The 115,343-nt window shown below is 45.1% G+C and carries 100 protein-coding genes and 3 tRNA genes (1 of these 103 running past the window's edge); 34 read left to right on the forward strand and 69 right to left on the reverse strand.

Annotated elements, in window-relative coordinates; translation table 11 throughout:
• The 10 genes from KYK27_RS06575 (at position 1) to KYK27_RS06620 (ending at position 9,440) form a co-directional block, all read left to right on the forward strand.
• Positions 1-72: transfer RNA gene (locus tag KYK27_RS06575), tRNA-Thr, on the forward strand.
• Between the two features lie 58 nt (positions 73-130).
• Positions 131-203 (forward strand) — tRNA-Thr (locus KYK27_RS06580).
• A gap of 124 nt (positions 204-327) precedes the next feature.
• Positions 328-1,494, forward strand: coding sequence for a hypothetical protein (locus tag KYK27_RS06585; protein ID WP_199109259.1), 1,167 nt, complete (start codon positions 328-330; stop codon positions 1,492-1,494).
• Positions 1,495-1,570: 76 nt separating this feature from the next.
• Positions 1,571-2,584 (forward strand): metal-dependent hydrolase, encoded by a 1,014-nt coding sequence (locus KYK27_RS06590; RefSeq protein WP_199109260.1) that lies wholly within the window; start codon positions 1,571-1,573, stop codon positions 2,582-2,584.
• Between the two features lie 145 nt (positions 2,585-2,729).
• Positions 2,730-3,500: an SDR family oxidoreductase gene (locus KYK27_RS06595; protein ID WP_199109261.1), complete on the forward strand. Its 771-nt coding sequence runs from the start codon at positions 2,730-2,732 to the stop codon at positions 3,498-3,500.
• A 133-nt stretch (positions 3,501-3,633) separates the two neighbouring features.
• Positions 3,634-3,873 carry a hypothetical protein gene (locus KYK27_RS06600; RefSeq protein WP_199109262.1) on the forward strand — a complete coding sequence of 80 codons (240 nt, stop codon included), beginning with the start codon at positions 3,634-3,636 and terminating at the stop codon, positions 3,871-3,873.
• 83 nt (positions 3,874-3,956) lie between these two features.
• Positions 3,957-6,506 (forward strand): DNA gyrase subunit A, encoded by a 2,550-nt coding sequence (gene gyrA / locus KYK27_RS06605; RefSeq protein ID WP_199109263.1) that lies wholly within the window; start codon positions 3,957-3,959, stop codon positions 6,504-6,506.
• A 73-nt stretch (positions 6,507-6,579) separates the two neighbouring features.
• Positions 6,580-7,710, forward strand: coding sequence for a tetratricopeptide repeat protein (locus KYK27_RS06610; RefSeq protein WP_199109264.1), 1,131 nt, complete (start codon positions 6,580-6,582; stop codon positions 7,708-7,710).
• Between the two features lie 292 nt (positions 7,711-8,002).
• A complete protein-coding gene (locus KYK27_RS06615) occupies positions 8,003-8,263 on the forward strand; it encodes a zf-TFIIB domain-containing protein (protein WP_199109265.1) in 261 nt (86 codons plus the stop codon).
• A gap of 106 nt (positions 8,264-8,369) precedes the next feature.
• Entirely contained in the window at positions 8,370-9,440 is a 1,071-nt protein-coding gene (locus KYK27_RS06620; RefSeq protein WP_199109266.1) for an oxidoreductase, read from the forward strand.
• Between the two features lie 77 nt (positions 9,441-9,517).
• Here the strand turns inward: KYK27_RS06620 and KYK27_RS06625 are convergent, their stop codons facing one another.
• The 5 genes from KYK27_RS06625 to KYK27_RS06645 form a co-directional block, all read right to left on the reverse strand.
• Positions 9,518-9,922 carry a phage holin family protein gene (locus KYK27_RS06625; protein ID WP_199109267.1) on the reverse strand — a complete coding sequence of 135 codons (405 nt, stop codon included), beginning with the start codon at positions 9,920-9,922 and terminating at the stop codon, positions 9,518-9,520.
• 74 nt (positions 9,923-9,996) lie between these two features.
• Entirely contained in the window at positions 9,997-10,668 is a 672-nt protein-coding gene (gene msrA / locus KYK27_RS06630) for a peptide-methionine (S)-S-oxide reductase MsrA (RefSeq protein WP_199109268.1), read from the reverse strand.
• A gap of 78 nt (positions 10,669-10,746) precedes the next feature.
• A complete protein-coding gene (locus tag KYK27_RS06635) occupies positions 10,747-11,745 on the reverse strand; it encodes a cation diffusion facilitator family transporter (protein ID WP_199109269.1) in 999 nt (332 codons plus the stop codon).
• 124 nt (positions 11,746-11,869) lie between these two features.
• The gene (locus KYK27_RS06640; RefSeq protein WP_199109270.1) at positions 11,870-12,148 is read right to left on the reverse strand and encodes a GIY-YIG nuclease family protein; all 279 of its coding nucleotides are present in this window, start codon (positions 12,146-12,148) and stop codon (positions 11,870-11,872) included.
• A 113-nt stretch (positions 12,149-12,261) separates the two neighbouring features.
• On the reverse strand, positions 12,262-12,681 hold the full coding sequence (locus tag KYK27_RS06645; RefSeq protein ID WP_199109271.1) for a hypothetical protein: 420 nt from the start codon (positions 12,679-12,681) through the stop codon (positions 12,262-12,264).
• A gap of 184 nt (positions 12,682-12,865) precedes the next feature.
• On the opposite strand from KYK27_RS06645, the gene KYK27_RS06650 reads away from it, so the two are divergent.
• A complete protein-coding gene (locus KYK27_RS06650) occupies positions 12,866-13,126 on the forward strand; it encodes a hypothetical protein (RefSeq protein WP_199109272.1) in 261 nt (86 codons plus the stop codon).
• Between the two features lies 1 nt (position 13,127).
• On the opposite strand, the gene KYK27_RS06655 is transcribed toward KYK27_RS06650, so the two are convergent.
• Positions 13,128-13,328 (reverse strand): hypothetical protein, encoded by a 201-nt coding sequence (locus KYK27_RS06655; protein WP_199109273.1) that lies wholly within the window; start codon positions 13,326-13,328, stop codon positions 13,128-13,130.
• Between the two features lie 149 nt (positions 13,329-13,477).
• Here KYK27_RS06655 and KYK27_RS06660 point away from each other — a divergent pair, with 149 nt between their 5' ends.
• Complete coding sequence (locus KYK27_RS06660) at positions 13,478-14,239, forward strand: pseudouridine synthase (RefSeq protein ID WP_199109274.1); 762 nt, start codon at positions 13,478-13,480, stop codon at positions 14,237-14,239.
• Here the strand turns inward: KYK27_RS06660 and KYK27_RS06665 are convergent.
• From KYK27_RS06665 to KYK27_RS06735, 15 genes are all read right to left on the reverse strand, one after another.
• Complete coding sequence (locus KYK27_RS06665; protein WP_199109275.1) at positions 14,211-14,570, reverse strand: hypothetical protein; 360 nt, start codon at positions 14,568-14,570, stop codon at positions 14,211-14,213. The two genes, KYK27_RS06660 and KYK27_RS06665, sit on opposite strands and share 29 nt — an antisense overlap.
• Positions 14,571-14,594: 24 nt before the next feature.
• Positions 14,595-15,551 carry a DnaJ C-terminal domain-containing protein gene (locus KYK27_RS06670; protein ID WP_199109276.1) on the reverse strand — a complete coding sequence of 319 codons (957 nt, stop codon included), beginning with the start codon at positions 15,549-15,551 and terminating at the stop codon, positions 14,595-14,597.
• A 157-nt stretch (positions 15,552-15,708) separates the two neighbouring features.
• Complete coding sequence (locus KYK27_RS18350) at positions 15,709-16,320, reverse strand: YqaE/Pmp3 family membrane protein (RefSeq protein WP_233150322.1); 612 nt, start codon at positions 16,318-16,320, stop codon at positions 15,709-15,711.
• A 247-nt stretch (positions 16,321-16,567) separates the two neighbouring features.
• Positions 16,568-17,299, reverse strand: coding sequence for an N-formylglutamate amidohydrolase (locus KYK27_RS06680; protein WP_199109277.1), 732 nt, complete (start codon positions 17,297-17,299; stop codon positions 16,568-16,570).
• Positions 17,293-18,555: a glutamate-cysteine ligase family protein gene (locus tag KYK27_RS06685; RefSeq protein WP_199109278.1), complete on the reverse strand. Its 1,263-nt coding sequence runs from the start codon at positions 18,553-18,555 to the stop codon at positions 17,293-17,295. The genes KYK27_RS06680 and KYK27_RS06685 overlap by 7 nt, the downstream gene beginning before the upstream one ends.
• Positions 18,548-20,020, reverse strand: coding sequence for a RimK family protein (locus tag KYK27_RS06690; protein WP_199109279.1), 1,473 nt, complete (start codon positions 20,018-20,020; stop codon positions 18,548-18,550). Before KYK27_RS06690 ends, KYK27_RS06685 begins: the two co-directional genes overlap by 8 nt.
• Before the next feature lie 2 nt (positions 20,021-20,022).
• Entirely contained in the window at positions 20,023-20,745 is a 723-nt protein-coding gene (locus KYK27_RS06695; protein ID WP_199109280.1) for a peptidase-C39 like family protein, read from the reverse strand.
• Positions 20,746-20,923: 178 nt separating this feature from the next.
• A complete protein-coding gene (gene argH / locus KYK27_RS06700; RefSeq protein ID WP_199109281.1) occupies positions 20,924-22,258 on the reverse strand; it encodes an argininosuccinate lyase in 1,335 nt (444 codons plus the stop codon).
• A gap of 108 nt (positions 22,259-22,366) precedes the next feature.
• Positions 22,367-23,431, reverse strand: coding sequence for a M20 family metallo-hydrolase (locus KYK27_RS06705; RefSeq protein ID WP_199109282.1), 1,065 nt, complete (start codon positions 23,429-23,431; stop codon positions 22,367-22,369).
• A 1-nt stretch (position 23,432) separates the two neighbouring features.
• On the reverse strand, positions 23,433-24,227 hold the full coding sequence (argB, locus tag KYK27_RS06710) for an acetylglutamate kinase (RefSeq protein WP_199109283.1): 795 nt from the start codon (positions 24,225-24,227) through the stop codon (positions 23,433-23,435).
• A gap of 97 nt (positions 24,228-24,324) precedes the next feature.
• The gene (locus KYK27_RS06715) at positions 24,325-25,275 is read right to left on the reverse strand and encodes an acetylornithine carbamoyltransferase (RefSeq protein WP_199109284.1); all 951 of its coding nucleotides are present in this window, start codon (positions 25,273-25,275) and stop codon (positions 24,325-24,327) included.
• A 2-nt stretch (positions 25,276-25,277) separates the two neighbouring features.
• Positions 25,278-26,426, reverse strand: coding sequence for an aspartate aminotransferase family protein (locus KYK27_RS06720; protein WP_199109285.1), 1,149 nt, complete (start codon positions 26,424-26,426; stop codon positions 25,278-25,280).
• Between the two features lie 195 nt (positions 26,427-26,621).
• Positions 26,622-27,632 (reverse strand): N-acetyl-gamma-glutamyl-phosphate reductase, encoded by a 1,011-nt coding sequence (gene argC / locus KYK27_RS06725; protein ID WP_199109286.1) that lies wholly within the window; start codon positions 27,630-27,632, stop codon positions 26,622-26,624.
• A complete protein-coding gene (gene argG, locus KYK27_RS06730; RefSeq protein WP_199109287.1) occupies positions 27,614-28,825 on the reverse strand; it encodes an argininosuccinate synthase in 1,212 nt (403 codons plus the stop codon). The genes argC and argG overlap by 19 nt, the downstream gene beginning before the upstream one ends.
• A gap of 24 nt (positions 28,826-28,849) precedes the next feature.
• Positions 28,850-29,548 (reverse strand): GNAT family N-acetyltransferase, encoded by a 699-nt coding sequence (locus KYK27_RS06735; protein ID WP_199109288.1) that lies wholly within the window; start codon positions 29,546-29,548, stop codon positions 28,850-28,852.
• 520 nt (positions 29,549-30,068) lie between these two features.
• Between KYK27_RS06735 and KYK27_RS06740 the strand changes: the two genes are divergently transcribed.
• Positions 30,069-30,362, forward strand: a complete 294-nt coding sequence (locus KYK27_RS06740) for a hypothetical protein (protein WP_233150324.1) — start codon at positions 30,069-30,071, stop codon at positions 30,360-30,362.
• Here the strand turns inward: KYK27_RS06740 and KYK27_RS06745 are convergent.
• The gene (locus KYK27_RS06745) at positions 30,359-31,609 is read right to left on the reverse strand and encodes an aspartyl protease family protein (RefSeq protein ID WP_199109289.1); all 1,251 of its coding nucleotides are present in this window, start codon (positions 31,607-31,609) and stop codon (positions 30,359-30,361) included. The genes KYK27_RS06740 and KYK27_RS06745 overlap by 4 nt on opposite strands.
• Before the next feature lie 713 nt (positions 31,610-32,322).
• Between KYK27_RS06745 and KYK27_RS06750 the strand changes: the two genes are divergently transcribed.
• The 3 genes from KYK27_RS06750 (at position 32,323) to KYK27_RS06760 (ending at position 34,566) form a co-directional block, all read left to right on the forward strand.
• Complete coding sequence (locus KYK27_RS06750; RefSeq protein ID WP_199109290.1) at positions 32,323-32,775, forward strand: GNAT family N-acetyltransferase; 453 nt, start codon at positions 32,323-32,325, stop codon at positions 32,773-32,775.
• 3 nt (positions 32,776-32,778) lie between these two features.
• The gene (locus KYK27_RS06755) at positions 32,779-33,849 is read left to right on the forward strand and encodes an alanine racemase (RefSeq protein WP_199109291.1); all 1,071 of its coding nucleotides are present in this window, start codon (positions 32,779-32,781) and stop codon (positions 33,847-33,849) included.
• Positions 33,850-33,939: 90 nt separating this feature from the next.
• Positions 33,940-34,566: a carbonic anhydrase gene (locus KYK27_RS06760; RefSeq protein ID WP_199109292.1), complete on the forward strand. Its 627-nt coding sequence runs from the start codon at positions 33,940-33,942 to the stop codon at positions 34,564-34,566.
• A gap of 205 nt (positions 34,567-34,771) precedes the next feature.
• On the opposite strand, the gene KYK27_RS06765 is transcribed toward KYK27_RS06760, so the two are convergent.
• Positions 34,772-35,581, reverse strand: a complete 810-nt coding sequence (locus KYK27_RS06765; RefSeq protein ID WP_199109293.1) for a metallophosphoesterase — start codon at positions 35,579-35,581, stop codon at positions 34,772-34,774.
• 172 nt (positions 35,582-35,753) lie between these two features.
• Between KYK27_RS06765 and KYK27_RS06770 the strand changes: the two genes are divergently transcribed.
• The 5 genes from KYK27_RS06770 to KYK27_RS06790 all read left to right on the forward strand — a co-directional run bounded on the left by KYK27_RS06770 (position 35,754) and on the right by KYK27_RS06790 (position 41,681).
• Positions 35,754-37,532 carry a chloride channel protein gene (locus KYK27_RS06770; protein ID WP_199109294.1) on the forward strand — a complete coding sequence of 593 codons (1,779 nt, stop codon included), beginning with the start codon at positions 35,754-35,756 and terminating at the stop codon, positions 37,530-37,532.
• Between the two features lie 120 nt (positions 37,533-37,652).
• A complete protein-coding gene (locus KYK27_RS06775; RefSeq protein WP_199109295.1) occupies positions 37,653-38,816 on the forward strand; it encodes an amidohydrolase in 1,164 nt (387 codons plus the stop codon).
• A gap of 6 nt (positions 38,817-38,822) precedes the next feature.
• Positions 38,823-39,974 (forward strand): alanine racemase, encoded by a 1,152-nt coding sequence (gene alr / locus KYK27_RS06780; protein ID WP_199109296.1) that lies wholly within the window; start codon positions 38,823-38,825, stop codon positions 39,972-39,974.
• A gap of 227 nt (positions 39,975-40,201) precedes the next feature.
• Positions 40,202-40,762 (forward strand): TetR/AcrR family transcriptional regulator, encoded by a 561-nt coding sequence (locus KYK27_RS06785; RefSeq protein ID WP_199109297.1) that lies wholly within the window; start codon positions 40,202-40,204, stop codon positions 40,760-40,762.
• Between the two features lie 49 nt (positions 40,763-40,811).
• The gene (locus KYK27_RS06790) at positions 40,812-41,681 is read left to right on the forward strand and encodes an alpha/beta fold hydrolase (protein ID WP_199109298.1); all 870 of its coding nucleotides are present in this window, start codon (positions 40,812-40,814) and stop codon (positions 41,679-41,681) included.
• Positions 41,682-41,760: 79 nt separating this feature from the next.
• Here the strand turns inward: KYK27_RS06790 and hisIE are convergent, their stop codons facing one another.
• The 4 genes from hisIE to hisH all read right to left on the reverse strand — a co-directional run bounded on the left by hisIE (position 41,761) and on the right by hisH (position 44,567).
• The gene (hisIE, locus tag KYK27_RS06795; RefSeq protein WP_199109299.1) at positions 41,761-42,369 is read right to left on the reverse strand and encodes a bifunctional phosphoribosyl-AMP cyclohydrolase/phosphoribosyl-ATP diphosphatase HisIE; all 609 of its coding nucleotides are present in this window, start codon (positions 42,367-42,369) and stop codon (positions 41,761-41,763) included.
• 145 nt (positions 42,370-42,514) lie between these two features.
• Positions 42,515-43,273 carry an imidazole glycerol phosphate synthase subunit HisF gene (gene hisF / locus KYK27_RS06800; protein ID WP_199109300.1) on the reverse strand — a complete coding sequence of 253 codons (759 nt, stop codon included), beginning with the start codon at positions 43,271-43,273 and terminating at the stop codon, positions 42,515-42,517.
• Positions 43,267-43,989, reverse strand: coding sequence for a 1-(5-phosphoribosyl)-5-[(5-phosphoribosylamino)methylideneamino]imidazole-4-carboxamide isomerase (gene hisA, locus KYK27_RS06805; protein ID WP_199109301.1), 723 nt, complete (start codon positions 43,987-43,989; stop codon positions 43,267-43,269). The genes hisF and hisA overlap by 7 nt, the downstream gene beginning before the upstream one ends.
• Positions 43,986-44,567, reverse strand: coding sequence for an imidazole glycerol phosphate synthase subunit HisH (gene hisH / locus KYK27_RS06810; protein ID WP_199109302.1), 582 nt, complete (start codon positions 44,565-44,567; stop codon positions 43,986-43,988). Before hisH ends, hisA begins: the two co-directional genes overlap by 4 nt.
• Positions 44,568-44,966: 399 nt before the next feature.
• Here hisH and KYK27_RS06815 point away from each other — a divergent pair, with 399 nt between their 5' ends.
• The gene (locus tag KYK27_RS06815) at positions 44,967-47,012 is read left to right on the forward strand and encodes an LpqB family beta-propeller domain-containing protein (protein ID WP_199109303.1); all 2,046 of its coding nucleotides are present in this window, start codon (positions 44,967-44,969) and stop codon (positions 47,010-47,012) included.
• A 295-nt stretch (positions 47,013-47,307) separates the two neighbouring features.
• Here the strand turns inward: KYK27_RS06815 and KYK27_RS06820 are convergent, their stop codons facing one another.
• The 13 genes from KYK27_RS06820 to KYK27_RS06880 all read right to left on the reverse strand — a co-directional run bounded on the left by KYK27_RS06820 (position 47,308) and on the right by KYK27_RS06880 (position 65,048).
• On the reverse strand, positions 47,308-48,318 hold the full coding sequence (locus KYK27_RS06820) for a bifunctional 3-deoxy-7-phosphoheptulonate synthase/chorismate mutase (RefSeq protein ID WP_199109304.1): 1,011 nt from the start codon (positions 48,316-48,318) through the stop codon (positions 47,308-47,310).
• A complete protein-coding gene (gene trpA / locus KYK27_RS06825) occupies positions 48,315-49,097 on the reverse strand; it encodes a tryptophan synthase subunit alpha (RefSeq protein ID WP_199109305.1) in 783 nt (260 codons plus the stop codon). The genes KYK27_RS06820 and trpA overlap by 4 nt, the downstream gene beginning before the upstream one ends.
• Positions 49,087-50,277, reverse strand: a complete 1,191-nt coding sequence (gene trpB / locus KYK27_RS06830; protein WP_199109306.1) for a tryptophan synthase subunit beta — start codon at positions 50,275-50,277, stop codon at positions 49,087-49,089. Before trpB ends, trpA begins: the two co-directional genes overlap by 11 nt.
• A 143-nt stretch (positions 50,278-50,420) precedes the next feature.
• A complete protein-coding gene (locus tag KYK27_RS06835; protein WP_199109307.1) occupies positions 50,421-51,047 on the reverse strand; it encodes a phosphoribosylanthranilate isomerase in 627 nt (208 codons plus the stop codon).
• Positions 51,044-51,859: an indole-3-glycerol phosphate synthase TrpC gene (trpC, locus tag KYK27_RS06840; protein WP_199109308.1), complete on the reverse strand. Its 816-nt coding sequence runs from the start codon at positions 51,857-51,859 to the stop codon at positions 51,044-51,046. Before trpC ends, KYK27_RS06835 begins: the two co-directional genes overlap by 4 nt.
• A gap of 47 nt (positions 51,860-51,906) precedes the next feature.
• Positions 51,907-52,911, reverse strand: coding sequence for an anthranilate phosphoribosyltransferase (gene trpD / locus KYK27_RS06845; protein ID WP_199109309.1), 1,005 nt, complete (start codon positions 52,909-52,911; stop codon positions 51,907-51,909).
• 97 nt (positions 52,912-53,008) lie between these two features.
• Positions 53,009-53,572 carry an anthranilate synthase component II gene (locus tag KYK27_RS06850; protein WP_199109310.1) on the reverse strand — a complete coding sequence of 188 codons (564 nt, stop codon included), beginning with the start codon at positions 53,570-53,572 and terminating at the stop codon, positions 53,009-53,011.
• Position 53,573: 1 nt separating this feature from the next.
• Positions 53,574-54,980, reverse strand: coding sequence for an anthranilate synthase component I family protein (locus KYK27_RS06855; protein WP_199109311.1), 1,407 nt, complete (start codon positions 54,978-54,980; stop codon positions 53,574-53,576).
• A gap of 322 nt (positions 54,981-55,302) precedes the next feature.
• Entirely contained in the window at positions 55,303-56,397 is a 1,095-nt protein-coding gene (gene hisB / locus KYK27_RS06860; RefSeq protein WP_199109312.1) for a bifunctional histidinol-phosphatase/imidazoleglycerol-phosphate dehydratase HisB, read from the reverse strand.
• Positions 56,398-56,480: 83 nt separating this feature from the next.
• Positions 56,481-57,530: a histidinol-phosphate transaminase gene (gene hisC / locus KYK27_RS06865; RefSeq protein WP_199109313.1), complete on the reverse strand. Its 1,050-nt coding sequence runs from the start codon at positions 57,528-57,530 to the stop codon at positions 56,481-56,483.
• A complete protein-coding gene (gene hisD, locus KYK27_RS06870; RefSeq protein WP_199109314.1) occupies positions 57,531-58,811 on the reverse strand; it encodes a histidinol dehydrogenase in 1,281 nt (426 codons plus the stop codon). It abuts the gene before it with no gap.
• A complete protein-coding gene (hisG, locus tag KYK27_RS06875; RefSeq protein ID WP_199109315.1) occupies positions 58,811-59,662 on the reverse strand; it encodes an ATP phosphoribosyltransferase in 852 nt (283 codons plus the stop codon). The genes hisD and hisG overlap by 1 nt, the downstream gene beginning before the upstream one ends.
• Positions 59,663-60,008: 346 nt before the next feature.
• Positions 60,009-65,048, reverse strand: a complete 5,040-nt coding sequence (locus tag KYK27_RS06880) for an HYR domain-containing protein (protein ID WP_199109316.1) — start codon at positions 65,046-65,048, stop codon at positions 60,009-60,011.
• 483 nt (positions 65,049-65,531) lie between these two features.
• On the opposite strand from KYK27_RS06880, the gene KYK27_RS06885 reads away from it, so the two are divergent.
• Entirely contained in the window at positions 65,532-66,401 is an 870-nt protein-coding gene (locus KYK27_RS06885; protein ID WP_199109317.1) for a DUF2911 domain-containing protein, read from the forward strand.
• Between the two features lie 57 nt (positions 66,402-66,458).
• On the opposite strand, the gene KYK27_RS06890 is transcribed toward KYK27_RS06885, so the two are convergent.
• From KYK27_RS06890 to mnmA, 5 genes are all read right to left on the reverse strand, one after another.
• Positions 66,459-68,891 (reverse strand): TonB-dependent receptor, encoded by a 2,433-nt coding sequence (locus tag KYK27_RS06890; RefSeq protein WP_199109318.1) that lies wholly within the window; start codon positions 68,889-68,891, stop codon positions 66,459-66,461.
• 11 nt (positions 68,892-68,902) lie between these two features.
• Complete coding sequence (gene rpe, locus KYK27_RS06895; RefSeq protein WP_199109319.1) at positions 68,903-69,559, reverse strand: ribulose-phosphate 3-epimerase; 657 nt, start codon at positions 69,557-69,559, stop codon at positions 68,903-68,905.
• A gap of 69 nt (positions 69,560-69,628) precedes the next feature.
• The gene (locus KYK27_RS06900; RefSeq protein WP_199109320.1) at positions 69,629-71,275 is read right to left on the reverse strand and encodes a S8 family serine peptidase; all 1,647 of its coding nucleotides are present in this window, start codon (positions 71,273-71,275) and stop codon (positions 69,629-69,631) included.
• 4 nt (positions 71,276-71,279) lie between these two features.
• On the reverse strand, positions 71,280-72,011 hold the full coding sequence (locus KYK27_RS06905) for a hypothetical protein (protein ID WP_199109321.1): 732 nt from the start codon (positions 72,009-72,011) through the stop codon (positions 71,280-71,282).
• Complete coding sequence (gene mnmA / locus KYK27_RS06910) at positions 72,008-73,138, reverse strand: tRNA 2-thiouridine(34) synthase MnmA (protein WP_199109322.1); 1,131 nt, start codon at positions 73,136-73,138, stop codon at positions 72,008-72,010. Before mnmA ends, KYK27_RS06905 begins: the two co-directional genes overlap by 4 nt.
• Before the next feature lie 217 nt (positions 73,139-73,355).
• On the opposite strand from mnmA, the gene KYK27_RS06915 reads away from it, so the two are divergent.
• Positions 73,356-73,976 carry a hypothetical protein gene (locus KYK27_RS06915; RefSeq protein WP_199109323.1) on the forward strand — a complete coding sequence of 207 codons (621 nt, stop codon included), beginning with the start codon at positions 73,356-73,358 and terminating at the stop codon, positions 73,974-73,976.
• 214 nt (positions 73,977-74,190) lie between these two features.
• On the opposite strand, the gene trmB is transcribed toward KYK27_RS06915, so the two are convergent.
• From trmB to KYK27_RS06965, 10 genes are all read right to left on the reverse strand, one after another.
• Complete coding sequence (gene trmB, locus KYK27_RS06920; protein ID WP_199109324.1) at positions 74,191-74,853, reverse strand: tRNA (guanosine(46)-N7)-methyltransferase TrmB; 663 nt, start codon at positions 74,851-74,853, stop codon at positions 74,191-74,193.
• A gap of 3 nt (positions 74,854-74,856) precedes the next feature.
• Entirely contained in the window at positions 74,857-76,104 is a 1,248-nt protein-coding gene (locus KYK27_RS06925; RefSeq protein ID WP_246594257.1) for a bifunctional folylpolyglutamate synthase/dihydrofolate synthase, read from the reverse strand.
• 53 nt (positions 76,105-76,157) lie between these two features.
• Entirely contained in the window at positions 76,158-77,036 is an 879-nt protein-coding gene (locus KYK27_RS06930) for a hypothetical protein (RefSeq protein WP_199109326.1), read from the reverse strand.
• Between the two features lie 14 nt (positions 77,037-77,050).
• Positions 77,051-77,452: an ExbD/TolR family protein gene (locus KYK27_RS06935; protein WP_199109327.1), complete on the reverse strand. Its 402-nt coding sequence runs from the start codon at positions 77,450-77,452 to the stop codon at positions 77,051-77,053.
• 2 nt (positions 77,453-77,454) lie between these two features.
• Positions 77,455-78,162 (reverse strand): MotA/TolQ/ExbB proton channel family protein, encoded by a 708-nt coding sequence (locus KYK27_RS06940; protein WP_199109328.1) that lies wholly within the window; start codon positions 78,160-78,162, stop codon positions 77,455-77,457.
• 1 nt (position 78,163) lies between these two features.
• Positions 78,164-79,294, reverse strand: a complete 1,131-nt coding sequence (locus tag KYK27_RS06945) for an SPOR domain-containing protein (protein ID WP_199109329.1) — start codon at positions 79,292-79,294, stop codon at positions 78,164-78,166.
• A gap of 6 nt (positions 79,295-79,300) precedes the next feature.
• On the reverse strand, positions 79,301-80,989 hold the full coding sequence (locus tag KYK27_RS06950; RefSeq protein ID WP_199109330.1) for a hypothetical protein: 1,689 nt from the start codon (positions 80,987-80,989) through the stop codon (positions 79,301-79,303).
• 29 nt (positions 80,990-81,018) lie between these two features.
• On the reverse strand, positions 81,019-84,075 hold the full coding sequence (locus KYK27_RS06955) for a tetratricopeptide repeat protein (protein ID WP_199109331.1): 3,057 nt from the start codon (positions 84,073-84,075) through the stop codon (positions 81,019-81,021).
• A 219-nt stretch (positions 84,076-84,294) separates the two neighbouring features.
• A complete protein-coding gene (gene holA, locus KYK27_RS06960) occupies positions 84,295-85,341 on the reverse strand; it encodes a DNA polymerase III subunit delta (RefSeq protein ID WP_199109332.1) in 1,047 nt (348 codons plus the stop codon).
• A 71-nt stretch (positions 85,342-85,412) separates the two neighbouring features.
• Positions 85,413-86,102 carry a hypothetical protein gene (locus KYK27_RS06965; protein ID WP_199109333.1) on the reverse strand — a complete coding sequence of 230 codons (690 nt, stop codon included), beginning with the start codon at positions 86,100-86,102 and terminating at the stop codon, positions 85,413-85,415.
• 215 nt (positions 86,103-86,317) lie between these two features.
• Here KYK27_RS06965 and tyrS point away from each other — a divergent pair, with 215 nt between their 5' ends.
• Positions 86,318-87,622, forward strand: coding sequence for a tyrosine--tRNA ligase (gene tyrS, locus KYK27_RS06970; RefSeq protein ID WP_199109334.1), 1,305 nt, complete (start codon positions 86,318-86,320; stop codon positions 87,620-87,622).
• 78 nt (positions 87,623-87,700) lie between these two features.
• Here the strand turns inward: tyrS and KYK27_RS06975 are convergent, their stop codons facing one another.
• Together KYK27_RS06975 and KYK27_RS06980 are read right to left on the reverse strand one after the other, a co-directional pair.
• Complete coding sequence (locus KYK27_RS06975; RefSeq protein ID WP_162426269.1) at positions 87,701-87,892, reverse strand: histone H1; 192 nt, start codon at positions 87,890-87,892, stop codon at positions 87,701-87,703.
• Between the two features lie 106 nt (positions 87,893-87,998).
• Positions 87,999-89,237, reverse strand: a complete 1,239-nt coding sequence (locus KYK27_RS06980) for an aminotransferase class I/II-fold pyridoxal phosphate-dependent enzyme (protein WP_199109335.1) — start codon at positions 89,235-89,237, stop codon at positions 87,999-88,001.
• 211 nt (positions 89,238-89,448) lie between these two features.
• Between KYK27_RS06980 and accC the strand changes: the two genes are divergently transcribed.
• Complete coding sequence (gene accC / locus KYK27_RS06985; protein ID WP_199109336.1) at positions 89,449-90,948, forward strand: acetyl-CoA carboxylase biotin carboxylase subunit; 1,500 nt, start codon at positions 89,449-89,451, stop codon at positions 90,946-90,948.
• Positions 90,949-91,020: 72 nt separating this feature from the next.
• Here the strand turns inward: accC and bshB1 are convergent, their stop codons facing one another.
• From bshB1 to KYK27_RS07025, 8 genes are all read right to left on the reverse strand, one after another.
• Positions 91,021-91,740 (reverse strand): bacillithiol biosynthesis deacetylase BshB1, encoded by a 720-nt coding sequence (gene bshB1, locus KYK27_RS06990; RefSeq protein WP_199109337.1) that lies wholly within the window; start codon positions 91,738-91,740, stop codon positions 91,021-91,023.
• Positions 91,741-91,750: 10 nt separating this feature from the next.
• Entirely contained in the window at positions 91,751-92,800 is a 1,050-nt protein-coding gene (locus KYK27_RS06995; RefSeq protein ID WP_199109338.1) for a M23 family metallopeptidase, read from the reverse strand.
• 139 nt (positions 92,801-92,939) lie between these two features.
• Positions 92,940-93,878, reverse strand: a complete 939-nt coding sequence (trxB, locus tag KYK27_RS07000; RefSeq protein WP_199109339.1) for a thioredoxin-disulfide reductase — start codon at positions 93,876-93,878, stop codon at positions 92,940-92,942.
• A 150-nt stretch (positions 93,879-94,028) separates the two neighbouring features.
• Positions 94,029-94,892 carry an RNA polymerase sigma factor RpoD/SigA gene (locus KYK27_RS07005; RefSeq protein WP_025605096.1) on the reverse strand — a complete coding sequence of 288 codons (864 nt, stop codon included), beginning with the start codon at positions 94,890-94,892 and terminating at the stop codon, positions 94,029-94,031.
• 186 nt (positions 94,893-95,078) lie between these two features.
• Positions 95,079-97,220 (reverse strand): polyribonucleotide nucleotidyltransferase, encoded by a 2,142-nt coding sequence (pnp, locus tag KYK27_RS07010; protein ID WP_199109340.1) that lies wholly within the window; start codon positions 97,218-97,220, stop codon positions 95,079-95,081.
• Between the two features lie 131 nt (positions 97,221-97,351).
• Positions 97,352-97,627 (reverse strand): 30S ribosomal protein S15, encoded by a 276-nt coding sequence (gene rpsO, locus KYK27_RS07015; RefSeq protein ID WP_199109341.1) that lies wholly within the window; start codon positions 97,625-97,627, stop codon positions 97,352-97,354.
• Between the two features lie 109 nt (positions 97,628-97,736).
• On the reverse strand, positions 97,737-99,155 hold the full coding sequence (locus tag KYK27_RS07020) for an LptF/LptG family permease (RefSeq protein ID WP_199109342.1): 1,419 nt from the start codon (positions 99,153-99,155) through the stop codon (positions 97,737-97,739).
• A gap of 103 nt (positions 99,156-99,258) precedes the next feature.
• Entirely contained in the window at positions 99,259-99,663 is a 405-nt protein-coding gene (locus tag KYK27_RS07025) for an START-like domain-containing protein (protein ID WP_317195897.1), read from the reverse strand.
• A 136-nt stretch (positions 99,664-99,799) separates the two neighbouring features.
• Between KYK27_RS07025 and KYK27_RS07030 the strand changes: the two genes are divergently transcribed.
• Positions 99,800-99,873 (forward strand) — tRNA-Met (locus KYK27_RS07030).
• A gap of 180 nt (positions 99,874-100,053) precedes the next feature.
• Here KYK27_RS07030 and KYK27_RS07035 read toward each other — a convergent pair.
• The gene (locus tag KYK27_RS07035) at positions 100,054-100,509 is read right to left on the reverse strand and encodes a YybH family protein (protein ID WP_199109343.1); all 456 of its coding nucleotides are present in this window, start codon (positions 100,507-100,509) and stop codon (positions 100,054-100,056) included.
• Positions 100,510-100,626: 117 nt separating this feature from the next.
• On the reverse strand, positions 100,627-101,151 hold the full coding sequence (locus KYK27_RS07040) for a glycine zipper domain-containing protein (RefSeq protein ID WP_199109344.1): 525 nt from the start codon (positions 101,149-101,151) through the stop codon (positions 100,627-100,629).
• Between the two features lie 153 nt (positions 101,152-101,304).
• Here KYK27_RS07040 and KYK27_RS07045 point away from each other — a divergent pair, with 153 nt between their 5' ends.
• The 7 genes from KYK27_RS07045 (at position 101,305) to KYK27_RS07075 (ending at position 114,245) form a co-directional block, all read left to right on the forward strand.
• A complete protein-coding gene (locus tag KYK27_RS07045; RefSeq protein ID WP_199109345.1) occupies positions 101,305-106,725 on the forward strand; it encodes an alpha-2-macroglobulin family protein in 5,421 nt (1,806 codons plus the stop codon).
• A 24-nt stretch (positions 106,726-106,749) separates the two neighbouring features.
• The gene (gene pbpC / locus KYK27_RS07050) at positions 106,750-109,098 is read left to right on the forward strand and encodes a penicillin-binding protein 1C (RefSeq protein WP_199109346.1); all 2,349 of its coding nucleotides are present in this window, start codon (positions 106,750-106,752) and stop codon (positions 109,096-109,098) included.
• A 79-nt stretch (positions 109,099-109,177) separates the two neighbouring features.
• Positions 109,178-110,317, forward strand: a complete 1,140-nt coding sequence (locus KYK27_RS07055) for a putative sensor domain DACNV-containing protein (RefSeq protein WP_199109347.1) — start codon at positions 109,178-109,180, stop codon at positions 110,315-110,317.
• Between the two features lie 44 nt (positions 110,318-110,361).
• Positions 110,362-110,886 (forward strand): GreA/GreB family elongation factor, encoded by a 525-nt coding sequence (locus KYK27_RS07060; protein ID WP_199109348.1) that lies wholly within the window; start codon positions 110,362-110,364, stop codon positions 110,884-110,886.
• Between the two features lie 62 nt (positions 110,887-110,948).
• Positions 110,949-111,626 carry a response regulator transcription factor gene (locus KYK27_RS07065; RefSeq protein ID WP_199109349.1) on the forward strand — a complete coding sequence of 226 codons (678 nt, stop codon included), beginning with the start codon at positions 110,949-110,951 and terminating at the stop codon, positions 111,624-111,626.
• Positions 111,623-112,903: a sensor histidine kinase gene (locus tag KYK27_RS07070; protein ID WP_199109350.1), complete on the forward strand. Its 1,281-nt coding sequence runs from the start codon at positions 111,623-111,625 to the stop codon at positions 112,901-112,903. The genes KYK27_RS07065 and KYK27_RS07070 overlap by 4 nt, the downstream gene beginning before the upstream one ends.
• A gap of 70 nt (positions 112,904-112,973) precedes the next feature.
• Positions 112,974-114,245, forward strand: a complete 1,272-nt coding sequence (locus KYK27_RS07075) for an SdiA-regulated domain-containing protein (protein WP_199109351.1) — start codon at positions 112,974-112,976, stop codon at positions 114,243-114,245.
• A gap of 482 nt (positions 114,246-114,727) precedes the next feature.
• Here the strand turns inward: KYK27_RS07075 and rplT are convergent, their stop codons facing one another.
• Positions 114,728-115,072, reverse strand: a complete 345-nt coding sequence (gene rplT, locus KYK27_RS07080) for a 50S ribosomal protein L20 (protein ID WP_162344375.1) — start codon at positions 115,070-115,072, stop codon at positions 114,728-114,730.
• Positions 115,073-115,168: 96 nt separating this feature from the next.
• Positions 115,169-115,343, reverse strand: the 3' portion of a protein-coding gene (gene rpmI, locus KYK27_RS07085; protein WP_199109352.1) for a 50S ribosomal protein L35. The gene runs 20 nt beyond the window's last position; only the last 175 of its 195 coding nucleotides appear in the window; its start codon lies beyond the right edge, outside the window; it ends in the stop codon at positions 115,169-115,171.

Consider the following 115,343-nt stretch of genomic DNA (forward strand, 5'->3'; position numbering starts at 1 on the left):
CCTCCATAGCTCAGCTGGTAGAGCAACTGACTTGTAATCAGTAGGTCGTTGGTTCGATTCCGACTGGGGGCTCACCCAAAAAAGCACATGTTTGTACTGCATGTGCTTTTTATTTCAAACATAAGTACAAGCCTCCATAGCTCAGCTGGTAGAGCAACTGACTTGTAATCAGTAGGTCGTTGGTTCGATTCCGACTGGGGGCTCACCCCGGAAGCCTTCAGAGAAATCTGAAGGCTTTTTTGTTTATGTCCCTTCTCCAACTATAGCTTATGAATTATCAGGTATAATCCTTTATTTTGATATCTGATCTTAACGGTTCAACAAACTATGCAACTCATCGAAGTAAATACCCCTGCGCTTGAAACAGCATTTCTACAGGTGCAGATCGACCTTTATAAAAAAGATAAAAATTATATCCGCCCTTTAGATAAAGATGTATTAGGCGTTTTTGACCCTAAAAAGAACAGATTGCTCCGTGATGGAGAAGCTATCCGGTGGGTACTGAAGGGTGATAATGGGAAGCTGATTGGTCGGGTAGCAGCATTTATAAACCCTAAAACTTCTAAAGGTGGAGATCAGCCAACAGGTGGCATGGGTTTTTTTGATTGCATAGATGACCAGCAAGCTACCAATCTGCTGCTGGATGCGTGCAAAAACTGGTTGCAGGAAAGAGGCATGGAAGCGATGGATGGTCCTATAAATCTGGGCGATCGCGACAAATGGTGGGGGCTGCTGATTGATGGCTTTTATCCGCCCAACTATGGCATGCACTATAACTACCCATATTACCAGCGCTTGCTCGAGAACTATGGCTTTGGCCTGTACTTTAACCAGTACACCTACTACCGCATGGTAAACGACCCGATCCCGGAAAAATATCACGAAAAAGCAAAAACAATCCTGGCTGATCCGGCCTATCGGTTTGAGCACATGGATAAGAAGAACCTGCCTAAATATACCGAAGATTTCAGAACGGTTTATAACAAAGGCTGGGCAAAGCACGAAGGTGTAAAGCCAATGACAGAAGCACAGGCTGCCACTGTAATGCGTACTCTAAAGCCGGTTATAGATGAAAAGATCATGTGGTTTGCTTACTATAACGACGAGCCGGTAGGTTTCTTTATAGCTATCCCGGAATTAAACAGGCTTTTCAGGTATGTAAACGGTAAAATGGATCTGTGGGGTAAACTGAAATTTCTTTTCCATAAGTGGAGAGGCGCTTGCAAAACAATGTATGGTATTGTGTTTGGTATTACGCCGGAGCATCAGAGCAAAGGTGTAGAAGCAGCTATGGTTGTAGAGGCTGGAAGAATAATTCAGGGTAATGCCAGCTTGCCTTATGTAGACCTGCAAATGAATTGGATAGGCGATTTTAACCCAAAAATGATGAACCTGGTAGAGAACTTAGGCAGCCGTATCTATAAAACACATGGCACTTTCCGCTACCTCTTTGACAGGACAAAGGAGTTCAAGCGTATGCCGATCATCAAATAATACTTCCTGCATAAGAAAACATTTGCCGCCACGCTTTGCTTAAAGTTAGCGGCAAACGTTTTTACATACTATATCTATGGATTCTCTTACGCAAATTGTACTGGGAGCTTCGGTTGGGGAAGCAGTTGCCGGCAAAAAGATTGGTAATAAGGCCCTGCTGTGGGGTGCAATTGCCGGTACCATTCCGGACCTGGATGTTTTGGCCAGCCCATTTCTGGATATGGTGGGAGAACTAACCTTTCACAGGTCTGTAACACATTCGTTCCTGTTTGCTATAATTATGTCGCCTGTTCTTGGCTGGCTTTTGAACAGGTTGTATAAGAAAGATAACCTTGGCGTTTTACCCTGGACCTTGCTTTTCTTTTTCGGGTTTACAACACATGCCTTGTTAGATGCCTGCACTACCTGGGGGACACAGCTTTTCTGGCCTTTCAGTACCTATGGTGTAGCTTTTTACAACATATTCGTTATTGATCCGCTGTATACTGTTCCGTTCATGATTTGTGTGGCGGCAGCAGCCTTTTATAACCGTAGCAGCAGAAAGCGCAGAATCTTAAACTATACGGGTATTGCCATAAGCTCTGCATACCTGTTATTTTCGTTCGGCGCCAAAGCCGCAGCCAACAATGTGTTCGAGCAGAACCTTCAGCAACAGGACATCGCCTATAGTTCTTATATCAGCAAACCAACACCACTCAATACAATTTTCTGGTCGGTTACTGCCGAAGGGGAGAATGGTTTCTACCATGGGTTTTACTCACTTTTTGATAAGAGCAAAACTATAAACTATAGTTACGAACCGCAGAACAAACACCTGCTGCAACCCTACTTGGGCAACCCAAAACTTCAGCGTCTACTCGAAATCACGAAAGGGTACTATACCGTGGTTCCGGCAGAAAACGGCATATTAATAAATGACCTGCGTTTCGGGAAGTTTGATGACTGGCGTGCGGAAGGTGGCAGTTACGTGTTTGTGTACCATGTCTGGAAGAACCCTGATGGTTCGCTGAATTTTGAGGAAATCAACAACCGGCCGGATATCGATAAGGATTATTTTAAAGATTACTGGAATAGAATAAAAGGTATTTAATAATTGGAGCAGGACAGGAGCCTGCTCTGTTTGTTTAGGAGCTAATGCTTATATTTGATCTGACTATAAAATGCTTTTTGCAGTATCTGCATCTGGCTTTCTTATAGATGCTAAAATTACTTACTGATAGAAAACAATAATACAGATGAATAACAACAGATGGTCGTTGCAAGGTAAAAAAGCTATAGTTACCGGTGGTTCCAAAGGTATTGGCGAGGCTACCGTTAATGAATTTTTAGCACTCGGCGCAGAAGTACTGGCAGTGGCACGTAAACACGAAGACTTGCAGAAACTTCAGGAAAGCGTTGTTGGCCCCTTGCATGTACTGGTGGCCGATATGAGTACGACCGAAGGTCAGAAGCAACTGTTTAGCTGGGTAGAATCGAACTGGTCCCAACTTGATATCCTGGTAAACAATGTAGGGACTAACATCCGGAAGCCAACTGCAGACTATAGTTCAGAGGAGTTTGATTTTATAATGAACACTAACCTGCGGTCAGCTTTTGAATTAAACAGGCTGTTTTACCCGTTACTTGCTGCTTCTGAGCAAGGGAATATCATTCATGTGACATCTGTAGCCGGGCTTACACATGTGCGCACAGGCAGCGTGTATGGCATGACGAAAGCCGCTCTCACCCAGCTCACACGTAACCTTGCTGCAGAATGGGCTAAGGATGGTATCCGCGTAAACGCAGTTGCTCCCTGGTATATCAGCACTCCACTTGCTCAGACGGTTTTGCAAAACGAGGAATTTTACAACAATGTTATTAACAGAACACCCCTCCGAAAAATAGGAAAACCAGAAGATGTGGCTGCCGCTGTGGCCTTTTTATGTATGCCTGCAGCAGCTTATATAACAGGCCAAACAATGGCTGTAGACGGAGGTTTCACAATCAATGGTTTTCACCCGCAATAAAAGAGATTTAATACGCCTAAAACATTAAAGTACACCCCTGAAAAGCTGGTTTTTGTGCGTAAAAAAGTGTATATTTGTCTGTTTAGGATATGAGAGCGCTCACTTATTTCGTTGCTCTCTAAAACCCAGCAGCATGGCTACAAACCGGATTCTACTTCTTGTCCTTATCTCACTTATTTCCCTATCTGTTTTATCCTGTAAACCAGCCTGCCCGATTGGTCCCTGCCAGGTGCGCATGGTGCACACACATGGCGAAGGGGTGTACCGAGGTGTGCCTATATGGAAGAAACAGAATATGAAATACGGCGAAAAAATGCCGAAACAGAAAAAGCAGCCTAAGAACGAAAAGGATAAGAGCAAAAATAAGAGCTAAGCTATATATAGCTAAACGCTGATTTTTGCTAAATTGCCTGAATATTACATTTTAATAAAAACCAATTATTTATACTTCGAAACATGAATGAAGGCGAAAGAATAATACCAATAAACATTGAAGACGAAATGCGCGGCGCGTATATCGACTATTCAATGTCTGTTATCATTTCGAGAGCCTTACCCGATGTTCGGGACGGATTAAAGCCGGTGCATCGCCGCGTACTTTATGGTATGTCTGAACTGGGGGTATCGTACAATAAAGCCTATAAGAAATCTGCCAGAATTGTAGGAGAGGTACTGGGTAAGTATCACCCACATGGTGACTCCTCGGTTTACGAGACCATGGTACGTATGGCCCAGGAATGGTCGCTGCGTTACCCGCTGGTTGATGGGCAGGGTAACTATGGTTCTATAGACGGTGACTCGCCGGCTGCCATGCGTTACACAGAAGCACGTTTAAAGCGTATTGCCGATGAACTGCTGAACGACCTGGACAAGAACACGGTAGACTTCGTGCCTAACTTCGACGACTCCCTGAAGGAGCCGAGCGTAATGCCTGCTAAATTCCCGAACCTGCTGGTAAACGGAACATCAGGTATTGCAGTAGGTATGGCCACCAACATGGCACCGCATAACCTTACCGAAGTTATTAACGGTATAGTTGCCTACATCGATAACCGCGAAATTACCATTGCCGAACTGATGCAGTACATCACTGCACCGGATTTCCCGACAGGTGGTATCATTCACGGTTACGATGGCGTTAAGTCCGCTTTTGAGACCGGCCGTGGCCGTGTGCTGATGCGTGGTCGTGCTATTTTCGAAACTTTGCCATCCGGTAAAGAGCAGATCATTGTAACCGAAATACCATACATGGTAAACAAGGCTACACTGATCGAGAAAACAGCAGCGCTTATCAACGAGAAGAAAATTGAAGGTATATCGGATCTCCGTGATGAGTCTGACCGTGATGGTCTGCGTATAGTTTACGACCTCAAGCGCGATGCTATTCCGAACGTTGTACTGAATAACCTTTACAAATATACAGCCCTGCAGTCTTCATTTGGCGTGAACAACGTGGCCCTTGTTAAAGGTCGCCCGATGACGCTGAACCTGAAAGACCTGATCGTCCATTTCGTAGAACACCGTCACGAAGTTGTGATTCGCAGAACACAGTACGAACTGGAAGAAGCCAGAAAACGTGCACACATTCTGGAAGGCTTACTGATTGCGCTTGATAACCTGGACGAAGTAATTAACCTGATCCGTTCTTCACGTGATCCGGAAATTGCCCGCAATGGTTTGATGGAGCGTTTTGCATTGTCAGAAATTCAGGCAAGAGCTATACTTGACATGCGTTTACAGCGCCTTACTGGCCTTGAGCGTGACAAGATACAGGCAGAATACCAGGAGATCATGAAACTGATCGATTACCTGACGGCTATCCTGAACGATGAATCGCTGCGTATGCAGATCATCAAAGACGAATTAGCTGAGATCAAGGAACGTTACGGTGATGTACGTCGCACAAGTATAGAAGCAAGCACAGGCGATATTTCTTACGAGGATATGATCCCGGAAGAGAACATGGTTATTACTATTTCGCATGAGGGTTATATCAAGCGTACTTCGCTGAGCGAGTACCGTAGCCAAAGCCGTGGCGGTATTGGTTCGCGTGGTGTGGCTGCCTCTAAAGAGACTGATTTTACGGAGCACTTGTTTGTTGCCAGTACGCACAATTATATGCTGTTCTTTACTGAGTTCGGTAAAGTGTTCTGGCTGAAAGTTTACGAGATTCCGGAAGGAGGGAAGACCACCAAAGGACGTGCTATACAGAACATTATCCAAATCGAGAAAGAAGATAAAGTTCGTGCTGTACTAAACATACACGACCTGAAGAATCCGGACTATATCCTGAATCACAACCTGGTATTTATTACAGAGAAAGGTACGATCAAGAAAACGGTACTGGAATCTTATTCACGCCCAAGAACAAATGGTATAAACGCCATCACTATAAACGAAGGCGACAGATTGCTTGATGTGCAGTTGACAACCGGTAACAGCGAAATAATCATCGCGTTAGGGTCGGGGAGAGCGATACGCTTTAACGAAACGCAGGTTCGCCCTATGGGACGTAACGCTGCCGGTGTAAGAGCCGTAACACTAGCCGGACCGGATGATAAAGTAGTTGGTATGGTTTGTGTAGAAAGCAATGAGACTGAACTACTGGTAGTATCTGAAAACGGTTATGGCAAGCGTTCTATTTTAGATGAATACCGCATTACAAACCGTGGCGGTAAAGGTGTAAAAACCCTGAACGTAACAGATAAAACCGGTAAACTGGTAGCGATTAAAGGGGTAATTGATACAGATGACCTGATGATCATAAACCGTTCAGGTATAACGATCAGGTTAAATGTTTCTGACATTCGTACCATCGGACGTGCCACACAGGGTGTGCGACTGATTAAACTGAATGACGGCGACCAGATTTCTTCGGTAGCTAAAGTAGAAATGGATGCAGAAGAAGAAATGGAGAAAGTAGTAATGGAACAATCAGAGTTAGAGCCTGAGGAAACCTTACAACCGGATACTATGATAGATCCTGAAACAACTGAAGAAGCATAAGGAGCTAACAGTCAGGAATTTATTTGCATTCAATTAACGTTAAACAACAAATACAAACCTTTCATAAACGAGCATGAAAAAAGTACTCTTAACTGCATTGGCAGCGGCTACTATTTCTGTGGCGAGCGCTCAGAACTCAGCTGTAAACAGTGCCATCCTTAGCCAGAAAAACGGCACATTGGATAAAGCACAGGCTTCCATTGACCAGGCTATCACACACGATAAGACAAAAGATAAAGCAAAGACCTGGTTTACACGCGGTACTATTTACCAGGATATTATTGGTCACCCGTTATACGGTAAACTAGCCAATGACCAGACTCCAAACATCGTGTTTGAATCTTATGAAAAGACGATTGCACTGGATGGTAAAGACGGACAGTATGGCAAGCAGGTTCCTGCAAAATTAGACCAGCTTTATGGCCAGTTGTTAAACCAGGCAGTTGAATTCCATAATAGCCAGGTTTGGGACAAAGCTATAGTTAACTATGAACTAGCGCTTAAAGCAAAGCCAGGTGATACGACTGCACTTAAATATGGTGCGTACGCAGCCATTAATAACAAAGACTATCCAAAAGCTATCAACTTTTACGACAAGTTAATTGCTAGCGGTAAAGCTGACGAAGAAGCTTATAAAACAAAAGTACAGTTGCTGCAGGAGTCACAAGCCAGTGATGAGCAGGTAATGGCTGCACTTGCTGAAGGTATTAAAGCATATCCGAACAGCGTTTACCTGATGCAGGAGGAGCTTCGTTATTACCTGAAAAACGACCGTGCTGACGAAGCAATGGCTAAGCTGGAGAAAACAATCCAGGCTGATCCAAACAACGCCAGCCTTTATGCTGTATTAGGTAACCTGCAGGAGAAGAAAAATAATCTGGATGGTGCTTACAAGAGCTACCAGAAAGCTATTGAATTAGATCCTAAAAACTTTGATGCATACTATAACCTTGCAGTTCTAGAATTCAACAAAGGAGTAGCAGTATCCAAGAAAGCGGAGAAAATGGACTATGCAACTTACCAGAAGAAAGGTAAAGCCATAGAAGCAGAGGCTAACAAGCATTTCCAGGCATCTGTACCATATTTCGAAAAAGCAGTTGAGCTTCAGCCAGAAGATCAGTCTACACTTAGAAACCTGATGTCAGTTTATACGCGCTTAGGCCGTAAGGCAGATGCAGAGCGTATCAATAAGAAACTAAAGTAATTTAGTCGGTCGATACCAAATAGGAAAAGGGAGGTTATAATAGCCTCCCTTTTTACATGTCAAATACACTACTTAACATAATATAAATTATAAGACTGATTTATACGAATCAAATAAGTGTCACTGATAATATACTTTATGTTAAATAGAGCCAAAGTTAACATGATGTTGTTCATCACATCAAATCTACTGTTTGTCGCTGATGTTTCTCTATCAAGCTATAGTTACTTCTCCTGGTTCGCGAATCTGCAATGAGATAAGTATATTTAATATTATCCATAAACCACAGAATATGAACTGTCCTGCATGTAACGAAACGCTTTTAATGAGCGATAAAAACGGAGTTGAAATTGACTATTGCCCGAAATGCCGTGGAATCTGGTTAGACCGCGGTGAACTGGAAAAGATTATTGAGCGCTCCGGTGAACACTATTCTAAAAAAGAAAACTACGACTCGGACTATAAGCGTTATGGTTATGACCAGTATGGCCGCGACAAAAAGCATCCGTACAAAAAGAAAGAGTCGTTCTTGAGTAATTTCTTTGACTTTTAGCAACTATAAGCTTGTTCTCTAACTGCTTAAAAGCGCCTGTATAATACGTAACTATACAGGCGCTTTTTTATCTTTATACCTTTCTGGATCTATCTTTTAAAATCATATGGCAGTAACTATAAATGTTGGATTAATAGGTTTTGGCATGTCTGGCAGGCTTTTTCATGCCCCATTTATTGCTAATCTTGCTGGTCTTAAGCTCAAAAAAATTAAAGCCAACAGACCAGAAAGTATTGCCTTGGCGCAGCAGCAGTATCCGGAAACTGAAATCGTAGCTACTGAGCAGGATATTTTTGAGGATGAAACGATTGATCTGGTTGTAATCGCCACTGCAAATCCGACACATTATAGTCTGGCAAAAGCAGCATTGCAAGCAAACAAGCATGTTATAGTTGACAAACCTTTTACCATTACCAGCTCGGAAGCTGATGAGTTAATTGCATTAGCTAAGGAAAAACAAAAAGTACTAACCGTTTACCAGAATCGCCGCTGGGACAGTGATTTTAAAACCATTAAGAAAGTGCTGGAAGCCAACCTACTTGGTAAACTTGTAGATTATGAAGCTCACTTTGACCGGTTCAGGAATGAGATAAAACCAGATACCTGGAAAGAAGAGAATTTACCCGGTGCCGGAATACTGTATGACCTTGGCGCTCATCTTATAGATCAGGCTTTGGTGCTTTTTGGTGAACCTCAGCAGGTTTATGCTAATATCAAAACCCAACGTTCAGGTTCGCAGATTCCGGATTATTTTGAAGTAGTATTATTTTACCATAAGCTGAAGGTTATCTTGAAAGCCGGGATGCTGGTGCGCGAAGCCGGTCCGCATTTTATATTACACGGTACTAAAGGCTCCTTTATAAAATATGGAATGGATGTGCAGGAGGCGAATTTAAAGGGTGGCTCCTTCCCTACTGCTTCTTCGGCAAACTGGGGCCAGGAACCTGAAGAGCTTTGGGGTACGGTAAACAGGGAACTTAACGGGCTCCATTTCAAAGGCAAAATTGAAAGCAAAACGGGTGATTATAGTGGCCTATACCAGAATGTATATCATGCTATAGTTGGCCAGGAGGAATTAGCAGTAAAGCCCGAGCAGGCCAGAAATACGATCCGGATTATAGAACTGGCCATGCAAAGCAGCCAGGAGAAACGAACTATAACCTATAGTTACAGATAATCTTAAATATAAAAGCCGGTTAACAAAAAAGCCTGAACAGATCTATTGCTCAGGCTTTTCAGGTTTTAGTTTATAGTTTATGCCTGATGGTAAACCTGCTCTATACGAGGCTTCGCATCTAATTTAGCATACTCTTCATCGTTCTCGCCTCTTAACCAGCCAACTATAGCCAGCGCGATAGCTACGGCCACAGCAATAATAATTGCCGGTAAAAACCCGTCGATTTTAAAGTTGCTCACCATCATATCTACCAGTTTCAGCATCAGGGCCGTAACTATAAGGCCTACAATTGCTTCCAGTAAAAAGAAGGTAACAAGATTAAGTACACCACTCAGCAACCAGCCTATAGTTGCAGTAAGAATAGCCGTCAGGAAGGCAACCCAAAGAGCTGTCCAGAAGCTTTTTACGTGCACACTCGACATTGCGTAAGACAGTAGCAAAATTACAGCTGCTGTTACTAACAGGTTAATAATGAAGTCCATAGTTTTATTTTTTAGAGTTTAGTTTCACTAGACTTCATACTACGGTAAAAAGCTATATTAAGATAGCATATATTCTATTTCCTGTACTCAGGCTTCAGTTCCTGGGCATAGTTCTTTTCAAATTTGAGTACTTTAGGGCGGGCTACACTCACCACATAAGGGTCTGAGGGGTTCCGTTTGTAATAATCCTGGTGGTAGTCTTCGGCTGGCCAGAACTGCTTAAAAGGCTGAACAATAGTTACGACTTTGTTTTTTTGCTTTCCCGATTCATTGATCTTTTTAATATACGCTGTAAGGATAGCTTTTTCCTGTGGCGTGCGGTAAAAAGCAATAGAACGATATTGTTTGCCGTGGTCAGGTCCCTGTCGGTTTAGCGTGGTCGGGTCATGGGTATCAAAGAATACCTTTACCAATTCTGAGAAAGTAATCTGCTTTGGATTATAGTATACCTGTACAGCTTCGGCGTGGCTCGATAACCCGGAACTAACCTGCTCATACGTCGGATTGCGTTCGCTGCCACCGGAATAACCCGAAATAACAGCCCCCACTCCTTCCAAACGTTCAAAATAAGCTTCCGTACACCAGAAGCATCCGCCTGCAAAAGTAGCTTTCGCAAGACCGGCTGTATCAACCTGTGCTAAATTGGCTTCAGTTATAGTTGCTGCATCATCTGCATTGGTTTCAGCTTGAGAGCAGGAACTGAGGAACAGAAAGAAAGGTAAGAAAAGATAGAAAAGCGTTGCCATAGTTTTAAGGTATAACGAGTACTTCTATAATAACAGGAAAACCAATGATTAGTTTTACGCTGTACCCAACTATAGTTACTAGTAAAGGCTATGCTTCCGGTCTGCGATCACTTTTTCAAAATCCCAGGGTACTTCTTTCTTAAAGTCATGCTGACGGACCTTGCAATCCTGCTTTGCACAAATGCTGCACGACGGTTCAATACACGGATCGGTATGCACAAATAACTCAATACTCGGATCTATCTTTTCGCGGACAAGGGCTCCCAGGGCTTCTACCTCATCATGCGCCTCCAGCACATTAAGATACCACGGAACAGTTAAATGGCAGTCGATGTGTAACGTTGCGCCATATTTGATTACCCGAAGATTATGTATATCGATCCAGTTTTCGCGTCGGTTCTCGTTTAGTATTGATACAATGCGTTGTAGCAATTCGTAATCGGCCTCATCCATAATACCGGCCACCGATGAGCGGAGAATCTTATAGCCTGTATAACAGATGATCCCACCAAAAATAACTGCCACCAAACTGTCCAGCCAGATAAATCCAGTGAGAGAAATTAGCAAAAGGCCCACCAGTATACCGGCTGTAGAATAGGCATCTGATTTCAGGTGCTTCCCTCCTGCTACTAAAACCAATGAATTAACAGATGCACCTTTACGTTCTGTTATATAGCCAATAATATAGTTAACGATACCAGTGGCAGCCGTAAGTATTATACCTATGTCGAGTTGGTTTAAGGTGTGCGGCTCAAACAGGTTATAGACCGATTTAAAGATGATAATACTACCAGCAACCAGGATCAGGGAACCCTCGAGCGTGGCAGCAATAAATTCGATTTTACCATGTCCGTAAGGGTGATTTTCGTCGCGGGGCCTTGCCGACAAAACAAGACTATAAAGCGAAAACCCTCCTGCAACTACGTTAATAATAGATTCGAGGGCATCGGTAAGGATGGCATTGGAATTGGTAAGAAAATAAGCTACAAACTTGGCAATTAGCAGCAAAACGCCAACTAATACTACCACTAACTGTAGTCTAATATTCTCGCGAAGACGGCCTATAGTTTGTAGCATCCGGAAATGAGGCAGATTAGGTAAGCAGATTTAAGGCAAAGGTACGAAAAATACTCGCCACAACCCGGTTATCAGCCAAAGGCCCGGTAAAAGTTAATACTAAAATGATATACCCGGAAGCAGGCTAAAGCAGGTCGCTCAGGTCCAGCCAGTTCGGGTTCATGGATTCTATAAGCCGGTAATTATCGTTCGGGCTGCTCTCTTTTATTTGTCTTTCGCGGGCTAGCGCCATGGCTTCACGATCGTAGTGCTCGTAGTAAACAAGTTTTTTAGATTGGGTGTTATTTTGCGACTGCATTTGCTGCAGGTGTTGCTGCAAATTGCCGGCTGTACCAATTTGCAGGTTCTTATCAGGTTCGCCCCCGCAAATGTATACAAAGTAGTGATTGCTGTCTGGTTGCATGGTATGCTATATTTATGTATAACTATACGTATAGTTCGCTACTGTGTTGACTATTGTTATAAAGTCTTTCCCACTTAATTTCGTGTGTTACGGTAGCTATAGCTAAATACCTTTTAAGGTATTGTTGTTAACCAATCCCATCCATCGGAAACCTGGTAAAATGTCTGTATCTCTACTTTTGAACTTAGCTTTATAATTTCATCTGTGCTTAGCTGGGTATAGAAAGCCGGTGAATAAACCCATGCAAAATACCGTGTCCCCAGGTCATACATGCTTGGGAACCAGACTTTACCAACCCAGTCAACAGCACCCGGGTAATGCCCTGTTACTTTGGTATTGTTATTTAAGATCTTTATGTATGCCTTCTCCCGGAGTGTGTCAAGTACCGCGTTACATCCGTTGCGTGCCCTGGAGGCATCCAATACTCCGGACCAGTCAGCAACTAAAATTGTATCATCTTCACAACTATAGAGCTCCAGAAAATCGGCTACCTGTGGCGCATCCAGTTTAGTCTTTACTTTTATTATTTCCATAGCAACTCTTTAAGTGCACTGCAAAGCTTATATGGAGGTATACAGGGTTTATTACTTTTTTGTGTTACTATTCACTAATTACCTTATTATGTTACCTTGTTTTTTGCACTTTATTTTGGCCGCAGCTACCGGGGTGCTCTAACAATTAGAAGATCAAATGCCCTGTAGCTGCGTATAAACAGGCATGGCATTGAACAAAAAGATAGCATATTTTCTGCAGAAAATACATGCACCGGATGCGCGCATAGATGATAAAATGCTCGGCAAGGATCTGACTTTTTTTACGAATGAGTATGGAGAACCGGTAACCTTATTTATTGGTACGCGCCGGCCAGATGGGGCTATTACAGGAGATAGATATGTACGGACAATTGTACGTAAACCGGGCAGTCAGCAGATACTTAAAAGCCACTGGGACCTGAAAGGCAAAGTTAATAAGGCCTGAACTATAGTTCCTGCAGATCGTAGTCTTTGCCTTTGCCAAATTGTATAAGCTCGTGCAGCATGTAAATATCTAAGGTGTGCAGGTCTTTGAGGCGGTAAATGTTTTCTTCATCAATATCTATCACCCAAAACTCGAACACCTCGCCGTGGTTGCAAAGTCTGTATTTATTTCCTTTACGGAGGTTGTTAAATGCTAGGGCCATAGAGTATTTAAGTTGTGCAAAGGTACAGTTTCGCAATTTTCCAGCAGCATCTTTTTCATAAATTTACGCATTGCAGTGTTACAGGCTCGTTGTTTCTGAAGCCAAACTATAGATAATCACTACCTTTGCAAGCTATAGAATCTCAGACTGTGCTAGAAATTATTTTTGAAGACGCTCACTATGTAGCGATCAATAAACCACACGGATTACTGGTTCACCGCACCCGTATAGCCGAAGAAAAAAAGGAATTTGCCCTGCAGATGCTCCGCGACCAGCTGGGGCATAAAGTCTATGCTGTCCACCGCCTTGACCGCGGCACGTCCGGCGTTTTATTATTTGCCAAATCGTCTGAAGCAGCTGCCCCATTGGTAAAGCAGTTCGAGAACCGGGAAACCGGCAAAGTGTATTTTGCCATTGTGCGAGGTTACACTCCCGAAGCTGCTACTATAGACAATCCCATTCGCCCGGATAAAGATCATCAGCATAAAGAAGCACAGGATGCCGTAACACACTATAAACGTATTGCAACTATAGAGTTACCTGTTCCTGTTGGTCGTTACAGCACCTCACGCTATAGTTTGGTACAGGTCACTCCTGAGACTGGCCGTATGCACCAGATTCGCAAGCACTTCGCTCATATCCGACATTATATAGTTGGGGATAAAAAGCACGGCGACTGGCGCCATAACAAGATGTTTCTGGAAGAACTGAATAGTCCGTACATGAATCTGCACTCTTCAGACCTTACTTTTACGCACCCCTTCACAGGTGGGCTGATTCACCTTAATGCACCCATATCTCCTAACATGGCGAGGTTATGTCGTATGTTTAACTGGGAAAATGCTTTAACTGAGAACAAGGCTACTATGCCTGCAACTATAGTTACTCCTCCTGGTGAAGCGCGCGTTTAATTAATTCAACCTGCAGGTGTGCTACCAACTCGTTCCTGGAGTCAGCATTAATTACGAGCAGCATATAGGCCATCGGCGATAAGCGCCAGTCCTGCACTAGTTGCCCGTTCTGGGCCCGATATACAGCCTTGAAATTCTCCTGAAGCGGTAAGTGCAGGCAACTACAAACTTCTGTGGCACGTTTTACGGCTTGCCCCAATTCTTCGCGGCTCTGGCAACCATGCTTTTCCAGCAGATCACTGGCATAAAATTTCAGGTTACGTTCTGCTACGCTATCCAGAAAACCATCTATCAGGCTATTGTATTGTAATTGTTCTAAGGTTGCTAACATAGTTGCTCAGGTTTAGAGGTTAGATTATCGTGCCGTTGCTTTTGCGTTTTGCAGGTCCCGCAGTTTTTCCAGCAGGTTCCTTTCTTCATCACTTATATGTGTTGGCAGTTCAACTATAATTTTTACGTAAAGGTCGCCGTGCTGGTCAGGTTTACCATATACGGGCATGCCTTTACCGCGTAAACGCAGCGTTTTGTCGTTTTGTGTTCCGGCTGGGATTTTAAGCTTTAACTGGCCTGTTAGTGTTTGAGCATGTGCATCGCCGCCAAGTATGGCTGTGTATAAATCCACCGGCAAATTGGTATAAAGATCGCTTCCTTTGCGCTCAAACTTCGGATCAGGCTTCACGAAAATTTTAATGAACAGGTCGCCTGCCGTTCTGCCTCCTGCTGCTGGTGCTCCTTTGCCTTTTATTTTAAGCACCTGTCCGTCGGCAACGCCCGGTTTGGTTGTAATGCGAAGTTGCTGGTTATGCAGATTGAGTAAGCGAGATGTACCATGGTAGGCCTCCTGCAATGTAATTTCCATTTCGGCCTCGTAATCCTGTCCTTTTGCTGCCTGACCTCTGTTGCCTCTACCCTGTTGCTGGCCAAAACCACCGCCTCCGCCAAAGAACTGCTGAAAGAAATCTGAAAAGCCACCGCCAAACATATCGGGGTCGCCTTCAAACCCACGAAAACCTCCACCGCCTGGCTGACCGCCATAATATTCTTGCTGGCCTCCCCTGCCGCCAAATCCACCACCGGTGTTCTGGTATTGGCGCCAGTTAGAGCCCAGTTGGTCATACTGTTTGCGCTTTTCTTCGTCGCCTATAACTTCGTACGCTTCGCTTACATCTTTAAACTTTTCTTCTGCTGCCTTGTCGCCTTTGTTTTTATCAGGGTGATACTTTTTGGCAAGCGCGCGGTAAGCCTTTTTTATCTCAGCCTGAGATGCTTTTTTATCTACGCCCAGTGTTTTGTAATAATCTTTATAGTCCATGGTAAGCGGAGTTCTGTACTTGTGTAAACACTAAAAATACTACCTATTAAAAACGTACTAAACCACTGCCGGTTCAGGGTTAATTTACGAAATCCCCGGAAACAGGAAAAGCACCTCTGCAGGTGCTTTTCCAATTGTTTTTTATCGTGCGTCTACGCTAGATCGTGTCCGTGACAACCAGTAAGGCATAGATCACACCCGGTATCCAGAACAGTAACGTCAGAATTAAGCTGATCCAGAAAGAAGTGCCGATGCCATCGTGCAGGAATACAGCAAGTGGCGGCAACAGAACTGCCAGGATGATCTCAACTATAGAAGTTCTTGATCCGCCTTGCTTCAGGGCTTCTCTCAAATCATTTTTAAGCTCCTTCTTCTCAGCCTTTGTCATGGTTGCAACCCGCTCTTTTACAAGTTCCAAGGCTTCTGCTTCTGTAACTGTTTTTACTTCTGTAGCAGTTTCAACAGTTGCAGGTGTTACCGGAGCCAGTTTTGCAGGCAGTTTAACTGCTTTAGTTTCAAGAGATGCTTCTAAAGCCGGAGCTTCAGCTTTCGTGGTAGTTGCTTTTTCTTCTGCAGCAGTCATGGCTATTTGCGTCAGGCTCTGCGTTTCCTCGGTGGTAGCTTCTGCTGGTGCTTGTTTCTGTTTTGCCTCGTAATACGGTGCCTGCTTGTGTGCGGCAAATTCGTAGTACTTTGCGGAGTTACATGCGAAGAGCAACTGTCCGGCGATCAAAACAAAAACTAATTGGAGTAGATTTCTAAATTTCATAGTAAAAAGGGATTATGTGGTAATAAATAACAATTTAAGTGTAGTTGCTTTGTACGGGCTCACTGTTACATCATACTATATATGATTTAAATTTGTTGTAGTATTTAAATATAGTTCATAAAGTAAAGATACCAATTAATTATGTTGGTACTTTAAACTGGTTACTATATTAAGAGGCTACTATAAATAGGACTAGTTAACTCTGAGCTAGTAATTGACAGTCTGCTTTTGAGAAGGGAGTTTGAAACTATAATTCCTCCTCTTCTTCGTGCAGTTCCGGCCGGAAATGGGTGAGCGTATTCTGCAGCGAACTATAGATTGTTTGCTTAACGTGCTCCCATCTTTCCCTGTCACCAGTATAGTATTTTTGGTTTACTTCCAGTTCAACACCAATGTATTGTTCATCCGTAAATTTGCGGCGCAGATATGTTGGGAAGCCGTCTGCAATGCCGAGATAAGGGTAGTTAAACCGCACGAGCAGCTCTTTATCATCATTCTGGAATTCCTGTTTCCAACGGCGGCAGATCGTTTGTTCGAGTTTACGCTTCGGGTCATATAGTAAACCGATGTCTGTTTCTCTTGTCTCGCCATTCAGATTAGGCGTAAAACTATGCACAGATATATGCAAAACCTGCCTTCCGGCCATTATAAAATCATGGATAAAATGCTCTACCTGCTCCCGGTAAGGAAAATAATGCTCTTTTAGTATGATAGATTTATCATTATCGTGCAGCTGCCGGGTAACATCCGAAAACAGCTTGGCATGGTGCAACGACCGGTTTAACTCAACCAGCAGACGTGTGGTTTCAGAATGAAAAGTTTTATCCGCCAGGGGTTCCAGTTCACGGAACAGCTCCAGTGCACCAATATCATAACCCTCATGCGAGGACAGCTGTGATTCTTTGCCTTCAAAAAATGAAGAATAGACTGCTGGTACCTGGTTACCGCCATGTTCGCAGGTAAGCAATAGTTTTAGCATGGTTTTTCAGGTAAAAACACACCTCCCTTTTGCAGGCATTGTGCCAATTGGGTGTATACTTTTTCTATAGTTTTTGTATCTGGGTTTAACTTAGTTGCATCTAAAATTCGCTTAGCCAGGTTTCCTCTCGATAAGATAACATTAAGGGCGTGCTGTACTTCTGGCTGTTCCTCCAACACGATGCATTCCTTTGCCAGGTGGCGCCATAATTCGCCTGCCGTGCAATTCCCTTTACACTCAAATCCGAAGCAGCTCAGAAATTCCTGATCAGTAAGGATCGTTTCCTGGCCGTTAGAGATAACCTGCACCAGAATCCGGGAAAGCCTGTTCTCATCAAACGCCATCAACTCCTGCAGCTTTACCCAACGCTCCCCGATCAATGCCTGTATCACCGACACCGTTGCCTGAACTATAGCCAGGTCAGCTACCGGGCTTTCCTGAATGTCCAGCAATCGTATCTCGATGGTATTGCGTTCGAAACGGGCTATCGCACCTCGCGAATTCAGGAATTCTTCCTGCAAGGTTCCTTCCGGATCATAAGGTGCTACATCGGCATACATTTTATTCAGGATCTGCTCTTCGTAATCCTTTTTGCTGAACACTGCCTCCGGAACAACCTTGCCTGTTATACTAGGAATTTTGCCTTGGTTGTGACGGTAAACTTCCAGGCGGGAATCAAACATGCCGGTAACTTTACCATCCATAATAGGCGAAGATGCGCTTAACGCAGGAAGTATCGGCAACACAAAACGAATGGCAGCGTGAAGCTTTGCAAATTCCTCGTCATTGGCAAACGGCAGGTTTAAATGCGTGCTTTGCAGGTTCGCCCAGCCATGACCTTTGCAGTTAAAAATGCGATTATATGCTTCATACACAGCATTGTGCTCATGCGGCCATAGTTGTGTATCGGTATCCGGGTTCATTGTTGGGTGTGCTCCTGTTGGCAGCAGCATGGCATCGTACTTTTCCAGCATCTGGTTTATTTTCTGCACATGCTCCTGAAACTTGCAGTGCAATCCTTCCAGTGATTTTACAGGCCCCTGCGTTTTGAGCTCTACCACATGCAGCACCAGTTCGTTAGACCAGGCAATCTCTCCTAATTCCACATCAGAAATATAGGCTCCAACTTCATCATAAATGAGCTTATCCGTGATGGGCAACACAAGTAAGTCCTTTTTGCTTACGATCATGTATTCCAGTTCCACACCAAACCCTTCGAAAAGGCCCAGCGTGCGTTTAGGTTGTGGGCTAGCCATCGGTTCTGATGTTTTTATGGTTGTCAATACGTCGCTTAATGGATTTGATGATAGCAGCATATAGTTCTTTTTTTAGGATCTTATCTTCACAACCCGAATCAATGCTAGGGTTATCATTTACTTCTATTACGTAAGCTTTTCCGTCTATTTCTTTAATATCCACGCCATACAACCCATCGCCAATCAGGTTGGCAGCCTTAAGCGCGGTATGCAACACATGAAACGGCACATCCTCAAACGGTACTACCTCATCGTCTCCTTCTTCGTCCTGTTTCTTTTTACCATTCCAGTTATAGATCTGCCAGTGGTCTTTAGCCATAAAATACTTGCAGGCATACAGTGGCTGTTTATCCAGCACACCAATGCGCCAGTCAAAATCAGTAGGCGTAAACTCCTGACCGATGATCAGCTCTGAATCGGCAAGCATCTCATCCAGTTGCTTTTCCAGTCCCTTCCGGTCTTTTGCCTTTACCACACCCTGCGAGAAAGAACTGTCCGGCTTTTTGAGTACGCACGGTAAACCCAACTCTGCTTCTACCTGTTCCCGGTTATCTTTATGAATGATCATCGTTTTAGGCACAGGTACTTTCGCTTTTGTAAGCAATTCTGCCAGGTAAACTTTGTTGGTACACCTGAGTATGGATGTCGGATCATCTATCACTACTAACCCATCAGCAAATGCCTTACGCGAAAACTTGTAGGTGTGATGATTTACAGACGTGGTTTCCCGGATAAACAGTGCATCAAACTCAGCCAGCCTGCGGTAATCATCTTTGGTAATGAGCTCGGTATAAAAACCCTGCTGTTCTGCTGCCTCTACGAAATTCTGGATCGCGCGTTCGTTTGATGGCGGTGCTTTTTCTTCCGGGTCTACCAGAATAGCTAAATCGTAGACTTTACGGGAAATGCGCGCACCTGCAAAACGGTGTCGTGCAAAGTAGGCTTTCGCAAACTTTGTCATATACCGTTTATGGTTATCCGGTACATCGGTTACCGGAATAGGTGATATACTTTGCAGCACCCACTCATCTTTAAATACAAACTGGGCACGTAACAGCGGCGCCTGAAACAGGTCGTGCAATTGCTTGCAGAGCTTTTCATATTTCTCTGCTACGTTCTGTCCGAAATAGATGCTCAGTGTGAAGGTTTTAGACTTTAACCTGCCCAGGCTTTTCTGTACCAAATCGTTTATTTCCATGGTAATGGCCCGCGCTATAGTTGGCGTTTTCAGATCCTGCATGGTGGTAACGCTGGGTATTGGTTTGTGCCCGCGTGCTTCGGCCAGCAACGACACATAATAACCGGCACTCTGGTATTTATAGGATCGGCAAAGGTTAAAGATCCTGGCATTTTTTATATCTGTATAAGTAGCATCTGTCAGGTACGTCTGGGCATCCACAACTTCTACATCTTCTATCTTCGTTTCCCAGTCTTTTGGGTAATCGACAACTACTATTTTTCGCATGTTTAGGGTAATTCAGTTAAGGGTACTTTGGGCTCTATGGCCAGCAGGTTGGCATCGAAAGTTGACATGCCCAGCAAAATAGAGCTGAGCAGATGCGAAAGCCCCACCTCGTAATAGTTATTCTTAAAATAGGGGTTCTCAGGGTATGGATCAGCCACAACTACATGTTGCAGGTCATCGGTAAAGCCACAAAGCACTACAAAATGCCCCATCGGGTAACCCTGCACATCATCATACACTGAGTTACCGGCTTCGTCGGCAAACTCGCGCGCACTGCGGTATAAATAGGTGGCGCTTAGCCCTGTAAGAATTGGTATACCATTATCGAAGAAGGTGCTCAACAAGGTAACCGTAAGGTCTTCGCACCGCAGTTTGCCACCCAGCTTCAGAAATTCTATGTAAGCTCTTGACGCTCTTCTGAGTTTTTTACCTGTTTTTATTTCCAGTTGCTGCTCCAGTTTGGCTATGATCTCCTCGTTCGAAAGATCGAACCAGGTCGGGTCGAATACATTCAGATTATAGGTAAAAATGGTAGCATTATAGCCCCGCTGCAGTGCATGACAGGCCAGCATCACTTCCAGTGTACCACCTTCTTCCAGGTAAGGCACTGTTCTTATTACTTCGCTAAGCGGAATAGGATCTTTAAAGTACTTGTAAACCGCATGCAGGCTTGTGGGACCACAGGTAGAATCATCTGGTTGCGTATGTATCTTTATTGGAATCACTCGGTTTCTGGCTGTATTTAACAAGTAACAGTGTGAACCTTATACGCTGAAGCAACTATAAGTTTTAGTAAATTAATGTGATTAAATAGGACACTTAATTTCAGTGATTTAAAGCTAACTTTAAACAAAAAGAGACGCAATATCTGCGTCTCTTCTACAAGCTATAGTTAGTTTAACCTTATCCGAAAAGTAAAGCTTCAATCGCTTCATCCACTCTTTTAAAATCGAAGCCCTGTAATACCTGCTGCAACTGCACTGCAATCTGTTCAGTGCAAAGATTTCCAATGCTACCTTCGTGGGTATGGTTTACTTGGTTTGGAGCTTCGAATGTACCGGCGGCTATAGTTGCTCCAACGTTTTTATACGCATCCCGGAACGGCACACCTTGCAGTACTTCGTTATTCACTACTTCCACACTGAAGGCATATTTGTACTTTTCATCCTGCATGATGTTGTCTTTCACGATAAGCTTAGGCAGCATATAGTTCGCCATCTGCAGGCTATCCAATAATGTATTAAAGGCAGGGAAAAGGCTCTCTTTCAATAGCTGCATATCGCGGTGATAGCCGGATGGCAGGTTGGTGGTTTGTAGTGCTATTTCGTTTGGCAGTCCTTGTAGTTTGTTGCACTTGCCACGGATCAACTCAAATACATCCGGGTTCTTTTTGTGCGGCATGATGCTGGAGCCGGTTGTCAGCTCATCTGGTAAACTTACGAAGGCAAAGTTCTGGCTCATGTAAAGGCAAAGATCCATCGCCATACGGCCAATTGTAGCGGCTATGGTTGAGAGTGCTGTTGCTACAACACGCTCCGTTTTGCCACGGCCCATTTGTGCATACACCACATTATAGTTCAGGCTTTCAAAGCCGAGCAGATCAGTGGTTAACTGACGGTTCAGCGGGAACGACGAACCATAACCTGCCGCTGAGCCTAACGGGTTTTTATTGCTGATCTTGTAAGCAGCTTGTACTACCAGCAGGTCATCGATCAAACTCTCGGCATAAGCGCCAAACCACAACCCAAACGAAGACGGCATAGCTACCTGCAGATGCGTGTATCCTGGTAACAATTTGTCTTTGTGCTGTTCGCTTAGCTGTTGCAACGTATGAAATAGCGTTTCGGTAGCTTCTACTACCTGGCGCAGTTGGTGGCGCATGTATAGTTTCAGGTCAACCAGCACCTGGTCGTTACGCGAGCGGCCGCTGTGTATCTTTTTGCCGGCTTCACTAATGCGTTTGGTCAGCAACAGTTCTACCTGCGAGTGCACATCTTCCACGCCATTTTCAATCTTGAAATTGCCCTGCGCTACTTCTTTGTATAGTTGCTTCAGTTCGCGTTGCACAGCATCAAAATCTTCCTGCCCCAGCAGACCAACCTGCGCCAACATACGTGTGTGTGCCAGCGAACCAAGTATATCGAACGGTGCCAGTTCCAGGTCCATTTCGCGGTCGTTGCCTACCGTAAAACGTTCTATTTCTGCCTGTACCTGTATGTCTTTCTGCCAGAGTTTCATCTGATTGATGGTTAAATTGTTGGATTGTTAAATTGTTGATCTGGTAAACTATAGATTTGGAATTTTGGAGATGAGCTTCCGGTTTCGCCATTCACCCATTTTTAATTTCTAATTCATAATTAAAGAAAGCATTTTGATGTAGAGTTCAATGCCTTCTTCCAGTTCCTGTAGTTCGATGTATTCGTCGGCGGTGTGTGAGCGGGCTGAGTCGCCGGGACCTAATTTTACAGATGGAACACGAAGCAACGCCTGATCGGAAGTAGTTGGTGAACCATAGGTATTGCGACCGAGTTGTATGCCTGCCTGAACTATAGGATGCGTAAGCGGAATACCGGAAGGCTGCAGACGAACAGAGCGTGGCGTTACAGTTGCTTTTACATGTTCTCTTATAGTAGCAAGAACTTCTTCCAAACTATAGGCATCTGTCACACGCACATCTACAGTAAACTTACAGGTATCCGGCACCACATTATGTTGCGAACCTGCCTGCACTACCGTTACGCTCATCTTTATAGGGCCGAGCGTATCGGATACTTTCTCAAACTTATAGTTGCGGAACCACTCAATATCGGGCAGTGCTTCGTAAATGGCATTTACTCCTTCTTCACGGGCGGCGTGTCCGGCTTTGCCGTGGACTACACAATCCAGCACCAGCAGACCTTTTTCGGCTACGGCCAGGTGCATTTGGGTAGGTTCTCCAACTATAGCAAAGTCAATTTCTCCCAACTCAGGTAAGATAGCTTCCAGCCCGTTTATACCAGAAATTTCTTCTTCGGCGGTGGCAGCAAGTACGAAGTTATAGTTCAGGTTCTGCATCGGATAAAAGTACAGAAACGATGCGATCAGCGACACCAGGCAACCGCCAGCATCGCTGCTGCCCAGCCCGAATAGTTTACCATCCTTTATAGTTGGCGTGAACGGATCAAAGGTATAGCCGGCGTTTGGTTTTACCGTATCGTGATGCGAATTCAGCAGTATAGTGGGCAGCTCCGGGTTATAGTTTTGGTTAAATGCCCATACGTTATTCCCCTGTCGCTTTGCTTTTACACCATGCCGTTCCAGGAAACTATAAATAGCATCAGCGGTCTTATCTTCTTCGCGACTAAACGATGGAATACTGATCAGTTGCTGCAACAGGTCCAGCGCTTCCGTGTAAAGTTGGTCTGTTGTCATGTTATGCTTCCAGGGCTATAGTTGTTCCGGCCGGTTTTCCTTCTGCCATCGCCAGCACATCCTCCGATTGGCCAATTTTCACGATGCTCACCCCACTTCGTAAAGTAGCAAAGGCGTTATCCAGCTTCGGCAACATGCCTGCGTAAACCTGCCCTGCTTCCTTCATTAAACTATAGCTTTCTGATGTCAGTTTCGCAACTACAGAATCTTCGTCAGCAGCATCGCGCAACACACCTTTTTTCTCGAAACAATACAGTAACTGTACCTTGTATTTCTCCGCTAAAGCCACGGCTAAAACCGATGCTACTGTATCGGCATTCGTGTTCAGCAAAGAGCCGTTTCCGTCGTGGGTCAGCGGAGCCACAACAGGTGTGAACCCAGCCTGCAGCATGGCATCCAGCGCGGCAACATTTATACTATCAGGGCCAGAGACATCACCTACAAAACCATAGTCTACCGTTTTAACAGGGCGTTTCTTTGCTTTAATGATGTTTGCATCTGCGCCGGTAAGACCGATAGCGTTGCTGCCCAGTGCCTGTAGTTGTGCTACAATATTTTTGTTCACCAGACCGCCGTACACCATCGTTACTACTTCCAATGTTTCAGCATCGGTAATGCGACGACCGTCCACCAGTTTAGGTTCGATGCCTAGTCGCTGGCCAATGGCAGACGCTATTTTGCCTCCGCCATGTACCAACAACTTAGGACCAGTTACTGCAGCCCAATCAACCAAAAAGCGGTGCAGCAACCGGGGATCATCTATTACATTTCCACCGATCTTAACTATAGTCAGCATGAGTTTTTGAATTTCTTGACCTTGTGACAAAAGACAAAGGACTTTTCTGAATGTTATAAAGAGTCTTTTGTCCTTTGTCAAAAAGTCTTTTGTCAAATTAAAGAGCTTCCAGCATGCGCTTCAGCACTGCCTGAGCAGCGAAGGTGCGGTTGTTGGCCTGCTCCAGTACCAGCGAATTAGGTCCATCCAGAATTTCATCGGACAGTTCTACGTTGCGGCGAACCGGGAGGCAGTGCATTACTTTGGCGTTGTTGGTCAGTGCCAGTTTTTCGTTGGTCATCATCCAGCCTTCGCCATCTGTCAGTACCTTGCCATATTGTTCGTAGCTCGACCAGTTCTTTACATATACAAAGTCAGCATCGAGTAACGCTTCGTCCTGGTTGTGCAGAACGGTTGCTCCTTTGGTAAACTCATCTGCCAGGTCGTAGCCTTCCGGGTTTGTGATCACCAGCTCTACATCAGCTTGCTGCATCCATTCGGCAAACGAGTTGGCAACACATTGCGGAATTGCCTTTACGTGCGGAGCCCAGGTTAACACAACTTTCGGCTTTTTACCAGCAGGCTTTTGCTCAGTTATAGTTACCAGGTCGGCCAGGCTTTGCAGCGGGTGGCGCGTAGCCGATTCCAGGCTCACAACCGGAACGTTTGCGTAGCTGATAAACTTGTTCAGCAGGTCTTCGCTATAGTCTTCCTCTCTGTTCTGAAGTTTTGGGAATGAGCGGATACCAATAATGTCGCAGTACTGTCCCATCACAGCAGCAGCTTCTTTTATGTGCTCTACGGTAGTGCCGTTCATGATGGCGCCATCCTGCGTCTCGAGTGCCCAGCCTTCTTTGTCCAGGTTCATTACCATCACATTCATGCCCAGGTTATTTCCGGCTATCTGAGTGCTCAGGCGGGTACGCAGGCTCGGGTTCAGAAATACAAGACCAAGGGTTTTGTTCTCGCCCAGCGTTTTATAGTTGTATGGATTTTCTTTCAGGTGCAGCGCTTCCTTTACCAGCTCATTAACATCAGCCACGTCGTGCACAGAAGTGTATTTCTTCATTCTTAATTTTCCTGTAGTGTATAAACAATTGATTCAAAAGCCGTCACAAAGGCATCCACTTCACGGAAACCAATCGTCAGCGGCGGCAACAGGCGTAAGGTATTTTTGTCGGAAGACGAACCGGTGAAAATGCGGTGTTTTTCAAGCAATTCTTTTCTTATTGGCGCGCAGGATTCCTCCAGCTCTACTCCTATCATTAGTCCCAGGCCCCGAACTTCACGCACACCCGGTAAGGATTGCAGTTCTTCAATCAGGCGCTTGCCCAGGCGGGCTGCATTATCAATCAATTGTTCCTGTTGCATCACTTCCAGCACGGCAATACCGGCCGCACAAGCCAGGTAATTACCACCAAAAGTAGTACCCAGCATGCCATGCTTCGCTTCAATGTTCGGACTGATCAGCACACCACCTATCGGGAAACCATTGCCCATTCCTTTTGCCACCGTGATCAAATCTGGCTTTACATCGGTATGCTGATGCGCAAAGAATTTCCCTGAACGTCCATAACCTGACTGTACTTCATCCAGAATCAGCAATGCTCCTGCTTTCTTACAGCCTGCTTCCACCGCTTTCAGGAAAGTTGGCTCCGGCATGTGCACACCGCCCACACCCTGTATGCCTTCTACAATCACAGCGGCCAGTTCATTGCCATGCTCCTGTAGGGCTTGCGCAAATGCATTCAGATCGTTCAGAGGCAGAAAAACGACGTTATCCGTTTCGTTTACCGGAGCTATAATAGATGGATTATCAGTAGCAGCTACGGCAGCAGACGTGCGGCCATGGAAAGCCCCTTTAAAAGCGATGATCTTTTTGCGGCCTGTATGGAAAGAAGCAAGCTTGATGGCGTTCTCGTTGGCTTCGGCGCCGGAGTTGCACAGGAATAAACTATAGTCCGGGTAGCCACTCAATTCTCCGAGTTTTGCAGCCAGTTCTTCCTGCATCGGCATCTGCACCGAATTAGAGTAAAAACCGATATCGTATAGTTGGCGGGCGATGCGCTTTACATAGTGCGGGTGGCTGTGGCCGATGGAGATGACGGCGTGACCGCCATACAGGTCCAGGTAGCGGGTACCTTTGTCGTCCCAGATGTAGCAGCCCTGGCCGCGTACGGGATTGATATCAAAGACAGGATAAACATCAAAGAGATTCATGCTTTATTCGTTAGGAATTAGATGTAAGAAGTAAGACAGTAAAGGAAATACTCGACGTACATGTTGTTAATTGTTGATGGTTGTATTGTTAATTGTTGTATTCTGCTCTTATCATTTCGGGTGTAGCGAAGAATCTATTTGGAATTTGAGATAGATCTCTCCTAACGTTGAGATAACATTTCTTAAAACTATAGTTTAAAACCCTGCAGGTTTTAACTTTAATCCAGCTGTTTCTTCCAAACCGAAAAGCAGGTTCATATTCTGTACCGCCTGGCCCGATGCACCTTTCAGTAGGTTATCGATCATGCTGGTGATCACGAGCATCTCGCCCTGTTTTTCTAAGTATAAAATACACTTGTTCGTATTCACTACCTGCTTCAGGTCTGGCGTAACATCACTTATCCAAACAAAGGGATGTGTACTATAATAATTGCTGTATAGTTCCTGCGCCTCATCTATAGTCAGGCTGCAAGGCAAATAACTGGTGCAAAGAATACCACGCGTAAATGGTCCGCGGTAAGGCACAAAATGAATAGCAGGCAAATCCTGGTTTGGTTGAAGTTCGTGCAGCGTGCGACGGATCTCGTTCAAGTGCTGATGGTTTAGCACTTTATAGTTGGAGATGTTGCCGCTGCGCCAGCTATAGTGTGAGGACGGGCTCAGGCTTTGACCTGCACCGGTGCTGCCTGTAATACCACTTACATGCACTTCATCCGAAATCAAACCTTTGGAAGCCAATGGAAGCAATGCTAACTGAATAGCAGTAGCAAAGCAACCCGGGTTAGCGATGTGCTGTGCCTGCTGTATTGTTTCGCGCTGCAGCTCTGGCAAACCATAAGTAAATGTTCCGCCAGTTGCATCTATAGTTTGGGTTTCCCCAGCTTCCCCGTTCCAGCGGAAATCCTGGCTCAGGTCGATGATCTTTATAGTTGAAGGGATATCATTCTCCGCTAAAAACTTCTTCGCTTCACCATGGCCCACACATAAGAACAAAACATCCACTTCCTGCGCAAACGAGTCGCTGAAGGATAGTTCGGTTTCGCCTAACAGATCGGTGTGAACAGCACTTACAGGTTTACCAGCCTGGCTTTTGCTGTGCGTGAAAACCAACTCCGCATTTGGGTGGTTCAGCAAAAGGCGCAGTAGTTCGCCGCCTGTGTAGCCAGCTCCGCCAATGATACCGGCCTTTACTTTTCCGTTGACCATGCTGCTAAAGTGTTATTCACGTTGTGATATAGTTTGGTCTGGTTACCGAAAATCTTGGTAAATCCTTTTACGTCATCAGCAGTCCAGGCGCGGTTCATTTCGCCGTAGCTTCCAAACTTGTCGCTCATCAAATCGTGCTCGCTCTCAATACCTTCTACCTGGAAACGATATGGCGCCAATAGCACATGTACTTTACCGGTTACGGTTTGCTGCGTGCTTTCCAGGAAAGCTTCAATGTCGCGCATAGTTGGGTCCAGCAGCTGGCCTTCGTGTAGCCAGTTACCATACCAGGTTGCCAGTTGGTCTTTCCAGTATAGTTGCCATTTGGTAAGCGTGTGCTTCTCCAGAGTGTGGTGCGCTTTGATAATCACCATGGGTGCAGCAGCTTCAAAACCAACTCGGCCTTTGATACCAATGATTGTATCGCCCACGTGTATGTCGCGGCCAATGGCAAACGGACCAGCTATTTCTTGTAAGCGCTGAATTACCTGTACCGGGCTTTCAAAAACTTCATCATTCAACCCAACCGGTTCGCCGTTTTTGAAAACTATAGTTACGCGCTCAGCCTCCTGTTTGCTAAGCTGCGTCGGGTAAGCGGATTCCGGGAGTGGCAGGTGCGATGTCAATGTTTCCTTGCCACCAACCGATGTGCCCCAGATACCTTTGTTAATAGAGTATTGCGCTTTGGTAAAGTCCATCTCCACGCCATGGTTGCGCAGGTATTCGATCTCCTCTTCGCGCGACAGTTTCATGTCACGGATCGGTGTGATAATCTCAACATCCGGGATGATCGCCTGGAAAACCATGTCGAAACGAACCTGGTCGTTACCGGCGCCGGTGCTGCCGTGAGCCACGAAATCTGCTCCAATGCTTTTAGCAAAATTGGCGATACTTAACGCCTGCGTTACACGCTCTGCACTCACGCTTAGCGGATACGTATTGTTCTTCAGCACATTGCCAAAGATCATATACTTGATGCAGCTCTTATAGTAGCTTTCTTTTTCATCCAGGTGCGTGAATTGCTTCACACCAAGTGCATAGGCACGACGTTCAATCTCCTGAATTTCTTCTGCAGAAAAACCACCGGTATCTACCAAGGCAGCATACACTTCCAACCCTAATTCCTGCGACAGGTAAATAGCGCAGTACGATGTATCTAAACCGCCGCTGAAGGCTAACAAAACTTTCTTCATAACTATAGCTTATATTTTGATAGCCTAAGAGGCCTTTTTGTTCTTATCTTTTTCTTGTTCAGGTAGTGTAATGGGCTGCAATGCCAAACGCTGACGGTAACGTACCCAACGCTCCTGCAGGCTACTTGCTGTTTTAGCTGGTTTTTGCTCAACTACAGGCAAAGCCATAAAGGTCGCCTCCTGAGCCGGATCGAATAACATAGCGGTGCACAGGCAGTTGCTGCGGTTCTTGCTTTGCAGAATCTCAAAGTTCACGCAGCTTTGGCAGCCTTTCCAGAATGCTTCATCATCTGTCAGTTCAGAATAGGTAACTGGTTTGTAGCCCAGGCCTGAGTTGATCTTCATGACTGCAAGTGCCGTCGTTAAACCAAAGATCTTAGCATCCGGGTATTTGGTGCGCGACAGTTCAAAAACCTTTTGTTTGATCTGACGGGCAAGGCCGCTTTTGCGAAGTTCAGGAGAAACGATAAGGCCGGAGTTAGCCACGTATTTGCCGTGTCCCCATGTCTCGATGTAGCAGAAGCCTGCCCATTTTCCATCCGGGTGTAAAGCAATCACAGCTTTTCCTTCCGTCATTTTCAGGGCTACATATTCGGGTTTACGCTTTGCTATACCGGTGCCCCGTGCCTTAGCAGATGCTTCCATTTCATCGCAAATCGTTTGCGCATAACCTATGTGGCTTTCATTTGCCACAACAACTATAAAGTCCGGTAAATTGGTCATCAAAATCTAATGTAGAATACTTATGGCTGCACCAACAGCCTGTTGTGCTAAAACCGAGATAATACAAGTGCCTTGAGCTGCCTTTCGAAAAAGCTGAGCTTACGCAATGTGATCTATAAAATAATTAATGGTTGGGAGGCAGGGTTACCGCATAGGCGACCCGAGAAGATGTCGGCCTAGGGCCTGCACCTGAATGTAGAGAAAGCGCACCTGAAAACTGCCTTACAAACACGGGCAGAAAAAGTCGCACGCTTATTGGCAGCGTGTTTTATCGATGGCTCTGTGCCAGATAAAAGGACCTTTTTTTTCATTTTTAAAAAACTGTATAAAAAAGCTTTAGCGCTGTTTTACTGCCAAAGCGGTGCAAATGTTTTCACTAAAAAATGTGTTTTGCAAGAATTAATCCAAAATTCAATTAAAAATTATACACTATATAAATTTGTTATAGTTTGTTGCATTGCCAGAAGTTATAGTGAACAAATTGCCTTATATGCTTTAACTTGCAGCTTTTCTGCTTTACATGATGAAGAACCTGAATCTGCCGGTGATGATCGGCATCTTATTCTCAACCATCGGGCTGGTAACCTTGTTTTTGATGGGCCAGGCCCTGACCGCAGCTATCTGGCTTAGTTTTGGAAACGGGCTTATACTTACCAGCCTGCGTTTTAACCGTGTGAATGAGTTTGGAGGAATGGAACAGCAGCCTGTGCCAAAAGCAAGACTATATACCGGGATTTTCCTGATTGTACTGGCTGTTATCTTATTGCTATTGCAGATTATACAGGATCTGCAGCAAACCGCACCTCAGAGCTAGATCCTGTTCTGTAAAGTAAGCGTTACTGAGTAAGGCGTAGTGTTGCGTTGTAAAGTGAGCTTTAGCTGATGACCGGGCTTGCCCTCCAGTAAATTCAGAATGTTATTCAGATCCAGATCATAGCAGTGTTTGCCGTTTATTGTCATCAGTTGGTCCCCCGGTTTAATGCCAGCTTCTTTTGCTGCTGAGTTTTCCGAAACGTTAGAAACGACATACACATTATATCCGGGCATGGGTGTACTGACTTCAAAACCGGCAATGTTATAGCTGAAAGGCTGCTTATATTTCCGGTTAGGTAGTAGCACCAGGCGATTGTGCGGATAATCGAAAATAACCGTAAAGCGCTTCAGAATATCAGAGCCAAGGTTACCGTTCCGGTTTGCGATATTGAGTGCAACCTTAATCGCCTGCTCATCGGGGTAAGAAGCCGGCAAGTTCTCGAACTGGTGCCGGCCAAGCGACATACTGTTTATCCGCCCTATCTTTCCGTGTATATCTCCGCTTAAGCCGCGACCCAGGTAGGCCTCCATTACTTTAGGTGGTAATTTCAGTTTATCGTTGGTAGGCAGGTATAACGAAAGCGAATGGCTGGCCCCCGTGTCAACTACCAGTTTTACATTTAAAGAATCACCATTGTATTGCCGCACCTTGGCATACACGTAGGCTTTGCAATCTTCTATAGACAGCTCCTGTACTTCTGCTCTCTTACTGATCCTGAGTTTTGTATCCGGTTTGTAAAGTGTAATAACCTGCGTGTTATAGTTGATCTTAACTATAAAATTTTTAAAAATATCATACCCGATTATACCATGCACAGGCATTCCCATCCGGGTGGAGAGGTTAAAGATATCTTCCAGCAACACATATACTTCGTGGTTCACGCCTTCAATGCCACGCAGGAACATATTATTCCCGCTGGAGATAAGTGCCTCCAGCTCAAAACCCTGTCCCAACCCCTGCACGGTTATTTTGCGGGAATTATTGAGGCTAAGGCTGTCAGTAAAGTTTAGCTGTGTAATTAAAGTGCTGTTAACGCCGGAATCGAGGATAAAATTGAGCGGTTTGGAGTCGTTAATTTTTACTGTTATTACAATGAGGTTATGTACCAGCTTAAATGGGATCTTGATCTTTTTAGCATTCCCTGTAAAGTAAGCAGTATCCTGAGGAATAGTCTGCCCCTTAGCTTCCGGTTGTAACAGAAAGCAGCTTAAAAGACAAAGCAACACCGGGTAGAATGCTTTTGCCATAGCAGGGAGTTTGCATGTAAAAGACTAAGACTCTTTAAGATACGTAACTGAACTATAGACAGATAATAAATATACTGAATTTGGGATAAATTTATATTAATCGGCAACAGTTAGTTGTTATTTGTTTCTATAATTGTCCTAAATCCTTGGTGTACAGTAGTTCTGGTTCACAACTATAGCATTGACTTGTAACTATTTTTCAGATGCTGGACCAACTATCATCTGCTTATAAAAATCAGTCACATTTAGGAGTATACTATAGCCTGCAAATGCATGTATAATATGAATTCAGATAATAGGACTCACCTAATAAATTAAATTAAAAACTGTATTCAGCGTAGAAAAAAGCAGGCCCATTTTGTGAAGACATTTTGCACGAAACTAATCAATTAAAATCATCCTTTAAAACTACTAAAGCCTGTATTATGTCAAAAATCTATGTTTTAAGGCCTTTTTTGATTATCTTCCATTAGATCAGGCGTTGACAGCAAGTTTTAAATTTATATTTTATAAAGAAATGCATTTTATCAGTCTCCCTATCTTTAACAACTAGAAACGAACTATAGCAGAAGACAAAACCGAACAGCTACCATGCCCGAACATTACGTTAAACTTCCTGATATCTATAGTTCAAAATTCAAGGTGTTATCAGATTCCTGCAATACGTAAATCTCAATTACCAACGTATATCCTACTAAAAACAACTAAGCAAAATGGCAGAAAACAGCAGTCTACACTACAACGTCTACACGCCTGAGAACAGCACAGGTATAAACCGGGATGAAATACTGGATTTCCTTTTTAAGCATTTAGATGAGTATGGTGATAAACGCGAAGATATTGCCAAATGTGTGGATTATGCCCTGTCTGCTGCTGAAGGAAAAGGTGGCGCTGTATTGGAAGCACGCGAGGACGGTAAAGTGGTAGGAGCACTTATCCTGAACAACACTGGTATGAGTGGTTATATACCCGAGAACATACTGGTTTATGTGGCTGTACATAGCAACCAACGTGGCAAAGGCGTCGGGAAAAAGCTGGTGCAACTGGCAACTGAAACCGTATCGGGCAGTATAGCCCTGCACGTTGAACCTCAAAACCCGGCCCGGCACCTGTACGAGAAAATGGGCTTTACAAACAAGTATTTAGAGTATAGACTACAACGATAAACTATGGCAGTTTTAAAGCTGTACCGTGACAGATTACAACACAATTACAACCACCTTGATTCGGTGTTTAAGGAGCATGGCATAGACTGGGGAATTGTTACCAAACTGCTGTGTGGCGAAGAAAAATTCCTGGAAGAAGTACTGGCATTAGGCGTTAAAGAGATACATGACTCGCGGGTAACAAACCTGAGAGCAATTAAGAAAGTAGCGCCCGATGTGCAGACCGTTTATATAAAACCTGCTCCCAAAAAAAGTATTCCGGAGATAATAGAATTTGCCGACGTAAGTTTCCAGACGGAGTTCGAAATCATAAAGCTGCTTTCAGCAGAAGCAACCCGACAGAAGAAGCTGCACAAGATCATTATTATGATTGAGATGGGCGACCTGCGCGAAGGCGTAATGGGCGAAGAACTGGTTGATTTTTATGAGAAGGTATTTGAGCTGCCCGGCATTTCTGTAATTGGTTTAGGAGCTAATTTTAATTGCCTGCATGGCGTTATGCCAACCCGCGATAAGCTCGTTCAGCTAAGCCTTTATAAGCAGATCATCGAAGCTAAATTCAATAAGAATATCCAGTGGGTTTCGGGTGGCACATCGGTAACTATACCGCTTCTCTTCACGCATCAGTTACCTAAAGGTATTAACCATTTCCGTATCGGCGAGGCACTTTTTTTCGGGCTTAACCTCTTTACAGGCGAAACATTTGAAGGCATGCATGATGATGTATTTGAACTATGCGCGGAGATAATTGAGCTGACAGAAAAGCCCATGATCCCTGACGGCATACTGGCAGAGAACCCCAGTGGAGATAACTATGAAATTGATGAGAGTCTGTACGGCAAAACCTCTCACCGGGCCATACTGGATATCGGTTTACTGGATGTGAACCCAAAGTTCCTGATCCCAAAAGATGAACTGAGCGTAGTTGGGGCAAGTTCGGATATGCTGGTGGTAGAGCTTGGCACAAATGACAAGAACTATAAAGTTGGTGATGTGCTGCAATTCAGCCTTCGGTATATGGGTGCGCTTAGTATTTTAAACTCGAGGTATATTACCAAAGAGATCGTAAGTTAATGCAAATCTGTTCCAGCTAAAATTTTCTTGTTTATATTTGCCGGCCAGTTGCGTATAACTCAGCTGTAAATTATATAAACTGCAAAGTACATGCACTACAACGAGTACGAAGATCTGATAAATAATAACAGAAAATGGGTGGCCGAAAAGCTCGAGACTACCCCCGAGTACTTTAAACAACTGGCGCAGGGCCAGAAACCCCCTTTCCTTTACATCGGATGCTCTGATAGCCGGATGCCTATCTCAAGTTTTACCCGCACCGAACCCGGAGAGCTTTTCATACATCGTAATGTGGCAAACCAGGTGTCGCTGACGGATATGAACCTGCTTGCTGTGCTGGAGTATGCCGTAGAAGCGCTGGATGTACAGCACATAGTTGTCTGTGGGCATTACTGCTGCGGTGGTGTTGAGGCTGCTTACAAAGGAACAGCGACCGGTGTGGTGGAGAACTGGGTTAGCCCTATCCGCGACATTTACATGCAGAACCGACAGGAAATAGATAACCTGCCAACTGAAAAAGACAGGTTACAAAAGCTGGCCGAACTGAATGTTATAGCACAGGTAAAAAACATCTGCACTACCTCAGTTATGCACCGCGCTTACAAAACCGTAAAATACCCTACCGTCCATGGTTGGGTCCTCGATATAGAACACGGCTATATTAAAGACCTGAAATTGCCTGTTGCTGAGTGGCAGGGATTGGGTATTATGCCTTAAAAATCAACTATAGATCTGCTACTATAGCGCATTTTATGAACCTGTTCAGGAGTTATAGTTTATGAATGGCAACCCGGGTTGCCTGAACTATAGCTTTAACCCTAATCCGTATTATAACTTGAAAGGTTTGCAGCTAACTGAACTATAGTTTGCTGCAAACTTTTCAACTATAGGCCGGGCAATTAATATAGTTGAACTTTGAGGTTTAGGCACTGGCACGGTATTGCAGAAATGGCCTTACAGATTCTGAATATGCTTTATGCGCTTCAACGGAAGTGATGACGTGATCGGGATATAGCAGCGAAGTTAACTTCCCGCCAAATACACAGCCTGTATCAATGTTTATGGTATTGTTGCGCCAGCAGGGTTCATACACCGGTGTGTGGCCATAAACAACTATAGCATGGCCGGTATACTTTGCTGCCCAGTCCAGGCGTACCGGTAAACCATGCTGATCTGTTTCGCCGGTGGTTGGGCCATATAAACAAAGGTCGCGTACGGAGCGGTTGTGCCTGCCATGTAGGTGTTCAGCCAGGCCGGCATGTGCAATAACCAACCGCCCCTCGTCCAGCAAAATATGATGCGGAAGATTAGCCAGAAAATCCCGAACCCGTAGTATAAAAGCTGCACTACAATGGCTTAGCTGTTCCATGGTAAACTCCAGCCCATGTCGTACCTGTACGTTTCTGCCAATCAGTTTCCGGTATAGTTTATCATCATGATTACCACTTACACAAAAAGCCTGTTTCGCTTCCACCATATCCATTACCAGGTGTAATACCTTAGGTGAATCAGGACCACGATCTACCAGATCTCCGACAAACACCGCCTTATGGTTAGCAGGAGGCGTAACGTTGAACCTGCTTTCCTTTTTATCAAAATTTACCTGATAGCCAAGCTGCTGAAGTAACTCTACTAACTCATCAAAACAGCCATGCACATCCCCGATAATATCAAAAGGGCCATGTGCCGTTGTATGCACCAGGTATCCGCTTAAATCCTTTATCTGAGCCATTCTAATTTTCTCCTTCAAACTAAACTATAACTGAAAATACGGTGGTCAGGTTTATGCTTATCGGTTAAATTTATACAGAAACAGGCTTTATTTTATAGATTTTGAACTTAACCGTTACAACGTTTACTTTTGCAGTAGCGTTAACCTGTCTCTGATAGCCTATATCTATTTCATGTCTTACCTCAAGAAGTATAAATTACCGTTGCTCTGGTTGCGCCGCCACACCTCCAGCCGCGACTTTATGCTTATCTCCAGTGCATTGGTTGGCTTCACGGCAGGTATGGCTGCAGTTATCCTCAAAACAATAGTGCATTACCTGTACATCATGCTCGCTTATGGTGGCCGCTTGTTCGACCGACCGGTGCTGCTTGTAGTGCTCCCGATCATTGGTATTTTGTTAACTGTGGTAGTTGTGCAGCTGTTTTTTAAGGGAAAAGTTGAAGGCGGAACAGCTGGTATTCTTTACAGTATTGCCCAAAAGTCAAGTATCGTCAGGCGTAGTAAGATGTATTCTTATGTGATTACCAGCGGCATTACGGCAGGCTTTGGTGGTTCTGCTGGTCTGGAGTCCCCTATTGTGGTTACAGGCTCTGCTATCGGCTCTAACTTTGGTCGTTCCTATCACTTAAACTACCGCGAACGAACACTTTTACTTGCCTGTGGTGCAGCAGCCGGTGTAGCAGCTGTGTTTAATGCGCCGGTTGCCGGGGTGCTTTTCGCTGTCGAGATCCTGCTTACAGATATAAGTATTGCTGCCTTTATACCATTAATGATAGCCGCTGTAGTGGGTACGCTTTGCTCCACGCTCACGTTAGATGAAGATCTGCTCTTTTATGTAGGGAATGTGGAAGGGTTTAAAGCTGGCAATATTCCTTTTTACATGCTGCTGGGTGCACTTACCGGTCTTATCTCGGTTTACTACACCCGAACAGTACACTGGATAGAGAACATATTTGAGCCGCTGTCAGGGAATGTATACAAACGCGCTTTGATAGGTGGTTTATGCCTGGGTTTGCTGATCATGCTGTTTCCGCCTCTTTTCGGCCAGGGCTATGAATCGATAAAAATGCTGCAGCGCGACCATGCAGATCTATTGCTGGAAGACAGCTGGCTTAACTTTTTTGGAACCAACGAGTGGCTGATAGTAGGCTTTACGGGAGCCCTGGCACTGGTGAAAGTAATTGCATCTACGCTCACGATGGCCTCCGGTGGTAAGGGTGGCAACTTTGGCCCTTCTATGTTCGTGGGTGCATTTGCTGGCTTCTTTTTCTCGAAATTGATTAACCTCACTGAACTGGGAAATGTGCCCATCCATAGTTTTACAATGGTAGGCATGGCCGGCATACTGAGTGGTGTGATGCATGCACCGTTGATGGGTATTTTCCTGATAGCTGAAATTACAGGTGGTTATACTTTAATGATCCCGCTGATGGTTGTATCAGCTACATCGTACGCGGTAGTAAAGTATTTTGAGCCTTATTCCCTGGAAGCAAAGAAGCTCGCGCAAAGAGGCGAACTGTTAACGCACAACAAAGACACAACCGTATTGCGCATCATGAAGATCAGGCATTTGATCGAAACCGAATTTCAACCTGTAAGCCCCGATGCAACCTTGCGCGAACTTGTAGAAGTAATAGCCCATTCCCGACGCAACCTCTTCCCGGTAGTAAATACAAAAGGAACACTTGAAGGAATCATACTGCTGGAAGATATCCGGGAGATCATGTTTAAAACCGACAAATATGATCTTGTGAAAACCAAAGAGCTGATGGTAAAGCCTCCTGTACTGGTACAGCACGATGATAGCATGGCGGAAGTAATGAAGAAATTTGACGAGTCCGGTGCCTGGAATCTACCCGTAGTGGAAGGCGAGAAATACCTTGGCTTTGTTTCTAAATCAAGCATTTTCACCAAGTACAGAAAGCTCCTGATCAAAACCACTAACGTTTAAGAATACATAGTTTTGACAGTTGCCTGTTAAGCGCAACTATAGTTTTGATTTACAGATGGTTTTAACCTCTGCCTTGTTTTTCGTACCTTAGAATTAGCCTGTAAACCAACTATACCTGTCATGCAGCATAAAGAATTATCAGACCTTTCAGAACTTGTAAAACTCCGCCAGGAACTTCACAAGTATCCCGATCTTTCAGGTCAGGAATCAGAAACAGCAGCACGAATTGTAAAACATCTGCAAAACTATAATCCGGATAAAATTTATACCCAGTTGGGAGGTACCGGTGTTGCAGCTGTTTTTTATGGCGAAAAACCCGATGGCCCTACCATACTCTTCAGAGCTGAACTGGATGCACTGCCAATTGTTGAAACGAACGAAGATCTAAACTATAGATCTGTAAGAGAAGGCACCAGTCATAAGTGCGGTCACGACGGGCATATGGCCATACTTACGGCCTTAGGAAGTTTACTTCATCAGAAACGGTCAGCAAGTGGAAAAGTAATTTTACTCTACCAACCTGCCGAGGAAACCGGAGCAGGTGCCTGGGCTGTTTTGCAGGACTCCCGGTTTGAGACAGGATTAAAACCTGATTATGTATTTGCATTACATAACATACCCGGTAAGCCCATGCACCAGGTTATAGTTCGGGAAGATGTCTTTGCGCCAGCTTCGACAGGTATGATCGTGGAATTACACGGAAAATCATCTCACGCAGCTGAACCTGAAAACGGCCTAAATCCGGGGTTGGCGATGGCTGAAATTATAGTTGCGTTTAATGAAATCATCAGCAATAAAGAGCAGTTCCAGGACCTTGCATTACTGACGGTGATACATGCACGATTAGGAGAAGTTGCTTTTGGAACAAACCCGGGTTTTGCAACCGTTATGGCAACACTTCGCTCCTACCAACCTACTGATATGCAGCGTTTAAAAGAACTTACGCAGCAATGTGTGCAGCAAATAGCAGCTAACTATAAGCTTACTTATAACATCAGTTTTATAGAAGATTTTCCGGCCACTGTTAACCATTCGGATCAGGTGCAATCAATTCGGAAAGCGGCTGCAAACCTCGAACTTGATGTGCAGGAAGCCGTACAGCCCTTCAGGTGGTCAGAAGATTTCGGCCATTTTACAGCCAGGTATAAAGGTGCATTTTTCGGACTTGGTTCTGGTACCCAGCAACCGCAACTGCACCATGCTGATTATGATTTTCCGGACGAACTTATACCAACTGGCGCGGCCATGTTCTACGGCATCATTCAGCAGATCCTGAATAAATAACGCAGTATGTTCCATAGCTCTTACATTGAGATCAGCAGAACCGCTTTACAAAACAACATCAATTTTATAAGGAATGAGATCGGGCCGCAGGTGCGCTTATCTTCTGTGGTTAAAGGCAATGCGTACGGCCACGGAATTGAGCAGTTTGCTTCATTAGCCCAGGAATGTGGTGTAGATCATTTCTCTGTTTTCAGTGCCGACGAAGCGCTGCGCCTGCATCAGTCGCTGCCCCGGCCAGCAACCACGCTGATAATGGGTTATATTGACGATCCTGAGCTGGAATGGGCAATTCAGAATGACATAGAATTCTTTATTTTTGAACCCGATCGGTTGACCAAAGCCGCTGAGGTTGCCAGGAAGCTCGGTAAAAAAGCAAAGATCCACCTGGAACTGGAAACCGGTATGAACCGCACCGGTTTCGATAAAGCCACGTTAGCACAGGCTAGCAAGCTACTGGATGATAAAAAAGAAGATGTAGAGTTAATAGCTATTTGCACACACTTTGCAGGAGCTGAAAGTTTCCAGAACCACGAGCGTATCCTAACACAGCAACAGAATTTCCAGGATTTACTAAAACAACTGATCAACTCCGGACACACTCCCAACCAATTACATTCGGCCTGTTCTGCTGCAATGATTTCATATCCCGAAACGCATATGGATATGGTTCGCATCGGCATTATGCAGTATGGCTTTTGGCCTAGCCCGGAAACGTATAGTCATTATTTTAGCCAGCATTCGCTTAAAAAAGACCCCTTGCGTCGCCTCATTAACTGGAAAAGCCGCATCATGAGCCTTAAGTCTATTTCTAAAGGCGAATATGTAGGATATGGTAGCTCGTATCAAACACCGCGCGACATGACACTGGCTATAATTCCGGTTGGTTATGGCTGGGGTTACAGTCGCTCGCTCAGTAACCAGGGCAAAGTACTTATAAAAGGAGTTCGCACTGCTGTAGTAGGCATTGTAAACATGAACGTGATGATGGTGGATGTAACAGATATTCCTGGAGTGCAGAAAGACGATGAAGTAGTATTGCTCGGCTCACAGGGCGATGAAAGCATAACCGTTGCCTCCTTTGCAGAACTTAGTACACAGCTAAACTATGAGTTACTTACACGCCTTCCATCCAATATTCCACGCCTGGTAATCGATTAAACTATAGCTTTCAATACACCCCAGCATATAGTTGCACAAGCTTAATCAAATACAGAAAACAGTTAAGTCTGTTCTTACTCGCTATAGTTTTAGATGGCGTAAAGTTGACTAATCTCTTATTGTTTAGCAGGCTTAACAGGAACTATATCCTCTCATTTAAATATTTCGAAGGGCTTTTAAATAATAATAAAAACAACTACTTTTATGAACAAACGTTCATTCATAATATGAAAGTCACACAGGAGAAGCGCGAACAAAGTATTAACACAATGGTAGACACTGCCTTAACCCTGTTTTCTGAGCAAGGCTACGATGCTACTTCTATCAGAACCATAGCCCAGCGTGCAGGTATTTCCCTGGGATTGATGTACAATTATTTTAAAAGCAAAGAAGAACTGCTGGTTGAGATTTGCAGAAGAGGCGCTTCAGATGTTCGTGTTTCGTTTGAGCAGGTATCTCCTGAATGGCAAAAAATGTCAGCTATAGAACGGCACATCCGCCAGACAGTAAAGATTCTGAAAGAGAAAAAAGATTTCTGGAAGTTAATACATGGTATCAGAATGCAGTCTGAAGTGGTGCAGCGACTGAGTGCAGAAATGAAAGAACAAACAGCTTACGTAGAAACACAGATCAGGCAGAACCTGATTGAGGCGGGTATTCCTTTTCCGGAGCTGGAAGCAAAACTTTACTTTGCCTCTTTAGACGGGCTTGCACAGCATTATTTACTCCACGATAATTATCCGATTGATGATGTAGCCACCTTACTCATTATGAAGTATAAAAGATAATGCTGCTTTGAGGTTAATTTAACAGGCTGCAACTATAGATCAAGTAACTATGAACTCTCCGAAATGGCTCGACCGAATCCTCTATCCTTTTGCACACCATACGCTTGATTTACCGGCAGGCAGAATGCATTATGTAGATGAGGGTCAAGGTGATCCGATTGTATTTGCGCATGGCACGCCCACCTGGTCGTTTGTGTGGCGACAACAAATAAAAGCTTTAAGCCGGAACTTCCGCTGCATTGCCGCTGATCATCTTGGCTTCGGCTTATCTGCTAAACCGGCTGACTTTGCATACACTCCCGAAGCGCATGCCGATAACCTGGAGCAGCTTATCGAGCATTTGCAGTTAAAGAATATTACATTGGTGGTACATGATTTTGGTGGCCCGATTGGTTTACCGTACGCACTGCGTCACCCTGAAAACGTAAAAAATCTGGTGATCCTGAATACCTGGATGTGGAGCTTGGAAGAAGAGAAAAAGATCATGAAGATAAGCCGGTTTATGGCTGGAGGCGTGGGCAGGTTCCTGTACTTACAGTTAGGTTTCTCCGCTAATTTTCTGCTCCCACAAGGCTATCATGAGAGCAAACACCTTACTAAGGATATCAAACTACATTACCAGAAACCTCTTTCTACATCAGAGAATCGCATAGGTACCTGGATGTTCGCCAAAGCCCTGCACGAGTCTGCTCCTTATTTTGAGGAACTATGGCAGCAGCGCGATAAACTGCGAACTATAAAAAAGCTTTTTGTATGGGGCGAGAAAGATAAACTTTTACCGGTACACTTTTTAGAACGCTGGCAACAGGCATTTCCGGAAGCTAAAACTATAAAATATAAGGCTGGTCATTTTGTGCAGGAAGAACGCGGTGGCGAAGTGGCCGATGCGATCGCTTCCTTTATCAGAACCGCAGTTTAAGGTTGATTGAACACACTTGTTAGGCAGGAAAGCTATCCTCCTAATTCGAATTCATCCGATTAAGTCTGCGGTTCCTGGGTTATTTCTTCTGATGACGCTCCTTCAGTACAGCCACCACATCGGCCAATTCCAGTCCGGACGCAGACAGAAGTACAAGTAAGTGGTAAAGCAGATCAGCAGCTTCGCCTTTCATGGTATCGGTTTTGCCAGCCACAGCATCAATCACAGTTTCAACGGCCTCCTCTCCTACTTTCTGGGCTATTTTGTTCACGCCCTTATCAAACAGGAAATTGGTATATGAACCTTCTAACGGTGAAATCTTCCGTTGATGAATCACTTCCTCCAGTTGCGCAATAAACTGTATAGCTATTACTCTTTTCGCTGAGGCTTCTTCCCCAAAGCAGCTTGTGCTTCCGGTATGACAAGTCGGGCCGCTTGGTTTCACTTTTATCAGCAGCGAATCGTTATCGCAGTCTTCTACTATAGTTACTACCTGCAACGTGTTGCCCGAAGTTTCACCTTTGGTCCAGAGGCGGTTTTTGGATCGGGAGAAGAAGGTGACCAGCCCCTCCTGCTTTGTTTTCTCCAATGCTTCCTGGTTCATGTAACCCAGCATCAGCACCTGGCTGGTCTGCTCATCCTGTATAATTGCGGGAACTAGTCCGCCCATTTTATCAAAATCCAACATCTTATAGTTAGAAAGTTTAGAAGTTAAAAAGTTAGAAGGTTGTCCTCTAATTTGGCGCGAAAATCATTTTCATGCCTTACTATAGACGCGAATCTGATATTCGCTTTTATAAATTGACACAGAAGTAACTTCCGAGCCAGTTCAATTATATCCTTTCGTCCACGCCCTGGGTTTTCAGGAAATGCTTTAAGTCTGGAATATCCAGTTCGCGGAAGTGAAACAGACTAGCAGCTAAGGCAGCGTCAGCATTTGCTAACTGAAAAGCGTCTGCAAAGTGCTGCATTGTTCCGGCCCCACCTGAGGCAATAACAGGAACAGATACCGCTTCAGAAACTGCCTTGGTAATATCCAGCGCGAAGCCGGCTTTGGTACCATCATTGTTCATGCTGGTCAGTAAAATTTCTCCTGCTCCCAGGTCCACTACTTTTCTAGCCCAGTCTATAGTTGCGTGTTCGGTTTCTATAGTTCCGGCGCGGGTATACACTTTCCAGCCGCTGGCATCGGTATATTTTGTGTCGATGGCAACGGTAACGCACTGACTGCCGAAATGCCTTGCCAGTTCTTCTACCAACTGCGGATTTTTAATGGCTGATGAATTGATAGAGACCTTGTCGGCACCGTTCTGCAACAGCACTTCCACGTCTTCTACAGCACCAATGCCACCGCCTACGGTAAACGGAATATCGATGTGGCGTGCAATGTCGCGAACCAGTTCAGCAAAGGTTTTGCGACCCTCGTTGGTGGCTGTAATATCCAGGAAAACAAGTTCGTCAGCTCCTTGTTGTGCATACCATTTCGCCAGTTCCACCGGGTCGCCGGCATCGCGGATATTCTCGAACTGCACGCCTTTTACACAACGGCCATCTTTAATATCGAGGCAGGGAATAATGCGTTTGGTTAACATATAAATCGCGCTAAATCTTTTAATGAAATGGTGCCTTCGTAAATGGCTTTGCCGATGATGGCTCCTTTTACGCCAATTTCCTGCAGTTCCTCCAGGTCGGCTATAGTTGTCACGCCGCCACTGGCAATAATATCTGCTTCTGGCAACGTTAATTTAAGGTGGCGGTAGGTGTTAATGGATGGCCCCTGTAGTTTGCCGTCTTTGCTTACATCGGTGCAGATAAACAGCCTCGCTCCTGTTTGTACATACCCCGAAATAAAGTCCTGTAGCGGGTACTTGCTCTCTTCGGTCCAGGCACTGATGGCAATATTGGTCCCTTTAAAATCTGCTCCGATGATGATCTTTTCAGGACCGTACTTTAACAACCAGCTTTTAACTGTTTCAGGTTCGCGTACCGCTATACTTCCGGCCGTGATCTGCGCAGCCCCCGCATTAAAAGCCTGTTGCACCGCCTCATCCGCCTGCAAACCACCACCAAAATCTATAGTTAGTCCGGTATTATTAGCTATCGTTTCCAGTACGGCCAGGTTCACAGGCTTTCGGGCCCGGGCACCATCCAGATCCACCAAGTGCAGTCGTTTAATGCCACTGGCTTCGAATCGTTTAGCTACCTCCAGCGGATTGCTGTCATAGGTGGTTTGCTGGGCAAAATCGCCTTCTGTCAGGCGCACACATTGGCCGCCGATCAGGTCTATGGCTGGGATGATCTCCATCATATGGCAAGGAAGTTTTTAAGTATCTGAGAACCGGCAGCTCCGCTCTTTTCGGGGTGAAACTGCGCTGCATAAAAGTTTTTATAGTTGAGAGCCGCCGAAAAGGGCTCTGGGTAAGAAGTCTGGGCAATCGTATACTCACTTAAAGGCACATAATAGCTGTGCACATAATAGGCGTACTCCTTCTCCTGCAAACCATCAAACAATGGCGACTGTAGTTTCTCCAACTGGTTCCAGCCCATGTGCGGTACTTTCAGCTCTGTTTCGAAATGTTTTACGGGCAGCGGAATGATGTTGAGTAGCTCAGTGTCGCCTTCTTCGGAGTGCTGGCACAGGAGCTGCATGCCCAGGCAAACACCAAAAAACGGTTGTTCCAGCGTTGGCAGCAACTTATCCAGGTTGCGAGCTCTTAGTTGTGCCATTGCCGAAGCTGCCTGTCCCACACCCGGGAAGATCACTTTATCAGCAGCTTTTATAGTTTCGGCATCGGCGCTCAGCGTGGCCTGCACACCCAGCCGTTCCAATGCAAACTGCACTGACTGCACATTGCCAGCTTTGTAATCAACTATAACTAGATTCATTTAGTTAAAAGTTAAGAGTTAAAATCCTGGCGCGAAAATCAATTTCGTGCCTTACTATAGTTGCGAATCTGAGATTCGCTTTTATATTCCTTCTACATAAAGTCTAAAGCTTAATCCTGTTAATATTTTAATCCTGTAAATCCTGATTCAGACAAAAACAAAAAAGCCTGACTCGTTTACGGAGTCAGGCTTTCTGGATATATACGATTATAGTTCTATCTAATCCACAGGCATACGGCTCCGAAACTGTTGCTTCGTGCATGATGATGGTGCATATGAGTCATTGTGCCTTTCATTGCTTCAAATATACGTGATCTATCGTTTAGTAACTACAAATTCCTGATTTCTCTTTGACAAACTATAGTTTCAGATTGTCGGCAATTCGTTTAAATTTGAAATATGAAAAAGATAATGATACTGGCTGGTGTGTTTGCTGTAAGTATGGTGCAGGCACAACAGCGCATGACGCCTGAATTGCTCTGGAAACTGGGCCGGGTGTCGGCAGAAACTATAACACCAGACGGTAAGTCGGTGATCTACGGCGTAACCAATATTAACATGGAAGAGAATAGCGGCGAACGTAACCTCTACTCTATTCCTGTAACCGGTGGCCAGCCTACGCAAATTACATCTACTAAAGGTGGCGAAAGCGTAGTACACATCGATAAAGCCGGAAATATAGTTTACCTTCATAAAGGGCAACTATGGCAATTAACCGGTGGCAAAGGCGAGCCAAAACAGCTGACCAATTTTGAAGGCGGACTGAGCAACGTGCGCTTCTCTCCGGACGGCAAGCATGTGCTGTTTTCGCGCGAGGTAGAAGTAAAGAAAATGCACAGCACTGATATTTATCCGAAGCTTCAGAAATCAAATGCTTACGTGTACGATGACCTGAACTACCGCCACTGGGATACCTGGGAAGATGGGAAGTTTCAGCACGTTTTCTTTGCTACTTACAACGATGGAAAGATCGGGACACCAACCGATATTATGAAGGACGAGCCTTTTGATGCGCCACAAATGCCATTTGGCGGATCAGAAGACATTATCTGGGGCCCTGATAGCAAAGCCATACTTTATGTAAGTAAGAAGAAATTTGGTAAAGATTACGCCGTTAGCACCAACACGGACATTTACCGTTACGACATTGCATCTGGTAAAACGACCAACTTTACGGATGGCAACAAGGGCTACGATACCAATCCTGCTTTCTCGGGAGATGCTTCTAAACTGGCATGGTTAGCCATGGATGAAGACGGCAATGAAGCAGACCAGAACGAGCTGATGGTGCAGGACACCAAGTTAGGTAAAAAGTACAACCTTACCAAAGACTGGGACGAAACTATAAACTCTTTTACCTGGAGCAAGGATGGCAGCAGGATCTGGTTTGTAGCACCTACCAAAGGCACCATACAACTATATGAAATTGCTCTGCCAAAGAACCTGGACAAGTTCTCGGCTAAAAACATCAGGCAGGTAACCAAAGGCCAGTTCGATGTGAACGGTATTGTAGGCCAGTCGGGTAACAACCTGGTAGTTTCTCGTACCGACATGAACCACGCGCCGGAATTATACCGCTTAGAAACCAAGTCTGGTAAACTAACGCAGCTGACAACAGTTAACAACGAAGTTTATAGCAAACTTGCGCTGAGCAAAGTGGAGCCTCGCGTTACTAAGGCCAGCGATGGGAAAGAACTTTTCTCGTGGATAGTATATCCGCCGGATTTCGATCCGAACAAGAAATACCCAACCTTACTTTATTGCCAGGGCGGTCCGCAGTCGGCTTTAACACAGTTCTACTCTTACCGCTGGAACCTGCAACTGATAGCAGCACAAGGCTATATTGTGGTTGCTCCGAACAGGCGCGGTATGCCAGGGCATGGCGATGACTGGAACCGCCAGATCAGCGGCGACTGGGGTGGCCAGCCAATCCGTGACTACCTTTCTGCAATTGATGATGTAGCCAAAGAAGCTTATGTAGATAAAGACAGACTGGGTGCAGTTGGTGCCAGCTATGGCGGTTACTCTGTATTTATGCTGGCAGGCCTGCACGATGGCCGTTTCAAGACATTCATCGCCCATGACGGTTTGTTTGATATGCGCAGTTGGTATGGCACAACAGAAGAAATGTTCTTTGCAAATAACGAACTGAAAGGTCCTTACTGGGATACGAAATCGCCGAAGAGTTACAAAGAGTTTAACCCAAGCGAATATGCCAGCAAATGGAATACACCGATCCTAATTGTACAGGGTGGTCAGGACTTCCGCGTAGGTATTGAGCAAGGCTTACAGGCATTCCAGTTAGCCCAACTGAAAGGCATTAAGAGCCGCTTGTTATATTTACCTGATGAGAACCACTGGGTACTGCAGCCGCAGAACGCTATAGTTTGGCAGAGTGAGTTCTTTAAATGGCTCGACGAAACGCTGAAACCTACCAAAAACTAAACTATAAAAAGCCCGGTGTGATAAGTACCGGGCTTTTTTATTGCTTTAGTTTGATTGTCTTTCAAAGTGTCACCTTGAAAGCAGGACCGTTCTATTCTCTTTTTTGTCATCCTGAAAGAATCTTGTGGACCTAGGGCGAGAGCTTAACCTTACTTTCTCCAAGTTTCTTTACAGAAAGACAAATTTTACGCTTACTCTATTGTTGGATTTGCAATTCAATTGGGCCAGAGGCCCCACTATAGTTCGTCACGAGCGAAGACGCTCGCGCCATAAATCCGATCATCGAATAACAAAACTAAAAACTCTCCCGCAAACTATAAGCCTGGCGCATGCGTCTGATCAACCTTTCTGATTCTTTAAAGTTTACCGTCTGTTGTCCATCCGAAAAAGCTTCTTCCGGCTTCTGATGGGTTTCATAGATCACGCCATCAGCACCGGCCATTACCGCTGCCAACGACATTTCTTCCACATAATCACGCAGTCCAATGCCATGCGACGGATCAACTATAACCGGTAAGTGCGTTTTAGCTTTCAGTACAGGTACAGCATTCAGGTCAAGCACATTGCGGTAAGCATTTTCATAAGAACGGATTCCGCGCTCGCACAACATGATCTTTTCATTTCCATTCGAGAAGATGTATTCTGCGGCCTGCAGCAACTCTTCTATAGTTCCGGAAATGCCACGCTTCAGCAGCACAGGTTTTTGCGCAGCACCTAAGGCATCCAGCAGGTTAAAGTTCTGGCTATTACGCGCTCCTACCTGGAACACATCTACATAGTCAATCATCTCCTCGATCTGCGAAACCTGCATCACCTCAGTAATGATCTTGATCCCATTCTCGCGGCAAATACGGTGAAACAACTGCAGACCTTCCAGCCCCAGCCCGCGGAAAGCATATGGTGAGCTGCGTGGTTTGAACACGCCGCCACGCATGATCTTCACGTTATTTTCCACTAAATGCTGCACCACCAGCTCGATTTGCTTCTCGCTTTCAATCGAACACGGACCAGCCATGATACTGAATTGCCCTTCTCCGATTATGACACCATCTCCCAGGTCAATGCGCGTCGGCTCTACTTTCCACTTGCGCGAGATTAACTTATACTCGTCCGACACCCGGTGAATATCAGCTACGCCTGGTAATTGGCCAATTGTTCGGATATCGAAATCCTTCTTGCCGATGCCAACTATATAATGGCCTTCCTGCGTCTGGACTTCGTTGCCTTTAAAACCAACTTCCTTAATTTGCTGCAGGATATTTTCTTTCAGTTCAGCAGGTATACCTTGCTGTAATTGTATGATCATGCTTCTTGTTTAATGCTTTGGATGAATGTCTGGATATTTTGCTGCAGGCTGCCTTCCTGAGCCAGTGCTTTAATAAAGGCGCTACCAATAATGGCTCCGCTTGCATGGTTGCAGGCTTCGGTAAAAGTTTCGTGGTTATGTATGCCGAAACCAATGATGCCCGGATTTTGAAGCCCCATCTGAGACACTCGTTGGAAATAATCAGTATTAGCTACTGCGTTGCCATTAGTGCCACCTGTTACTGATGCAGACGAAACCATATAAATGAACCCATCAGTATGGCTGTCGATCTCACGAATGCGCTGCTCTGTTGTTTGAGGCGTTATCAGGAAAACCATACTCAGGTGATGCTGCTCGAACAGGCCTTTGTATTCCCGCACATAATCAGCTAAAGGCAAATCAGGAAGTATGATACCATCTATACCAATTTCGCTGGCTTCACTGCAGAATTTCTCCACACCATATTGCATCACCGGATTCAGGTAGCCCATCAGCACCAGCGGAATTTGGGTTTGCTGACGTATGTCTTTTAACTGCTCAAACAGCTTCGGAATGGTCATGCCATTGCGCAGGGCAACTTCACTGCTCTGCTGTATAGTTGGTCCGTCGGCTAAAGGGTCCGAAAAAGGCATCCCAATTTCTATCAGGTCCACACCATTTCTCTCAAGCTCTAGAATGGTCGGGACCGTATCTTCTAAATTCGGATAGCCAGCTGTAAAGTAAACCGATAGCAGCTCCTGTGGCTTTTGCACGAAAAGGGTTTTGATTCTATTTTCCATGTAGCTCAAATCTGTCTAAGTAGGTGTTTAAATCTTTATCGCCACGACCTGACAAGTTCACAACTATAGTTTCGTCAGGCTTAGCTCCGATTCTGCCAAGTGCGGCCAGGGCGTGTGCGCTTTCCAAAGCCGGTATTATTCCTTCCAGTCTGGTAAGTTCCAACACTGCCTGTAGTGCCTCATCGTCAGTTATACTCTCAAAAATGGCTCTGCCGGATTGATGCAGGTGCGCATGTAATGGTCCGACTCCCGGATAATCCAGGCCAGCAGAAATAGAATAGGGTTCTGTTACCTGCCCGTCTTCTGTCTGCATCAGTAAAGTGCGGCTTCCATGTATTATTCCTTCACGACCCAGTACCGACGTAGCGGCCGACTCACCGGAATCTATGCCTAAACCGGCTGCTTCGACGGCTACTAATTTTACTTCCGGGGTATCTAAATAATGATAAAAAGCGCCAGCTGCGTTGCTCCCACCACCTACACAAGCCACCACATAATCCGGATTCTCGCTTCCGGTTTTCTCTTTCAGCTGCGCCTTAATCTCTTCAGAAATCACAGACTGGAAACGGGCTACCATGTCCGGGTATGGGTGCGGTCCAACCACTGAACCGATGATATAATAGGTATCTTCTGGGTTGTTGATCCAGTCGCGGATGGCTTCGTTGGTGGCGTCTTTCAGGGTTTTACTCCCGCTAGTAGCAGGCACTACCGTAGCGCCTAACATTTTCATTCTGGCTACATTAGGTGCCTGACGTTGAATATCTACTTCACCCATGTAAACTATACACTCAAGGCCCATCAGCGCACAAACTGTAGCCGTTGCCACACCATGCTGGCCGGCACCGGTTTCAGCAATGATGCGCTTCTTACCCAGTCTTTTTGCCATCAGTACCTGGCCAACTGTATTGTTGATCTTATGTGCACCAGTATGGTTCAGGTCCTCGCGTTTGAGGTAAATATTGGTGTTATATTTTTCAGAAAGTCTTTTAGCAAAGTAGAGCGGCGTTGGACGACCGACATAATCTTTCAGCAGAGACTGCATCTCTTCCTGGAAATCCGGCTCCTGCATAATCAATAGGTAATTCTGGCGCAGCTCCTCCACGTTTGGGTAAAGCATTTCGGGAATGTAAGACCCGCCAAATCTGCCATAGAACCCATTTTCGTCAACTGTGTATTTCATATTTCATTTAATTATGAATTAGAAATTAAAAATTAGAAATGGTAGGATTCGTGAAGCTCATTTGCTGAAAAACACTGAGTAATTTCAAATGAGCTGTTGTTTACACTTTCAATTCCTGACTCTTAATCCCTAATTTTTAATTTTTAATTTCTATTTTTTGTCTGCTCCAATAGAAGCTTCACTTCCTCTACATCCTTCAGCCCTGGCTCCAGCTCAAACCCACTATTAACATCAATAGCAAAGGGCTTTGGCCGTACCTTCTCCAGATTCTTAATGTTCTCCAGGTTCAGTCCGCCACTCAGGAAATAAGGCGTAGGTGACAGGTAATTTTTAATCAGTTCCCAATCGAATGGGATGCCGTTGCCACCGTGTGAATCGCCTTTTGTATCGAACAGAAAATAGTCGCAGCTTCTTTCGTACAGCAATGTATTCTCAAACACAAAGCGGTCATCTACCGAAAAAGCTTTTATAACTTCAAATCCAGCATTCTTAATTTCTTGGCATTGCTTCGGTGATTCGTGACCGTGCAGTTGTATGAGATCAAGCTTAAACTTGCGGGCTATTTCAACTATAGTTTCTGTTGCTTCATTCACAAAGACACCAACCTTCTTTATAGTTGCAGGCAGCTCGGCCAGCAGTTCCGGTGTTATAGTTCCATCGCAGTAGCGCTTAGAACCTTTGTAAAAAATAAAGCCTAGATAATCCGGCCGAAGCGCAGCTATCTGCCTCAGGTTCTCCGGATCACGCATGCCACAAACTTTTACTTTCATATTGCCTGTTCTTTAAGCTCCTGCAACTGGCGAAGTTCTTTTATAAATGCAGCCGCAGCGCGTTCAGGCCGACTGTCATTCATAAAGGTCTCCCCGATCAGGAAGCCGTTATAACCAGCCTGCTGCAGCTCAACCAATGTTTGCACCTGGCTCAGGCCACTTTCTGAAATTTTAGTAATGCCAGCCGGAATGTAGTTTGCCAGTTCAAAGGACAAGCCTATATCCGTTTTAAATGTCTTCAGGTTACGGTTATTCACGCCAACTATAGTTACAAACTCATTCAGCGTTTCATCGAGTTCTTGTTTGTTGTGTACTTCCAGCAGTACTTCCAAACCAAAAGTGCGGGCAAAAGCTGCCAGTTCTTTCAGTCGTGCAGGCTCCAGTGCAGCCGCAATCAAAAGTATGGCATCAGCACCAATCGATTTTGCTTCCACAATCTGGTATTCATCCACCATAAAGTCTTTGCGCAGGATCGGGCAGAAGTTATACTTGCGAGCCGTTACCAAGTCTTCGTTTTTGCCGCCAAAGTAATTTATATCAGTCAGGATAGATAAAGCCGAAGCCCCTGCCTGCATATAACCGATTGAAGTGCGCTCTACAGATACATAAGGATTGATATCACCTTTAGAGGGAGACTTACGCTTGATCTCGGCAATGATTCCGCTCTTATCCGGGCGCAGCAGGTAACGCTCCAGCGACAGGCAAGGTGTTTCGAAGTAAAGGCTTTTCTCCAGCAATTTTACCGGATAAAGTGCTTTGCGTTCGGCTACTTCTTTGTATTTATGGGCAATTATTTCGTCTAGTATGTTCATGTCTTTTGATTTTAAAATTTGGAGATGTGGAGGTTTGAAGATCAGGCTTACACTAATTTATTATCGTTTATTAGATTGGTAAATAAACTATAAGCTTTACCTGACTCAAGTGTTTCTTTAGCTAATGCAACAGCATCCAGCACACTAATTTCAGGTCTCGCACACTGAATAGCCATACCGGCGTTGGCGGCAACTACAGCCGTTTGCGCAGCTGTGCCCTCTCCTTTTAATACATCAAGAAATATTTTAGCTGCACTCTCTATGGTACCGCCCCCTTTGATCTGCTCCTGCTGTAATCGGGGTAAACCAAGCGATTGGGCATCCAAAAGCACTTCCTCTTTATCTGAGATCACTTTAAACGGGCTTGTCAGGGAAATTTCGTCGTAGCCATCCAAGGTATGAATGATGCTATAGTTTACTTCGGGCTGCTGCTGATACAGGTAACTATACATGCGGGCCAGTTCCAGACTATAAACACCCACCATCTGTAGTTTCGGAAAAGCCGGATTCACCATAGGTCCCAGCATATTGAAGAACGTTTTCACCGCCAGTTCTTTTCTGATCGATCCTACACTTTTCATAGCAGGATGGAAGAGCGGCGCATGCAGGAAACAGATATTATAGTTGGCAATAGATCGCTCCAGCGCATCCCTATCCGTAGTAAATTTTATTCCCAGCGCTTCGAGCACGTTGGACGAGCCGCAGGAAGACGACACGCCATAGTTACCATGCTTGGCAACCGGAATGCCGTTGGCCGCCACCACAAAAGAGGACAACGTCGAAATATTGAACGTATCCTTCCCATCGCCACCGGTGCCGCAAAGGTCAATCGGATTATAAGCATTCAGGTCCACGCGCTGGCACTGGTCAAGTAGCGCATTCCGGAAGCCTTCCAGTTCATCTACCGTAATGCTGCGCATCATGTAGACTGTCAGGAAACTGGAGATCTGGCTCTGGTTGTACTTGCCGCCTGTAATATTTACCAGCACTTCCCGCGCCTGCTCTTTGGTGAGCGTTTTATGTTCAAATAAGTGGTTTAGTATCTCTTTCATGTTTCTATATTCTTGTGTCATTTTGAGCGCAGCCGAGAAATCTTATACAGCTGCATATTGGACTTATAAGATCCCTCGACTTCGCTCGGGATGACTATTAGTTTAACAGCCAGTTCTTAATTATCTCCCTTCCATGTTCTGTCAGCACTGATTCCGGGTGGAACTGCACGCCGCGAACATCAAACTCTTTGTGGCGTAGCGCCATAATGTTGCCTGATTCGTCTACAGCTGTTGGTACCAGGCAATCGGGTAAATTCTGTTCAACCAGCCAGGAATGGTAGCGGCCGGTATTGAATTGTTTAGGTAGATCCGAAAAGAGTTTTTCCTGCTCACAAACTATAGTTACCGGCGTAGCTACGCCATGCCATACTTCGTTGCTGTTAAACAGCTTACCGCCATATATCTCACCTATTGCCTGATGTCCGAGGCACACCCCAAACAAACTTTTGGTCGGGCCAAAAGTGCGGATGATCTCTTTCAACATACCTGCTTCGTTCGGAATACCGGGGCCAGGAGAAAGCATGATCTTGCTATAGTTGCCAACTTCTTCCAGCGTCGTTTTGTCGTTGCGTCGAACAGTTACGTCAGCGCCCAGTTCCTGCAGCAGGTGCACCAGGTTGTAAGTGAAAGAGTCGTAGTTATCGATTACTAGTACTTGCATGTTAGTTGATCTCCTGTGCTAAGGTTAAAGCTTTTCGTAAGGCCATCAGTTTGTTGTCTACTTCCTGAAGCTCGCTCTGTGGGTCTGATGCGGCCACAATACCGGCTCCTGCCTGGTAGTATAGTATATAGTCTTTGCTCAGGAAAGAACGGATCATGATGGCGCTGTTGAAGTTGCCGTTAAAATCCAGGAAGCCGATACAGCCACCGTAAAAAGCGCGTTTTGTTGTTTCGTATTTATCAATTAGCTGCATGGCTTTGTGCTTTGGAGCTCCCGAAAGCGTGCCAGCCGGAAAGGTACTGGCCACCATTTGCAGCGAATCCTCCTGACTGTGAAGTTGCCCGGACACTTTAGAAACCAGGTGAATAACATGCGAGTAATACTGAATCTCGCGGAAAGTTTCTACGGCAACACTATGGCCGTTGCGGCTCAGGTCATTGCGTGCCAGATCCACCAGCATCACATGCTCTGCATTTTCTTTCGGGTCGGCTAACAGTTTTTCAGCCAGGGCAGCATCTGCTGCATCATCACCTGTTCTCCGGAAAGTACCTGCAATCGGGAAAATGCTTGCTTTGCCATCTTTAATTACAAGCTGCGCTTCCGGCGAGGAACCGAAAATCTTAAAGCTGCCATAATCAAAATAAAACAGGTAAGGCGACGGATTAATGGAGCGCAGCGCACGGTACACGTTAAACTCATCTCCCTGGAAAGCCTGCTCAAACCGACGGGATAGTACCAGTTGAAATACATCGCCCCGAAAGCAGTGCTCCTTTGCCTTCTGAATGTTTTTGAGAAAACCTTCGCTGCTGATATTGTAAGCTTCTGCTGCAGTGGTTTTGAAACTATAGCTCGGAATGTTTCGGCTGTTCAGCAGTGCTTCCAGTTGTGCAATGCCGTTGTCATCATCCTGGTTATAGTTGTGCGAGAAGATGTAAGCCTCGTTGGTGAAGTGGTTGATGGCGATGATATAGCGATACACGGCATAGTACAGATCCGGTAGTTGCTGGCGGTCAGGTCGCTGGCTCAATTCAACATCTTCGTAGTAGCGGACCGCATCATAGTTCATATACCCGAACAACCCATTATTGATGAAGTTAAACGCATTTGATTCCACTTCAAAGCTTTGTGCAAAGGCTGCCAGTTGCGCCGGAACATTCGTTTCTTTAGTGATCGGCATCTGTTTTATAGTTCCGTCCGGAAAAGCCTCAGTCAGCACCTCGTTCTCGGCTTTTATACTTGCCATGGGGCTGCAGCAGATGTAGGAGAAACTGTTTTCAGCGCCGTGGTAGTCTGAACTCTCCAGCAAAATACTATTCGGGAATCGGTCGCGTAGCTTCAGGTATACGCTTACCGGGGTCAGCGTATCAGCCAGAAGGCGCTTATAGTTGGTGGTGATTTTATAGTTCATGGTCGGTTTAGAATCTGATAGAAAACAAAAAAGCCTGCTGTCCAGTGAACAGCAGGCTTTTATACCTTTGGTTGTATGCTATAGTATCTTATTTCTTCCTATACATAGCAGGGCTGTTCACGATATTTTTCATAACGTGCCACCACCATGCTGTAAGATGAAGATTCTGAATCATGTTTTGTTTATAGTTCGCTTTAATAGATTGCGATGTCACAAATGTAAGCCCTCATTTTTCAAAAGCAAACTATACTTAAACTTTATTTTAAACTATAGTTATAATGATGCGTCATTTATTAAGCAAAACTTATTGATATTTAACGCATTACAAGACCCCTTTTGTTGATGGCAAAGAAGAATCGTTCGGGTCTCGCTTCACTGCCATACGAATAGCCCGTGCAAACCCTTTAAAAATCGCCTCTATCTTGTGGTGCTCGTTCTGTCCTTCGGCTTTAATGTTCAGATTACACTTGGCCGCATCAGAGAAGGATTTAAAGAAATGAAAGAACATTTCAGTCGGCATATCCCCTACTTTCTCGCGCTTAAACTCTGCATCCCACACAATCCAGGGCCTTCCACCAAAGTCTATTGCTACCTGCGCCAGCACATCATCCATGGGCAAGAGGAAACCATAACGGCTAATGCCTTTTTTATCGCCTAAAGCAACCAGAAATGCTTCGCCTAAAGCAAGACCTGTGTCTTCAATGGTGTGGTGCTCATCAATGTGCAGATCGCCTTTCACAGCTATAGTTAGATCCACATTGCCATGGCGGGCCAGCTGCTCCAGCATGTGATCGAAAAAACCAAGCCCGGTTTTGATGTCTGATTTACCGGTTCCATCCAGGTTCAGGTCGATCTGGATATCGGTTTCTGAAGTCTGCCGGCGTATAGTTGCTTTGCGTGCCGGAAGCTTCAGGAAACGATAAATCTCATCCCAGTCGTTGGTGCTCAGGGCAGCTTCTTCGCTCTGAAAATCGGCCAGCAGAATGGCTTTTGCACCCAGATTCTTTGCCAGCTGCACATCCGTTAAGCGGTCACCAATCACGTAGCTATTCTCCAGGTCATACTCACCGGACAGGTAATTTTTCATCATGCCGATGCCGGGTTTGCGGGTTTCCAGGCCTTCGTGCTCAAAACTGCGGTCGATCAGGATATCTTCAAACTCCACACCTTCGCTACGCAAAATCTCCAGCATCTTGTTCTGGTAAGGCCAGAAAGTGTGTTCAGGATAAGAGTCCGTGCCTAGCCCATCCTGGTTGGTGACCATCACAAACTCGTAATCCAGTTCTGTAAATATCTTGCACAGATTGCGGATCACCTTCGGGATAAACTCAAACTTCTCAAAAGAATCAACCTGGTAATCAGTTTTCGGCTCAACCAATATGGTGCCGTCACGATCTATAAATAATGCTTTTTTCATTTCTCTATATTTGATTTTGTGACAATAGACTATATGACAAAAAAATATTTTAGTCGTTTGCCCTTTGTCTAAAAATCTTTTGTCTATAAATTAAACTCCGAAATCGCCTGGTATAGTTGCTGGTTTTCTTCGGTAGTGCCAACAGATACGCGCAGACAATTCTCGCAACCCGGTACGCTGGATCGGTTTCGTGTTACAATTCCTTTATCCAGCAGGTAACTATAGAGTCTGTTCGCATCTTTAACCTTCACCAGTAAAAAATTGGCATCCGAAGGGTATACTTTCTCAACTATAGCCAAGGTTGGTAAAGCCGCTTCCAGCATTTGCCTTTCCTGCACGATCTCTTCCACCATGTATTTCAGCTGCTCATCCAGATCCAGGGCTTTCAGTGCCAGTTCCTGCGTAGCTTCATTTATGTTGTAGGGCGGTTTTATTTTATCCAGTAGCGCGATGATCTTTTCTGAAGCGAAAGCCATACCTAAGCGCAAGCCCGCCATTCCCCAGGCTTTGGAGAAAGTCTGCAACACCACCAGGTTCGGAAAATCAGCTAAGCGCGTGGTCCAGCTCGGTGCATCCGAAAAATCAATATAGGCCTCATCCACCACTACCAGTCCATCAAAATTATCCAGAATGGCTTCTATACTTTCCGATTTTATGCTGTTGCCTGTCGGGTTATTGGGTGAGCAGATGAAAATGATTTTAGTCGTATTCTTAACATTTCGCAACACTTCTGCCACCGGCAACTGGAAATCAGGCGTCAGCTGCACGGCATCCAGCTGCACATCGTTCAGGTTAGCCGATACTTCATACATGCCATAGGTTGGCGGCAAATGCAGCATGCGGTCCTGGCCCGGGCGACAAACCATACGAAACAACAGATCAATCGCTTCGTCTGAGCCGTTTCCCAGGAATATCTGCGATGGGCGCACGCCTTTTATAGTCGCGATCTTGCTTTTCAGGGCTTTCTGGTGCGGGTCCGGGTAGCGGTTATAGTTGTCTCCGGCCAGGCTGCCCAGGTTATTTTCGTTGGCATCCAGGTAAACGCTGGCTGTGCCTTTAAATTCGTCGCGCGCCGATGCATAGGCTTTCATCTTCCATACATTCGGGCGAACTATAGTTTCCAGATCAAACATTTATAGTTTCTTTAATCTAATAGTTACTGCGTTTTTGTGCGCCTGCAAGCCTTCCGCTTCGGCCATTACTTCTATGGTTTTGCCAATCTGCTGCAAGCCTGACGGACTGATCTGCTGGAACGTGATCTTCTTCACAAAACTATCCAGCGACACGCCACTATAGGCACGGGCATATCCATTGGTTGGCAAGGTATGGTTGGTACCGGAAGCATAATCGCCGGCGGCTTCAGGTGTAAAGTTGCCCAAAAATACCGAGCCTGCGTTTACTACACCTGCTGCTATAGTTTCAAGATCCTCGATGGCAAGTATAAGGTGCTCCGGCGCATACAGGTTCGAGAAGTCCAGCATTTGCTGCGCATCTTCCAGAACGATAGCCATACTGTTTTCAAGTGCCTGAGCCGCTACTGCTTCACGTGGCAATAGCTGTAGTTGCTTCTCAATCTCTGTAATTACCTGGTCAACTATAGTTTCGGATGTACTCAGCAATACCACCTGCGAATCCGGACCGTGCTCGGCCTGGGAAAGCAAGTCTGCCGCTACAAAAGCGGGATCAGCAGTTTCGTCTGCCATTACCAGCACTTCCGATGGGCCGGCCGGCATATCAATGGCTACACCCAGTTGTGTTACCAGTTGCTTGGCCATCGTTACGTACTGGTTTCCGGGTCCGAAAATCTTGCTTACAGCCGGAACACTTTCGGTGCCAAAGGCCATGGCGGCCACGGCCTGTGCGCCGCCAGCTTTAACTATAGTTTCGATGCCCAGCAAAGAAGCTGTGTACCGAATAGCCGGGTGAATGCTGCCATCTTTAGACGGAGGCGTACAAAGTATGATCTGCTTACATCCAGCCAGTTTAGCCGGAACACCCAGCATCAGCAAGGTAGAAAATAATGGTGCCGTGCCTCCTGGGATGTATAAGCCTACTTTCTCGATAGCCACACTTTTGCGCCAGCAACGCACGCCAGGCATGGTCTCTACTATAGGCATCTGCTCAGCCTGCTGTAAATGGAACAACTGTATATTGCTATACGCCTGAAGTATCGCTTCTTTCAGTTCCTGACTTATTTCAGTTTCTGCTGCGGCCAATTCTTCCGGGGTTGCCAGTAATTGCGATGGTCGGTTGCCATCATACTTCTCTGCCAGTTGATACAAGGCTTCGTCGCCCTGTTCCTGCACCAGTTTAAAGATCTGGCGTATAGTTGGCTCCAGTTCCTGCAGGTCCTTTACAGGTCGCTTTGCCAGTTCCGGCCAAACTATAGTTTCAGGATATAATATCTTTTTCATCAGATGATCATTTTTTCGATTGGAACAACCAGGATGCCCTGTGCGCCAGAAGCTTTTAGTTTTTCAATGATCTCCCAGAAATCGTCTTCATTTACCACTGAATGCAGGGAGCTCCAGCCTTCTTCTAACAACGGAAGTACAGTAGGAGATTTAACACCAGGCAGTAATTTGGATATCTCGGCTATTTTATCGTTCGGAGCATTGAGCAGAATATATTTGGCGCGCTGGGCACGTTGCACGGCATTTATCCGGAACAATAATTTTTCAAGGATTTCACGTTTTTCTTCGCTCAACTCTTTATTTGCAATCAGCACTGCTTGTGATTTGAAAACCTGTTCTACTTCACGTAAGCCATTGCTAATAAGGGTGCTACCAGAGCTTACAATATCACAGATAGCATCTGCCAGGCCAATGCTAGGTGCAATCTCCACAGAGCCGCTTATAGTATGAATATTAGCCTGCACACCTCGCTCCGAAAGGTAGGCCTGTAGCAGATTAGGGTATGAAGTCGCGATATTTTTTCCGTTCAGGTCTTCCACCGAACTATAGGAATCGCCCTTAGGCACGGCCAGCGACAGGCGGCATTTCGAGAAACCCAGCGCCTCTACTGTCAGGTCCTGCATTCCTTCCTCTACCAGCACATTCTGGCCCACAATACCAATATCGGCTACGCCATCGGCTACATAACCGGGAATGTCATCGTCTCTCAGGAAAAGGATCTCAAGGGGAAAATTGGTTGATTCTGTTTTAAGTTTCAGGCTGCTGTTTATGAAGGAAATTCCGCACTCACGAATAAGATTGAGGGAATCGTCACTGAGCCTGCCTGACTTTTGTATGGCTATACGAAGCATAAATTTGAATTGAAAAGTATAAAATAGCGCGTTTATACCTTGCATCCGGCAACGTATAAATTGGGTATACACCCAAGGGGGCTATATGTCTATTGGATTCCTCTTACGAGGAATGATGGAAATGATGTACGTGCGCAGCAGTACCGCAGGCAACAGAAAGTGCCGGTGCAGAAAGGGTGCTATGTAACGTAGTGTTGCGCATTATGTGCTGCAAAAGTAAGCAGGATTTAGATGTAAACTATAGTTTGCCCTAAAAGTTTTGAGAAATCCATCCAAAATAAACTGCAAAGTGCCGGCCCCCATACAGGAACCGGCACTTTGCAGTTAAACAGATTTGGTTTTTAGTTTACTTGGTCAGCAGCATTTTAACCGACTTCATTCCGGATGGTGTGAGCAGGCGGGCGATGTAAATTCCCTTCGACAGGTTTTTGCCATCAAACTCATACTCATACAGCTTGCCGGCTTTGGCTACGCCCATGTCTACTTTTCTGATCAACACGCCTCGCATATCATAAACTTCCAGCGAGTAGCTTTCTTCTTTTTCAAGGCTGAAAGCGATCGTTGTTCTGTCTGTGAATGTGTTCGGATAGTTGTAAAGCTGGCTGGTTTCCGCAGTTGTGGTAGTGCTTAGCTTGGTAGTTTTAGTTGCTACCGGAGCGTTAGACTTCACTTCGTGGATCACGATAGAGCCACCACTGATCGTTGTGGAAGGTACAGCGTTGTCACCTTTATCGGACAGACTCACATTGTTATCGTAAACGATGGCGCCATCTCTCCTGTTCCAGATCTTGATCCTGAACCTGTCTGCTTCCTGGCTTCCTTTTAAGTTGCCATCTTCCACAGACACCATGAAGGCATACTCTTCATTTCCGTTAATGCTGCCCACACCTTTATAGATGGCTTTATAACCGGCCACTACCAGCGACATGGCATCATGCGCAGAGCTCTTGAAGTTAAGATCGCCTGCCTTAAACTGGAATTCTGTGTTGCCATCTACCTGGTTCGAGCCTTTTTTGTATTTAGCGATGAAACCAAAATTAGCTTTGCCTATAAGTGTCGGATTGGCAACATAAGCCCCTGGAGGAGAATCGATCCAGCCACCACCGGTTACGAAGCCACCATTCGGATCGTAGATAACCACATAGTCGAATACTGTGCTTGTACTTTGGCCGCAATGGTCTGTTACTGTTAAACCAACCGAATACACACCGGCCTCTGTATATGTATGCGTAGCACTTATAGGGGAGCCGCTGATAGTCTGTGTAGTATTTGTTCCATCACCCCAGGTCCATACTGCCGTGCTAATGTTCTCATCCGTAAATGAAGCATTTAGCGTAACCGTAGAATTTAGCTGAACAGGTGAAGCCGGACCTGTAATTACAAGGTTAGAAGGCGTGTTATTCGTAACTGTTACCGTAAAGCTTTCAGTGGCTGAATTGCCCGCTTTGTCTTCAGTGGTATAAGTAACTGTGGTTGTACCAACCGGGAAAGTAGCACCTGGAGCAAGACCGGCAGTCATTGTTGGCGTAACACTTGAGCAGTTATCAGTAGTTGATACGTTATAGTTTACAACCGCGCCGCATTTATCCGGCTGCGTAGCTACTACGATGTTAGCCGGAACCTTAATTACTGGTGCCTCATCATCTGTTACAGTTACCGTCATTACATCGCTAGACGAATTACCTGCTTTGTCAGTGGCAGTATACGTGATGGTAGTTACACCTTGATTGAAGGTATACTCTCCTACTTGTCCTGCACCACTGGCCGTAGTTGCTCCTGTCATTGCCCAGGTTACCTGTTTCACAGAGCAATTATCTGTAACAGTTGCATCCGGGATAGTTAAAGTTACTGTGCAGCTTCCATCATCTGTGCCTGCAGTCTGGTTGCTGGCTGCTGCTACCACTGGAGCTGTCTCATCTACAACCGTTACCACTTGTTTAGCAGTAGCTGTCAGGCCAGCTGCATCAGTCACAGTCCAGATCACTTCAGTATCGCCTAACGGGAAGGTTGCCGGTGCGTTGTTGGTCTCACTTGCCACTTTACAATTATCGGCTGTAATTGGAGTTCCAAGCGCTACATCCGTAGCCTCGCACTGTGCATTGGCCGCTACTTTTACATTGGCCGGTGCTGTTATAGTTGGCGCCTGCGTATCTCTAACTGTAACTGTTTGAGTCACAGCAGTGGCTGGATTACCGTTGACGTCTGTTGCATTCCAGGTTATGGTGGTAGTACCTACCGGATATTGAGCATTCAGAGCAAGGTTATCGCTTCTTGTTCCCGTTGCTGGCTGTGCACCGCAATTGTCTGTTACCTCAGGAGCTGTGATGGAGATTGTTGCCCCACACTGGCCCGCATCTGCATCAGCTGTTACTGGCTGGGTAGCGGCGATTACCGGCGCTGTTACATCCTTCACAATTACATTCTGCGTAGCGGTTGTGCCGTTGCCATTGCCATCGTTAAAGGTCCAGGTAATTGTATAGGTACCCTGCTCATTATAAGTAAGCGGATCAGAAGTTGTTCCTGTCACCGTACCAGCACAATTGTCGGTAGTGGTCGGTGCAGTAACTGTAACTGAACATTCGCCGGTAGCATCTGCTATAGTTGGTGTTACTGGTGCCGTAGCGTCTTTCACAATCACCTGCTGGGTAGCTGTTGAAGTATTGCCGTTACCATCATTGAAGGACCAGGTAATGGTATAAGTGCCCTGCTCGGTATAAGTCAGCGGATCGCTGGTAGTTCCGGTGACGGTGCCTTTGCAATTGTCTGCAGCAGTTGGGGTAGTTGTAACTGTAACCGAACATTCGCCTGTAGCGGCTGCTATAGTTGGGGCAACTGGAGCCGTACGGTCTTCAACTGTTACAGTTTGAGTTACAGTGGCTTTCAGTCCGGCGGCGTCTGTTGCCGTCCAGGTGACAGTGGTAGTACCCAGTGGGTAGCTTTCTGGTGCGTCATTAGTTACTGTAACTCCGGCGCAGTTATCACTGGCAGTTGCCGAACCTAACACCACTCCGGTAGCCCTGCAGGAAGCATTCGCAGCTACTTTTACATTGGCCGGCGCAGCTATAGTTGGATTTGTAACATCCTTCGCTGTCAGAACTACCTGTGCTTCATCTGTATTTCCGGCAGCATCTGTAGCCGTAACAGTTACCGTTATAGTCTGATTATGAGTTGCCTCTACTTCAGTGCCAACTGCAGGAGATTGCGTGATGGTTGTGCCCTGGCAATTGTCAGTAGCAGTTCCCCTTACATCAGGAATGGTTATGGTACAGTTTTCTCCCAGATTCACATTCTGATTGATGGCAGCTGTCAATACCGGAGCAGTCATATCTACAACAGTAACTACTTGCGTTGCGGTCGCTGTAAGACCATTAACATCCGTCACTGTCCAGATCACTTCTGTATCGCCTAATGGGAAGGTGGCCGGGGCGTTGTTGGTTACGGTTTTAACACCGCAATTGTCGGCTGTAGTAGGTGTTCCAAGCGCCACTTCAGTTGCCTGGCATTGCGCATTGGCAGCAACTTCTACAGTAGCAGGTGCGGTTATAGTTGGGGCCTGCGTATCTCTAACAGTTATAGTCTGAGTAACAGCTACGGCATCGTTTCCAGCTGCGTCCTTTGCATTCCAGGTAATGGTAGTTGTTCCTACCGGATACTGAGCACTTAAGGCTGCACCGTCACTTCTTGTTCCCATTGCAGGTAGCGCTTCGCAATTATCAGTTACTTCCGGAGCTGTAATAGCTATTGTTGCTCCACACTGGCCAGCATCTGCTTCAACTGTCACAGCTTCTGTAGCGGCGATTAGTGGCAATGTTACGTCTCTAACAATTACCTCCTGAGTAGCTGTTGTGGAGTTGCCATTGCCATCGCTAAAGGTCCAGGTTATAGTATATTCACCCTGAACAGTATATTCTGTCGGATCTGAAGTAGTACCCGTCACGGTACCGGCACAGTTGTCGGTAGTAGTCGGAGCAGTTACAGTAACCGAGCATTCACCGGTGGCAGCAGCTATAGTTGGTTTTACAGGTGCCGTCACATCTTCTATAGTTACAACTGTAGCATCCGATGCAGTAGAAGAGCAGCCGTTTGCTGTTACGATTACGGTATAAGATCCACTTTCAATTGCTGTAAAAGACTGGTTTGTTGCTCCAGAGATGGCAGCCCCGTTTCTATACCATTGATTTCCAGTTGAAGCAGAAGAAGTTAAAACAACTGTATTTCCAGGACAAGCCGATGTTCCTGTTTGAGCGGTTATAGTAGGTTTGGCTGGGGTAGTTTTAGGATTAGCAGTGCCAGAGCCTGCAGTGCTGGTACAGCCATTTACAGTTGTAGTCACAGTGTAAGCTCCAGCCTGTGTAACGGTAATGGAAGAAGTAGCTGCGCCCGTGCTCCATAGCAAAGCGCCTGTAGCGTTAGTTGAGAGGGTCGATGTGCCGTCGCAATTATCTACTACCGTAACCGCCGGAGCAGATGGGGCAGTTTTAGGTGCGGCTATACCTGAACCGGGCGCGCTGGTACAACCACCTGCTACGGTTGAAGTGACTGTGTAAGTACCTCCACTTGTAACCGTAATAGAAGAAGTAGTTGCGCCAGTGCTCCACAGAAGTGAACCGGAAGCAGTTGTAGATAAAGTAGATGTACCATCGCAATTATTTACGACAGTCACTACAGGCGTAGCAGGAGTTGTACAGGTAGCATAATTTGCAGTAACCGCTATAGTTCCGTTGTTATTCGTTCCTACTACACAAATAATATTTGGCTGTGATGTGTTAGGAGTGGTATATGAAGTGCTAACCGTATAACCTGTAAATGTCTGTCCCAGTGAATTAGTTAAAGGCGCAGTGATTTTAACAGATTGAGCACCAGTAACAGCAATTGCATCTGAACCACCTTGATTTGTTGATGCGTCGCGTGTGCCAGAGCTTACTGTTGGTCCAGTACAACTAGTAGAGTTTTTGACCTCATAACTTAATGTAGATGAGCCTGAATTTGTTGTCAGCCTTACGTTAGCATCAGTAAAAACCGTTATAGCTGTAGCGCCACTCTGCTTGCCAACAGCAGTAACGGTAAACTTCACACCAACGTGCCTTGGCTCTACCTGATATTTAATTGTCCAGGATCCATCTTCACCAACCGAAACATCATACACATGATAATCAGGATAATCAGGTTCTTCTTTAAATTCAACATGAACCATACTATCCTGCGTCCAGCCATAGCCAGTAATTACGGCGATTTCCCCAGGTGCATAATCATCCTTATCAGATGATACAGTTGGTTGATAGTTGTCAAATGCATTTACGCCGAAAAAAGTTAGGGTACTAATCAGCGTGATAAGATACAGAACACGCCATTTAGAAGATTGCTTGAGTAAATTTTTTACATACATAGTGTAAAGGGTTTTAAATTATTTAAAATTGACAATCAGCTAACTCGCTACAATAAACTGCAGCGCTACAAAAAGACGCTCCTTCCCTGTTAAAGCCAGATAAAAAATGCTTTTGAGAGTAAGGATAGCATTCTGGGTCGTTTAAAATGCCGAACCAAAGTGCATATATGAAATAGTTGTGATTTATTATTTATATTTAAGGATTATACAAATTAAATAAGAAAAAGTTGTATTAAGTTCATGCTTAATTATAAATACTGTAGAATAGCTTATTCTGAACGCCAATAGTATAAATTGAAGGGTAAACTGTTTTAAAACTATAGTTTTGTAGTTATGTACAGGCCCCGGAATGTTTAAGTAGTTGAGATGGTTTAGGCTAATGTTTTATACCTTTGTATGAAATACCGCTTATTTAATATTTGGCAAGGTTTTTACGGGTATATAAAACCCGTATATATCTGTAATAAAAGTTGTTTTTAGCCCATGAAAAAGTACCTGCTAAGCCTACTGTTTCTAATTTCTATAGTTGCTGTTGCTCCTGTTGCCAGAGCACAGGTTAAATTGCCGCAGCCAAGCCCTCAATCTTTTATAAAACAAACTATAGGGCTCACAGATATTACGGTGCGATACCATGCGCCAGGTGTTAAGGGGCGTAAGGTCTTTGGCGGATTAGTGCCTTATGGCAAACTGTGGCGTGCCGGTGCCAACGAAGCGACGCTCATCACCTTTACAGACGAGCTTTTCCTGAATCATGAGCGTGTTCCTGCGGGTACCTATTCCTTTTTTATTCTGCCTGAGAGCGATAGTGTATGGAATATTGTATTGAACCGCGATACTACTTTGTGGGGTCTGGAAGGATATGATGAACTACAGGATGTTGCCTACTTACGCGTAACGCCCAAACCGGTACAGTTTCATGAGACAATGCAGTTCAGTTTTTCAGATATCGGCACCAACACTGGTTTTATGCATCTTACCTGGGAAAATTCCCAGATCTCTCTCCGAATAGAAACTGAGATTGAGAAAAAAGCGCTGGCCAATATTGAAGAGGCTTTAAAGAAAGCACAGCCGGATGATTGGTATATCTGGGCGCAATGCGCGGATTATATGGTTGCAAGGAGAGAATTACACCAGAGAGCGCTGGAACTGGTTAATAAATCCATAGCCATTAAAGAGACTTTCTTTAATAACTGGGTAAAAGCCAAACTATACGCATTAAACAAGGAATACGAAATGGCAGCCAACCTTTCGGCTAAAGCGATTCAGCTGGGCAAAGCTGAGCCTGAATCGTATCAGACGTATGCCCGTGATATCGAAAATGCCTATAGTTCCTGGAAAAAGAGGAAGATGTAAAAGACACTATAGCTAGAGAGCCTCAGAAATGAAGGCTCTTTTTTTATAGTTACTTAGTTAAAACTTAGCTACAAACCTGAGATTCAGACGACGACCGGTCAGGTAATTGGGCACAGCGTAGGTAACGCCATTCATGTCGTTTACATAAGTGTAAGACACCCGGTTGTTGGCATCTATAATATTCAGCACTTCCAACCCGATCCATAGGCTTTCCAGTGAAAACCTGTTCTGATCAGTAAGGTCGTTTTCCAATATAAGCACCTTCGAGAAACCTATGTCAACGCGTTTGTATGATTTGCCAGCAAATGCGCTTCGGAACTCGGGCTGACGAGGCGGCCCGAAGGGCAACCCACTTCCGTAAACCAGATTCAGGTACATTCTTATAGTTGGGTTATCAGGCAAATGGTCCTGGAAAAATACGCCGATATTAACCAGCTGATCTGATGGCCTGCGAATATAGCCCTGCTCCTGCCGGCCTGTTACCATTCCTTCAGGGCCATATACATTCACTGAATCACCTTCCACATTTTCCCGGGTGGTCATCAAACCTAAACTCAACCACGACTCCGCTCCTTTAATAAACTCCCCGTTCACCCGCATATCAAAGCCGGCGGCATAAGCCTTTGCATTGTTTTTGGCGTAATAGCGCAGACGTACGTTATCGATATCGTAAGGCACTACATTGGTCAGGTGTTTATAGTATAGTTCGGAGGTGAGTTTAAAGTCGCGGTCCCAGGCTTTGAACAGGTAATCGCTGCCAACTATAGCATGGATGGATCTTTGGGCTTTAAGGTCCGGATTCAGCACGCCATCAAAATCTCGAAGCTCGCGGTAAAAAGGTGGCTGGTAATACACACCAAGAGCCGCTTTAAACGACAGGTCAGGATTACGACGAGTGATAAACGAATACTGCACCCTCGGCGATAAAAGCCACTCGTTGGTATAGTTCCAGTAACTTGCTCTTACACCATAAGTTAGTGTTTTTAAAGAATCAAGGTCAATGGTATGTTGCAGGTAGGCATTGTAGCGCTGCGAATTCAGGTTAAGCTCAGATTGTAAAGCATAGGTCCGGGTTACGTAGTCTGAGGAATCAGCAAAACCGTATTCGTCCAGTTCATCTTCTATCTTCTCCAACCCGGCTTTAACACCAAATTGCAGTTTATTTCGCTGATTTAACTGCCAGGTATTTCTTAACTCAGCTGTGAGTACGCGGGCAAGTAGCGCATTACGGGCATGGTTAAACTCACTGCCAACACCCAGCACCATCTGGCATTCCTCAAAGTTACCGCTGTTATCCATCTCGCAAATACGGTAGCCAGCCTCAATATCCCGAAATTCCCGCTCCCTTGACTCCACCCCGGAAAGCATAAGCTCTGAACTATAGTTGGCAGAAAACTGATGCGCCAGGTTTACACCAGCCTGGTAGGTGTTGTAGTCCATTTTTTCGCGGCCATCGAAGCCAACAAAAAGCCTGAGAGGTACCTGCCGTGTGCCAAACGTGGTTACCCTCGACTCCGGAATAACCAGGTAATTGTTTGTCGCATAACTGGTAAGAATGCCCAGCGTAGTTTTGCCGGTAGGTTCTGGACCTTTGCTTAAATCTATAGTTACATAAGCCTGTGCATCAGAGAACTTAGGTTGATAATCGCCATCGGTTTGCAGGCCCTGTAACATGTATTGTGCATTTTTATGACGCACACCGAGCAGGTAGGATATTTTTTTATTGCGGGAGGCATTTTCAAGGTGCACCGAGCCACCGGTTAAGCCGCCGGTTATAGTTGCAGCAAATGAAGTGGGCTTCCTGTAATCAATACTAAGTACCGACGACAGTTTATCACCATATTTAGGTTGCCAGCCACCGGAAGAGAATTCAATATTGCCAACCAGATCGGGGTTTACAAAGCTGAGACCTTCCTGTTGCGCATTACTGATCAGGAACGGGCGGTAGATCTCGATGCCATTTACATACACCAGGTTCTCATCGTAGTTGCCACCGCGCACTGAATAAGTACTGGAGAGTTCGTTGTTGCTGCTGACGCCGGGTAAGGTAACCAGTATCTTGTTAAAATCTCCGTAGGCAGATGGCAGGTTCTTGGTCAGGCGTGGGTCAAGTTTGGTGGTGCTGGCCTGCTCGCGCGTATCGCCATCCTGCTTGCCCCGCACTTCAACGGTATTAAGTTGTTTGGGATCTGGCTCAACTATAAGACTCAAAGTTATAGTTCCACCACTAGCTACTTTAGCTTTGTAGATCAGTTCTTTATAACCAAGATAACGCACAATTATCTCCAGCTGTTTTCCCGCAGGAACTGTTAAACTAAACGCCCCTGCTGCATCAGTCCGGGTTCCTATAGTTGTGCCTTTAATACCTATAGTTGCCAGTTCCAGTGGCTTATTTTCCGGCGTGCGAACGGTGCCTTTTATAGTTCCCTGTTGTGCTAAAACACCCAGCGGCAAAAGCAAAAAACACCACACCGAAAGGTATTTTAGCATCAGGGCAAAAATTAGTTAGATGATTGCTTTAGGTTAGCTATAGTTGCGATAGGATCTTCGGCAGTAAATACAAAACTGCCGGCTACCAGTACATCTGCTCCGCTCTGTAAAAGCTTAGGCGCATTCTGCTGATTTACGCCACCATCAATTTCGATAAGAGACTGAGAATTACGCTGTATGATCAGGTTTTTTAAAGCTTCTGTTTTACGATATGTGTTCTCTATAAATTTCTGACCGCCAAAGCCAGGGTTAACCGACATGATACAAACAAGATCCAGGTCAGCAATAATATCGTCCAGCAGGTTTACAGAAGTATGCGGGTTTAAAGCAACGCCGGCCTTAGCTCCGGTAGCTTTTATCTGCTGAATGGTGCGGTGCAGGTGGTTGCAGGCTTCGATGTGAACAGAGATAACATCAGCACCGGCTGCGCGAAACTGCTCAATGTATAGTTCCGGCTCCACGATCATCAGGTGCACATCCATTGGCTTTTGCGCGTGCTTTTTAATGGCCTGCATCACCGGGAAACCGAACGAAATATTCGGCACAAAACGGCCGTCCATAATATCAATATGCAGCCAGTCGGCCTGGCTTTTGTTCAGCATTTCTACTTCAGATTGCAGGTTGGCAAAATCAGAAGCAAGTACAGATGGGGCGATTAGTGGTCTCATGCCGACAAAGGTATAAATTTTATGATACAGGTTTTAGTTTATAGTGCTGGTAAGCTCCAGTGTGCTAAACTATAGTTTTACGAAGCGCACTGTCGCGGTCTGGTCACCGGATATAACCCGACACAGGTAAATGCCTTTTTGCAATGCCAGCTTTTGCAGATCTATCGTTTGTCGCTCCTGGTTTGACTGAAGCATTTTCTTCAGTATTAGTTTGCCGGTAGCATCCATCAACTGTAGTTCTCCCTGCTGTTTTCGCCAGTCCTCAGATAAGAATAAAACCAGCTCGTTACCAGTTACCGGATTTATAACAGCAATTCCTTCCTCTGTACCGGGTGTTGGCAAGCCTGTAACGAGACGCTTATAGTTTGGAATACCATAACCCAGCGAATTATCAGGATTATTGGCTTTGCTACCTAACTGACGAATAAGCTGAATCATCTCGTAATTGGTTTTTGAGAGATTAGCCTGCCACAACGAAGTTGCAAAGCCCGCCATTATTGGTCCCGAAAAGGAAGTACCGTTGCTTTTAACTACATTCCCGGATGCATTTAAAACATACGCATTTGCACCAAGCGCAACTACATCAGGTTTAATACGCCCATCTGCTGTTGGCCCACGCGAACTAAACGCAGCTACTACACCCAGTGAATCAACGGCTCCAACTGTGAGCACCGAATCTGCATCAGCCGGCGAAGAGATGAATTTCCAGGGTTTATTTCCATCGTTTCCTGCGCTGGTTACAACTAATATACCAGTGGAAGCGGCAAAATCAGCGGCTCTGGCAACTATAGTTGTGTTTCCATCCATCTGGTCGTAACTATAGCTCACCGATGGTGCATCAAAAACTGTGTACCCTAAGGAAGAGCTGATGACATCAGCCCCGGCGCTATCGGCATATTCTGCTGCAACAAGCCAGTTTACTTCTTCAATGTTATGTTCTGTAGGTGCATCTTCCGTACGCAGTAAGATATAGCTTGCTTTATAAGCAGTCCCGATCATTTTGCCTGGCAAGTAAGCCGCCATCGTGGAAAGCACAGATGTACCATGGGAATTAGCACCGTAAACGTTTTCAGTTCTGGTTACAAAATCAAAGGTACCACTCACTTGGTTGTTCTGAAAAAGATGTTCAAAAGCAGGAATTGTATTTACGCCCGGGAAACCTGCGTCCAACACAGCAATGGTCATTCCTTCGCCGTGGTAGCCGGCATCATGCAGATCAGTTGCCCCCAGCATATTGGCTTGGTGATAAGCCAATCCATAATCGCCTGGCGCTAACAGTGAAGTTAAGTTCTCGGAAGTATTACCTGGAGTATTTTTTAAAGATAAGGTCCCATCAGAAGTAGGACCCGATAATTTATTCAGGGAACGGGAGCTTTTTACAAATGGTAACCCATTCACCTGGGCCAGTTGTTCTATTGATCCTTTTACAACAACGGCATTAAACCAACGGGATGTGTACCAAACCTCGACACCGGTGCCTTTTATAGTTTGTATATAAGCAGGGTTAACGGGAAGGTCGCGGGTAGTGACAGGAATTTGCTGGCGTTGCCGGCGAGAAATAGCTTTTTCGCTCAGGAATTGCTCCGGCTGCTGAGTAGTATAAGGTGTGTTAGTTTTATCGGAAAGGTAAACAAGGTACTTCTTTGGCTCTGCCTGCTGGGCATACAAGCTGCCAAAGCAAAACAGGAAAAGCGTTAGAAGTATAAGTCTCTGCATATGCCTATAGTTTGCCGTGTTCTATTAAAACTTCCTCCCTTTTATGACCATCCAGAATGTAACCTTCACCTTGAGGACAATATTCTGGAGAACAATCTTCGTAGACCTTACGATCAAATAAACGGTATACTCGTCCTACACCTCTTGCATAAACTTCAATCCCATCACTTAGTTTAGAATTAAACAAACCTTGAGAACCTTGTTCCACTACAACTGTTTTCTCAAAAGATAAATTACCTACTTCGAAAGGTTGATCCAGAGACTTATATGTGTATGTTTCCTTACTTATGTTAGGGTTTGGATCATCAACAATATCATGGTCGTTATACATATCTCCAAGCCATGTTTTACCTTCCTCAACCGGAAAAACAAGCTTTACATATCTCGTATTATCCTTGGTGAGAATCACCATACTCTGGTTTTTGGTTACCGTCATCACTGAATCATCTTCCCATTGGCTTTCAGCATTTGGCCTAATAGAGCGGATGATCTTATAGGTAAGGGTATTGGTCTGGTCCATAAACGAATCAACAACCCACTCGCGCATCTGAAAGTTGAGCTCGGTAGGTTCGTTGTGCTGGTATTTAATGTCTTTAACATTATAGATCCGGTAATCGCCGACTTCTAAGGGGTAAAAGTTTAGCCCCCGGGCAACAGGATCGGGTGTAACATAGCTTTTGTCGCAGCTAACCACAACAAAAGCCAGTACTACCCAGCACAACAAATTTCTGATCATGATGGCAGAACGTCTAAAGTATAATCGAGGTTATAGTTTGTTTCAATCCAGCCACCACCAACTACATCATTGCCTTCATAAAAAACGGCAGCCTGACCAGGCGCAATCGCATGCACGCCATGTAGGAAATGTACTTTCATTTTATCACCTTCCTGTTCCACTATAGCTTCGGTGCCCGAATCGTTGTAACGCACTTTGGTTATAGTTGGTATAGGTCTGTCTATCAGGTTGTCATACTTCACCATGTTCAGTTTCCCCACCGTCATGGCATTTTTAGCCAGGTCTTCGAAGTTACCTAAAATTACACGGTTATTCTCTTTCTCGATGCGGGTAACGTAAGCCGGGAATCCAAGCGCTACACCCAGGCCTTTACGCTGACCAATGGTATAGAACGGATAACCTTCGTGGGTACCAACTATAGTTCCGTCTTCCAGTACAAACTCACCACCGGCAACCTGCTCTTCCAACCCTTCAATGCGGCGCTTCAGGAAACCACGGTAATCGTTGTCAGGAATGAAGCATATCTCATAAGACTCCGGTTTGTTAACCAGTTCCGTAAAGCCACGGTCCAGAGCCATCTGGCGAATCTCGGTTTTGCGGAGATTACCCAATGGGAAAATAGTTCGGGCCAGGCTCTTTTGCGAAATTCCCCAAAGCGCGTATGACTGATCTTTGTTTTCGTCCAGCCCTTTAGAGATCACGTAACGGCCGTTTTCTTCACGGATGTTGGCATAGTGGCCTGTCGCAATAAAATCGCAGCCCAGTTGGTCGGCACGGCGCAGCAAAGCATCCCATTTAATGTGGGTATTGCAAAGCACGCACGGGTTTGGCGTACGGCCAGCCATGTACTCATCCGTAAAATGGTTGATCACAAAATCACCGAACTCTTCACGGATATCAATAATATAATGCGGGAAACCAAGCTGAACGGCTATGTTACGGGCATCGTTGATAGAATCGAGGGAGCAGCAGCCGGTTTCTTTTTTGCTACCGCCGCTTGAGGCATAATCCCAGGTTTTCATGGTCATACCAACCACTTCGTAGCCCTGCTCGTGCAACATAACTGCCGCCACAGAACTATCGATACCGCCGCTCATGGCAACTAAAACCCTTCCTAATTTACTCATGTATATAAGGTACTAAAAAATTCGTCAATAAATTCTGATACAAATATAGCAACAACCCGGCAGTAATAAAGATTTCAGTAAAGCTAATATTGGAGCCGTACAACTCTGCAAACAACAGTATTAACTGAAAATTGTTGCTTTGAAAACCTAATCGGGCTTACTTTGGCACTTGAAAGTATAACAGAAGAGCAAACTTATAGTTTAAGTAAAATATATTATGGGCTTACGTACCTCAGTAATAGTAAATGGAGTAAATAACCTGAGCGATGCACGCTATTGTGCCGGCATGGGAGTTGATGTGATCGGTTTTAACCTGAAGTTGGATGACCCGAACCGCGTTCAGCCGCAAACCCTGAAAGAGATAACAGGCTGGGTATCTGGCGTTAAACTGGCCGGCGAGTTCGAAAGAGCAAAACCGGAGATCATAAATGAAATGGCGGATGAGTTTAACTTAGACCTCATCCAGCTGGATACACCTTACCTGATCGATGAAATTGAAGAGATCAACCGCCCGGTTATTCAGAAAGTCTTTATTAATAAAGATACCGTTGTAAGCGAACTGCTGGAAATGATGGACCTGTACAGCCCTTTTGTAGACAGCTTCATCATCTACTCTACTGACTTTAATAGCATAGACGATACCAATGAAAAGCTGCTGTGTGAAGTTTCTAAAAAGCACAAGGTTTACATCGGCTTTGGCCTGCACAAAGAGAACGTTACGCCTATCGTAAATAATGTTAAGCCAACCGGTATCGGCTTACAAGGCGGCCAGGAAATTCGCCCCGGCTACAAAAACTTCGACGAGTTCCAGGACATATTTGAGGAGTTGGAAAACTAATTATAGTTTAGGAGTTAAAGAATTTAGGAGTTAGGAAGTAAAAATGTAGAAACTCTAAGTATCATTTCTGTACTTGTATTTTAATTTCTAACTATAACTACAAAACAAAACGCCTGCTGACTATAAATCAGCAGGCGTTTCTTATTAAATCTACAGTTTAAAAAGTGTATCTAAGCTTTTGACTCCTAAACTCTCTAACTCACAAACTCCTAAACTAATCTTTCACCGGCTTGTATTGCAGGTATTTAATAGCAATTCCCTCGCTCAGGTAACGTTTTTCATAGGTTGTGTAGATGCCCATGGTATGTTCCTGCAGGTCTGAACTATAAAGGTCGGTGGTGGATACCAGGTGCTTTATTTTTCGGTCCTGCAATACTTCCAGGGTATAATCGAACAAGGGTTGGTTATCGGTTTTAAGGTGGATGATACCATCGTGTTTCAGCATAAACTTATACATCTCCTGGAAACGTGGTGACGTAAGGCGGCGCTTGATGTCACGGTCTTTCGGACGCGGGTCCGGGAACGTGATCCAGATCTCATCTACTTCACCTTCCGCAAAGTGGTCCGACACTGTCTCGATGAACGTGCGAAGGAAAGCTACATTTTCCAGTCCTTCCTCAACTGCCAGCGAACTACCTTTCCAGATACGGTTTCCTTTAATATCGATACCTATAAAATTCTTTTCAGGGTGCAGTCGAGCCATACCAACCGTGTATTCGCCACGGCCACAGCCAATTTCCAGCACGATCGGGTTATTGTTGCCAAAATGCTCTGAACGCCACTTGCCTGCCAGCTTCCCATATTTTTCATCACCATCCTGCACCACGTTGTCACGCTCAGCTATAGTTGCGAATTTCGCTAATTTCGATCTGCTCATTATTTATAGTTCTTCAATCTCTGCCACCACAAAGGTACTGCCGCCAATAAAAATAACCTCATCCGTAGCTGCATTTTCCTTGGCTGCTTTTATTGCCTCTGCTACTGTAGGATAGCTTTTGCCTTTTAAACCTACTAAATCAGCCTTCTGTTGTAATTCAGCAACCGGTAAAGCGCGTGGTATAGTTGCCTGGCAAAAGTAGTAACTATAGTTTTTAGGCAGCATTACCAGAATGGTGGTTACATCTTTATCGTTTACCGCCCCAAATACAAAATGTACCTGCTTTGGCTGCAGGCTATGTAACTGTGTAAGTATCTGATTAATTCCATCCGCGTTATGACCAGTATCACAAATAGTTAACGGGCTATAATTTAGCACCTGCCATCTCCCCTTTAGTCCAGTTAATTGTTTGGTATTTGCCAGCCCGTTTCTGATTGCTTCTTCTGTAATGGTAAAGCCACGCTCTGTAAGTAAAGCTATAGTTTGCAAAACACCAGACAGATTGTAACGCTGGTAAATTCCGGTAAGATCGAGCTTTAGTTCCGGTAAGTATAGTTCGCCTTGCTTGTAAACATCAAAAACCTGTTGCTCTAGGGTATGGCTCTTTAGCACTACACTATAGTTATCAGTAGCAAAATATAAAGGGGCATTTACAGCAGCAGCTTTCTCCCGGAACACATTTTCGATATCGGGTTGTTTTAAACTTATAGTTGCCGGAACGCAAGGCTTGATGATACCTGCTTTTTCTCCTGCTATTTCCTGTAAGGTATTGCCTAATAAGTTCTGATGATCAAACCCGATATTGGTAATAAGGGATGCCTCAGGTGTGATGATGTTAGTTGAATCCAGTCTGCCACCTAATCCAACTTCTATAACCGCTACATCAACGTTCTCATCAGCAAAGTATTTGAAAGCAAGCGCGACTGTCATCTCGAAAAACGACGGCTGCACTTCCTCAAACAATGATTTATAGTTCGCTACAAAATCAATCAGGTATTGCTGAGATAATTCTGCGCCGTTTACGCGAACGCGTTCTGTAAAGGACTTTAAGTGTGGAGAGGTGTAAAGACCAGTTTTATAGCCAGCCTCCTGCAAGACCGCAGCCAGCATATGCGAGCTGCTACCTTTACCGTTTGTACCGGCTACATGTACGGTTTTATAGTTATGTTGCGGGTTTCCAAGCGCATCACATAGCGTGATGATGTTGTCGAGGGACTTCTTAAAAGCAGCATTGCCGATGCGTTGAAACATCGGCAATTGCTGGTATAAGTAATCTAAAACTTCCTGATAGGTCATTAGACGGACTATCTTTCTTTTATCGTGTAAGTTATTAAACCTGTGGCTCCTTTAGAATATTCTGTGTTTCCGCCCAGGCGTACAAAAGTCGCTTTCTTAAATACTTCCATTCTATAGATCTCTGCAACCTGTGATGAAACAGTAGATTCAACAACAACGGCATTTTCAACTACGCCATCCGGGCTGATCTTAATCCTGATAACAACTTTACCTGTTTCGCTGGAGGTGTCGCGAGGTTTTGGAATATCTCCCCAACCCCATCCGGCCATATTCAATGAACCACCACCGCCGCCGCCAGATTTACCGTAGAGCGCTTTCGCATCCAGTTTACCATCCGGACTACCTTTATCACCTACTGTTCCCGGGTTATCGCCGTTGTTATTACCTGTAGTTTCGTCAGATGTGCCGCTTTTGCCGGTGCCCGCTGTAGTTGTAGGCTTGCCCGGATAAAGTGCTTTTGGCTTTTCAGGCTCTTTCTTAACCACTTCTTCTTTAGGCTGCGGCTTTGGCTGTGGTTTAACATCTTCTTTCACCGAAACCGGTGCATCCGCTGTAGTAGTCTGTACTTTTGGTGTTTCTACGGGTGTAGGCGGAGTTGGCTGTACTGTTGGCTTTGGCTCCGGACGAGCATCGGGTTGTGTTGGAGCAGGCTTGCTGTCTTCTACATTCTTCGACTCGTTTGGCGTAGCCATTGTTTGTACATCACCACTACCTACATCATCCAAACCGTAGTTCAGCTCAATACCAATTTCTGCTGCAGGTTCTCCCGGAGCTTTCCAAGCCATTATATAAATTAAAAGCAGAAGCAGAATAATATGTACCGCCACACTGGTACCAGCGGCAATACGTTTATTCTTTTCTTCTTCTTTTGATAAGGCTACTGACATAATTCTATTTATACTTACTCTGTTGGCAATGTAGCCAATGTAACTTTTGCTTTAAGGTTCGAGGCAATACCTGCAACTCTTGCAAGATGCTCAACCGGCACCGACTTGTCTACATGTAGTACTACGACCCCTTCTCCTTCCTGGGTTCCCTGCAAAAGTGCTGCCAATTGTGGCTCCAGGTTCTCAATAGCTATCGGCTGATCATTCAAAGCGTAGCGCAGGTCAGAGGTTATAGTTACACTTATCTTCTGCATTACGATGTTAGAAGACTTGCTGGAAGGCAGACTTACTGGTAAACCGGAAGGCGTAACAAAGTTTGATGTAAGCATAAAAAAGATAAGCAGCAGGAAAATAATGTCCGTCATAGACGACATATTAAACTCTGGGTTTATCCTGTTTTTAGAGCGTAAATTCATGCTTATAATTGTGGTTCTTGTAACAGATCTAGGAACTCGATAGAAGAGTATTCCATAGAATGCACAATGTTATCGATCTTGCTTACCAGGTAGTTATAGCCTACATAAGCAGGAAGTCCGATAATAAGACCAGCTGCCGTAGTTACCATCGCTTCATAAATACCGCCGGAAAGCAGCTTTGGACTAATAGAACCTTCAGCCTGTGCAATAGCGATGAAGGCCTGGATCATACCAGTTACAGTACCCAGGAAACCAAGCATTGGCGCCGCACCGGCTATAGTTGCCAAACCAGCCAGATTACGTTCCAGCCTGCTGATCTCTATCTTACCTACGTTTTCTATAGATGTCTCGATATTCTTAAGCGGGTTACCTATACGGCTGATACCTTTAGACAGCATTCGGGCTACTGGCGTGTTAGTTTGGGCACATAGCATTTTTGCACCATTAATGTCGCCGGCCAATACCATACTTTTAATGCGGTCGTTAAAGCCTTCAGGGTTTTTAGCTGCTTTCTTCAAGGTAAGATAGCGCTCAACAAAAATGTAAACGGCAGCCAACGAAAGTAATGCAAGTGGGTACATTGCCCATCCACCTGCCAGAGTCAGGTCAATTAAAGAAACAGAAGTTTCGCTAGCAGCTTGAGCACCTTCAGCAAGCGCAGTTGTATCGGCAGGAGCTCCGGTAGTAATTTGTAATAAGAGTGATGTCATGTTAATTATTGAGTACCCAGATGGAATTTCCGTAAGTTTTTCTGTATTCGTTCATGGCAGCCTGCGCTTCTTCGGCTGTTGCAAAATCAGCAGCAGATACGCGGAAAAGGCGGCTACCTCTTAAAGGTGTTAGCACTTTGCCATCATGGCCATTTTCGCGAACATCATCGCGGCCTGTTTCGGCATTCTGTAAACGGGAATAGCCCCCCGTTATAATATAAAAGCGTCCTGTTTTTTCAGTGATAGTTAGTACAGGCTCAACTATAGCTTCTTCCTCAACTACCTGATCTGCTACACCTTCTGTAGTTTCAGCTAAAGCAGCACTTTCATGTTGCCAGGTAGAATCGTTAATTTCAGAAGTAGAAGCTATAAAATCCGCTTCCAGGTCGGTTGCAATTCCGGCATTAAGTAAAAGATTCTGATAAGTGGCTAGACGCTCTTCTTCGGTAACCGGTACATAGTCTGCCGTGTAATCCGAAGCTGTAGCCTGGTTATTTATAGTTGCGTTGTTAAACTGAGCTAAAGGATTAAGACTGCTGAGATTATATTCTGTTTGTAAGGAAAGCAGGTACAATGCAGATCCGGTTAATCCGGCAATTATCAAACCGGCAGCTGTACTATAAACCCGTCGTAAGCGACGCTTAAACTTAGTGCCATTTTGCGGAATATCCTGCGCGCGCTTGTTCTGCAGCGAACGCAATACTACCGATTCTTCTGCACGAACTGGTCTTGCAGAGATCTCCGGTAAACCAAAACTAGCTTCCAGCAGGTTATCTCCGGCCTTGTACTCAAACTCCAGACGATGTGCAGCATTATACCTGAAAATACCAATATCGCTTAATTCAAAACGGTTATCGGTTTTTAGCTGGTTATTGGCCTGTGTAACGAAAGCTGCAACCATTTGCTGCGCCTCAACTGCCGTAATGCCATTATAGTAGGCAATCGTGTTGATGAGCAGACCATCGGTTAAGACCAACTTTTCGTTAAATGCCACCCGCTTGGATGGTGGTGTAATGGTGTGTTTTACCGGATGCACCACTGCTGGTACATAACGGGTTATCAACCCGCCAAATCCCGGGATGATGACACAGTCGTGTTCATAGAGCAAGGACTTTATGTGCTTTGCTACCATAGGTTACTAAAAGGAATAGGTAACGCCTCCTATCACGTTTATACTCTTCACGGGGTAATTTACAAACCTTTCGTATTTATTTCCTAATATATTATTCGCCATCAGGAACACGGTAAAGGTATTTGTAAATTTATAGTCCGCTTTCAGATTTAGGTCTATAATGTTGTCTGTCTCACGCGTTACAAAAGAGCCGTCTGGTCTGTATACACGCCCGAAAGAACTCCCAATATAGTAAAGTTCTGAATTAAAGAGAATCTTATCGTAGAAGTTATAGGTAGCAAAAATGCTCGTCATCAGCTCCGGACGATGGAAGGGATGGTCTAAAGAAGCTGTGTTATATTTGTTATAATCAAGCTTTAAACCAAGACGAACTTCATCTATATAGTCGAATACAGCTTCCGAATAAATATTTAAAACATTTGTCACACCGTCATCATATACCAGGTCAAACTTGGTAGAATCAGTTCTGGAGTTGTTATAGAAGTACAGGTTACGGTAATTCTGGTAAGCTACGCGACCTGTCAGGTGCACATAGTTTGATAAGTTAGCCGAAAAACCGCCATAAACCTCAAGTCCTTTATTAATATCAGCTACCTCTACATTCGGAGCGATCCATGGGTTCTCCTTTGTAAGCTCATATAAAGTTACTCTTTGCAGATCACCACCTAAACCAGCATAAATCAAGAGGTTATCTTTAATAGGCTCTACTCCTATTCTGAATTGCGGATAGATATTGAACTGGCGTGCATCATTCACTTCGTCGCCGGTATAAGCCACGTTTGCACCTAGCGTAATGCGTGCTGCACCAAACTGGCGCTCGTAGCTTGGGTTCAGCTTAAAGAACGTACGCGACACACTGCTCGAATCTTTATGCGATACAAACGACAGGTCGGCATCCACTTTAAATCCGGAGATCTCATCAATGGTATATTCTGAGTTCAGGTTCAGTGCAATGTTCGCTTCGCTCATGTCGTAGCGATCGTTCAGGTAGTTTAGCTTTACACCTGCTTTATAAAGGAAAGGTGATTCTGAGGTCTGGTTATGAAGGTAACCGTTGGCCAGTATACGGTTGAAGATCTGCTTGGTAGTGTCTTTGTCATCTTCATTCTGCAGGCTTGGCGCATAACCGTAAAAATGGTTTTTATCGCGCTCATAACCTAAACGACCACCAATGGTAAACCCAGGTAAATAACGCTCGCCATGTACACCGATGCTGCTGTTCGATACAGCAGCCTGGTCTTTAACCTCCGGACCACGGGCAGAACCAACATGACTGAAGTTGGCACCAAACGATGATGTTTCAGAACGCTTGTTATGGAAATAACCTTTCAGATACAGCGTAGCATAGTTGCCAAAGCCGGCTTTCAGGTAATTACCGTATAGTTTGGTCAGTTCATCCTGCTTTATAGTCAGCACGCGCATCTGCAACTCAATGTCCTGCGATGGTAAGCGGTAATCCTCGAAGCGGTATCGCACATTACGATCGGCTACCGCCGGCGGCTCTACTTTAAACTTCTCGAAGTTACGGGCTGCGTTCGGCAACTCGATTACGCGGTTCTTCTCTACTACTACTTCGGCATCTTCCAGCTTTGCTCCTTCGCCCCAGCCATTGTTCTGGGCCTGAGCAGAATTCATAAATGCGTAGCCAACACACAACACAATGGCCAGCGATGCTTTTCTTATCTTATTTCTCATTTTGATGCTTCTCTGTCTTATACTGTATGTTACTTCTGCTTACCACCGTTGCCTACATTGGTAGTATCAGCGCCACCTTTACCTCCATTCAGCTTTTCCAGCTTCTGTTTGGCTTCTGCCACAACTTCTTCTACCGGAGAGCCTTCAATAATAGAGTTTAGGGTAGCTTTTGCCTGGAACAGCTCATTCTGTGCCACATAATTATCGGCAATCAGCAGGAATGTTTTACCTAACCAGTAATCGTGGCTCGAGAACTTGTTGTTAAAGGCAAAGGCCTCATCCAGCGACTCCTTATATTTCTTCTGCTTATACAGGATCTCAGCTACCAAGTACTGCGCTTCCGCACCATGTACGTCAGCTGCTGCGGCGGCAGCTTCCTTAAATTCTGTCAGCGCCTGCGCTAGGTTACCCTGCGCGTACGTTGACTTAGCTTTATAAAGCAGCGCCGTGTTATAAGCATTAAGTGCCGCATTGCCCTGGCTTATCAGTTCGCTAGCGATGCGCTTGCTGTTCGCATAGTCATTTGTATTATAATAGCTCATCATTAAACCGGTCAGGGCATTTTGCTGCTCCTTACGGTTTGCGGCTACATCGCGCAGACGACTATAGTACTTAATGGCTTCCGTATAGTTCTTTGCTTCAAACTCAAGGTTGGCCACTTTCTGTATTGCACGGTTCACATATTCCGATTTGTTCTCGGCAATTACTTCCTTCATGCGCTGCAGCCCTCGCTGGGTCTCGTTTTCACGCAGGTAAGAATCTGCCAGGAAGTAACGGGCATCAAACACGAACGGGCTCTTAGGGTAAGCCGCTAAATAAGCTTCCAGTTTAACTGCGGCCTGCTCGTATTTCTCATTGAAATAAAGTGTTTTAGCAGCTTCAAATTCAATGCTTTCTAGAGCTGTACTCTCAGGGTTATTGGCTTTGTATTTAGCCAGGTAAGTATCAAACTCTTCGCTACGGTTCTGTGCAGCCAAAGACTCCTGTAAACTATAAAGAGCACCACTGGCAATTTTAGAAGCCGGGAAATCATCGAGTACGCGCTTGTAATCCTGTATGGCCTCGTTGTGCTTGCCCTGGTTGGCGTATGCCTGCCCGCGTTTGTGTAAGGCATTAGGAATAAGCTTGCTTGTAGAGCCTGAATTGATCAGTGTACTGAAACCTGTCACAGCCTGGCTATAGTTGCCAGCCTCAAAATCAAGCACTGCAGCCTGGTATTGGGCATCATCGGCATAGCGCGATTGCGGGAATTCGTTCAGCACCTGCTTCAGGTTTTGTTCAGCCTGCGCTTTATTGCCTGTAATACCGGCTAATACACCGCGCTGGAAATACGCATAATCTTTATCAGGAGAGTTAGACGCAATTACTTTGTCATACAGATCACCGGCCTGCTTATAGTTCTTGCTTACATAATACAGGTCGGCAAGGCGTAGCATAGCATCGAAATGGTTCGGATTGCTTGGCTTGGTACCATCAACAAAGGCCTTGAAATGTGGCAGCGCTTTATCGTACTGCTTGGTGTTATAGTAGGCATAGCCAATTCCGTAGCGCGACTTCAGGTAATAATCTGACTGGCCGGCAGATGTGTTGCGGAATACGGCAGCATAACTGTTTATGGCATCCTGGTAACGCTGGCCAACAGAGAAAGCCTCACCTTTCACAAAATGGGTGGCAGCCGTAACCTCTTTATCATATGGATACTGAAGCGACTTATCGAGCATGGCAACTGCAGCAGGAAACTTAGCTTCATTAAATAGGTTAACACCATGCAGGTAAGTTACACGCTGATAGGTCTGTAAGATCTTCCAGCTTTTCTTCGGCATGCTCTCTATGTGGCGAATAGCTTCAGGATAGTTGTTGGAACTGAAGTAAGCTTCGCTCAACAAATTATCAGCTTCGGCCGCCTGATCAGAGTCAGGGTAATCTTTACCGAATGTTGTAAGAGAACCAATCACCTCACGGAAGTTGCCAAGCTCAAAATTTACCTGGGCATATTTCAGCGTAGCAGCTTCAGTTACATCTTTGTCGTGATCGTTTTTGCGTGCTTGGTCGAAAGCTGTTAAAGCAAACTGTTTGTTGTTTTCGCGCAGGTAACTTAATCCTAAGTAGTAAGCAGCATTCTGACCCAAGGCATCCTTTTTAAGGGCAACAGCTTTAAAGTTATTTATAGCATCTTTATAATTGTTGTTCTTATAGTCTGTAAAACCAATCTTATATTGAATTACCGGATCCAGTGATTTTTTGCCATTCGCGTACTGATCGAAATATTTATCGGCTGTCTTGTAATCTGCGCGCTGGTAATAAGCATCACCTACCAGTAAGGCTATCTCATCAGACTGTTGTACTTTTGGTGTGCGTGCAAGGGCGGCCTCACCATATCGGATCACTTCATACACATCGTTTTCCTTATAAAGTATCTCTGTGATCATATAAGGCACGATCTGGGCATACGCATCATTCTTCTCTGCTATTTTCAGATCCTCTTTGGCAGCAGCGTAGTCTCCGTTGCGGTAAGAGATATAACCGGAATAGTAGTTAGAAGCATAAGCAAAGCGGTGCTCCTCTTCACGAAATCCGGTGGTCTTATTCTTATCGAAGTAGGTTTTAGCGTTCGCAAAATCTTTTGTTGCGAAATAGGAATAGCCCAGCTTAAACTCCAGCTCTTTATTCTGCTTGATGCTCAGCAAATGCGTAGGCGCCTGTTTTAGCAGGTCAACTACCTTTTTATAATCCTTCTGTTCGAAGTAATATAAACCGAGCTCATAGTTGGCAAGCGCCGTTTTAGGGTGAGCCGGGTAATTCTTAGCAAAATTCAGGATCAATTGCTCTGCATCCGGGTGTAGCAGGTACAAACCGCTCAGGGCGTAGTAATACTGTGCATCGGCTGTTTTGGCATCGTCACCAATCAGTTTAATGTATTTACGGAAAGCTTCCTGGGCAGCACCATACTTTTCACGGTCAAACAGTTCCAGCCCTTCATGGAAATATTTCTCCTGAGAAGTAAACACTTGCGTGTTTTGAGCAACTACCACATGTGAGCCCCCCGCCAGCACAGATGCCAGTGCAATTTTGTACGCTATCTTCATAGTATGTTCATAAAACGGCCCGGCAAAGCCAGGCTTATTCGTTTTTTATTTCTGGTAAAGCATGAATGGCGAAATTTACGTGCCACTTCATTCAAAGTTAATAAATTTTAACGAGCTGCCTTTCTGTAGCTGCATTTACCTGTTTGCAATCACCACAAAATATAGGTTTACCCATATACAATGCTCGGACAGGCTTAAATATTGTGCAAAATTAAAAAATTAAATGGCCAGTGTTTTAGGCACCGGATGTAGTATCTTAAACATCAGTTCCCGTAACGTATCTGCTTCGCTCATATCGCCTCCGCTTATACCTTTCGATTGCAGGTCGGCTTCTCTTATATAATGGATGATATCTACAACGCGGGCAATTGGGTAAACCCGCATGGCATGCTGAAACTCCTTTAGTTTCCAGGCCTGCTGCCCCAGAAGCTTTTTAAGGCCGGCTTCCGATTTATCAGCAGCTGCGTGGAGGCTCAGTAACTTCGTGAAAAACGAAAACAGCATACCAATGTTAGGAATGAGCGGATTGTTCTTCGGATTGGCCTCGAAATAGTTAATTATACGGTTAGCCTTTAACACATCCTGGGCAATGATGGCAGCCTGTAATTCAAATATGTTGTATTCTTTACTTATGCCGACATTCTCAAGAACTACCTTCTCATCTATAGTTTGGCCGGGCTTCAGGTTCAGCAGTAACTTATCTATTTCATTCGCTAAGCGGCTCAGGTCAGAACCAATGAACTCACTTAAGTGCAGCACCGCCTGAGGCGTCGCTTTAATATTCTTTGTTTTCAGGTAATTGTTAACCCAGGCAGGCACCTGGTTGTCGTAAAGTTTTTTGGTGGTCAGCATCACCGAGTGCTGTGCAAATGCCTTCGAGAGCGCCTTTCGGCCATCAAGTGTCTTATGCTTATAGGCAAAAACCAGTATTGTAGATGGTAAAGGGTTTTTAAGATAGGCTTCCAGTTGCTTAGCTCCATCTTCCTTCTCTATATCGAGTATGCTTTGTGCTTCCTTAACTATAACAACCGAACGATCCGCCATCATCGGAAAACGCTTTGCCTGCAGCAGCACAGTAGCAACATCCACATCCTTACCATAGACCACCACCTGGTTAAACCCTTTTTCGTGTTCCTGTAAGGCATTTGCCTCAATATAGTCCGAGATCTGGTCGATGTAAAAGGGTTCGTCTCCCTGCAGAAAGTAGACAGGAGCAAAGTTGCGTTTCTGAAGTTGTTCTAAAATACTTTCGGGTGTATGGGCCATGCGCGCGGAAAAGGATTTGCCTACACAAAATTAAGGCATCAGCGCTAAAATGAAAGGATAAGTTGTGATTATTAGCCAGCCAAACTATAGTTAGCTTTATGCCGGGCCACGATTTCATCAAACTTCGGGTTTTGCTGATAGAAATAAGACGATAGCAGGAAAATGGCAAACGTAAACTCCTGCAGTTCCCACGCCTTGCCGTGCGATATGAACAGTGGCAACATAAAACTAAAAAGGTAAAGCATACCCCACACTAGCTTAGGAACCGGCATCAGGGCGAACTTCCAATTCCGGAAAGCTGAACTATAGTTGTAAAGTAAAGGCAGCCCCAGAAAATAAATGAAGATGGCGGAGTACATACCGGTGCTAAAGATCAGTTTATTCAGCTTAACTCCCTCCACTTTCATGTTATGTAAATTAAATTCTCCCTGGGTGTTTACTTCTTTCAGCTCAACCGGAGTCTGGTAACTGAATAATCGTTGTCCCCACGAAATCTCTTCGCCACTTCCGAAAATGAAAACGAGCGCAACAACCGCTAGTGCAAAACGAACAAAACCTTTATTCCTTGCCGCTGCAAACACAAAAAATATCGAGATCAGGAGTAATGAAAATGCGGTCATGTTCTCTATGTAGCCATCTTCGCTGGTATAAGCTTCAAAAAATGTGGGATTATAGTTAAAACTATAGATGCCAACTATACTATGGATGACTACCATAATGAAAATGAAATACTCTGCTCCGGATAACCTGACCTTTCTCATTTTTGTAAACCCGCCTGCAACACCCACCTTACTATAGAAACAATATAACTTTAAATAGTAATACGGATTTACAAGTAGCAATGGTAGCTATTGAGCGGCTATTTGAAATGCTAGCCTAAACTATAGTTCCGGAGGAATCAGTTCTTACTGAATTTAGACACACATACTGCCAACTCTTTTTTATATTTGCCCTTTACAGAAAGACGGAAGTATAAATGAACCTGATAGAAGAATTAAGATGGAGAGGCATGCTCCACGATTTCATGCCCGGAACCGAAGAACAACTGGCATCCGGCATGACGACCGGCTATATTGGCTTCGACCCGACAGCAAGCTCTTTACACATCGGTAACCTGGCTACTATTATGTTGCTGGTACACCTGCAGCGTGCAGGCCATAAACCTGTTGCCCTGGTTGGTGGTGCTACCGGTATGATCGGCGATCCATCGGGCAAATCAGCAGAACGAAATCTGTTAGACGAGACAACCCTGCGCGCAAATCAGGAAGGCATAAAGGCACAGCTGGAGAAATTCCTGGATTTTAACGCCGGTGCAAACTCTGCCGAAATCGTAAACAATTACGACTGGTTCAAAGAATTCAGTTTCCTGGGATTCCTGCGTGAAGTTGGCAAGCACCTGACAGTAAACTATATGATGGCCAAAGATTCAGTTAAGAAACGAATCAGCGCTGATGAAGAAGGCGACCGTGCCGAAGGCTTATCGTTTACTGAGTTCTCTTACCAGTTGATTCAGGGCTACGACTTCTATCATTTGTATAAGAACAAGGGTGTAAGATTACAGATGGGAGCCTCTGACCAGTGGGGTAACATTACTACAGGTACAGAACTTATCCGCAGAATGGATGGCGGTAAAGCGTTTGCCCTGGTTGGTAAACTGGTGACAAAATCGGATGGTACCAAGTTCGGTAAATCGGAAGGCGGAAATATCTGGCTGAACGCTACGCTGACTTCACCTTATAAGTTTTACCAGTTCTGGCTAAACCTGTCGGATGAGGAAGCGGAAAAGCTGATAAAAGTATATACATTACTACCTCAAGATGAAATTGAACGTCTGACAGAAGAGCACAAACAGGCTCCTCACCTACGCGTCTTACAAAAAGCCTTAGCTAAAGATGTTACAATTCGTGTACACTCTGAAGAAGACTATAATGCAGCTATAGATGCGTCAGAAATTTTATTTGGAAAAGGCGATTTAGAGACGCTAAAAGGCCTGAAAGAAGATATTTTGCTAAGTGTGTTCGAGGGAGTGCCACAGATTGAAGTTAGCAAAAATACGTATGCTGAAGCACAAACTGTAAGCGATCTGCTTTCTGATGTTACAGGCGGCCAGGTTTTCGAGTCGAAGGGTGAAGCGAAGCGCATGATCAAGAATGGCGGCGTGAGCGTGAACCGTCAGAAAGTGCAGAGCCCTGATGAAGCTGTAAATTTTGAATTACTGCAGGAGAGATACCTGGTAGTACAGAAGGGTAAGAAAAACTATTATTTAATTACAGTCAACTAACTTATTTATAGTTAGTTACAAATAAAAAAGGTGAACTTTTCAGTTCACCTTTTTTATTTTCAGTATGCTGTCTGATGACTATTTCTGATCAGCAGTGCTGTTTTTCATGTCCTGAACTTCCTTACGGATGTCCTGTGCCATGTTTTTAAGATCCTGCATACCTTTACGTACACGTGTACCTGCAGCTGCGTTGTTTTTGTCGTAGAACTTTTCGAAATCAGATTCAAGCGACATAACTAGGTCTCTCAGTTTGCTAAAGTTGTTGTTCATTAGAGCTATTTGTTATAGTGAAACATTTGGTTTAATAACTCTAATATACACATTTAGTAATAAGAAGCAAAAATTAAGAAAATTTAATATATGCCCCTACAGCAAACTAGGCGGTAACCTGCGACTTAGAGTACAAGCCTTTGTCCAATTTTTGTGCAATTTTCTCAAACGCATCAATCGTCTCTTTTACATCGTCCAGGGTGTGTGCAGCAGTCGGGATAAGACGCAGCATGATCACATCTTTAGGAACAACAGGATAAACTACGATAGAGCAGAAAATATTGAAGTTTTCGCGAAGATCAAGCGTTAACTGTGTCGCATCAGGTATCTGACCGTTCAGGAAAACAGGTGTTACCGGCGAAGTTGTTGTACCGATGTTAAAGCCTTTTTCACGTAAACCAGACTGAAGTGCATTTACTACTGTCCATAGTTGCTCCTTCAGTTGTGGCTGTGTGCGTAGTAACTCTAAACGCTTAAGTGCACCAACTACCAACGGCATTGGCAAAGACTTAGCGAAGATCTGCGAACGCATGTTATAGCGAAGGTATTCTACTACCTGCTCATCAGCGGCTACAAACGCACCGATGCTTGCCATAGATTTAGCAAACGTAGAGAAGTAAACATCGATACCATCCTGGCAACCTAAATGCTCACCAGTACCAGCACCTGTTTTACCCATTGTTCCAAAACCGTGGGCATCATCTACAAACAGACGGAAGTTGAATTTCTCTTTAAGGGCTACCACTTTGTCCAGGCTGCCCAGGTTACCAGACATACCAAAAACACCTTCTGTTATTACAAGTAGCGCACCACCTGTGTTCTCAGCCCAGCGTGTTGCACGCTCTAACTGCTTTTCAAGGCTGGCCATGTCGTTGTGTGCATACACAAAGCGCTTGCCCTGGTGCAGACGTAAACCGTCAATAATACAGGCATGCGATTCCGCATCGTAAACGATAACATCGTGGCGGTCAACCAGCGCATCTATGATCGATACTACACCCTGATAACCAAAGTTCAGTAGCAATGCATCCGGCTTCTGAACGAATTCAGCCAGCTCAGACTCCAGCTGCTCGTGCAGGTTAGAGTTACCAGACATAATACGAGCACCCATCGGATACGCCATACCCCACTCTGCCGCCGCTTCAGCATCTGCTTTGCGAACTTCCGGGTGGTTAGCAAGACCCAGGTAATTGTTCAGACTCCAGGTAAGAACATCTTTACCTCTGAACTTCATACGGGGGGCTATCTCGCCTTCCAGCTTCGGAAAAGTAAAGTAACCATGCGCATAATGAGAGTGGCTACCTAATGGACCTCTATTGGTCAACAGTTTTTCAAATAAATCCACTTGAGTAATAATTAAGTTATCGGGATATTTTCTGTCTAAAGACGCTTTATATGCATTGATACGAATTTTTGCATAAAGCTGCGCAAATTTAACTTTTTACGCTATCAAATACAATGTAATCCTTTGCTGTATAAGCCTTTTTTAAATATATGATTTTTAAGTTTGGCTGCAAAGCCGTTTCTTTGAACTATAGAATAACTATAGCTCCGGCATGAAAAAAATAAATAAGCTTTTAGTTGCTAACAGAGGTGAAATTGCGCTGCGTGTAATGCGTACCGCTAAAGAAATGGGCATTAAAACGGTTGCTGTTTACAGCGAAGCCGACCGCAACGCACTACACGTACGTTTCGCAGACGAAGCAGTTTGCGTAGGCGGACCAAAATCTAATGAATCATACCTGCGTGGCGACGTTATTATAGATGTCTGTAAAAAACTGAATGTTGATGCGATACACCCTGGCTACGGTTTCCTCTCTGAAAATGCCGGTTTTGCAAAAGCAGTGGAAGAAGCTGGTCTTATCTTTATAGGTCCGTCGCCGGAAGCCATAGAACTGATGGGTAGCAAACTGGCCGCGAAAGCTGCAGTTGCCAAGTACAATATCCCGATGGTACCCGGTACCGAATACGCTATTACCGATGTGGAAGAAGCTAAACTGATCGCACAAAAGATCGGTTTCCCGATACTTATTAAAGCAAGCGCCGGTGGTGGTGGTAAAGGGATGCGTGTAGTGGATAGTGTGGAGGTTTTTGAAGAGCAGATGCAACTGGCAGTAAGCGAAGCAACTTCTGCTTTTGGCGATGGTTCTGTTTTTATTGAGAAATACATCGGTTCACCGCGTCACATCGAAATACAGGTGCTGGGCGATACGCACGGAAATATTGTGCACCTGTTCGAACGTGAGTGTTCCATTCAGCGCCGCCACCAGAAAGTGATCGAGGAAGCGCCATCTGCAGTTCTTACCCCTGCGTTGCGGGATGAAATGGGCCGCTGTGCGGTAAATGTAGCCAAAGCCTGCGATTATGTAGGAGCCGGTACAGTTGAGTTCCTCGTAGATGAGAATCTGAATTTCTACTTTTTAGAGATGAATACCCGCCTGCAGGTAGAGCACCCGGTAACAGAGCAAATTACCGGCCTGGACCTTGTTCGCGAGCAGATACAGATTGCAGAAGGCAAAGTACTCGGTTTCCGTCAGGAAGACTTAACTATAAACGGACATGCACTTGAGTTGCGCGTTTACGCAGAAGATCCGGCAAATAACTTCCTTCCAGACATCGGGCGCCTTGAAACGTATAAGCGCCCTCAGGGGTTAGGTGTGCGCGTGGATGATGGCTTTGAACAAGGCATGGACATTCCGATCTACTATGACCCGATGATCGCGAAGCTGGTAACCTTTGGTAAAGACCGACAGGAAGCCATTGAAAAAATGCTGCGTGCCATTGATGAGTACCAGATCACTGGAATTGAAACGACACTGCCGTTTGGTAAATTTGTTTTAAACCATGAGGCCTTCGTAAGCGGCAACTTCGACACAAAATTCATAGAGCGTTATTTTTCGGCAGAAGATCTTAAACCGAAGCCAACGGAAGAAGCCGAAATTATAGCGGTAGCTTTGGCAGCTATGCTGATGCAGAAACAGAAACCAACTATAGCAGATAACGCAGCTGCCACAAATGCAACGATAACTTCTAATTGGAGAAAGAACAGAACGTAATTAAGAATTAACTATAAAAAGAAAGGGCGCTATAGTTAGTATAGCGCCCTTTCTTTTTATAGTTTGTAGTTATTAAATCAGGTCGAATAAGTTTTTCACGCCTATGTGGCGCTCCACTGTAAAACCTTCGCCATACGTTACTCCTATTGCGTGGCCAAACTCTTTAGCTCTTGCTTCCAGAAACTCCATAAACTCTGGCGATGAGATATAAGTGTTTTCCGAAGAATCTGCGGGGTTGTAAAACTGCGATTTAAAGGCACGGATACTTTCCAGCTTCTTTTCCCAGAAAGGTGTTATATCAACTATAACATCAGGCTTGATGTAACGGTCTTGTATGTAATGGTATACAGCTTTCGGTCTCCAGGCTTCCTGCTTCTCCCCATCAGGCCCGGTGGTTTCAATCATTTTAAGGCCAGACAGGAAGCATGACTCAGATACCAGCTTCGAACCTTTTGCATGATCGGGATGACGGTCATGAATAGCGTTCATAATGACCAGTTCCGGTTTGTACTGACGTATTTTTTCAACAACCTTTAACTGATGTACTTTATCATTTACAAAAAAACCATCAGCTAAATCAAGGTTATCCCGCACCGACAGGCCTAAAATTTCAGAAGCAGCTTTCGCTTCGGCGGCACGGGTTTCAGGTGTACCCCGAGTTCCCAGTTCACCTCTTGTCAGGTCAACTATACCTACTTTTTTACAGGCGGCAATATGCGCAACTATAGTTCCGGAACAGCCCAGTTCTGCATCATCGGGGTGTGCAGCAAAAATAAGTATATCTAGTTTCATTTTGTTATAGTTACCTAACGCGTAATCTCTTACCTACACGCAGCGTTGAACGTGTGCTCATTCCATTAAGTTTAGCAACCTGGGAAGCTGTTACACCATACTTTTTAGCTATACCTGATAATGTATCTCCTTTTCTGATGGTATGGTAATAAGATCTGCGGCCACTGTTGGAAGAACTGCTCTTGCTTTTGTTATAATAGTTAAACAGTGCAGAGGTTATCTGAAAATTCTGCCCTTTCAGAAGGTAATCCGGAAAGTCATAAAGATATTCAGGATCTATGGGATTACCCTGGTAGCGCACTTCGTAGTGAAGGTGTGGCCCGGAACTCCGTCCTGTGCTGCCACCCAAACCGATCATCTCTCCTGCTTTTACAAACTGGCCAGGCTTGGCAATTGCTTTGCTCATGTGCCCATACAAAGTTTCCAGTCCATTATAGTGACGTACAACTATGTAGTTACCATAACCGCTTCCATCCCATTTGTTAATGCGTACTACCCCATCAAAGGCAGCAAAAATACTGTCACCTGTATCCAAATCTATATCAGTACCAAAATGCCAACGGTATCCTCTGTGCCCGAAATGACTGGTAACAGGTGTTTTCTCCAAAGGCATCTTATAGTTGCGATTCGAACGAGGGTCATATAACTGTACTTCCACCGTATCTTTCAACTGGCGCGCATCCATCCGGTAAGGGTTAATGTTACGCGTATCCCAGATAGCATAATAACCGGCTATCCTGATCCAGGTAGAATCGATCAGTACCTCATCCGATACCTCAACTATATGCTGCTGACCAAGATCAAGCTCTGTGGTATCTTCGCTAACTATAGATAGCTCCTTTTTAGGACTGAAATTGATCGATTTTCCGGCATCAGAATTTTCGTCATCAAACTCCTCATACTCTATAAGTATAGTTGTATCCGGGCGAACGTACTGAATTTTGGGCGATTTAACCTTAAACAGGTCTTTTGCTTTCTTTTGTGCAGTTGCACCTTGCGCCAGGCAAAGCATACACAACAAAAAGAGTACAACTGATAAGGGACTTTTAAACTTTGGCATTGCTTTTTAATTAGGCATTCGGGGAGTTATAGTTGTGCTGTCCGCATACATAAACTACATCAAAGCCAATTTATTGTAACCTCTCCAACAGGCTTAACTAAAATTAAGTGCAAACAGGAGAAGCACATACTATTAATTTTTAGTGCAAATCATTAGCTGCCAGGTAACGCTCAGCATCCAGTGCAGCCATACAGCCCGAACCAGCAGCCGTTACTGCCTGACGATAGGTAAAGTCCTGCACATCGCCGCAGGCAAATACACCATCAATATTTGTTTTAGAAGTACCTGGTATCGTTCTGATATAACCGTTCTCATCCAGGTTCAGATAGTCAGCAAAAATATCAGAATTTGGTTTGTGACCGATCGCTACAAAGAAACCGTTTACAGGAATTTCTCTAGTTTCGTTGGTAAGTGCGTTTTTAACCCGTACTCCTGTAACCACATCATCCCCCAGAATCTCATCTGTTACCGAATTCCATAGTATTTCGATGTTCGGGGTTTTCTTAACGCGTTCCTGCATGATAATAGAAGCGCGCATCTCTTCACGACGTACGATCATGTATACCTTTTTGCACAGGTTAGCCAGGTAAGTAGCCTCTTCTGCAGCTGTGTCGCCGGCGCCAACTATAGCCACATCCTGGCCACGGTAAAAGAAACCATCACAAACCGCGCAAGCCGATACACCGTTCCCGTTAAGCTTTGCTTCAGATTCCAGGCCCAGCCACTTAGCCGATGCACCTGTTGAAATGATAACTGTATCCGCTTCAATTACCTTCTGGTCGTCTATCGTTACTTTATGCGGCTGACCCGAAAAGTCTACTGCAGTTGCAATACCATAGCGCACATCGGTACCAAAACGCTCGGCCTGCTTTTTAAAGTCCTCCATCATTTCAGGGCCTTTCACGCCACCCGGGTAGCCAGGATAGTTCTCTACATCGTTGGTAATGGTAAGCTGACCACCGGGCTGTAACCCTTGGTAAAGTACAGGCTTAAGACCTGCTCTGGATGCATATATAGCTGCTGTATAACCGGCAGGACCTGAACCGATGATAAGGCATTTTACTTTTTCGATTTCCATGGAAAACTAGTGCAATTAATTTTGGATGCAAGTATACTAAAAAATCTGCTCCTTTGCCCGAATTGCTTCTACTGAAATGGTGAGGCAGCTCCTGTAAACGACAAAAGCCCCGGCTTTATGGCCGGGGCTTTTGCTGCTTAAACTATAGGCTTAACCTAAATATGGCTTAAGTGCTTTACTTCTGGATGTATGACGAAGTCTTCTGATCGCTTTTTCTTTGATCTGGCGAACACGCTCACGGGTAAGGTTGAATTTCTCCCCTATCTCCTCCAGCGTAAGGGAATGTTCCCCGTTCAGACCAAAGTATAACGTGATTACATCAGCTTCGCGCTTGGTAAGTGTTGAAAGTGCACGCTGTACTTCTTTGCGAAGCGAGTCATTCATCAGACCCATGTCCGGTGATTCTTCGTCTTCGTTTTCAAGTACATCCAGCAAACGGTTTTCTTCGCCTTGCACAAACGGGGCATCCACAGATACATGGCGACCTGAAATCTTTAAGGTATCTACTACCTCAGCGGTTGTCAGTTCCAGTACTTCTGCAATTTCTTCTGGCGATGGCTCGCGTTCGAATTTTTGCTCCAGTTCTGAGAATGACTTAGAAATCTTGTTAAGTGAACCAACACGGTTTAATGGTAAACGCACAATACGCGACTGCTCGGCCAACGCCTGCAGAATGGACTGACGGATCCACCAAACAGCATAAGAGATAAATTTAAAACCTCTTGTTTCATCAAAACGCTTTGCAGCTTTTATAAGACCCAGGTTGCCTTCGTTAATAAGGTCACCTAAAGACAGACCCTGGTTCTGGTACTGTTTTGCTACAGACACTACGAAACGCAGGTTAGCTTTTGTCAATTTCTCAAGTGCAAACTGATCTCCCTCTTTGATTCTCTGTGCTAACGATACTTCCTCATCCGGTGTAAGCAAATCTACTTTGCCGATCTCTTGTAAATACTTATCAAGCGACTGGCTTTCGCGGTTAGTAATCTGTTTGCTTATCTTGAGTTGTCTCATCAGAGTATATTATTAATGCAAAAATGTTGAAGTTGTATTTTGGGCTCGGTTTGGTAACACCAGAAAATCGCGCAAAGTTCTTACATATTACGAATAAAATCAAGAACCTGTACGCGAATCCAAAAAAATAAAAACTCCTGATGCCAAAACAGTCATGCTGCGCGGCAACAGGAGTTTTAAAAATGATTACTGATTTTGCTGAGGAGCTTCCGGTCTTGGAAGGATAGCCTTGCGTGACAGCTTAAATTTGCCTGTCTTCTTATCTACGTCGATAAGTTTTACTTTCACTTCCTCTCCTACTTCCAGCACGCCATCCATGGTTTCAACACGCTCGTGCTTGATCTCAGAGATGTGAAGCAGACCATCTTTACCTGCCATAAACTCTACGAAGGCACCATACGGCTGGATAGACTTAACCTTACCGATGTATACTTCACCAATTTCAGGCTGGGCAACAATTCCTTTGATCTTAGAAACCGCGCTGTTCATTGAATCCTGATCGCTGGCAAAGATGTTAACGTGACCTTTCTCGTTCTTCTCTTCGATAATGATCGTAGCACCGGTATCTTTCTGGATCTGCTGGATAACCTTACCACCTGGTCCGATAACCGCACCGATAAATTCTTTATCGATGATCATGTTGAACGAACGTGGTGTGTGTGGCTTATAGTCAGCATTTGGAGAAGAAATGGTTTTGTTCATTTCGCCCAGGATGTGTAAGCGGCCTGCTTTTGCCTGCTCCAACGCCTGTGAAAGCACGTCGTAAGACAAACCGTGAACTTTAATGTCCATCTGGCAGGCAGTGATACCATCTTTAGTACCAGTTACTTTAAAGTCCATATCACCCAGGTGATCTTCATCACCAAGAATATCAGAAAGAACGGCAAACTTACCAGTTTTTTCGTCTGTGATCAGACCCATCGCGATACCAGATACACCACCCTTGATCGGAACACCTGCATCCATAAGCGCTAGTGAACCAGCACAAACAGTAGCCATTGAAGAAGAACCGTTAGACTCCAGGATATCAGAAACGATACGGATCGTATATGGATTATCTTCGCTTGATGGCAACACTTTCTTAAGTGCACGAAGCGCCAGGTTACCATGTCCGATCTCACGACGGCCAGGACCTCTGTTTGGCTTCACTTCACCAGTAGAGAAAGCAGGGAAGTTATAGTGTAATAAGAATTTATTTGTACCTGATACCATTGCGCTGTCGATCATTTGCTCGTCCAGTTTGGTACCTAAGGTTACAGTAGTCAATGATTGTGTTTCACCACGGGTAAATACGGCAGAACCGTGTGTAGCTGGCAGGTAATTCACTTCAGACCATATCGGACGAATTTCATCCAGTTTACGGCCATCCAGACGAACACGCTCATCCAGGATCATATTACGAACAGCTTCCTTCTCAACATCGTGGTAATACGTTTTGATCAGGCCCATATCGTAACCATGGTCTTCACCAAGAGACTCTACAAACTCGTTCAGAACAGCTGCAAAACCATCTTTACGCTCAGATTTGTTTGCTCTGCCACGCATAGCAACTTCATACGCTTTGTCGTAAGTAGCAGTGCGTACTTTTTCGCGAAGTGCTTCGTCATGCGTTTCATGCGAATACTCGCGCTTCTGCAATTTACCCACCATTTCAGCAAGCTCAAGCTGTGCCTGGCACTGTACTTTAATGGCTTCGTGTGCAAATTTGATAGCTTCCAGCATTTCTGCTTCAGAAACTTCGCTCATTTCACCTTCTACCATCACAACGCTGTCCATAGATGCACCAACCATCATATCGATGTCAGCACGCTGCAGGTTAGAAACAGTAGGGTTAATTACTAACTGGCCATCGATACGCGCTACACGCACTTCAGAGATAGGGCCGTTAAATGGAATATCCGATACAGCAAGTGCAGCAGAAGCAGCCAGAGCAGCAAGTGCATCCGGCATGATCTCCGTATCAGCAGAGATCATATGTATTGTCATTTGAGTTTCGGCATGATAATCATCCGGGAACAGCGGGCGCAGCACACGGTCAACCAGGCGCGAAACTAGGATTTCGTAGTCAGAAAGGCGTGCTTCTCTTCTCAGGAAGCCACCAGGTATTTTACCAGACGAAGCGAACTTCTCCTGATAGTCAACGGAAAGTGGCAGAAAGTCCACACCTTCACGTGCTTCTTTGTTAGAAACAATTGCTGCAAGCAGCATCGTGTTTCCCATTTTTACCACAACAGAACCATCGGCCTGCTTGGCTAATTTACCAGTTTCAATAGTTATCTCCCGGCCGTCCGGAAGAGAGATTGTTTTTGTGATCGCGTTTTGTGACATCTTCAATTATTTTTTTTCATCAAAAACAGGGCTGCCCATTGCGGCCGCTGTCGGGGTACTGGCAAAAAGAAAGGGAGGTACTATAAAAAAGATTAGGGAATCCCTTTTGTGAATTCCCTAACCCAAATAAATTATTTTCTGATACCCAGCTCGCTGATAATAGCTCTGTATCTTTCGATATCGTTTTTCTGAAGGTAGTTAAGCAATCTTCTTCTTTTACCTACCAGTTTCAGAAGACCCAGACGGGTGCTGAAATCTTTTTTATGAATCTTCAGGTGCTCTGTAAGATCAGCAATGCGTGTAGTGAAAAGCGCGATCTGAGACTCAGCTGAACCAGTGTCAGTTTTGGTTTTGCTTATGCCGTGCTTTTCGAAAATTTCTTGTTTCGCTTCAGTAGTTAATTTCATTTCGTATAAATATCAATCTGTTTTTATCAATGAGATTGCCGTATAAGCCGCAAAGATATAAAAAATTAAATTAATCAAAAACTATTTACGGACTCTATTTTCAACCAAACTATAATTTGTTGCGCTTTAACCGGGTAAGTATTTTACGCCAGAAGTCTATCTCCAGCAAAGACGAATCGTTGCGGGCCTGGTACAGGAAGAACAAACCAATAGGTACCAGTATGGCGTTGGATGCCCACATACCTACCGGCACCGGCAATAACCCTTCTCTTGCCCACTTCTCGCCAAGTATCGACAGCACATACATTATTATAAAGAAAAGGATCGAAATAATTACCGGAACGCCAAGCCCGCCTTTTTTAATGATGGCCCCAAGTGGCGCACCAATAAGGAACATAACTATAATACTGGCCGACTGTGTATACTTTTTCCAGATCTCGATCTCGAAGTTATTAGCCTCGCGTACGGTGCTGTTTACGCGCTCTATATAACTGCTTGTAAAGCTTTTAATGTTACGGGCCTTGTTCTTAGCCATTACCAGCGTGCTGGCATTTACAGCAGGCAACTCTTTATCCAGTTCCTTTCTTATAATTGCCTGCCCCCCTACTTTCGTTCTTGTACTATCCACTTTCATGTACATATAAAATGGATCTACATTAGAGATGAATTTATCTCTTTCCTTCTGAGACAGGTCTGTAAGGGAGTCGGTTACCACGTTCAGCTCTGCGATATTTTTCATCATTTTGTTATCCGAAAAATACTCTTCGCGGGTGCGGCTCAGGTCAAAAGACGAGAGGCTGAACATGATCTTGCTTTCTTTAAAACGCTGCCGCACAAACTGGTCTTCAGAAGTGCTTTGCAGTGTGTTATTGCTTTGGTTAACATAAATGTTACCATCAAAAAGCTCTAACACCAGGTAATTATCGTTGTGGTCCGTAAACATACGCCCCGAGTCGGCGAGTATGATTCTGCTATTGTTACCACCCTGTGTATGGTCATAGATCATCACATCGCGGATAGAGCCGCCATCACCCAGCTTTTCGTTTATTTTTATACTATAACCCGGCAGACCATTATAAAAGGCACCTTCCTTAAAATTCATGGTTGGTTTGGTCTGCCGTATGTCCCAGAGCAAACTATAGGCTTTAAGGTTAGCTTTTGGTACGATGTTATTATTAAAGAAGAAAGCGGCTATGCCGAGAACAGCAACAAAAATAAATACAGGGCGCAGAATACGAGGAAGTGCAACACCGGAAGTTTTGATGGCAGTTAATTCGTGGTGTTCGCCCAGCGTACCATACGTCATCAGGGATGAGAGCAGCACGGCAAGCGGCAGCGCAACCGGCGCCATGTTGATGCTGAAATAGAACAGGAGCTCCCCAAAAACACTGGCACCAAGATCTTTCCCTACCAGTTCGTCAAGGTATTTAAGCATATACTGTGTGAGCAGAATAAACTCTACCACAGCAAATGTTAATATAAAGGGGCCGATGAACGACCGTATAATAAGTTTATCTAATTTCTTCATGAGAGCCAATAACCGTTGCGGCTTTGCCAGGTAATATGGGTTTTTAGTAAACATCCACACACCAAGAATCGTGCAAAGATACGCAGCAGAACCAGATAGAAAGCTACCCGCCTATTATTTCTCTCAGGTTTTGCATCAGGTGCTCCCAAAGTTCGGCCAGTTCTTCCTGGTCTTCCTCGTCAGAGTAATCAACTACTTTCAGGAACTGTTCCTGCGTTAGCTCACTCGATTCAATAGAAAAATCAATGTATGAAGGATCGGAAACATGCTGGCGGTTATCATCCAGAAAATTAAAACGGACAGAACGGTTGGTTCGGAACCCGGTCATTTCTGCATAATGGTTGCTGCCGTCCCAAACAAAGTTGAACACTTTATTCACTTCCACCTTCACGTCGTCGCAAAACCATTCGGCCAAACCGCTGGCTGTACTCAGGTAAGGGTACAGTAATCGGGATGATGCATTAATGGGGTACTCTCCAACAAATTTTGTCTTAGTTGATCTCATCATAGAGCATAATAGTAAGTGATTGAGTAAGTATAGTGTTATTTTTTGATTCTTTTAATATATCGAAAATAAAATATTTTTTTTCGGGCCAAAGTATTGTGCGGTATAAAAACTTTTACCTACTTTTGCATCACAATTCGGCGGGGTAGCTCAGATGGTTAGAGCGCAGGATTCATAACCCTGAGGTCGGCAGTTCGATTCTGCTCCCCGCTACAATAATAGCCTGCTGGTTTACTCCGGCAGGCTTTTTTGCTTTTCAGGCCGGAACAAAACTATAGTATAACTATAGATAACAAGACCCCTTAAAGCACTATAGTTTTGGCTTCCAGCTACTTCACAAAAAAGAGCCGCCCCGATATAACGGGACGGCTCTTTTAACTTATAGTTTAAGCCTTACATTTTTACCTGTACCGGCAGGTCTTCCAGCTGGGCGTAACTTAATTTCCAGGTACCATCTTCGCCTTTTTTCCAAAGCAGCATAAAGTTACCTTCGCCCTCTCCACCCGGCTGTCCCGGCGCATCAGGCAATACATCTACCGTAAAGGTACCTGCTTCGTAAGCCATTTTGTTATCAATTCCGGAACTTACTACGTCCAGTCGCAGGTCATCAATGGTTTCAATGGTTTCTTCAACCCATTTTTTGGCGACTTCAGATTTGCCGCTGTAATGGATCTCGCCCTGCACGAAGTCTACATCTTCGGCCAGCATTTCTTCTAATTTATTTTCGTCTTTATCATTCCAGGCATCAATAAATGCTTTGTTCAGGTCCTGCACCACTTTAACGTCTTCGGTTTTCTGGCAGGATGTAAACAGGAATACTGCGAAGAACAATACTATCAAGGATCTCATAATTTTAGTTTTTAGTGTATACTTAAATACTAATAGGCATATATATTTTCCGGCTTATACGGATTAAAAAAAAACCAGTCAAAAATGACTGGCTTTTTTTATGAGTAGAGGTATTAATTACCAGCTTTTTCTTCTGTACTCAGAAGTATGATATGGTTTATCTCTATCACCAAAGTCTGGGTTTGGTAAGAACATGTTCTCAGCTAAATAAGCCATAGAAGTACCGTTATAGGCCATTTCTGGCTGTGCGGCTGCAAGCGCATTAGCTGTTGCAGGAGCTGCTTTAGCCGGAGTTGCTTTTCTTGTAGAAGTAGAAGCCATACGGGCATTAGCTGCTCTGTTTGCTGCTGCTGCTCTGTTAGCTGCTGCAATACGCTCTGCTTCTTTCTTTTTCTGCTTATTGTCGATGATCTTACCAACACCATAGCCTGCACCTGCACCAACGGCAGCACCTACTGCACCACCTACAACGCGGTTACGCTTATGGATAATGGCACCGGCAGCGGCACCTGTAGCACCACCAATTACAGCACCTTTTGCTTGCGGGCTCCAACCTGTACGTTCTTTTGTTTGCGCAGACGCACTGAAGGCAACTGCAACTATCAATACAAGGCTTAGAGCTAAACTGATTACCTTTTTCATAACATTCAATTTTTGAGTTGAAAACTTTATACGCAACTGAAATGGGTAGTTGCAATTCGTGTGCCAGAAATATTAACACTTCCTAAACATTCTTTTTTCAGGTAAACTTTTTCTATATTTAAGTAAGATTGTCGCCTACATTTTTTCTACCCTATGAAAGATTCACCCTTTACTCCTCTTTTATCCTTTTGGTTTATAATTATAGTTGCGCTGGTAAGCAGCTGCAAAGGCAAAAGCGATGAACTGCTGTTAGAGAGCCGCAACTTTGAACAGGAAATAATGCGGGAACAGAACCTGGTCTTTAAGTTTGATAAAGATGTAATGCCGGATTCGCTCCTGAATAACTGGGATACTATACCCTACATCACATTCCGTCCTGCAGTGCCCGGCCAGTTTAAATGGACAGCTCCGAACGAGTTGGTCTTCTCTCCTGCCCGACCGTTTGCACCCAGCACCAATTACCAGGCAGAGCTGACCAATAACCTTTTGCGCCATTCCAAGACCAACTATAAAATACCCAGCGGGCAAGGTTTTACTTTTCATACACCTTACCTGGGGCTTACCAAACCTAAAGCCTACTGGACCCTGAATGAAAACAACCCGACAGAACTGGAAGCAAACCTGCTGCTTACCTTTAACTATCCGGTAACTATACCCACGCTGCGCGATAACCTGCATGTATACCAGGGCAAGACAGAACTGCCTTTAGAAGTAGTCAGCAATAACCGCGAAACTATAGTTGTGAAACTAAAGAATATAAACCAGGCAACGGATGAAGCCATACCCGTACGGCTAACTATAAACAAAGGACTCACCATGCCGGGAAGCACTTACCAGACATCTCAAACTATCGAAAGGGAGATAGAACTGCCAAGCCGCCGACAGATGCAGGTAACAGAAGTAGCCACTGCTTTTGAGGAAGGCCAGGAACGCATCTATATTTTCACAACGCAACCGGTCACCAATACCGATCTGCACAGCCTGGTAACTATAAGCCCGAGGCGGGATTTTAGTATAGAACGTCTGGAGAACGGCCTTGTAGTGAAAGGAAATTTCGGAGACCAGGAAAACTATACGCTAACTATAAGTGGTAACCTGACTGGCGTGGCCGGCAAAGAACTTGGCCGCGATTACAGGCATCCGGTAACTTTCCAGCCCCTGCAGCCTACTATTGCTTTTGTAAACCAGAAAAGCATTTACCTGAGTAGCCAGGGCTCGCGCGATATTGCTCTGAACCTGGTGCAGGTGCCACGCATTAAAGTAAGTATTGGCAAAGTGTATGAGAACAACATTCTGCGCTACCTGCAGGACGGTAAGATGTACGATGGCTATTATGACGAAGAGGCCGAAGAGTATTATGAGAACTCTTACTATGATGTAAATAACACCAACGGCAACACCATTTTCGAGCGCGAATACAATAAAAAAGAGCTCCGCAAAAAAGGCAATGCCCATCTCCTGCACCTCGACCTGAATGACCTTGATTTCGACAGCCAGTTTAAAGGCTTATATGTAATTAACGTATCGAGTACCGATAAAAAATGGCTCAAAACCTCTAAGATCGTCTCGGTTTCGGATATCGGGCTGATTGCGAAGCAGGGAAAAAATGACGTGGTGGTTTTTGCAAACTCTATCCGCAACGGAAATACACTGGAAGGTGTGGAAGTGCGCTTCATCAGCACCAACAACCAGATCCTTCATAAAGCTACTACCGATAAGGATGGCGTAGCCCGTTTCAGTAACATTGATAAGCTGGCGCCGGATTTCATCATGGGTCTGATTACGGCTCGCCTGGACCAGGACTTTAACTACATGCCTTACAGCCAGACACAGGTCAACACTTCCCGTTTTGATGTGGGTGGCAAGCGCTTAGGCGAACTGGCTTACGATGCTTATATCTATGGTGATCGTGATCTATACCGCCCCGGCGATACTGTGCATGTCAATACTATAGTTCGCACACCAGCCTGGGAAACTATAGCCGGGCTGCCTATTAAAGTAAAGCTGCTGCTACCCAATGGCAAAGAGCTCCGCAGTGTAAAAGCTAAACTGAACAAAGAAGGCGCAGCAGCAACTAACTTTATACTAAGCACTGCAGCAGTTACGGGTACCTATACAATAGAAGTGTACTCCGGTAACGATGTGCTTTTGAATTCCCGCAAAATTGGTGTAGAAGAGTTTATGCCCGACAGGCTGAAAGTAACTGCCACGCTGAATAAAACAGCTTTTGTACCCGGTGAGAAACTGACTGTTAACCTGACCGCGCAGAACCTGTTCGGCCCGCCTGCCGCTAACCGCAACTATGAAGTACAGCTCAGTCTTAAAAAGAAATACTTCGAAGCGAAGAACTACCCGGACTATAACTTCGAGATTGAAACATCGGGCACTGTAGATATCCAGAACAGCGTACGACAGGGTCAGACCGACGCACAAGGCAAAGGGCAGGAAACATTCGAGCTGGCCGGTTACCAGGATGTGGGTTTGCTGGATGGCTCGGTTTATACCACTGTTTTCGATGAAACAGGAAGGCCCGTAAACAGGCTCAGCAAGTTTGATGTGAGCACGCAGCAGGCGTTTTACGGCATCAGAAGATTTGATGCCTATGTAAGTACCCGCCGACCTATGAATGTACCACTGTTAGCACTCGACCGAAATGGCAAACCTGTTTCAACCACTGCCCGCGTGCAACTGGTACGCTTTACCTATGAGTCGGTGATTGAACGCTACTCCGAAAACTATAACTATAAATCTCAACGCAAAGAAAACATCGTTCTTAACAAAACGATAACGATACCTGCAGGCGGTGGCAACTTTAACTTTACACCGGTTTTGTCGGGTGAATATGAATTGCGTTTGATGCGGCCGGGCGCTTACAACTATGTGGCCCAGGAATTTTATGCCTATGGCTGGGGCGATACCGAAAGCACCTCTTTTGAAGTAAACACCGAAGGAGAAGTAGACATCGCGCTTGACAAAGAAAGTTATGCGGTCGGCGACAAGGCCAAAGTGCTGTTCAAGGCGCCTTTTGCTGGAAAGATCCTGGTAACCGTGGAGCAGGATAAAGTTCTAAGCCATTACTACCTCAAAACAGATAAGAAAGCAGCGTCGCTTGAGTTGCCTATTGTGAGCGAGCATTTACCAACCGTTTATATTACAGCTACCGCCCTGCGTCAGGTAAAAGATAACAGGATGCCGTTAACGATTGCCCGTGGTTTTAAACCAGTGACAGTAACTGCGAAAAGCACGAAACTGGATGTCGTCCTCACAGCTCCGGAAGTGTCTCGATCCAATAAAATTCAGGAGGTGAAGATCAAAACCGTTCCGAATGCGGAGGTAACGCTGGCTGTGGTTGATGAAGGCATCCTGCAACTGAAAGACTATAAAACACCGGATCCGCACGGCTATTTTTACCAGAAACGTGCCCTCGAAACAGAATCCTATGATCTCTACCCTTTCCTTTTCCCTGAGTTAAGCAGTCGTTCCAGCGTTGGTGGCGACGGCTATGATCTCGAGAAACGAATCAATCCTTTGACATCAAAAAGAGTAAAACTGGTATCGCTCTGGAGCGGACATCTGAAAACCAACAGCAACGGCGAAGCTATAGTTAAGGTAAAGATCCCGGAGTTTTCGGGTGCCGTGCGCGTGATGGCTGTGGCTTACAAAGGCAGCGCGTTTGGTTCTTCTGAGAAAATGATGCGTGTTTCAGATCCGGTTGTGATCAGCACAGCACTTCCGCGGTTTGTGAGTCCGAAAGATACGCTCCTGGTACCTGTTACGCTAAGCAACACAACTGCTAAAAAGGCAACAGCCAGCAGTACTGTTTCTGTAACAGGGCCATTGCGCATAGTTGGCAGTTCTGCTAAATCAACAACTATAAACCCAAACTCCGAGGCGCAGGTTATTTATAAACTGGTAGCCACGCCAACTATAGGTCAGGCAAAAGTTACAGTAAACGTAAATGCTTTAGGTGAGAAATTTAGCAGCAACACCGATATTACCGTTCGGCCAACCTCGCCGCTTTCAAAAATAACAGAAGCCGGAACTATAAAAGATGGCGAAACCACCGAGATCAAACTGGCAAATGATTTCATTCCGTCTTCTGTATCATCTAAGCTTATTGTAAGCAATTCGCCGCTTGCTCAATTTACTGATGACATCACGTTTTTGCTCCGCTATCCGCATGGCTGCCTGGAGCAGACTACTTCTACTGCTTTCCCACTGCTCTATTTCACTGACCTAGCCAAATCACTGCAGCAGACAGGAAAGAACAGAACCTATAATCCGAATTACCTGGTGCAGGAAGCGATCACTAAAATAGAGCTGATGCAGCAATACGATGGTGGTTTTACCTACTGGCCCGGCGCCGAAAACACAGATTGGTGGAGCAGTACTTATGCGACGCATTTCCTGCTGGAAGCCAAAAAAGCAGGCTACCCGGTAACACAACAGGTACTTGATAAAGCACTAACCTACCTGCAGCGCAAAGTGAAAGGTAAGGGCATGGAAGAATACCGCTACTATAACGCCAGCCGTAAAGTCAAAAGCAAATACATCGCCTCCCGCGAAACGGCCTATTCGCTTTACGTGCTGAGTATAGCTGGCAAGCCTGACTGGGCCACCATGAACTACTATAAAGCGAAGCCTGAATTAGTTTCTTTAGATAGCCGCTATTTACTAGCAAGTGCCTTTGCGTTAAACGGTCGCCGCGAGAGTTTCAGCCAGATACTTCCGCGCTCCTTCGCCGGCGAAACATCGCTTCGCGCCCTGGATGGGAGCTTCTATTCCCCGATGCGCGACATGGCCATTTCACTGAACAGCCTGATCGAAGCGGATCCGGAAAACTCACAGGTAACAACGCTGGCAAGGCATCTTTCAGAAGAGTTAAGTTCATCCCGCTGGTACAATACCCAGGAACGCGCTTTTGCCTTGATGGCGCTCGGAAAGCTGGCAAACCGCAGCGCAGGCAATAGCACAGTACAGGTTATTCAGAATGGTAAAGTAATTGGTACTTACAAGGATAAAGACCTGGTGCTGCAGGATAAGTTGAAGTCTGGAACTATAACTTTGAAAGGTACTGGCAAAGGAACGCTCTATTATTTCTGGGAGATAGAAGGCATCAGCCAGAGTGGTAACTATAATGAGGAAGACAATTTTATGCAGGTGCGAAGAGCTTTCTTTGACCGTGATGGCAGGCAGATTACAAACAACACCTTTAAGCAAAATGACCTGATTATAGTTCGGATCGCGCTGCAGTCGCTGGATGGCAGAACGATACCGAACGTAGCTATTACCGACATGCTGCCGGCTGGTTTCGAGATCGAGAATCCACGCCTGATGTCCGAACGAGAATTCAGCTGGTTGCAGAAGCAGGAACCTGCCACGCCAGACTATACCGACATCCGCGACGACCGGATCAATATTTACGCTACGGCCAGGCCGAAAGAGCAGTACTTCTTCTACCAGGTTCGTGCCGTGTCAAAAGGTAATTTCCAGCTGGGTCCGGTAGGTGCAGATGCCATGTACAACGCCGAGTATCATAGCTATAATGGTGCAGGAACTATAAATGTCAAGTAACAAGTAACAGTCATTTCGAACGTAGTGAGGAATCTGAAACATATCAACTATAACCTAAAGCAACTCCTGTCTAAAAGAAGCAGGTGGCTGCTTGGTTTTGTTTTGGTTTTGCTCCTACCTATAGTTGGATTTGTAGTGCTAAATAAACTATACCCGCTAACTATAAACGTTTCCTACTCCCCTGTTATCACGGCTTCGGATGGCAGTGTGATCAATGCGTTTTTGAGCAGCGACGACAAATGGCGGATGCAACTGGAAGCCGACGAAATAAATCCGGGGCTGAAACAAGCCGTTCTGCTGAAAGAAGATCGCTATTTCTATTATCATCCCGGGGTAAATCCTGCAGCTATAGTTCGGGCGGCTTTTAATAACCTGGCAACGGGCAAAACAACTTCCGGGGCATCTACTATAACGATGCAGGTAGCGCGGCTGCTTTACCCGAAAGAACGAACCTACCGAAACAAACTCATTGAATTATTCAGGGCTAGCCAGTTGGAGTGGAACTATAGCAAAGACGAGATTCTGCAACTTTACCTGAACCTGGTGCCGTATGGCGGCAACATTGAAGGCGTAAAAGCGGCATCCGTACTCTACTTTCACCAGTCGCCAAAGCAGCTGAGCCTGGCGCAGTCCGTAACTTTAACCGTTATCCCAAACAAGCCTTCTTCGCTGAGAATTGGGGAGCAAAACGCCCGTATAGTTGACTTCCGGAATAAATGGCTGCGCTACTATAAACAGGAACAAGCTTTTCCGGAGGATGCCATACAGGATGCGCTGAACGAACCTCTGGAAGCAACGCGACTGGAAGCGCCCAAAGTGGCGCCTCATTTTGCTTACCGCATGTTCCGGAAGTACAAGAACCAGCCGATCATTAAAACCACGCTTAACCGGCAGGTACAGGAAAAAGTGGAGCAACTGGCCTACAATTATATGCAGCGCCTCCGCTACCAGAACATCCACAACGCAGCCGTGCTCGTGATCAATAACCAGACAAAAGCAGTAGAAGCTTACTTAGGATCCGCGGATTTTTCGGATGTTGCGCATAGCGGGCAGGTAGATGGCGTACGGGCGATCCGGTCGCCGGGCAGTACACTGAAACCGTTTCTGTATGCCACTGCTTTTGACAAAGGACTGATCACACCTAAAACCATTATCAGTGATGTTCCAATTGATTACGCCGGTTATCGACCGCAGAATTATTTTGGCAACTATAGTGGCAACGTAACCATTGAACTCGCGCTGGCAACCTCTTTGAATGTGCCCGCAGTAAAACTACTGGACCAGGTGGGTGTGCATTCGTTTGTGCAGAAGTTGCAGCAGGCAGATTTTTCAGAGATGAAAGCGGAAGGCGACCAGTTGGGCTTATCGCTGATTCTGGGTGGCTGTGGCGTAAAACTGGAAGAACTGACGGCACTGTATGCAGCTTTCGCCAACCAGGGAAACTATAGCCCGATCCGGTGGCTGCAGCAGGACACAACTCTAGTTGCTAGACAGGTTTTCTCTCCTGCTTCGAGTTTTATGATCAACCAGATCCTGACGCAATTACTGCGACCCGATTTGCCTCACAATGCCCAGAACAGCGCCCGTCTCCCTAAAATCGCCTGGAAAACCGGTACCTCTTATGGTCGGAAAGATGCCTGGAGCATTGGCTACAATAAGAACTATACGGTGGGCGTCTGGGTTGGCAATTTTTCCGGCGAAGGCGTACCCGAGCTTAACGGTACTGATTCTGCTACGCCCCTGCTTTTTGATATTTTTAACGCGATCGACTATAACAGTATCAACAGCTGGTTCTCTCCGCCTAAAACGATAGCCAACCGGGCCGTGTGTATCGAAAGCGGAAAGCCGGGAAACACCTTTTGCAAAGACCAGGTGATGGATACATTTATTCCGGGGATTTCTCCTGTTGCCAAATGTACGCACCTGAAAAAAGTAGCCGTATCAGAAAACGAAAAATATGCATTCTGCACCAGTTGCCAGCCCGAAACAGGAGTTTTACAGAAATGGTATCCCAACTACGCACCCGAGATCCTGACCTTCTTTGAGTCTGAGCACATTCCGTTTAAGCGCATCCCAGCGCATAATCCGTTCTGCAGCCGCATTTTCCAGGATTTTGCACCGATCATCACTTCGCCAACAGCAGAAATGGAATACTTTTTAGAACGCGATGAGCGCCAGAAACTGATGCTGCACTGCAACGCACACAACGAAGTAAAACAGGTTTACTGGTACATCAATGATAAACTGGTTCGCACCGCAGCAGCCAACGAAAAGGTTTTCTTTGAACCGGAGCGGGCTGGCAAGTATAAAATTTCCTGTACCGACGACCAGGGTCGCAATACCAACAGCTATATATCAGTGCAGTTCCTGTAGTAAGGGATCTAGTATAGTTGGTTAAAGTCTTAAACTATAGCGACTGGTACCTGTTTTAAAACATAAGCGTAGAAACAGCATGAGCTCAATCATAACTTACCAGGCTGCCAGGACGGTAGCGCCAACTATAGAACAGCATTTCAGTAACCTGCTCGGTGCTGCCCGTCAAACTACTATTGAAAACCTTGCTACAGAACCTGATGCTGCTACTATTGAAAAAATAATTGATACCGCTTTCTGGGCCAGCCTGCAGCGCGAAGAAGGGCATGTCATTAAAATATCTATTGCCTATCTGCCACCCGCACATACTAAACACCCTGTACTATTTTTAAAGCGCCTGCCGCTTACAGCACCTGTGCTTACAAAATTGGCTCCCGGGGTAGAGCGCCCGGGTATTCACATCGGTGTCTGGCAGGAAGATGGGGAACTATACATCTGGGGCACTACCCGCTCTATACCAAGTTTATGTTTTGTGGTAGATGTTTCGGAACCGGGGTTAATGGTGATCAAACACCGCAGACGCGATGGGTTTGGGAAATATGCGAACGTAGCCGTACTGAAAGGCGACCAGATCAAGATCATAGATGAGCAGAATACCGCACTGGATGACTGCCCGGGATTCCTGACCTCGTTGCTGGGATTAACAACACCATCTACCACTGTTGCAGCTAATATACTGGTGCAACTGGCGGTATCGATGCGGGCACATAAGCGCGGCGGCACATTGCTTGTTGTGCCAACTGAAACAACCAACTGGCAGAATTCTATCGTCAAGCCCATGGTGTATTCCATTCAACCTACTTTATCAGGGCTGGCACGGTTAATACAGCACCAGGAAGAGGAAAGAACGAAGGGTACCTGGCAATCTGCGCTTAAAAAAGAAGTGGATGCACTGGCCGGGTTAACAGCCATCGATGGGGCCACCATCATTACAGACAACTATAAACTACTGGCTTTCGGAGCTAAAATAGGACGCGCTATTGGCAGTTCGCCTGTAGATGAAATGACCGTAACCGAACCCATCGTAGGAAACGAAGAAAAGAAACTGCACCCTGCTCATAACGGTGGTACGCGGCATTTATCAGCTGCTCAGTTCGTGCACGACCAGCGCGATTCCCTTGGCTTGGTAGCCTCACAGGATGGGAAGTTTACGATCTTCTCCTGGTCGCCGTGTAAGCAAATGGTACATGCGCATGTGATTGACACGTTGCTGCTATAGTTTATAGTTTGTAACACCGCTACAAAGCCTGCGTTACTACCCTCATGAGCAGAGCATTTGTAAAAGAAGACGATTCCGGTGAAGCCCCGATCATTCCGCCAAGAGCGGCATTGCCACCCGGTGTAACCAACTATGTAACGCCACGTGGCCTGGAATTACTACGCACCGAACTTACCGAACTGGAAGCAGAACGAAGTCAGGCAGAGGCCAACCGCGACAATGAAGCGGAGCGCACCCGTCAGCTAACGATACTTAACGGACGAATTGCAGCGCTTACATCGCGCATTGCAACTGCCAAAGTCATCGATACAAAAGACCAGCCTGCAAATCAGGTTAGGTTTGGAGCGACCGTTACGCTTGAAACCATTAAAGGGAAAAATCCCGGCCAGGAAAGAACATTTACGATAGTTGGCGTAGATGAAGCCTCCGTAGAAGCCGGGTTAATTGCCTTTGTGGCACCCATCGCCAAAATTGTAACAGGCGCTAAAGTAGGCCAGAAAATAACGTTACGCCTTGGTAAGGATGAAGAAGTAGCCGAAGTGACCAATATCTCCTATCAAAACAATTAAAATTAAAGTACACAGATTTGCTCCAGAATCGGGTGTTAAGTTGCTTACCTGAACTATAAACTATGCGCATACTGATCATCGAGGACGAACAGGAACTGAACAACTCTATAGTTACCTACCTGCAACAGGAAGGCTATAGTTGCGATGCTGCCTACGATTTTAAAGAAGCCAGCCTCAAGGTTGCTGACCTTCCTTATACCTGCGTGCTTGTAGATCTGAACCTGCCCCACGGTAACGGCTTGGACATTGTGCGGCTGCTGAAAGAAAATACCCCGGAGACCGGCATCATCATTATTTCTGCTAAAAACGCATTGGATGACAGGATTACCGGACTGGAGATAGGTGCAGATGATTACCTCACCAAACCTTTCCATTTATCGGAACTGAACGCGCGGGTAAAATCTGTTATCCGGAGACGGAATTTTAACGGACATAAATCGGTAAAAGCCGGTGCGCTGGAGGTTTTCCCGGATTCGGCAGAGGCACAGGTAAATGGGCAAAAACTGACATTGACCAAAAAAGAATACGATCTGCTGCTGTACTTTCTATCGAACCGGAACCGGGTACTTACCAAAGACTCTATTGCCGAACATTTGTGGGGCGACCATGTCGAAGCGCTCGATTCGCTTGATTTCGTGTACACGCACATCAAAAACCTGCGCCGCAAAATTATGGAGGCCGGCGGCGAAGACTATATCCAAACGGTGTATGGCCTGGGTTATAAGTTTGCAGCCGAATGAGGATCCTGACTAAAACAAGTCTGTATTACCTGCTCGTGTCATTTGTCGTGTTCCTGATGGGTGGCATTGCTTACTATACCATTATGCAGGGTGAGATCTACGACGAGGTGGATGATCAGCTTTTTACCGATAAAGAAAATATCCTGGCTTTTATCCGTCGCACTAATGAGCTTCCGCACGTAACCTCGGGCGTAACGGAAACTATAGTTGTAAAGGAAGTAACCAATAATAATCCGGTACTCGAGGCGCTCACCGATACGCTTATCTATAGTTCCTACGACGAAGAATATATCCCCTACCGACGCCTGACTTTTACTACTTACCAGAAGGGAAAGGCCTACCAGTATACGATCATGAAGTCTGTCATGGATTTTGACGACCTTTTTGAAAGCACAGTGTTTGCAATGGGCTGGACGTTCCTGATGCTTTTAGTCGGCTTGGGAGCTGTAAACTATAGTATAAACAAGTATACCTGGCGCAACTTTTACGATACCCTGGATAAGATAAAACGCTACAGTTTGTCACAATACGGCCCGCTGCAACTTAAACCCTCCGAAACAACAGAGTTTCAGGAATTAAACACGGTGCTGCAGAACATGACAAATAAAATTCACAGTGATTACTTGAACCTGAAAGAATTTACCGAAAACGTATCGCATGAGATACAAACCCCATTAGCTATAGTTAACAGCAAACTGGAGCTCTTTATGCAATCCGGCAACCTGACTTCGACTGAGGCTAAACTGCTGGAAGACATGCACAATTCAGTAAGCCGCCTGGCACGTTTAAACAAATCACTCATTCTGCTTACCCGCATCGAAAACCGAGAATTTAAAGAAAATGAAGATATCCCGATGCACGAGCTCCTTGCCGAACAGACTGAGCAACTTCAGGAAATTATAGAAATGCATGGCCTTACAGTAGCGCAAACTATAGATCAGCCTGTGCAAGTGCACATGAACCGGGGTCTTGCCGAAGTGCTGGTCTCAAACCTGCTCATTAATGCTATCCAGCATAACCAACCAGACGGTGTCATAACCATTACCCTGGATCAGGAAAAGCTTTGCCTGAAAAATACCGGTGAAGAATTACATGAACCAGGTAGTAACCTATTCGGCCGTTTTGTGAGCGGAAGTAAGCGCTCAGACTCCTTAGGGATCGGGCTGGCACTGGTAAGCCGTATCTGTTCTGTTTACAACATGCGCCCAAACTATAGTTTTGTTGATGGCATGCACGTGCTTTGCATCTATTTCAATCAAATTCCTTTTAAAAAATAATATCTCCTACAGATTGTCTTCAGAATCATGTCGTAAACTTCGGTTGATATTAGACTAAAAGACGATCATCATGAAAAAATATAGCCTATATGCGTTTACACTTGCCGTTATAATGGCAGGTACCGCGTGTGACCCGATCTGGGAGAATACCAAAGTGCCGGAAGCTGTTAAAGTACAGTTTGCAGACCGTTACCCAACTATAAAAAATGCTGACTGGGATAATGAGAACGGCAATTTTGAAGCTGAGTTTAAAGTAAACGGCCTGGAACGAACAGCCCTTTTCTCACCTGACGGAAAACTTCTAAGTTATACCGAAGAAATAGATCAGCGACATTTACCTAACTCCATTCTGAGTCAGGTGCAGGCGCAATACGCCAACTATAGAATTGACGAAGCGCATCGTGTTCAGCAAAATGGCAATGCCAACTATGTTGTGGAGCTGGAAGATAACATGGATGAGGTAAAGCTACACTTTGATGCATCCGGTAAACTGATCGAGCAACAAAAGAGCACAGCAACTGCCATACAGCAGGAAGCATCACTTATTCCAACTGGTATACAAAATGGAGGTACCAACGGATTAAATGCCCCTGTGGAGCAATGGGAACTGCCGGATAATCTGCGAGAAGTTTCCGGTATTGCCATGCTGGAAGATGGTCTGATTGCCTGCGTGCAGGACGAAGAGGGCGCCATCCATTTATGGGACCCTCAGAAGAAAACTATAGTAGAGAAGATAAATTTTGCAGGCCCAGGTGATTACGAAGGTATTTCTATAGTTGATAAAGACGCCTACATACTACGAAGCGATGGTTCTATTTACGAGGTTACAGACTTCAGGAATGGTAAGCCTGCTGTAAAAGAGTATAAGACCGTTTTAGCCAGTACGCAAAATACAGAGGGCCTCGCTTATGATGCAACTAACAACCGACTGCTAATTGCTTGTAAAGGGTACGATTCTACGCTTGGTGATAACAAAGGGATCTATAGTTTCTCTTTAAACGATAAAAAGATGCAGGCCGAACCTGTGTTTCAAATCTCCCTGAAGCAGGATAACCTGAGCACTACTGGTAAAAAGAAAAAGAAGGGCCAATATGATGTGCTGCAACCTTCTTCTTTCGAGGTCCATCCGACTACTGGCGAACTATACCTGATGGATGCAGTAAATACCCGCCTTCATGTTATAAACGAGCAAGGCGAAATCCTGAAAACGATACCGTTGGACAAACAACTATTTAAGCAACCGGAAGGCCTGACCTTTAACCCGAACGGTGAACTATACATTGCCAGCGAAGGTGGTAAAAAAGGGAAAGGTGTTATCGTTAAATACGCGTCAGGAATCTAACGATCCAGCTTATAAACTAAAAGCTCCCGAACTATAGCTTAACTATGGTTTGGGAGCTTTTTTATTTAAGGTTTAATTTACCACTTTAAATAAAGTCAGTAACTACAGAAGTTGTTTTGGTGGTTGATCTGCTATTATCAAAAGTTAATGCTCTTTCGGACTTCCAAGTCCGAAAGCACTCTGCTGGGGACTTCCTAGTCCCCGAATATTAGCTATCATTTAACGCGGACTTGGAAGTCCGCAGCAGAAAAAGTTTCGGACACAGATGTCCAAAACTGCAGTTTAAAAATTTAGCCTTTGGGCTATGGTAACTAGACCAACTATAGCACACTATGACTTTCAAAAACTATAAATCCAAAACAAGTTCTATACTCTATACTACCCTACTATAGAAACTGCAAAAGCTATATCCCCAACTACCGGGGAAATAAAAAAGGGCTTAACCGAAGTTAAGCCCTTTCTGTCTTATATAACGAAGTAAATTACTTTACTTTATCAACGATGCTCTTGAAAGCTTCTGGGTGGTTCATCGCCAGGTCAGCAAGTACTTTGCGGTTTAGGTCGATGTTAGCCTTTTTAAGGGCGCCCATTAAAGCTGAGTAAGAAAGACCGTGCTCACGTGCACCTGCGTTAATACGCTGGATCCAAAGTGCGCGGAAGTCTCTTTTCTTCTGCTTTCTGTCGCGGTATGCGTAAGTTAAACCTTTTTCAACAGCGTTTTTCGCTACTGTCCAAACGTTCTTACGACGGCCAAAGTAACCTTTGGCCATTTTCATTATTTTCTTTCTTCTGTGTCGTGCTGCTACGACGTTTACCGATCTAGGCATTTCTTTACAGTTTTAGCGGCTGGTGATTACGTTTAATCTTTAAATAAGACCAGACACTGGGTTTTTACTAATTAATTAACCTTCTAATTCCTGGAATTAGATTTGAAGCATTGCTTTTACTCTGTTCATATCAGCTGAGCTAACAAGACCAGAGTGTGTTAAGTTACGCTTCTGCTTCGTCGTTTTCTTGGTCAGGATGTGGCTTTTATAAGCGTGCTTACGCTTAACTTTGCCAGTACCTGTCAAAGAAAAACGCTTCTTTGCACCAGAT

This window comes from Pontibacter populi (assembly GCF_019336435.1).
Taxonomy (GTDB): Bacteria; Bacteroidota; Bacteroidia; order Cytophagales; family Hymenobacteraceae; genus Pontibacter; species Pontibacter humidus.

Coding starts and splice junctions, on each gene's coding strand:
- tyrS (WP_199109334.1), top strand. CDS start 86,318: ATGAACCTGATAGAAGAATTAAGATGGAGAGGCATGCTCCACGATTTC.
- KYK27_RS06915 (WP_199109323.1), top strand. CDS start 73,356: ATGGGCTTACGTACCTCAGTAATAGTAAATGGAGTAAATAACCTGAGC.
- argH (WP_199109281.1), bottom strand. CDS start 22,258: ATGAAACTCTGGCAGAAAGACATACAGGTACAGGCAGAAATAGAACGT.
- KYK27_RS06650 (WP_199109272.1), top strand. CDS start 12,866: ATGGCATTGAACAAAAAGATAGCATATTTTCTGCAGAAAATACATGCA.
- KYK27_RS06620 (WP_199109266.1), top strand. CDS start 8,370: ATGGCAGTAACTATAAATGTTGGATTAATAGGTTTTGGCATGTCTGGC.
- hisH (WP_199109302.1), bottom strand. CDS start 44,567: ATGAATCTAGTTATAGTTGATTACAAAGCTGGCAATGTGCAGTCAGTG.
- hisF (WP_199109300.1), bottom strand. CDS start 43,273: ATGTTAACCAAACGCATTATTCCCTGCCTCGATATTAAAGATGGCCGT.
- argG (WP_199109287.1), bottom strand. CDS start 28,825: ATGAAGAAAGTTTTGTTAGCCTTCAGCGGCGGTTTAGATACATCGTAC.
- trxB (WP_199109339.1), bottom strand. CDS start 93,878: ATGGAAATCGAAAAAGTAAAATGCCTTATCATCGGTTCAGGTCCTGCC.
- KYK27_RS06930 (WP_199109326.1), bottom strand. CDS start 77,036: ATGTCAGTAGCCTTATCAAAAGAAGAAGAAAAGAATAAACGTATTGCC.
- KYK27_RS06655 (WP_199109273.1), bottom strand. CDS start 13,328: ATGGCCCTAGCATTTAACAACCTCCGTAAAGGAAATAAATACAGACTT.
- KYK27_RS06785 (WP_199109297.1), top strand. CDS start 40,202: ATGAAAGTCACACAGGAGAAGCGCGAACAAAGTATTAACACAATGGTA.
- KYK27_RS06975 (WP_162426269.1), bottom strand. CDS start 87,892: ATGAACAACAACTTTAGCAAACTGAGAGACCTAGTTATGTCGCTTGAA.
- hisC (WP_199109313.1), bottom strand. CDS start 57,530: ATGTTTGATCTGGAAACTATAGTTCGCCCGAATGTATGGAAGATGAAA.
- KYK27_RS07045 (WP_199109345.1), top strand. CDS start 101,305: ATGAAAGATTCACCCTTTACTCCTCTTTTATCCTTTTGGTTTATAATT.
- holA (WP_199109332.1), bottom strand. CDS start 85,341: ATGGCCCATACACCCGAAAGTATTTTAGAACAACTTCAGAAACGCAAC.
- KYK27_RS06740 (WP_233150324.1), top strand. CDS start 30,069: ATGATGAAGAACCTGAATCTGCCGGTGATGATCGGCATCTTATTCTCA.
- KYK27_RS06585 (WP_199109259.1), top strand. CDS start 328: ATGCAACTCATCGAAGTAAATACCCCTGCGCTTGAAACAGCATTTCTA.
- hisIE (WP_199109299.1), bottom strand. CDS start 42,369: ATGTTGGATTTTGATAAAATGGGCGGACTAGTTCCCGCAATTATACAG.
- KYK27_RS06690 (WP_199109279.1), bottom strand. CDS start 20,020: ATGCGAAAAATAGTAGTTGTCGATTACCCAAAAGACTGGGAAACGAAG.
- gyrA (WP_199109263.1), top strand. CDS start 3,957: ATGAATGAAGGCGAAAGAATAATACCAATAAACATTGAAGACGAAATG.
- argC (WP_199109286.1), bottom strand. CDS start 27,632: ATGGTCAACGGAAAAGTAAAGGCCGGTATCATTGGCGGAGCTGGCTAC.
- KYK27_RS07065 (WP_199109349.1), top strand. CDS start 110,949: ATGCGCATACTGATCATCGAGGACGAACAGGAACTGAACAACTCTATA.
- rpsO (WP_199109341.1), bottom strand. CDS start 97,627: ATGAAATTAACTACTGAAGCGAAACAAGAAATTTTCGAAAAGCACGGC.
- trpA (WP_199109305.1), bottom strand. CDS start 49,097: ATGGAAAATAGAATCAAAACCCTTTTCGTGCAAAAGCCACAGGAGCTG.
- KYK27_RS06685 (WP_199109278.1), bottom strand. CDS start 18,555: ATGGCTAGCCCACAACCTAAACGCACGCTGGGCCTTTTCGAAGGGTTT.
- KYK27_RS07025 (WP_317195897.1), bottom strand. CDS start 99,663: ATGATGAGATCAACTAAGACAAAATTTGTTGGAGAGTACCCCATTAAT.
- KYK27_RS06790 (WP_199109298.1), top strand. CDS start 40,812: ATGAACTCTCCGAAATGGCTCGACCGAATCCTCTATCCTTTTGCACAC.
- KYK27_RS06600 (WP_199109262.1), top strand. CDS start 3,634: ATGGCTACAAACCGGATTCTACTTCTTGTCCTTATCTCACTTATTTCC.
- hisA (WP_199109301.1), bottom strand. CDS start 43,989: ATGATGGAGATCATCCCAGCCATAGACCTGATCGGCGGCCAATGTGTG.
- KYK27_RS06955 (WP_199109331.1), bottom strand. CDS start 84,075: ATGAAGATAGCGTACAAAATTGCACTGGCATCTGTGCTGGCGGGGGGC.
- KYK27_RS06880 (WP_199109316.1), bottom strand. CDS start 65,048: ATGTATGTAAAAAATTTACTCAAGCAATCTTCTAAATGGCGTGTTCTG.
- trpC (WP_199109308.1), bottom strand. CDS start 51,859: ATGAACATACTAGACGAAATAATTGCCCATAAATACAAAGAAGTAGCC.
- KYK27_RS06760 (WP_199109292.1), top strand. CDS start 33,940: ATGCACTACAACGAGTACGAAGATCTGATAAATAATAACAGAAAATGG.
- KYK27_RS06735 (WP_199109288.1), bottom strand. CDS start 29,548: ATGACCAATTTACCGGACTTTATAGTTGTTGTGGCAAATGAAAGCCAC.
- KYK27_RS06925 (WP_246594257.1), bottom strand. CDS start 76,104: ATGTTTCAACGCATCGGCAATGCTGCTTTTAAGAAGTCCCTCGACAAC.
- mnmA (WP_199109322.1), bottom strand. CDS start 73,138: ATGAGTAAATTAGGAAGGGTTTTAGTTGCCATGAGCGGCGGTATCGAT.
- KYK27_RS06610 (WP_199109264.1), top strand. CDS start 6,580: ATGAAAAAAGTACTCTTAACTGCATTGGCAGCGGCTACTATTTCTGTG.
- KYK27_RS06945 (WP_199109329.1), bottom strand. CDS start 79,294: ATGGTAGCAAAGCACATAAAGTCCTTGCTCTATGAACACGACTGTGTC.
- KYK27_RS06720 (WP_199109285.1), bottom strand. CDS start 26,426: ATGAATCTCTTTGATGTTTATCCTGTCTTTGATATCAATCCCGTACGC.
- accC (WP_199109336.1), top strand. CDS start 89,449: ATGAAAAAAATAAATAAGCTTTTAGTTGCTAACAGAGGTGAAATTGCG.
- hisB (WP_199109312.1), bottom strand. CDS start 56,397: ATGAAAAAAGCATTATTTATAGATCGTGACGGCACCATATTGGTTGAG.
- KYK27_RS07035 (WP_199109343.1), bottom strand. CDS start 100,509: ATGAGATCCTTGATAGTATTGTTCTTCGCAGTATTCCTGTTTACATCC.
- KYK27_RS06750 (WP_199109290.1), top strand. CDS start 32,323: ATGGCAGAAAACAGCAGTCTACACTACAACGTCTACACGCCTGAGAAC.
- KYK27_RS06950 (WP_199109330.1), bottom strand. CDS start 80,989: ATGAGAAATAAGATAAGAAAAGCATCGCTGGCCATTGTGTTGTGTGTT.
- KYK27_RS06835 (WP_199109307.1), bottom strand. CDS start 51,047: ATGAAAGTAAAAGTTTGTGGCATGCGTGATCCGGAGAACCTGAGGCAG.
- KYK27_RS06665 (WP_199109275.1), bottom strand. CDS start 14,570: ATGTTAGCAACCTTAGAACAATTACAATACAATAGCCTGATAGATGGT.
- KYK27_RS18350 (WP_233150322.1), bottom strand. CDS start 16,320: ATGAAATTTAGAAATCTACTCCAATTAGTTTTTGTTTTGATCGCCGGA.
- KYK27_RS06590 (WP_199109260.1), top strand. CDS start 1,571: ATGGATTCTCTTACGCAAATTGTACTGGGAGCTTCGGTTGGGGAAGCA.
- KYK27_RS06715 (WP_199109284.1), bottom strand. CDS start 25,275: ATGAAGAAATACACTTCTGTGCACGACGTGGCTGATGTTAATGAGCTG.
- bshB1 (WP_199109337.1), bottom strand. CDS start 91,740: ATGAAACTAGATATACTTATTTTTGCTGCACACCCCGATGATGCAGAA.
- KYK27_RS06770 (WP_199109294.1), top strand. CDS start 35,754: ATGTCTTACCTCAAGAAGTATAAATTACCGTTGCTCTGGTTGCGCCGC.
- KYK27_RS07070 (WP_199109350.1), top strand. CDS start 111,623: ATGAGGATCCTGACTAAAACAAGTCTGTATTACCTGCTCGTGTCATTT.
- trmB (WP_199109324.1), bottom strand. CDS start 74,853: ATGAGCAGATCGAAATTAGCGAAATTCGCAACTATAGCTGAGCGTGAC.
- KYK27_RS07005 (WP_025605096.1), bottom strand. CDS start 94,892: ATGAGACAACTCAAGATAAGCAAACAGATTACTAACCGCGAAAGCCAG.
- KYK27_RS06855 (WP_199109311.1), bottom strand. CDS start 54,980: ATGAACTATAAAATCACCACCAACTATAAGCGCCTTCTGGCTGATACG.
- KYK27_RS06755 (WP_199109291.1), top strand. CDS start 32,779: ATGGCAGTTTTAAAGCTGTACCGTGACAGATTACAACACAATTACAAC.
- KYK27_RS06645 (WP_199109271.1), bottom strand. CDS start 12,681: ATGGAAATAATAAAAGTAAAGACTAAACTGGATGCGCCACAGGTAGCC.
- hisD (WP_199109314.1), bottom strand. CDS start 58,811: ATGAAAAAGATATTATATCCTGAAACTATAGTTTGGCCGGAACTGGCA.
- KYK27_RS06900 (WP_199109320.1), bottom strand. CDS start 71,275: ATGCAGAGACTTATACTTCTAACGCTTTTCCTGTTTTGCTTTGGCAGC.
- KYK27_RS06815 (WP_199109303.1), top strand. CDS start 44,967: ATGAAAAAGATAATGATACTGGCTGGTGTGTTTGCTGTAAGTATGGTG.
- KYK27_RS07020 (WP_199109342.1), bottom strand. CDS start 99,155: ATGAAGAAATTAGATAAACTTATTATACGGTCGTTCATCGGCCCCTTT.
- KYK27_RS06705 (WP_199109282.1), bottom strand. CDS start 23,431: ATGACAACAGACCAACTTTACACGGAAGCGCTGGACCTGTTGCAGCAA.
- KYK27_RS06940 (WP_199109328.1), bottom strand. CDS start 78,162: ATGACATCACTCTTATTACAAATTACTACCGGAGCTCCTGCCGATACA.
- KYK27_RS06745 (WP_199109289.1), bottom strand. CDS start 31,609: ATGGCAAAAGCATTCTACCCGGTGTTGCTTTGTCTTTTAAGCTGCTTT.
- KYK27_RS06995 (WP_199109338.1), bottom strand. CDS start 92,800: ATGCCAAAGTTTAAAAGTCCCTTATCAGTTGTACTCTTTTTGTTGTGT.
- KYK27_RS06615 (WP_199109265.1), top strand. CDS start 8,003: ATGAACTGTCCTGCATGTAACGAAACGCTTTTAATGAGCGATAAAAAC.
- KYK27_RS06890 (WP_199109318.1), bottom strand. CDS start 68,891: ATGCTAAAATACCTTTCGGTGTGGTGTTTTTTGCTTTTGCCGCTGGGT.
- KYK27_RS07060 (WP_199109348.1), top strand. CDS start 110,362: ATGAGCAGAGCATTTGTAAAAGAAGACGATTCCGGTGAAGCCCCGATC.
- KYK27_RS07075 (WP_199109351.1), top strand. CDS start 112,974: ATGAAAAAATATAGCCTATATGCGTTTACACTTGCCGTTATAATGGCA.
- KYK27_RS06935 (WP_199109327.1), bottom strand. CDS start 77,452: ATGAATTTACGCTCTAAAAACAGGATAAACCCAGAGTTTAATATGTCG.
- trpB (WP_199109306.1), bottom strand. CDS start 50,277: ATGAAATACACAGTTGACGAAAATGGGTTCTATGGCAGATTTGGCGGG.
- KYK27_RS06670 (WP_199109276.1), bottom strand. CDS start 15,551: ATGGACTATAAAGATTATTACAAAACACTGGGCGTAGATAAAAAAGCA.
- KYK27_RS06635 (WP_199109269.1), bottom strand. CDS start 11,745: ATGCTACAAACTATAGGCCGTCTTCGCGAGAATATTAGACTACAGTTA.
- KYK27_RS06775 (WP_199109295.1), top strand. CDS start 37,653: ATGCAGCATAAAGAATTATCAGACCTTTCAGAACTTGTAAAACTCCGC.
- rpe (WP_199109319.1), bottom strand. CDS start 69,559: ATGAGACCACTAATCGCCCCATCTGTACTTGCTTCTGATTTTGCCAAC.
- KYK27_RS06885 (WP_199109317.1), top strand. CDS start 65,532: ATGAAAAAGTACCTGCTAAGCCTACTGTTTCTAATTTCTATAGTTGCT.
- KYK27_RS06625 (WP_199109267.1), bottom strand. CDS start 9,922: ATGGACTTCATTATTAACCTGTTAGTAACAGCAGCTGTAATTTTGCTA.
- KYK27_RS06595 (WP_199109261.1), top strand. CDS start 2,730: ATGAATAACAACAGATGGTCGTTGCAAGGTAAAAAAGCTATAGTTACC.
- KYK27_RS06965 (WP_199109333.1), bottom strand. CDS start 86,102: ATGAGAAAGGTCAGGTTATCCGGAGCAGAGTATTTCATTTTCATTATG.
- argB (WP_199109283.1), bottom strand. CDS start 24,227: ATGCTGACTATAGTTAAGATCGGTGGAAATGTAATAGATGATCCCCGG.
- alr (WP_199109296.1), top strand. CDS start 38,823: ATGTTCCATAGCTCTTACATTGAGATCAGCAGAACCGCTTTACAAAAC.
- msrA (WP_199109268.1), bottom strand. CDS start 10,668: ATGGCAACGCTTTTCTATCTTTTCTTACCTTTCTTTCTGTTCCTCAGT.
- KYK27_RS06680 (WP_199109277.1), bottom strand. CDS start 17,299: ATGCTAAAACTATTGCTTACCTGCGAACATGGCGGTAACCAGGTACCA.
- trpD (WP_199109309.1), bottom strand. CDS start 52,911: ATGAAAGAGATACTAAACCACTTATTTGAACATAAAACGCTCACCAAA.
- hisG (WP_199109315.1), bottom strand. CDS start 59,662: ATGCTTCGTATAGCCATACAAAAGTCAGGCAGGCTCAGTGACGATTCC.
- KYK27_RS06905 (WP_199109321.1), bottom strand. CDS start 72,011: ATGATCAGAAATTTGTTGTGCTGGGTAGTACTGGCTTTTGTTGTGGTT.
- KYK27_RS06640 (WP_199109270.1), bottom strand. CDS start 12,148: ATGCAACCAGACAGCAATCACTACTTTGTATACATTTGCGGGGGCGAA.
- KYK27_RS07055 (WP_199109347.1), top strand. CDS start 109,178: ATGAGCTCAATCATAACTTACCAGGCTGCCAGGACGGTAGCGCCAACT.
- KYK27_RS06765 (WP_199109293.1), bottom strand. CDS start 35,581: ATGGCTCAGATAAAGGATTTAAGCGGATACCTGGTGCATACAACGGCA.
- pnp (WP_199109340.1), bottom strand. CDS start 97,220: ATGTCACAAAACGCGATCACAAAAACAATCTCTCTTCCGGACGGCCGG.
- rplT (WP_162344375.1), bottom strand. CDS start 115,072: ATGCCTAGATCGGTAAACGTCGTAGCAGCACGACACAGAAGAAAGAAA.
- KYK27_RS07040 (WP_199109344.1), bottom strand. CDS start 101,151: ATGAAAAAGGTAATCAGTTTAGCTCTAAGCCTTGTATTGATAGTTGCA.
- KYK27_RS06850 (WP_199109310.1), bottom strand. CDS start 53,572: ATGCAAGTACTAGTAATCGATAACTACGACTCTTTCACTTACAACCTG.
- KYK27_RS06820 (WP_199109304.1), bottom strand. CDS start 48,318: ATGATCATACAATTACAGCAAGGTATACCTGCTGAACTGAAAGAAAAT.